This is a genomic window from Staphylococcus sp. AtHG25 (assembly GCF_003217445.1).
Taxonomy (GTDB): Bacteria; Bacillota; Bacilli; order Staphylococcales; family Staphylococcaceae; genus Staphylococcus; species Staphylococcus haemolyticus.
Genome location: NZ_QJSN01000002.1, coordinates 173014 through 261473 on the forward strand (window position 1 = coordinate 173014; position 88460 = coordinate 261473).

At 32.4% G+C, this 88460-nt stretch carries 83 protein-coding genes (1 of these 83 running past the window's edge); 32 read left to right on the forward strand and 51 right to left on the reverse strand.

Annotation, left to right across the window (positions count from 1 at the left end; all coding sequences use genetic code 11):
- Positions 1–9, reverse strand: the start of a protein-coding gene (locus tag BDW31_RS02470) for a DUF1270 family protein (RefSeq protein WP_110709097.1). Its footprint begins 183 nt before the window's first position; the window shows 9 of its 192 coding nt (coding positions 1–9); its start codon is at positions 7–9; its stop codon lies off the left edge, out of view.
- A complete protein-coding gene (locus BDW31_RS02475; RefSeq protein WP_110709099.1) occupies positions 6–317 on the reverse strand; it encodes a DUF771 domain-containing protein in 312 nt (103 codons plus the stop codon). The genes BDW31_RS02470 and BDW31_RS02475 overlap by 4 nt, the downstream gene beginning before the upstream one ends.
- Before the next feature lie 59 nt (positions 318–376).
- Here BDW31_RS02475 and BDW31_RS02480 point away from each other — a divergent pair, with 59 nt between their 5' ends.
- Complete coding sequence (locus BDW31_RS02480; protein WP_011276644.1) at positions 377–589, forward strand: hypothetical protein; 213 nt, start codon at positions 377–379, stop codon at positions 587–589.
- Here the strand turns inward: BDW31_RS02480 and BDW31_RS12440 are convergent.
- The 3 genes from BDW31_RS12440 to BDW31_RS02490 are packed head-to-tail and all read right to left on the reverse strand — an operon-like array spanning position 579 to position 1756.
- Entirely contained in the window at positions 579–722 is a 144-nt protein-coding gene (locus tag BDW31_RS12440) for a hypothetical protein (RefSeq protein ID WP_011276645.1), read from the reverse strand. The genes BDW31_RS02480 and BDW31_RS12440 overlap by 11 nt on opposite strands.
- Positions 723–735: 13 nt before the next feature.
- Positions 736–1506, reverse strand: a complete 771-nt coding sequence (locus BDW31_RS02485; RefSeq protein ID WP_110709101.1) for a phage antirepressor KilAC domain-containing protein — start codon at positions 1504–1506, stop codon at positions 736–738.
- Positions 1507–1519: 13 nt separating this feature from the next.
- Positions 1520–1756, reverse strand: coding sequence for a helix-turn-helix domain-containing protein (locus BDW31_RS02490; RefSeq protein ID WP_002500133.1), 237 nt, complete (start codon positions 1754–1756; stop codon positions 1520–1522).
- A gap of 151 nt (positions 1757–1907) precedes the next feature.
- On the opposite strand from BDW31_RS02490, the gene BDW31_RS02495 reads away from it, so the two are divergent.
- The 6 genes from BDW31_RS02495 (at position 1908) to BDW31_RS02520 (ending at position 6628) form a co-directional block, all read left to right on the forward strand.
- Positions 1908–2222, forward strand: coding sequence for a helix-turn-helix domain-containing protein (locus BDW31_RS02495; protein WP_110709103.1), 315 nt, complete (start codon positions 1908–1910; stop codon positions 2220–2222).
- An 11-nt stretch (positions 2223–2233) separates the two neighbouring features.
- Positions 2234–2698, forward strand: a complete 465-nt coding sequence (locus BDW31_RS02500; RefSeq protein ID WP_110709105.1) for an ImmA/IrrE family metallo-endopeptidase — start codon at positions 2234–2236, stop codon at positions 2696–2698.
- A gap of 72 nt (positions 2699–2770) precedes the next feature.
- The gene (locus BDW31_RS02505) at positions 2771–3805 is read left to right on the forward strand and encodes a DNA cytosine methyltransferase (protein WP_053020369.1); all 1035 of its coding nucleotides are present in this window, start codon (positions 2771–2773) and stop codon (positions 3803–3805) included.
- On the forward strand, positions 3768–4562 hold the full coding sequence (locus BDW31_RS02510) for an Eco47II family restriction endonuclease (protein ID WP_157947883.1): 795 nt from the start codon (positions 3768–3770) through the stop codon (positions 4560–4562). The genes BDW31_RS02505 and BDW31_RS02510 overlap by 38 nt, the downstream gene beginning before the upstream one ends.
- A 119-nt stretch (positions 4563–4681) precedes the next feature.
- On the forward strand, positions 4682–5743 hold the full coding sequence (locus tag BDW31_RS02515; RefSeq protein WP_110709107.1) for a site-specific integrase: 1062 nt from the start codon (positions 4682–4684) through the stop codon (positions 5741–5743).
- A gap of 333 nt (positions 5744–6076) precedes the next feature.
- The gene (locus tag BDW31_RS02520) at positions 6077–6628 is read left to right on the forward strand and encodes an Ltp family lipoprotein (RefSeq protein WP_053024322.1); all 552 of its coding nucleotides are present in this window, start codon (positions 6077–6079) and stop codon (positions 6626–6628) included.
- A gap of 46 nt (positions 6629–6674) precedes the next feature.
- Here the strand turns inward: BDW31_RS02520 and lplA are convergent, their stop codons facing one another.
- Positions 6675–7664 (reverse strand): lipoate--protein ligase, encoded by a 990-nt coding sequence (gene lplA, locus BDW31_RS02525; protein WP_053024321.1) that lies wholly within the window; start codon positions 7662–7664, stop codon positions 6675–6677.
- 200 nt (positions 7665–7864) lie between these two features.
- Between lplA and BDW31_RS02530 the strand changes: the two genes are divergently transcribed.
- Positions 7865–8041 carry a YkvS family protein gene (locus BDW31_RS02530; protein ID WP_011276202.1) on the forward strand — a complete coding sequence of 59 codons (177 nt, stop codon included), beginning with the start codon at positions 7865–7867 and terminating at the stop codon, positions 8039–8041.
- A 16-nt stretch (positions 8042–8057) separates the two neighbouring features.
- The gene (locus tag BDW31_RS02535; protein WP_053024320.1) at positions 8058–8660 is read left to right on the forward strand and encodes a CPBP family glutamic-type intramembrane protease; all 603 of its coding nucleotides are present in this window, start codon (positions 8058–8060) and stop codon (positions 8658–8660) included.
- A gap of 83 nt (positions 8661–8743) precedes the next feature.
- Here BDW31_RS02535 and BDW31_RS02540 read toward each other — a convergent pair whose 3' ends face one another.
- The 7 genes from BDW31_RS02540 to BDW31_RS02570 all read right to left on the reverse strand — a co-directional run bounded on the left by BDW31_RS02540 (position 8744) and on the right by BDW31_RS02570 (position 18299).
- A complete protein-coding gene (locus BDW31_RS02540) occupies positions 8744–10255 on the reverse strand; it encodes a bifunctional metallophosphatase/5'-nucleotidase (RefSeq protein ID WP_037549135.1) in 1512 nt (503 codons plus the stop codon).
- A gap of 113 nt (positions 10256–10368) precedes the next feature.
- Positions 10369–11727, reverse strand: coding sequence for a TrkH family potassium uptake protein (locus BDW31_RS02545; protein ID WP_037549132.1), 1359 nt, complete (start codon positions 11725–11727; stop codon positions 10369–10371).
- 18 nt (positions 11728–11745) lie between these two features.
- Positions 11746–13662 (reverse strand): S1C family serine protease, encoded by a 1917-nt coding sequence (locus BDW31_RS02550; RefSeq protein ID WP_053024319.1) that lies wholly within the window; start codon positions 13660–13662, stop codon positions 11746–11748.
- A gap of 249 nt (positions 13663–13911) precedes the next feature.
- On the reverse strand, positions 13912–14709 hold the full coding sequence (locus BDW31_RS02555) for a TerC family protein (protein WP_037535497.1): 798 nt from the start codon (positions 14707–14709) through the stop codon (positions 13912–13914).
- A 298-nt stretch (positions 14710–15007) separates the two neighbouring features.
- Positions 15008–16570 carry a peptide chain release factor 3 gene (locus tag BDW31_RS02560; RefSeq protein ID WP_053024318.1) on the reverse strand — a complete coding sequence of 521 codons (1563 nt, stop codon included), beginning with the start codon at positions 16568–16570 and terminating at the stop codon, positions 15008–15010.
- 3 nt (positions 16571–16573) lie between these two features.
- Complete coding sequence (locus BDW31_RS02565) at positions 16574–16825, reverse strand: YueH family protein (RefSeq protein WP_037549119.1); 252 nt, start codon at positions 16823–16825, stop codon at positions 16574–16576.
- Entirely contained in the window at positions 16815–18299 is a 1485-nt protein-coding gene (locus BDW31_RS02570) for a UDP-N-acetylmuramoyl-L-alanyl-D-glutamate--L-lysine ligase (protein WP_053024317.1), read from the reverse strand. Before BDW31_RS02570 ends, BDW31_RS02565 begins: the two co-directional genes overlap by 11 nt.
- A 415-nt stretch (positions 18300–18714) precedes the next feature.
- Here BDW31_RS02570 and BDW31_RS02575 point away from each other — a divergent pair, with 415 nt between their 5' ends.
- Positions 18715–19890, forward strand: a complete 1176-nt coding sequence (locus BDW31_RS02575) for a diglucosyl diacylglycerol synthase (RefSeq protein ID WP_011276212.1) — start codon at positions 18715–18717, stop codon at positions 19888–19890.
- Positions 19868–21064, forward strand: coding sequence for a lipoteichoic acid biosynthesis MFS flippase LtaA (gene ltaA / locus BDW31_RS02580; protein ID WP_053024316.1), 1197 nt, complete (start codon positions 19868–19870; stop codon positions 21062–21064). The genes BDW31_RS02575 and ltaA overlap by 23 nt, the downstream gene beginning before the upstream one ends.
- 88 nt (positions 21065–21152) lie before the next feature.
- Here ltaA and BDW31_RS02585 read toward each other — a convergent pair whose 3' ends face one another.
- Both BDW31_RS02585 and BDW31_RS02590 read right to left on the reverse strand, forming a co-directional pair.
- Positions 21153–21662, reverse strand: a complete 510-nt coding sequence (locus BDW31_RS02585) for a YjcG family protein (protein WP_011276214.1) — start codon at positions 21660–21662, stop codon at positions 21153–21155.
- A gap of 178 nt (positions 21663–21840) precedes the next feature.
- Positions 21841–22605, reverse strand: a complete 765-nt coding sequence (locus BDW31_RS02590; protein WP_053024315.1) for an esterase family protein — start codon at positions 22603–22605, stop codon at positions 21841–21843.
- A gap of 288 nt (positions 22606–22893) precedes the next feature.
- Here BDW31_RS02590 and cozEa point away from each other — a divergent pair, with 288 nt between their 5' ends.
- Positions 22894–23979, forward strand: coding sequence for a lipoteichoic acid biosynthesis protein CozEa (cozEa, locus tag BDW31_RS02595; RefSeq protein WP_110709109.1), 1086 nt, complete (start codon positions 22894–22896; stop codon positions 23977–23979).
- A 123-nt stretch (positions 23980–24102) separates the two neighbouring features.
- Here the strand turns inward: cozEa and fabI are convergent, their stop codons facing one another.
- From fabI to BDW31_RS02630, 7 genes are all read right to left on the reverse strand, one after another.
- Entirely contained in the window at positions 24103–24873 is a 771-nt protein-coding gene (gene fabI, locus BDW31_RS02600) for an enoyl-ACP reductase FabI (RefSeq protein WP_110709111.1), read from the reverse strand.
- A gap of 365 nt (positions 24874–25238) precedes the next feature.
- Positions 25239–27083, reverse strand: a complete 1845-nt coding sequence (locus BDW31_RS02605) for a monovalent cation:proton antiporter family protein (RefSeq protein ID WP_053024313.1) — start codon at positions 27081–27083, stop codon at positions 25239–25241.
- Positions 27084–27092: 9 nt separating this feature from the next.
- Positions 27093–28478: a magnesium transporter gene (mgtE, locus tag BDW31_RS02610; protein WP_053024336.1), complete on the reverse strand. Its 1386-nt coding sequence runs from the start codon at positions 28476–28478 to the stop codon at positions 27093–27095.
- Between the two features lie 21 nt (positions 28479–28499).
- Positions 28500–29363, reverse strand: a complete 864-nt coding sequence (locus BDW31_RS02615; protein ID WP_053024312.1) for an RluA family pseudouridine synthase — start codon at positions 29361–29363, stop codon at positions 28500–28502.
- Positions 29360–30169 (reverse strand): NAD kinase, encoded by an 810-nt coding sequence (locus tag BDW31_RS02620; protein ID WP_011276221.1) that lies wholly within the window; start codon positions 30167–30169, stop codon positions 29360–29362. Before BDW31_RS02620 ends, BDW31_RS02615 begins: the two co-directional genes overlap by 4 nt.
- Positions 30170–30181: 12 nt before the next feature.
- Positions 30182–30811 carry a GTP diphosphokinase gene (yjbM, locus tag BDW31_RS02625; protein ID WP_011276222.1) on the reverse strand — a complete coding sequence of 210 codons (630 nt, stop codon included), beginning with the start codon at positions 30809–30811 and terminating at the stop codon, positions 30182–30184.
- A 16-nt stretch (positions 30812–30827) separates the two neighbouring features.
- Positions 30828–31175, reverse strand: coding sequence for a UPF0738 family protein (locus BDW31_RS02630; RefSeq protein ID WP_011276223.1), 348 nt, complete (start codon positions 31173–31175; stop codon positions 30828–30830).
- A 245-nt stretch (positions 31176–31420) separates the two neighbouring features.
- Between BDW31_RS02630 and BDW31_RS02635 the strand changes: the two genes are divergently transcribed.
- From BDW31_RS02635 to yjbH, 3 genes are all read left to right on the forward strand, one after another.
- Positions 31421–32002, forward strand: a complete 582-nt coding sequence (locus BDW31_RS02635) for a CYTH domain-containing protein (protein WP_037549101.1) — start codon at positions 31421–31423, stop codon at positions 32000–32002.
- Between the two features lie 87 nt (positions 32003–32089).
- Positions 32090–32455 (forward strand): truncated hemoglobin YjbI, encoded by a 366-nt coding sequence (locus BDW31_RS02640; protein WP_053024311.1) that lies wholly within the window; start codon positions 32090–32092, stop codon positions 32453–32455.
- A gap of 23 nt (positions 32456–32478) precedes the next feature.
- The gene (gene yjbH, locus BDW31_RS02645) at positions 32479–33276 is read left to right on the forward strand and encodes a protease adaptor protein YjbH (RefSeq protein WP_037535471.1); all 798 of its coding nucleotides are present in this window, start codon (positions 32479–32481) and stop codon (positions 33274–33276) included.
- 409 nt (positions 33277–33685) lie between these two features.
- Here yjbH and pepF read toward each other — a convergent pair whose 3' ends face one another.
- The 4 genes from pepF to spxA form a co-directional block, all read right to left on the reverse strand.
- On the reverse strand, positions 33686–35494 hold the full coding sequence (gene pepF, locus BDW31_RS02650; protein WP_053024310.1) for an oligoendopeptidase F: 1809 nt from the start codon (positions 35492–35494) through the stop codon (positions 33686–33688).
- 64 nt (positions 35495–35558) lie between these two features.
- Complete coding sequence (locus tag BDW31_RS02655) at positions 35559–36518, reverse strand: competence protein CoiA (RefSeq protein ID WP_110709113.1); 960 nt, start codon at positions 36516–36518, stop codon at positions 35559–35561.
- A 99-nt stretch (positions 36519–36617) separates the two neighbouring features.
- Positions 36618–37340: an adaptor protein MecA gene (mecA, locus tag BDW31_RS02660; RefSeq protein WP_037549083.1), complete on the reverse strand. Its 723-nt coding sequence runs from the start codon at positions 37338–37340 to the stop codon at positions 36618–36620.
- A gap of 198 nt (positions 37341–37538) precedes the next feature.
- A complete protein-coding gene (gene spxA / locus BDW31_RS02665) occupies positions 37539–37934 on the reverse strand; it encodes a transcriptional regulator SpxA (protein WP_011276230.1) in 396 nt (131 codons plus the stop codon).
- 288 nt (positions 37935–38222) lie between these two features.
- Between spxA and trpS the strand changes: the two genes are divergently transcribed.
- Entirely contained in the window at positions 38223–39212 is a 990-nt protein-coding gene (trpS, locus tag BDW31_RS02670; RefSeq protein WP_053024308.1) for a tryptophan--tRNA ligase, read from the forward strand.
- A gap of 50 nt (positions 39213–39262) precedes the next feature.
- Here trpS and BDW31_RS02675 read toward each other — a convergent pair whose 3' ends face one another.
- The 5 genes from BDW31_RS02675 to opp3b are packed head-to-tail and all read right to left on the reverse strand — an operon-like array spanning position 39263 to position 44973.
- Positions 39263–40921, reverse strand: a complete 1659-nt coding sequence (locus tag BDW31_RS02675) for a peptide ABC transporter substrate-binding protein (RefSeq protein WP_053024307.1) — start codon at positions 40919–40921, stop codon at positions 39263–39265.
- A 27-nt stretch (positions 40922–40948) separates the two neighbouring features.
- Positions 40949–41890: an ABC transporter ATP-binding protein gene (locus BDW31_RS02680; protein ID WP_053024306.1), complete on the reverse strand. Its 942-nt coding sequence runs from the start codon at positions 41888–41890 to the stop codon at positions 40949–40951.
- Positions 41883–42962, reverse strand: a complete 1080-nt coding sequence (locus BDW31_RS02685) for an ABC transporter ATP-binding protein (protein ID WP_053024305.1) — start codon at positions 42960–42962, stop codon at positions 41883–41885. The genes BDW31_RS02680 and BDW31_RS02685 overlap by 8 nt, the downstream gene beginning before the upstream one ends.
- A 17-nt stretch (positions 42963–42979) precedes the next feature.
- Positions 42980–44047 carry an oligopeptide ABC transporter permease gene (gene opp3C / locus BDW31_RS02690; protein WP_037549068.1) on the reverse strand — a complete coding sequence of 356 codons (1068 nt, stop codon included), beginning with the start codon at positions 44045–44047 and terminating at the stop codon, positions 42980–42982.
- Complete coding sequence (gene opp3b, locus BDW31_RS02695) at positions 44047–44973, reverse strand: oligopeptide ABC transporter permease (RefSeq protein ID WP_110709115.1); 927 nt, start codon at positions 44971–44973, stop codon at positions 44047–44049. Before opp3b ends, opp3C begins: the two co-directional genes overlap by 1 nt.
- 248 nt (positions 44974–45221) lie before the next feature.
- On the opposite strand from opp3b, the gene BDW31_RS02700 reads away from it, so the two are divergent.
- Positions 45222–45599 carry a DUF3899 domain-containing protein gene (locus tag BDW31_RS02700; RefSeq protein ID WP_053024304.1) on the forward strand — a complete coding sequence of 126 codons (378 nt, stop codon included), beginning with the start codon at positions 45222–45224 and terminating at the stop codon, positions 45597–45599.
- Positions 45600–45673: 74 nt separating this feature from the next.
- Here BDW31_RS02700 and fabF read toward each other — a convergent pair whose 3' ends face one another.
- Both fabF and BDW31_RS02710 read right to left on the reverse strand, forming a co-directional pair.
- A complete protein-coding gene (gene fabF, locus BDW31_RS02705; protein ID WP_053024303.1) occupies positions 45674–46918 on the reverse strand; it encodes a beta-ketoacyl-ACP synthase II in 1245 nt (414 codons plus the stop codon).
- 13 nt (positions 46919–46931) lie between these two features.
- Positions 46932–47873, reverse strand: coding sequence for a beta-ketoacyl-ACP synthase III (locus BDW31_RS02710; protein WP_037538680.1), 942 nt, complete (start codon positions 47871–47873; stop codon positions 46932–46934).
- A 205-nt stretch (positions 47874–48078) separates the two neighbouring features.
- On the opposite strand from BDW31_RS02710, the gene BDW31_RS02715 reads away from it, so the two are divergent.
- Positions 48079–48273: a YjzD family protein gene (locus BDW31_RS02715; RefSeq protein ID WP_037549058.1), complete on the forward strand. Its 195-nt coding sequence runs from the start codon at positions 48079–48081 to the stop codon at positions 48271–48273.
- Positions 48274–48572: 299 nt separating this feature from the next.
- Here the strand turns inward: BDW31_RS02715 and clpB are convergent, their stop codons facing one another.
- From clpB to BDW31_RS02730, 3 genes are all read right to left on the reverse strand, one after another.
- The gene (gene clpB, locus BDW31_RS02720) at positions 48573–51182 is read right to left on the reverse strand and encodes an ATP-dependent chaperone ClpB (RefSeq protein ID WP_110709117.1); all 2610 of its coding nucleotides are present in this window, start codon (positions 51180–51182) and stop codon (positions 48573–48575) included.
- A gap of 295 nt (positions 51183–51477) precedes the next feature.
- A complete protein-coding gene (locus tag BDW31_RS02725) occupies positions 51478–53304 on the reverse strand; it encodes an acyltransferase family protein (RefSeq protein WP_110709119.1) in 1827 nt (608 codons plus the stop codon).
- A 446-nt stretch (positions 53305–53750) separates the two neighbouring features.
- Positions 53751–54059: a metal-sulfur cluster assembly factor gene (locus BDW31_RS02730; protein ID WP_011276244.1), complete on the reverse strand. Its 309-nt coding sequence runs from the start codon at positions 54057–54059 to the stop codon at positions 53751–53753.
- A gap of 200 nt (positions 54060–54259) precedes the next feature.
- Between BDW31_RS02730 and BDW31_RS02735 the strand changes: the two genes are divergently transcribed.
- Positions 54260–55084, forward strand: coding sequence for a Cof-type HAD-IIB family hydrolase (locus BDW31_RS02735; protein ID WP_037549044.1), 825 nt, complete (start codon positions 54260–54262; stop codon positions 55082–55084).
- 81 nt (positions 55085–55165) lie between these two features.
- Entirely contained in the window at positions 55166–56488 is a 1323-nt protein-coding gene (locus BDW31_RS02740; protein ID WP_053024300.1) for a CoA-disulfide reductase, read from the forward strand.
- A 73-nt stretch (positions 56489–56561) separates the two neighbouring features.
- On the opposite strand, the gene BDW31_RS02745 is transcribed toward BDW31_RS02740, so the two are convergent.
- The 8 genes from BDW31_RS02745 to BDW31_RS02780 form a co-directional block, all read right to left on the reverse strand.
- Entirely contained in the window at positions 56562–56963 is a 402-nt protein-coding gene (locus BDW31_RS02745) for a YisL family protein (RefSeq protein WP_037538693.1), read from the reverse strand.
- 368 nt (positions 56964–57331) lie between these two features.
- Positions 57332–58234, reverse strand: coding sequence for a fumarylacetoacetate hydrolase family protein (locus tag BDW31_RS02750; RefSeq protein ID WP_037549037.1), 903 nt, complete (start codon positions 58232–58234; stop codon positions 57332–57334).
- Between the two features lie 125 nt (positions 58235–58359).
- The gene (addA, locus tag BDW31_RS02755; protein WP_110709121.1) at positions 58360–62037 is read right to left on the reverse strand and encodes a helicase-exonuclease AddAB subunit AddA; all 3678 of its coding nucleotides are present in this window, start codon (positions 62035–62037) and stop codon (positions 58360–58362) included.
- Positions 62030–65518 carry a helicase-exonuclease AddAB subunit AddB gene (addB, locus tag BDW31_RS02760; RefSeq protein ID WP_053024298.1) on the reverse strand — a complete coding sequence of 1163 codons (3489 nt, stop codon included), beginning with the start codon at positions 65516–65518 and terminating at the stop codon, positions 62030–62032. The genes addA and addB overlap by 8 nt, the downstream gene beginning before the upstream one ends.
- Positions 65519–65680: 162 nt before the next feature.
- Positions 65681–66253, reverse strand: coding sequence for a signal peptidase I (gene lepB, locus BDW31_RS02765; RefSeq protein WP_053022331.1), 573 nt, complete (start codon positions 66251–66253; stop codon positions 65681–65683).
- A gap of 14 nt (positions 66254–66267) precedes the next feature.
- Positions 66268–66792 (reverse strand): signal peptidase I, encoded by a 525-nt coding sequence (gene lepB, locus BDW31_RS02770; RefSeq protein WP_053024297.1) that lies wholly within the window; start codon positions 66790–66792, stop codon positions 66268–66270.
- Positions 66793–66796: 4 nt separating this feature from the next.
- Entirely contained in the window at positions 66797–67369 is a 573-nt protein-coding gene (locus BDW31_RS02775; protein ID WP_053024296.1) for a TVP38/TMEM64 family protein, read from the reverse strand.
- A gap of 229 nt (positions 67370–67598) precedes the next feature.
- The gene (locus BDW31_RS02780; protein WP_037549027.1) at positions 67599–68930 is read right to left on the reverse strand and encodes a glucose-6-phosphate isomerase; all 1332 of its coding nucleotides are present in this window, start codon (positions 68928–68930) and stop codon (positions 67599–67601) included.
- 332 nt (positions 68931–69262) lie between these two features.
- On the opposite strand from BDW31_RS02780, the gene BDW31_RS02785 reads away from it, so the two are divergent.
- The 3 genes from BDW31_RS02785 to BDW31_RS02795 all read left to right on the forward strand — a co-directional run bounded on the left by BDW31_RS02785 (position 69263) and on the right by BDW31_RS02795 (position 72990).
- Positions 69263–70465: an argininosuccinate synthase gene (locus BDW31_RS02785; RefSeq protein ID WP_110709123.1), complete on the forward strand. Its 1203-nt coding sequence runs from the start codon at positions 69263–69265 to the stop codon at positions 70463–70465.
- A complete protein-coding gene (gene argH / locus BDW31_RS02790; protein WP_011276257.1) occupies positions 70458–71840 on the forward strand; it encodes an argininosuccinate lyase in 1383 nt (460 codons plus the stop codon). Before BDW31_RS02785 ends, argH begins: the two co-directional genes overlap by 8 nt.
- A 187-nt stretch (positions 71841–72027) precedes the next feature.
- Entirely contained in the window at positions 72028–72990 is a 963-nt protein-coding gene (locus tag BDW31_RS02795; protein WP_110709124.1) for a glycerophosphodiester phosphodiesterase, read from the forward strand.
- Between the two features lie 151 nt (positions 72991–73141).
- Here the strand turns inward: BDW31_RS02795 and BDW31_RS02800 are convergent, their stop codons facing one another.
- From BDW31_RS02800 to BDW31_RS02820, 5 genes are all read right to left on the reverse strand, one after another.
- Entirely contained in the window at positions 73142–74386 is a 1245-nt protein-coding gene (locus tag BDW31_RS02800; protein ID WP_037549020.1) for a Glu/Leu/Phe/Val family dehydrogenase, read from the reverse strand.
- A 107-nt stretch (positions 74387–74493) separates the two neighbouring features.
- Positions 74494–75684 (reverse strand): ornithine--oxo-acid transaminase, encoded by a 1191-nt coding sequence (locus BDW31_RS02805; RefSeq protein ID WP_053024292.1) that lies wholly within the window; start codon positions 75682–75684, stop codon positions 74494–74496.
- 408 nt (positions 75685–76092) lie between these two features.
- Positions 76093–77220, reverse strand: coding sequence for an NADH-dependent flavin oxidoreductase (locus tag BDW31_RS02810; RefSeq protein WP_037549011.1), 1128 nt, complete (start codon positions 77218–77220; stop codon positions 76093–76095).
- Positions 77221–77395: 175 nt separating this feature from the next.
- Entirely contained in the window at positions 77396–77776 is a 381-nt protein-coding gene (gene ygs / locus BDW31_RS02815) for a S1 domain-containing post-transcriptional regulator Ygs (protein WP_011276262.1), read from the reverse strand.
- Positions 77777–78023: 247 nt separating this feature from the next.
- Positions 78024–78620 (reverse strand): peptidylprolyl isomerase, encoded by a 597-nt coding sequence (locus BDW31_RS02820; RefSeq protein WP_037549008.1) that lies wholly within the window; start codon positions 78618–78620, stop codon positions 78024–78026.
- Positions 78621–78688: 68 nt separating this feature from the next.
- Here BDW31_RS02820 and kapB point away from each other — a divergent pair, with 68 nt between their 5' ends.
- The 9 genes from kapB (at position 78689) to BDW31_RS02865 (ending at position 86313) form a co-directional block, all read left to right on the forward strand.
- Positions 78689–79069: a sporulation phosphorelay system protein KapB gene (gene kapB, locus BDW31_RS02825; RefSeq protein WP_037549004.1), complete on the forward strand. Its 381-nt coding sequence runs from the start codon at positions 78689–78691 to the stop codon at positions 79067–79069.
- A 133-nt stretch (positions 79070–79202) separates the two neighbouring features.
- The gene (locus BDW31_RS02830) at positions 79203–81614 is read left to right on the forward strand and encodes a Na+/H+ antiporter subunit A (RefSeq protein ID WP_037549001.1); all 2412 of its coding nucleotides are present in this window, start codon (positions 79203–79205) and stop codon (positions 81612–81614) included.
- Positions 81595–82023, forward strand: a complete 429-nt coding sequence (locus tag BDW31_RS02835; protein WP_016931159.1) for a Na(+)/H(+) antiporter subunit B — start codon at positions 81595–81597, stop codon at positions 82021–82023. The genes BDW31_RS02830 and BDW31_RS02835 overlap by 20 nt, the downstream gene beginning before the upstream one ends.
- On the forward strand, positions 82023–82364 hold the full coding sequence (mnhC1, locus tag BDW31_RS02840; protein ID WP_053024291.1) for a Na+/H+ antiporter Mnh1 subunit C: 342 nt from the start codon (positions 82023–82025) through the stop codon (positions 82362–82364). The genes BDW31_RS02835 and mnhC1 overlap by 1 nt, the downstream gene beginning before the upstream one ends.
- Positions 82357–83856 (forward strand): Na+/H+ antiporter subunit D, encoded by a 1500-nt coding sequence (locus BDW31_RS02845; protein WP_053024290.1) that lies wholly within the window; start codon positions 82357–82359, stop codon positions 83854–83856. The genes mnhC1 and BDW31_RS02845 overlap by 8 nt, the downstream gene beginning before the upstream one ends.
- A complete protein-coding gene (locus tag BDW31_RS02850; RefSeq protein WP_037548993.1) occupies positions 83856–84335 on the forward strand; it encodes a Na+/H+ antiporter subunit E in 480 nt (159 codons plus the stop codon). Before BDW31_RS02845 ends, BDW31_RS02850 begins: the two co-directional genes overlap by 1 nt.
- Positions 84335–84625 carry a Na(+)/H(+) antiporter subunit F1 gene (locus tag BDW31_RS02855; RefSeq protein ID WP_053024289.1) on the forward strand — a complete coding sequence of 97 codons (291 nt, stop codon included), beginning with the start codon at positions 84335–84337 and terminating at the stop codon, positions 84623–84625. Before BDW31_RS02850 ends, BDW31_RS02855 begins: the two co-directional genes overlap by 1 nt.
- Positions 84603–84959 (forward strand): Na+/H+ antiporter subunit G1, encoded by a 357-nt coding sequence (locus BDW31_RS02860; protein WP_053024288.1) that lies wholly within the window; start codon positions 84603–84605, stop codon positions 84957–84959. The genes BDW31_RS02855 and BDW31_RS02860 overlap by 23 nt, the downstream gene beginning before the upstream one ends.
- Before the next feature lie 187 nt (positions 84960–85146).
- Positions 85147–86313 carry an NAD(P)-binding domain-containing protein gene (locus BDW31_RS02865; protein ID WP_053024287.1) on the forward strand — a complete coding sequence of 389 codons (1167 nt, stop codon included), beginning with the start codon at positions 85147–85149 and terminating at the stop codon, positions 86311–86313.
- 204 nt (positions 86314–86517) lie between these two features.
- Here BDW31_RS02865 and BDW31_RS02870 read toward each other — a convergent pair whose 3' ends face one another.
- Together BDW31_RS02870 and BDW31_RS02875 are read right to left on the reverse strand one after the other, a co-directional pair.
- Complete coding sequence (locus BDW31_RS02870) at positions 86518–86895, reverse strand: PaaI family thioesterase (RefSeq protein ID WP_037548987.1); 378 nt, start codon at positions 86893–86895, stop codon at positions 86518–86520.
- A 22-nt stretch (positions 86896–86917) separates the two neighbouring features.
- Positions 86918–88237, reverse strand: coding sequence for a Na+/H+ antiporter family protein (locus tag BDW31_RS02875; RefSeq protein ID WP_037548983.1), 1320 nt, complete (start codon positions 88235–88237; stop codon positions 86918–86920).
- Between the last annotated feature and the right edge of the window lie 223 nt (positions 88238–88460).

An 88460-nucleotide genomic window follows, 5' to 3' on the forward strand; every position in this document is an offset into this window, starting at 1 on the left:
ATTAGTCATTTCTTCACCCCCTTATAAATCTCTTTCTTATAATCTTTTAAGAATTTCCACATTAATTCAGCGTCGAAGTAATGAGATGAACTACCACCTTGACCTTCAAACCAAATATCATTTTCTTTGAGATATTTATTAAATCTAGAAACTTCTAATATTCTTTTTTTTATTTTGTACCTACTCAACTTCGATTCTTTGATTAGATCTTCCATAGTCCAAAATGCAGGTAATGAATTACTTACCAATTTTTCAAATTCAACTTTAGGTATAAGAACATGAGTGTCGGGTAATGTGACTGTTATTGTTTGTTCCATTTATTAACACTCCTTTCGTGTATAATGTTGTTATCCCTTAATGAAGGGAGGTGGATTTAATGAAAGCTTTTATAAAATATTCTTCCGGAGATGAATCAATCGTCGAGAATTTCCAATATCTTCTTATGAGTTCTAATAGTGGTAATACTAAAGTTTCTAAAGAAGATGTATCTTCAAAAGTATTTTCTTCAGGTAAACGTTATACTTTTGTTGGTGATAGAACAGTTAGTACTGTAAGTGCTGGAATTTCTTATATCGAATTCATCGACTAATTTCTTTAAGCAACTCTGCAACTGCTCGCAACAGTTCAGGGTTGTTTCTTGTTTCTAAGTTACTGTTTGCATGTTTTAATAAATTAAGTTTTAATTTGCTTTTTTCTTTAGCTATTTTTAGTTTCTGTAGCATGGTTTTGCCTCCTTTAAGTTGTTTGTTCGATTGTGGGTAGAATGTCGTTATCTTTTAGTAATTCGTAAATGAACAATCTACCTTTCTGCGTCCATTTAGTATTCATGCGAACTGATGTACTACCATCTTTATGTTCAATCTCAGTAGTTGATGAATGTGTATAACCTTTATCTTGAATGTTTGAATATAGTAACCACTGACCAGATTGTTTATATTGAACTTTCAGTTCATGCAGTAACTTGTTTAATGCTTGAGCCGACATTCCGTAATCTTTAGCAATCTGACCGACTGTAACCAAACTTTTATTATTTAAGATTGTGTCTAGATAAGATGCTTTAGGTTCGTACTCGGCAATCTTTTGTTTTTGCATGTTGTTTTCAAGTTGTAGCTGTTGTTTCTCTTTTTGTTCTTCTATCCAAAGTTCAGCACGTTTGACTGGGTCCTCAATCATGTAACTTGCGATAGGTTGTGCGATTTGACGTTCCATTTCGTTAAATTTATTAATGTAAGCCATTTTGAAATCGTTGTGACCTTGAATGTTGAACATGTATAAAGTGAAACCGTCTTTAGTTAGTAGGAATTCTCGATACTTGCGTCCCCTAGTATTCGTAAATTCACTATCAATAATTTCACTGTCCAAATTTGGACTGTGAGATTTTATAGTTTCTAAATCTCTTAAAACATGTTGATGATTTTTGTTTAGTTCCTCTGCTACTACTCGACTAGAAACGACTGCCCCTAATTCTGAATTATTTTCAATTTGTATTTTTTGTAATACTTGCATTTGTTGTCCTCCTTTAAGTTAAAACTTTCTTTTTACGTAAGTCTTTGTTAAAAAAAATATCTCTTCCTTCTTGTGGTGTTAAATCTAACGCGAAATAAATTCCATTTATTACCGGATATGAAGGTTTAGTTCTTCCATGTATCATATTGGACAACGTATCTCTATTAACACCTATTTCTTCAGAAAGAGTTTTGATGTTGTGTCCTTTTAAAGCCATTTTTGATTTTAAAAGTTTAGTGTCGATAGGCATTTCGTTTCACCACCTTTCGTATTACGTAAGTAATCTTATCATGGCTGTACAAAATAGGTCAAGCATTTTACGAAAGTTTTTAAGAAAAATATTGCAAATGCCGAAAGTTTTCCTTATAATATAGTTATCAAGTAAAAGGAGTTGTATTACGATGTGCTTTTCAAAAAGAATGAAACAATCAAGAGAAAAACAAGGTATGACTTTAGCTGAACTAGGAAGAAAAATTAGTAAAACTGAAGCTACTGTACAACGTTATGAAAGTGGAAATATCAAAAATCTTAAAAACGATACTATCGAAAGCATAGCTACGGCATTAAATGTTAACCCTGCATTTTTGATGGGTTGGATAGATGAAAGTGATGAACAACCACAACATCGTGCAGCTCACCTTGAAGGCGAATTAACTGATGACGAATGGCAACGAGTTTTAGATTATGCTGATTTTATAAGAAGTAAACGTAAATAAAGGGTGTTTTTATGGGGTTATATGAAAAAATGTTAATAGAGCATGACTATATAGAAGTCAGAGAAACAGATGTTATGCCTAATGACTTACACGGTTTATGGTTAGGCGATTTAATTCTAATTAAACGCAACCTATCCGAAACACGCAAAGCTGAAGTCTTATATGAAGAACTAGCACATCACAAACTTACATATGGGAATATCTTAGATCAATCTAAAGACATAAATCGCAAATTTGAAAACTACGCAAGACGTCATGGATACGAGGCAGCACTTCCCCTACGTATTATTGTGGAGGCACATAACTATGGTGTAAGTAGCTTATATGAACTAGCTGATTATGTTCAATTAAGTGAAAAGTACATAATAGAGATACTGGGACATTATAAACAAAAATATGGTATTGGAACTCACTACGGCAATTACGCTATTACGTTTGAGCCGTTGAGGGTGTATAAGTTGTATAGAGTTGAATAGTGTTATGGTGACGCATTAATATAAATTCTATTTAAAATTCGATATAATATAAAGATTGCGAGGTGAGAAACGATGAATTCAATAGAACTATTTGCTGGAGCTGGCGGTTTAGCATTAGGACTTGAAAAGGCCGGTTTTAAACACAAAGCTTTAATTGAAATTGATAAATATGCATCTGCTACTTTAAGAGAGAACTTCAAATCGGATTCGGTATGGGAGTCAGACATTACTAAACTAAATCCAGAGGATTTAAATATAACTGAAGAAATTGATCTAATTTCTGGTGGTGCGCCTTGTCAAAGCTTTAGTTATGCTGGTCTAAGAAAAGGAATTGAAGATGCGAGAGGCACTCTTTTTTACGATTATGCCCGATTTGTCAAATATTTCCGTCCTAAGATGTTTGTTTTTGAAAATGTGAGAGGGCTAATAAATCACGACAATGGTAATACTTTAAAAACAATTTTAAATATATTTAAAAAATTAGATTATCATGTTGATTGGAAATTATTGAAAGCAATAGATTACGAAGTTGCCCAAAAAAGAGAACGTATTTTTATTGTAGGTGTCAGAAAAGATGTCTATAACAATAATGGTGAATATGACTTCCCTAAAAAAATAGATAAATTTTTAACACTGAAAGATGTGCTTAAAAATGTACCTGATAGCCCGGGTAGCGTATATCCAGAGTCAAAAAGAAAAGTGTTAGATTTAGTTCCACCAGGTGGTTACTGGAGAGATTTGCCAGATGACATTGCAAAAGAATATATGGGAAAAAGTTATTATTTAGGTGGAGGTAAAACTGGTATGGCCAGAAGAATGAGCTGGGATGAACCTTCATTGACACTTACTACTTCCCCTCAACAAAAACAAACTGAAAGATGCCATCCAGATGAAACTCGTCCATTTACTACTAGAGAATATGCAAGAATACAATCTTTTCCGGATTCTTTTACTTTTGTAGGTTCAACAAATAACATATACAAGCAAATTGGAAATGCTGTACCTGTTAATTTAGCGTATCATGTCGGCATAAGTGCCAAAGAATATTTAAGCAAAGGAGATGTTAACAATGCTTCGAGAAGAAATACAGAAGTCATGGGATGTTGATTTTATTTCTTGCGATGATTATTTCAAACACGTTGATGAAACCTTAAATAATATGTATAGAAAACAAAACATTAAAAATTTATCTCAATTGAATAAGAGTATAATCGACCCAACAAAAATGATTTTTGATTCTTTTACAAATGGATTTGATAGCAACGAGTTAATAGATGCCGAAATATATAGACAAGTAGATAAAAGTATTAATAATGATATAGGATACTTTCATCAAAATTTATTCAATTATATAGATGGTTGGTTTGTTCCGAAGTCTGGGTTTGATATAGAAAATCACGAAAGAAGTTTATTTGCAGAAATGAAAAACAAGCACAATACAATGAACTCTGCTAGTAGCCAAAAAACTTATATGAAATTACAACAAAAACTTTTAGAAGATTCTAATGCGACATGTTATCTAGTAGAAATCATTGCTAAAAAAAGCCAAAACATAAATTGGAAGTGTAAAGTCGACGGCAAGAATTACGATCATAACAAAATACGCAGAATTTCTATTGATAAATTTTATGAATTAGCCACAGGTGATTCATTAGCTTTCAAAAAAATTTGCGAATGGCTCCCTATAGTAATACACGTTTTGAATAAAGAAAAACAAACTGAAGATGTCACAGACAATATTTTAGAAGAACTAAAACAAATAGATGACGATTTCGTTGACTCAATTTTCAAATTAAGTTATCCAACTTATACTGGCTTTGACAATATTAATATTAGATTCAAAGAATTTTTACCATCCCAATAATAAAAAACGGGTAGTCCGTCTACCCTTATTATTTTTTAATCATTAAACCGAACATATGTTCTTTGAAGGAGGTGAAACCCCATAACTAAAACGGAAATATTATAGAAAGGATGGATTTTATGTCTGTTAAAAAGATTAAAGGCACTTGGACTTATGATTTCCAATATGAAGGAAAACGATACAGAAAAAGAGGTTTTAGAACTAAAAAAGACGCTATACAAGCTGAAAGAGAGTTGTACATTGATCTAAGTAAAGGCGGTCAATTAGCAAACGATATAACCTTTATAGAATACTTTGAAAGATGGATTAAAGTAAATAAAGTAGATAGAGTATCTCAATCCACACTAAATAGATATTATAGTGCTTTAAATGTGTTTGAAGAAAAGTTTGGTTCTATTCTCATTAAAGATGTCAGCCAATTAGGTTACAGAGAAATGCTCAAAGAATATGCTGAAGGTATGTTTTTAGGTGGTCGTAAAGAAGGAAGAACCAAAGAAAGTGTAAAAAAATTAAACAATTGCTTTTCTCAAGCTTTTAAAGACGCATTAAATGAAAGACTTATTTATAAAGATCCAACTTGGAATGCGCCAATCTATGAGAAAAAAGCAGCAATGAGTGAAAAACAAAAGTACTTATCTTTAAAAGACTACCAGTTATTGAAACAAACCGCATCTACTAAATCACATTTATCTTATCTTGCAATTTATATACTTATAGCAACTGGTGCTAGATTTAGTGAAGTTCAGAAACTCAAAAGAGTGGATATAAATAAAAGCCAAAATACTATCCACTTGCGAGGAACTAAGACTAAATCAGCCGACCGTCATGTAGCGATTACTTCTAAAGATATGAAACATATCATGGATGTGATAAGTTCTAAACCACTCCATAAAGACGGTTATATATTTAATACTGGTATTTCACTCATTACTAACAAAGCAGTAACAACTGCAATGAGAAACATATTGGCCAAAAACGAATTGAAAAGCGATTATGGACTTCACTCTCTAAGACACACACACGCTTCAATGTTATTAGGTCATGGTTTTAGTATACAATATGTTAGTAAGAGATTGGGTCATGCAAACATAGAAATTACATGGCGAGTATATAGCCACTTACTTGATGAGATGAAATCGCAAGAAGATGAAATGTTAGATTCAAAACTCTCTTTTTTCTAAAACCGACAACAAGTCGACAACGAAGTGCTTGAAACCCCTTATTTAAAGGTAACAGACAATCCCTCCGTTTCCGTCATTTCAAACCCTCCATTTATTGGAGGGTTTTTTACATTTCTATTTTCCGCTCATAAAAGCTAATTTACTCCTTTTGCATTTTCAAATAAATTATCTATTAAATTATTAATTTACTCTTTAGCATTAATTTAATGTTAAAATTTACATTAATTTAAAATATTAAAACTTTAAAATTTAAAAATATTTCGTTCCATATGTCTATTTTATATAATATACTTATTTGTATAAAATATAAATTTTAAAGGAGAATGTTAAATAATGGCTGATCGACATTTTGAGAGCAATGAAGAGCAAAGACAATGGCAACAATTTCAAGATTACCAACAGCATAAGTCCAATAAGAAAAAAGGATGGTTATGGGGATGTGGTGGTTGTGGTGGTTGCCTAGTTTTATTAATCCTTATCATAATAGGAATATCAGCTTGTACTGCTTCTTTTAGTAATTCTAATAATAATCTTAATTCTAATAATACTGAGCAACAAAGTTCAAATGATTCTGATGCTACTAGAGAACAAAAATCGGCTCTTAATAAAGCTAAGACATATTCTGATGTTATGCACATGTCTAAACAAGGTATTTATGATCAATTAACATCTGATGCGGGAGAAAAATTCCCAGAAGATGCTGCTCAATATGCAATTGATAATCTTAAAGTTGATTATAAGAAAAATGCTTTAGAAAAAGCTAAGGATTATGCAAATCAACAAGATATGTCTAATGATGCAATTTATGATCAACTCACTTCTAGCTACGGTGAAAAGTTCACGCAAGAAGAAGCGCAATATGCTATAGATCATTTAAATAAATAAAAATATAGCGGCTATAGGTTAAATCCTATATAGCCGCTTAGTTATATTAATAAGACATCAATTTTAAAATATCTTCTTTTTCAATAGCGCCGAAATAATGATAGAAATCAAACTCTTCCATTGCTTCTTTAATGTGATTGTAGTCATGCAATACACCTACAAGTGCGTTCTCCAACTCTGTTACATCACCTTCACCAAAGAAATCTCCGAATATTCTAGCATGTTCAATTTTGCCTTTTTTAACATCAAATTTGATTTGTACAAATCCTTTTTCAAATTTTTCATCGCGTTCAAAATTATACTTAGGATTTCGACCGTAGTTCCATTCCCAGGTACGATATTTCTTATTACTTAATGCTTCTATATTCTTCCAATCTTCGTCTGTTAACTTATATTCTTCAACTTCATGTTCACCAAAAATTGTTTTTAGAATGATTTGTTTAAAGTCATCAATTGAAATCGATTCTTCTAAAAATTCATCGATATTTGCTACACGCTTACGCACTGACTTAACACCTTTAGATTGAATTTTTTTAGGATTAACTTTCAATGCATTTTGTACTTCTCCCAAGTCACTATTTAACATTAATGTACCGTGACTAAACATTCTATCTTTAACTTTAACCATGGCATTCCCAGAAATTTTAGCTTGCCCTACTTGAATATCATTACGACCAGTCATTTCAGCATCTACACACATTGATTGAAGTGCTTGTACAATTGGTTCTGTAAACTTTTTGAAATTATGGAAGCTATTACCGTCATCATCTGTAATAAAACTAAAATTTAGATTTCCTTGGTCATGATATACAGCGCCACCACCTGAAATACGGCGTACAACATGTATGTTATTTTCATCTACATATTGTTTATTAACCTCTTCTATAGTATTTTGATTTTTTCCGACAATGATAGACGGTCCATTTACATAAAATAGAAAGTAACTGTCATCCGAAGGTAAATGTTTTAACACGTACTCTTCCATGGCAAGGTTAATTGTAGGATCAGTAATATTATTATTGCTTACAAATTTCATCTATATCTCTCCTTTGACTCTCTCGTATATGCCCTTAGTTTAGTTATGCCTTATATTTATTTATTTTGCCAATTATTTACTCAAATTTGACATTATTTTCATAATTAAAATATTATTTGCCATTTTTAGCATATATTTGTTTATTATTATGCAAATTTTTAGTACAATATAGCCTAGTTATGAATTTAGGAGGACTCCGTATGACTGTTGCAGAAGTAGGAAATATCGTAGAATTTTATGACGGTTTAAGAGGCCGTGTTGAGAAAATTAATGACAATTCAGTTATTGTAGACTTAACAATTATGGATAACTTCAATGAATTAGACTTACCAGAAAAAACAGTTATTAATCATAAACGATATACTATCGTTGAATAAGAAGGTATACATTAAAATGAAAAATATATCAAAAGCTTTAATTTGGTTTATAGCAAGTTTCATTGTATTCCATTTGATTTTATTTGTTATGTGGGGAGAGCATCAAGAGTACTGGTATCTATACACTGGTATTATGTTAATTGCAGGTATTAGTTATGTATTTTACCAAAGGGACATAGAATCTAAAAGACTTTTAACTTCTATCGGAGTTGGTATCGCTACAGGTATCGTCTTGGTTATAATACAATTAATTTTTTCATTACTTTCACCACAAATAACATATGCAGAACTTATTAAAGAATTATCAAGAACAGGTGTTTATTTCAAATGGCAAATGTTAGTGACGTTAATTTTTGTAATTCCTTGTCATGAGTTATACATGAGAACTGTTTTGCAAAAAGAACTGACTCAATTTAAATTGCCTACTTGGTTAATCATCTTGATTACTGCATTATGTTCTAGTTCTTTATTTATCTATTTAGATAAATGGTGGATAGTGGCATTTATTTTTGTAGCTCAATTAGTATTATCATTGAATTATCAATATACGCGTCGCATCGTAACTACCTCTTTAGGACAAATTGTGGCAATTATACTATTATTAATATTTCATGGATAAAAAACTTTTCTTAGTTTTAACTAAGAAAAGTTTTTTTGAAGTAAGTTACAATTTAAATACGTTTACTTATATGAGTACTATTTTTAATACGTTACTGAAAAATTAGAGTCCAACTTTAAATAATAATTAGGTTGATTTAGCTTTTCAGCGATAAGTGAACTCATCGGTCGATCATATGTGGAATGAAGTGTTGATTCATCTTCCAAGTATTGACGATAATTTCTATAACAATAATCTGTCATTGTAACTCTATACTTTTCATCTAACTCAATATTTTTTATATTAACTCTATCAAAACGAGGCGCTAACATATCTACCTCATAATCAAATCCTTGCCACAATGTACATAATGTTTCATCAATAATAGTCATACTTAATTGATCTTGCTCAAATTGAATATAAGAATAAGTATATTCAAGCATCTTTTTAATTTGATGGCCTCTAAGTGTTATATCTATTGCTTTATCAGGGTGTGGATAAGCATTATAGACATCCTCATTAGTTACTATACCTTTTAATCCTTTTTCACCATTTTTAGGCACGTTAATACAAGTAATATTATTCTCATAGGCTAAATGTAGACTATCATGTAATAATTGTATAAATGGGTGTGGACTACTTAGTAAGTCTTCCAAACCATTAACTTGTAAATCGACTTTATTCTCTGAAACAATATCCTTTGACCAATGTTCTAAGGCTTTACGATCATAATACGTTGTCTCAAGTAATTCCTGATCTTCTGGATACTCACTTAAATTAATTACTGTAGATTCAATATCTTCTTTTTCGAACGAGTTCGTACGTTTTTTAAATTTAATTTTGACGTGTACTAACTCTTGAGCATCTTGTCCTGCTTGAACATACACTGTTTCAAAATCATTACCTATAATCGTTTGATGCTGGTGCGCTGTTATCATTAAATCGATCACACCTATTTCCTTCATTATTTTTTCCGCTTCATGAGAACCTTTTCTATGTCTTGTATTCGTTTGATTTATTTTATATAGTCCACCATGATAGATTACAATTAAGAAGTCAGGATGTTCACTTTCATGTATATATCTAATCCAGCGTTTAGCAGATAATAGTGCTTTTTCAATACTAACCTCTTTCTCCATTTCAGCGAATTCGTTTTTCATTAATCCATCTGCAGTTAAACCTACAATTGCGATTCGAACATTATCGTATTCTTTAATTATATAAGGTGTTGAGAAGTATGGTTCCTTTGTTAATGCAAATTCTATATTCGCAGATAACCATTGAAACCTTGATAGTGATACTGCTTTAGTCAAAAATGATAATCCAAATTTAAAATCATCCGGACTTATACCACTAGCATCATACTGCATAGCATTCATTAATTTAATCATAGGATGACGTTTATAGGGTGCGACAATAGCATAATAATGCGCAGCCAATGAGCCAGCTACACTTCCCCCACTATCTAATAAAATGACTTTATCATTGTTTTCTCTAATATTTTTAACATAGGTACCAGCACGATATATATTTGATCCAAAATCTCCATTCATAAAATGACTATGCATATCTGATGTTGCCAAGATATCTATATTTATATGTTCATTTTTCTCCAATTTACACACCCCTTATTTAAAGCTAGTTTAACATTTATTAATCTGTAGGTGCTATTTATTTCTAATCAAAAAAGCATTCTCAGAATTAATAATTTCTGTGAATGCTAATCTATTTAACCAATTTGAACACGTTCTTTAGGATAATGGTATTTATCCGGTTCTTTACGTCCAGCTATCATAATAATAAATGAAATTAAACCAACACGACCTATAAACATTAATATCATTAGTATTACTTTAGTAAGTCCACTAATATCGTCTGTAATACCTAAAGATAGACCACATGTTCCAAAGGCTGACATGACTTCAAAGAATACTTGTAGAAATGTTAAATTTGTTTTTTCAGTAGCGAGAATAACAATCATACTTACGAATGTTAGAATTGACGCCATAGTAAATACGGCGAATGAACGTTGAATATCAACTACATGTATTTCTCTATTGAATACTTTTATAGCTGTTTTTTCAGCATTATTATTAAAATTAATTACAAAGAGAATTAGTATCGCAAATGTAGTTGTACGTATACCACCACCAACTGAACTTGGAGATGAACCAATAAACATGAGGATACTCATAATTACATTCGTTGCATCACTAAAGTTTGTTACATCAATGGTTTGTAATCCAGCACTACGTGTTGTTGCAGATTGAAATAATGAATAAAATAAGGATTGATGCCAACTTAATCCTTTAAAAGCATGGTGATGTTCTAATGCTAATATGGCTAAAACACCAAAAACAAATAAAAATAGATATGTGCATGTAGTTATTTTGGTAAATAGTGAAAATCTAAAATGACTGACTCTATTCCTTACATATGCTCTGATTTCAAGTAATACAGGAAATCCTATTGATCCTAATACGATTAGAAACATAACAATCGTTTGAACAAAATAATCCTTAGCGTAAGGTATTAATGATTGCCCTGTGATATCTAGTCCACCGTTAGTTGTAGCAGAGACAGACACAAATAAACCTTGCATGAGTGCATTTTTTAAATCTGGATTATCTCTATAGAAATAAAAAGCTAATAACAATGCACCTATAAATTCTATTGTTAATATCGTTTTGATGATTTCTAATATCAGCTTAACGGTTCCACTCATTGTATCTTTATTATTATCTAACATAATTAATTGGCGTTCGCGGATACCTATATGTTTCCCTAACACAACCCATAGTACTGTACCAATCGCCATGACGCCAATACCGCCTATATTAAGTATGATTAATATAATAATTTGGCCAAATGTTGAATATGTATCTACTATGTTAACGGGAGATAGTCCAGTAACACTAATGCCTGATACAGCAACGAATAGCGTATCGATTGGGCTAACATCAACACCATGTTTATGCACAAATGGGAGGTTTAATAATAAAAAAGCGACAACTATGGCTATCAAATAATATAAAACTATCCCCTGTTGAGGGCTAGATTTTTTAAATAACTTACTGAAAATAGACACTCATTTGTCACCTCAACATTATTTCAATTTTATTTTTATATCTTGAGATTTTCCTTTTCTATAAATTTCAGCCGACAATGTTTTTAAGTCTTGTCTATGATTAAAAATTATTTGTCTATACTGTAAATTATTTTGAATTGATTTACTATCTAATTCTACAACTACATCACCAATTTTTAAACCTGATTTTTTACCTAAACCATTTTCTTTTAACATTTCTACTACGATTCCGTTTTGAACATCTTCGGGCACTTTTAATAAATTTCTTTCATAAGGTAATAAATCTGAAACATTTTTAATTCCAATACCAGTATTAGGATATTGAATTTCACCATTTTTCTCTAATTCCTCAGCAATTTCTCGTGCATTATCAATTGGAATTGCAAAGCCCATGCCTTCAATATTAGGCATATTTATTTTTAGCGATACTAAGCCTACTAATTCTCCAACTCTATTGACGACAGCACCTCCTGAATTACCTGGGTTAACTGAAGCATCAATTTGAAAGGTATTAACCAATTCATCATTATTATTATCTTTATCGAAGTCGACAGGTACTGCCCTATTTAATCCAGAAATAATACCTTTCGTCACTGTATTTTTAAAATCATTTCCAAGTGGATTACCAACAACTAAGATGGATTCACCTAGCTTTAAATGTTTTGAATGACCTATTTTAATTGGCAGCACGTTTTTATTTTTTATCGTTGCTTTAAGCACTGCAATATCTGACCACATATCTCTCCCAACGACTGTAGCAGTACCTGTTTTATCATCATCATATGTAATGTTTACTCTTTTATTACTTCCAACTATATGTGTATTGGTTAAAATAAAAAAAGTATCGTCTACAGCTTTGTAGACGACACCTGAACCAACTTCATTATTTGAGTTTGTATTTATTTTATCAATTGTTTGTGTTGTTATGTTCTTAGGTGTGTCATTCTCAATTGTTACCACTGATTTAACAGCTGTTTCTGCATTCTTCATTGTTGTTGTGTATTTCGTATCATTGTTACTACTTTGTTCAATACTACTATTTTGATTAATCGTTGAGATAATTGCACTAATTAGTATAACAATTAATATGATTGCAACTACTATGACTATTTTAAGCCAATGCAATTTTAAAAAGTCTTTTACTTTGTCCATCGTATCATTGCTCTTAGGCTTATCTTCTGAGTGTCCATTTTCTTCTGACTTATTAGAATGAGCTAAATTTTGACTAGATGCTTTCTTTATGTCTTGATTATCTTCAACTTCATTGCTTTTATCTTTAGTATGGGAATTTAATTCCTTGTTAGAAGTTTCATTAGAACTTGCTTTTTGTTCCTTTTGTTCAATTTTTTGACTTTCATTTGTTTCTAAAACGTCATCCGATAATGCTTTAGTCTCTTTTTGTTTTTTAGTTTGTTCACTTTTATCAAGATGATTAACTTCACTTTTATTAATATTAGCTTGTTGTTTTCCTTTATTCTTTTCAACTCTACTATATTTGGGTTCTATTTCAGCATGTTTGGAAGGGGTAAAATTATTGTCTTCTTTCTCCTGTTTTTCCACTTCGTCAGTAGGTTTAGTTACCTTATCATTATTTTCTTTATGTTCATTTTTTAGTTGTTGCTCTTCCGGTAGTGTTAAATGATGCGTGTTAGTATCATTTAATTCTTGATCAGACTCATTATCAGATCGTAATTTAGCTAGATGTTGTTGCTGGTGAATTTCTTCTTGTGTTAATTTCTCAATTCTTGCTTTTCGCATGTTATCTTTAACACGTTCTTCATTAACTTTTGCTTGTTCTTGCTCTTTTTTGGCAAGTCTCTCACGTTGTTCTCTCTCACGTTCTAATCGTTCTTCGCGTTCTTCATTATGGAAATACTCATGTCGTTTTCTACGATACTGTTCACGTGGTATTACGTGTTTTTTATCATTATCCAAAGGTGTCCACTCCTATCGACTAACTCACAATCTATCATGCTAACGTTAAATTATGTTTTGTGGTTGTGGCTTTATTTAATTTATTCATTAACTAAAGTTTAATATCAATATCGCCAATTAGCAATGAATTGAAGGTTCAAAATTGAATTTTTCTTATCAAATCACTAAATTGCACAATTTATAATAATAAAGCCTTTTAAACTTGATGATACACATCAAATCTAAAAGGCTCGAATCACTTATTTAATACTATTTATTGGCTTTCTTCTTGTTGCTACGTACTGACGTTAACCAACCGATTACGACTAAAAGAATCATAACTGTCCAGAAGATAGCTTGCCATAATGTACTATGAGGGAAATGTTCAGGTAAAATACCTATATCTTCATGAGCAAGTACTATAACAACTAATTTAATACCTACCCAACCTACAATTGCGAAGGCAGCTCCTTCTAATCCAGGATATTTATTTAGTAAGTCAACAAACCATGTAGCGGCAAAACGCATTAGAATAACACCGATCATTCCGCCAATAAACATTACTGAGAATTGACCTAGGTCCATGCCACCAAAATGAATGCCAACTTCAGGTAATGTAACAGCAATTGCCATCGCTGCTAACATTGAGTCAATTGCAAAAGCTATATCTGCAAATTCAACTTTTAAAACAGTGCCCCAAAATTGCATAGGTCCGACTTTTTTCTCTACGCCAGACTCGTCAAAATGATGGTCGTCACCCTCAGGTTGATCTTCATGTTTTTTGTGGAAGAATTGCCAGAGATTTCTTATTGACATAAAAATTAAATACGCGGCACCAAGTGCTTGGATAAACCAGAAATTTGCGATAACACTAATTAAGAATAAGGCAAGAAAACGGAATACAAATGCACCTAGCAAACCATAAAATAACGCTTTTTTACGTTGTTCAGGTGGTAAATGTTTTACCATAACAGCCATTACAACTGCATTATCAGCTGCTAATAGCCCTTCTAAAAATACAAGAACGAGAATTACCCATAGGTAAGGTAAAATTAAACTCGGATCCATAGTGGACAGCTCCTTTTTGTTTTAATACAAATAAAGAGACCTATGCTAAATAATAGCAAAGGTCTCACTTAGCAAATAAATGCCCACTTTACCGGAAGATAATACTTCGTAATGACGATAAAGCGCTAACCATCAAGTATTTAATGGTCTTCAAGTTACTCCCCTCTGACAGATTGTCATAGGTATTCATTTGTTAAGTGTATTATACACTATACTTAATATAAATAAACAATTAACGTTTAACAAATTGTCTATTTAAAGAGATATTTTTAAATACCCATTATTTTCAATCATAATCTTATAAAAGACTATACAATTTAATTTCTGAGAATTTTTCTTCGAACCAGCGTGTTGCAAATTCATTTTCGAATAAGAAGACGAAATTATCATATCTATCTTTCACTAATATTGAACGAGACGTGTTCATTTTATCTTGAATATCATCTTCGTTTTCAATCCAACGCGCAATTTTTCTACCGACAGGTTCCATAACAACATCAACGTTATATTCGTTTTTCATTCGATGTTCAAACACTTCAAATTGTAATTGACCAACGGCACCTAAAATAATTTGATTAGTGTGAAGCGTTTTATAATATTGGATTGCTCCCTCTTGAACAAGCTGTTCAATTCCTTTATGGAAATGTTTTTGCTTCATTACGTTTTTAGCTGAAACTTTCATAAATATTTCCGGTGTGAATTGAGGTAAATCTTGGAAACTATATTTTTGCTTGCCACCAACTAAAGTATCTCCAATTTGATAATTACCTGTATCATATAAACCAATGATGTCTCCAGCTACTGCATGGTTAACAGTTTCTTTATCGTCAGCCATAAATGATGTTGAACGCGTAATTTTTTGTTTTTTGCTCGTACGTTGTAATGTTACATCCATACCACGTTCGAATGCACCGCTAACAACACGCATAAATGCAATTCTATCACGATGTTTAGGGTCCATATTAGCTTGAATTTTGAAAATAAATCCAGAAAATTCATCATCAAATGGGCTTACTTCAACTTCTTCATTTGTCTGACGTGCATTAGGCATCGGTGCATGATCAACATATGCATTCAAGAAGTTTTGAACACCGAAGTTAGCTAATGCAGAACCAAAGAATACGGGTGTTAATTCACCATTTAATAGCGCATCATTATCAAACTCTTCACCTGCTTCTTCTACAAGCATAAATTCTTCGATAGCTTGAGCAAATGCACTGTCATTACGAATAGCATGCTCTTCTTGTAGTTCATAATCATCATCTAAATGTAAAACATTTTCTTCATCTCTAAATGGCTCTATAGATTTAGACTCACGATCGATAATACCAAAGAAATTTTGACCCATACCAATTGGCCAGTTCATAGGGTAAGTATCAATGTTTAATGTTTCTTCAATCTCATCTAATAATTCAAATGGCTCTTTACCTACGCGGTCCAATTTATTAATGAATGTAAAAATTGGAATTCCTCTCATTTTACAAACTTTAAATAGCTTTAAAGTTTGAGGTTCAATACCTTTAGCACAGTCAATAACCATCACTGCACTATCTACTGCCATTAAAGTACGGTAAGTATCTTCTGAGAAATCTTCGTGTCCTGGTGTATCTAATATATTAATTTTGTAATCATCATAGTCAAATTGCATCACTGAACTCGTTACTGAAATACCACGTTCTTGCTCCACTTTCATCCAGTCACTAGTTGCAAATTTACCTGTTTTTTTACCTTTAACTGTACCCGCTTCTCTAATTGCACCACTAAAATATAATAACTTCTCAGTCAGTGTCGTTTTACCAGCATCCGGGTGAGATATTATGGCAAACGTCTTTCTTGATTCAACTTCTTCTTTTAAACTCATCTATTAATCTCCTTTAAAATCATTCACAATCCAGTTTGTTAAATTCGAAGCAATTTTGTTTGCTTCATTTTCCTCGATAAAAGCAAATAATTGCATTACCAATTCTTCCTTAACATCATTACTGTCCATATTCAAATCAAGTTCTATTGACCAAAATATATCTGGAATAGCCAACATGATTTGATTTTTATCTTCAATTATATATAAGTAAACATTAACAATTTCGTCATTTATAGATAATTGTTTAATTTTCACTTGGGCCACCGCCAAATTTTTTGTATGCCGCTTCAAGTCCAATTAAATCATCTCTATGTGGCACTTTAATATGTCCAGGCATGATTTGATATGGTTCTCTTCCTTTAGAAGCTAATACTACTGTATCGCCCGGTACAGCTATATCAATGGCATGTTTGATCCCTTCAGCTCTGTCATCAAATTCAACATAACGATCATGAGTTGCGCCTTTTGCTAGTTCAGCAGTCAACATTTTAGGATCATCATTAGCAGGATTATCTGGCGTAAATATTACGTAATCTGCTCTACAAGCTACTGCGCCCATTTCAGGTGTTTTAGTTAAGTCACGTTCTCCAGCCATTCCAATTAAAAAGATTAATTTTTGTTTCACGAAGGGTTTTACTGCATCTATAAGTTTATTCATTCCGTCAGCAGTATGCGCATAGTCAATAATTAAATCAATTGGTAGCGAAGGATCTAGAACTTCCAAACGCCCTTCAACTGGCTCTAAATTCTCAACTACTCTGACGATATCTTCCATAGATATTCCTTTACTCCAGACGGCAATCATGGCAGCCATAATATTTGAAATATTAAATTTACCTACATATGGTGTTTTAACAATGTATGTACCTATAGGCGTATCGAAATCAAATTGAACACCTTGTAAAGATTCTTGAATATTTTTAGCCATAAATTGAGCGTCATGGTCTATTCCATATGTAAATATTTCATATGGTGTAACTGATGCTAGATATTTGGAGAAATCATCATCATTATTTAAAACAGCATATTTCTCTTTCGATAAGTCTTCTCCCAGTTGACTAAATAACAATGATTTAGCATGTCCATAGGCCTCCATTGTGCCATGAAAATCTAAATGGTCTTGTGTTAAATTTGAGAATATCGCAACATCAAATTCTACACCTCTTAATCGCCCTAGTGATAAACCGTGACTAGATACTTCCATAGTCATAGCTTCCGCATTTTCATCAACCGCTTGCTTAATCTTTTTAGTTAAAGACACTGTTTCTGGTGTTGTATTGGCACCTTTAGTTTTATGTTCATTTATTTGAAAACCATTTGTTCCTAAATATGCGCTTCCTTTACCTAAACCTCTATAAATAAGATGAATCATAGTAGCAATTGAAGTTTTGCCATTAGTGCCTGTTACACCTATTGTAGTTAATTGATGGCTAGGATAATCATATAAAGTATGTGCTAACAGGCTAGCAACTCTTAATGTATCTGGTACGATAACCTGCGTCACGTCACCGTTAATGTCTTGTTGATGGTTAACCACAATGACTTTTGCACCTTGTTCAACAACATTTTGACAAAATTTATGGCTATCAACTGTATAGCCTTTTGATGCGACGAATATACTCCCTTCACTAGCGGTACGTGAATCTGTAGTGATATCAGTAACATTTATATCTAAAGTACCTATTACTTGTTTAACTCGTATTTTTTCGAACAACTCATTCGCATTCAAAATGTATCGCTCCTTTTTTTACAATAATTTTATTATACACGTTTTGAAGTTGTTGATAAATTTATAATCATTAAAATATTGATTAGATTTAATACGAACTTGATATGTTTTACACCTCAAACTAAAGATTTCATTAATATAATTGAAGGAATTATTAATTAATAGTTAATTATTTTAAAATTTCCTATATATATCACTTTAATTCAATACTTTTAAATCTATTAATGCTAGGATAGTTATATAAAGATGATGTTAACTTCCTTAATATGCTATAATGTACTATAAATGAATTTTATACTTTCAATAAAGGGTATATATATTATGATAACTATGTAAGTATGTTTATTGCTACTATAGTTAAATCAGAATGCGTTATTGCGTGTTTTAAATTTAAATTAATGGAGGGTGACTATTAATGGTTACTCAAAATAAAAAGATATTGATTATTACCGGCTCATTTGGAAATGGACATTTACAAGTGACACAAAGTGTTGTTAATCAACTCAATGAAATGAACTTGTCTCATCTATCAGTTATTGAGCATGATTTGTTTATGGAAGCACACCCAATCTTAACTTCTATTTGCAAAAAATGGTATATCAATAGCTTTAAGTATTTTAGAAATATGTATAAAAACTTTTATTATAGTCGCCCTGATGAATTAGATAAATGTTTTTATAAATATTATGGATTAAATAAATTAATCAATCTACTACTTAAAGAAAAACCAGACTTAATCTTATTGACATTCCCTACTCCAGTAATGTCAGTGCTAACAGAGCAGTTTAACATAAATATTCCAATCGCAACTGTTATGACAGATTACCGTCTACAAAAAAACTGGATAACGCCTAACTCTCATAGATATTATGTAGCTACTGACGATACCAAACGTGATTTCGTCAATGCTGGTATCCCTGCTTCTGATATAAAAGTGACTGGAATACCTATTTCCGATAAATTTGAATCTGACATCGATAAAGTTGCTTGGTTGAAGAAACATAATTTAAATCCTGATAAACCAACTATTCTGATGTCTGCCGGGGCATTTGGTGTATCAAAAGGATTTGACTATATGATTGATAACATTCTTCAGAAAAGTCCACAATCACAAATCGTAATGGTTTGTGGTCGTAGCAAAGGGTTAAAACGTACTTTAGAAATGCAATTTAAATCATATGACAATGTCCTTATTCTAGGATATACAAAACATATGAATGAATGGATGGCATCAAGTCAACTTATGATTACAAAACCAGGTGGAATAACGATTTCCGAAGGTTTAACACGTAGTTTACCAATGATCTTCTTGAATCCGGCTCCAGGTCAAGAGCTTGAAAATGCATTATATTTCCAAGATAAATCATATGGTAAAATCGCGAATACACCTGAAGAAGCTATAGATATTGTTTCTGATTTAACAAATCACGAGTACCGCTTACAAGCTATGACTAATAAAATGACTGAAGAAAAGGTTAACCATTCAACTTATAGACTATGTACCGATTTATTAAATATCTTAGACAGTTCATCACAACAACAAGAAATATATGGAAAGGTTCCTTTATATGCCAGATTCTTCGTTAAGTAATAAAGGAATTAGTAAGAACTTCAAGATAATGCTCGTTATTTTGTTCTTAATGGAGTTTGCACGGGGAATGTATGTATTAAGTTACGTTAATTATTTACCAACCGTTACCTCTATTGCTGTTGCAGTGACTTCAGCGGCATTATCAATTCACTTTATATCCGATGCGGCAACGAATTTTGTCATCGGATTTCTTTTGAAAAAATTTGGTACTAAGCTAGTATTAACCTTAGGTTTTTTATTAGCTTTTATTAGTTTATTCTTAGTCATTTGGTTCCCAACTAATCCAATAGTTATCATTTTGAGTGCTATCATGTTGGGTATTGCTGTTAGTCCTATATGGGTTATCATGTTATCTAGTGTAGAGGAAGCACAACGTGGTAAACAAATGGGCTATGTTTACTTTGCTTGGTTATTAGGATTACTCATAGGATGGGCATTTATGAATGTTCTAGTTAAATTACATCCTACTCGATTTGCATTTATGATGTTACTTGTTGTAGTCATTGCATGGGTATTGTATTATTTTGTTGATATTAAATTAACAAATTACAATACTAAACCTGTTAGTGAACAATTAGAACAAATCGTTAATGTTATGAAACGTCACTTAGTGTTATTCCCTGGTATTTTATTACAAGGTGCTTCTATTTCAGCATTGCTACCTATACTACCTACATATGCTACAAAGGTAGTAGGCGTAAGTACTATTGAGTACACCATTGCCATCGCTATAGGTGGCGCCGGTTGTGCCTTTGCAATGTTATTTTTATCTAAGATTATTGATAAAAATAGTAAAAGCTTTATGTATGCAGTTATTTTTACAGGTTTTATACTATTCACAGCGTTTATCTTCGGTTTATCTTTAGTAACAAATATCCTTATCGTCTGGATTGTAGCGATATTTATAGGTTTAATGTATGGGATATTATTGCCTGCATGGAATACATTTATGGCAGGGCAAATTGATCCCGCTGAACAAGAAGAAACTTGGGGCGTATTTAATAGTGTTCAAGGATTTGGTTCAATGATAGGTCCTTTATTTGGAGGCTTAATCGCTCAGTTTTCTAGTGGTTTAAATAATACATTTTATTTTTCTGCAGCAATCTTTTTAGTATTAGCGATATTCTACGGTGTTTATTTTGTAAAGTATCGAGGCAAAGCAAATCGTTTCTAATAAAAAGTAGATAAAATACTAAAAATCTAGTTAATGTACATCATACATTGTACATTAGCTAGATTTTTATTTTACATATTATTTAATTTTACGCTAACTTGAAAGTATCAATCACTTTCCATTTATCCTCTTCTTCGTCATAGCGTAATAATGATAGTTCTTCAATTTTTTCTTTAAGGTCTACCCCTACTAATTCTACTTGACCAAATATATCCTCGAATTCTTGGCTTGTTAAACCTTGAGCAATCGTAAAGTGTGGCACGAATGGATGCTCAGCTTCACCATGAAAATCTTCAGTATTAAATAAATTGAAAAGTTGTTCTAATTCATCAGTTTTAGCAACTTTAAAATAAATTACATTGTTAGTTGGTTTAAAGCTTGAAGCTTTTGTAGCATGAACATCTACAGGTCCGAAACCTTCTAATCTTTTTTTAACTTCTTCTTTTACTGAATCTAATTCATCATCATTGATTTCAAAGTGTGATTTGATCGTAATATGAGGCATGATACGTGCATACTCAGTATCATAACGTTTACGATAACCATTCACTTCATCTTGAAATGATTTTGACGGAATTAATGCTAATCCTATATTCATTGAAATTCCTCCTTTGTTTAACATATTACTATTATAGCAAAATTCTATATATTACGTTATTAGTTAGCTGAATTTTTTGAAAAGGTTTACATTATCTAAACATTTACTTCGTAGTATTGTACATTTAATTATCTCAATTAAATCTTAGCATTGATGATACTATTAAAAATACAAGTAATTAAACTTCATTTGACTCTTGTGTAGTTACTTCATCGCTTAAATAATATTTAAGAATGTCTGATAATAGAGGTTTCCAAGATTTCCAGTTATGTCCACCCTCAAATTCTAAATAATGATATGTGAGCTCTTTGTCTTTAATGACTGTTGCTAAATCTCTATTTGGTGTTAAAAAGTTTGCACGTTCTCCAGTTGTTGGCAAAGCAAAATCTTCTTCTTCTAAACCAATAGCGTGCCAAATAGACAATTCACCATATTGTATACACTTATTAAATTTATCTATTACAGTTTCATCTGAATGCGGGCTAAGCATTGCTACTTGACTGAAAATAGTTGGGTAAGTCAATGCGGTTAAAAGTGCTATACTACCAGCAAGACTATCTCCCATTAAAATTCTGGCATTACCTACTTTATAAGTTGGAAACGTCTTATCAATAAATGGCAGCAACTCTTTACCAATAGCTTGTACGGTTTTATGACTTCTAGTACCCTGTGGATGAAATTCTTCTCTACGTTTATCAACATCTTCATAATGAAATCCAACTATAATGGCTCGTTGAATTTCATCCTCTCTTCTCAACCGTTCATATTCACATTGAAGTCTTCCAAATCTTAAAAAATCTAGCCCGTCAAAACATATAATGACTTGATACTTAAATAATTCAGAGTAATCTTCAGGCAAATATACTGATAATGTAACATCTCTTTCTAAGATATTACTATGTAATATATGTTTATTAATTTTGCCTGATTTGAAATTCGACATAATATTGACGCCCCCTAAATAGAATATACTTATTGTATCAAGATAATGATGACTTTTAAATCTCTGATAAAAATCTAATGTTCCATACTCACGAAATTTGGTAACTTATACATAGTTATAACACTTTTTTTCAAAATGTAGCTCTATATTTATTAATTACAATATTAAATATGAACTTCATTAATCTCAGTGTATCTGTCTAAAAGTTAAAATTTCCCTTTTTAACGCGTCTTAATTGATATATACTAATTAAATAATGAACAAATGAAAATAGGAGGACGTAAGCTTATGCTTAACAAAGTTTGGTTCCGAACAGGAATTGCCCTAGTTATCTTGTTCGTGCTAATTAAATTGTTTATGGAAGTACAAAGTGTTTTTTCACCTATTGTAACCATTATCGGTTCTGTATTTCTTCCATTTATGATTAGCGGATTTTTATTCTATATCTGCTTACCTTTCCAAAGTATTCTTGAAAAGTGGGGTTTCCCGCGTTGGGCAAGTATCACTACAATTTTTATTGGTTTAATTGCTATTATTGCTATCGTAGTCGCATTTATAGCACCAATTATTATCTCTAACGTTAATAGTTTAATAAAAGCAACACCATCACTGCAAAAAGAAGCTGAACAAATTGTTAACTTCTCACTTACGCAAATGGATAAACTTCCAAGCGATGTAACAGATAGAATTAATTCTGCTGTAAAATCAATTGGTGATAGTATGACTGGAATTTTGGCTAATTCATTTACATACTTAACGTCATTTATTTCAACTGTCTTCTTACTTATCATGGTACCGTTCTTCTTAATTTACATGTTAAAAGATCATGAAAAATTCATTCCTGCTCTTGCTAAATTTTTCAAGGGAGAACGTAAAGTATTTGTAGTCGACTTAATGAAAGATTTAAACTTCACATTAAAATCATACATTCAAGGACAAGTGACTGTAAGTGTTATTTTAGGGGTCATTTTATATATTGGTTATACCATTATTGGTTTACCATATACACCTTTATTAGTACTATTTGCTGGTGTAGCTAACTTAATACCTTTCTTAGGACCATGGTTATCATTTGCACCTGCAGCTGTGCTCAGTATCATAGATAGTCCTACTACATTTATTTGGGTTTGTGTTGTTACATTAATCGCTCAACAACTTGAGGGTAATGTGATTACACCAAATGTTATGGGTAAATCTTTAAGTATTCACCCACTTACAATAATTGTTGTTATTTTAGCCGCTGGAGATTTAGGTGGGTTCACACTTATTTTAATTGCCGTACCACTCTATGCAGTACTTAAGACTATTGCGAGCAATGTCTTTAAATATCGTCAACGCATTATTGATAAAGCTAATAGCGACGTTAAAGACTAGATTAATATAAATTTAAAAAACGTTTCAGGAGTGAACTTGAATTTACAATGCATTCAAGTTCACTTCTTTTTATAAACACAAAAAAACTTGGTGCTATACACACCAAGTAATTGAATTAATTTATTATTTTATTGCGTGGAAACCACTATCTACATGGATATTCTCACCAGTTACGCCACTTGAGAAATCACTCAATAAGTAAGCAGCAGTTTTACCTACTTCTTCTTGATCCACGTTTCGTCTTAATGGTGCACGTTCTTCAATTTCTTCAAGGATTGTGTTGAAACCACCAACACCTTTAGCACTTAATGTACGAATTGGGCCAGCAGAAATAGCATTTACTCGAATGTTGTCCGGGCCTAAATCATAAGCTAAATATTTAACATTAGCTTCTAAACTTGCTTTAGCTACACCCATTACATTATAGTTTTGAACGGCAAATTCACCACCAAGGTATGTTGTTGCAACAATACTACCACCGTTTGGCATTATTTTCTTCGCTTCGTGCGCAACAATTGTTAATGAATATGAACTGATATCTTGCGCAAGTAAGAAGCCTTCACGTGATGTTTCAGAGAAACGTCCACGTAAGTCTTCAATATTTGCAAATGCGATAGAGTGATAAACGCCATCAATATTGCCTACTTCTTCGCCAATTTTAGCGAAACCATTTACTACATCTTCATCTTTTTGAACATCGATTTGATATAATTTTGGATCATCTTGGTTTAATTGTTCTAATAATTTTTCTAATTCTTTGCGGCTACGGTCTTTACGATATGTGAAAACAAGTTTAGCCCCTAATTGATCTAATACCTTTGCAACACCAAATCCGATACTACGTTTATTAGCAATACCCATAATTACGAAGGTTTTATTTTCAAGATTAATCATTCAAAATAACTCCTTAATCATCGTTTTTTATATCTTAATCTCACTGTACAAACAATGTAGACTAATCTAACGTTATTATTTTACCATTTTTGCTTCATAATGATAAAGCAATATTATTACCTGGTCATACATGAGAGCTTGGTCCATAAATAATATAATGATGCTATTTTTCAAATTCGCAGAAGCTGACTGAACTGAGAGAGCCAAAAATTGCGTATTCTCAGTTATAGTCATCCTTTCGAGCGGTGCCCTAGCAAGAAAGATTTTTATAAAGAAATTCTACAAGATAAACAAGTTGGGGTGGGACCATGAATTTAAAAAGAATTCTGTCCCACCCCTTACACGTGTTATTGATTTTTTCTAAATCAATAATAAAATTCTAGATCTGATTTTAATTCATCTACGTATTCTTTTGAACCCGTTACGATAAGTCTATCTTTGTATCTAAGTTGTGTATCACCATGGGGCACGATTGATTCATTATTACGAATAATTCGAACGAAGATAATATCTCCACCAAATGGGAAATTACGTAGTTGAATATTTTCATATTGATGATTTAACATTTCAATTTCATACAATGATGTTTCAACATTGCTTAAAATGTTTAACATATTTGGTGTTTCAATTAAGCCTTGTAGGAAGATTTTATTACTAATGAAATTACTGAATACTTCAATACCTTCACCTTTCATTTCTTCATCTTCATTACTATTTTCAAGTCGACAAATTACGCGTTTAACATCATGTGCTTTGGCTAATTTTGCCACATCACGGTTAAGACTATCATCATTAGCAGAACAAACTACGATGTCTTGATTGAATAACCCTAATCTTTCTAAGAGTTGTTCTTCATAATTCGATATTTCTACAACAGTTATATGGTCAGATAAATTACGCTTATCTCCTAAATCTTTGCGATAATATAATGTAATATTATATAAGTGTGGTGACAAGTTTTGCACAATTGGAATCGTCAATTGATTCTTGCCAATTAATGCAATATCAATTTTACGATTAGCCTCATCTGGAATTGGAAACATTTTCTTGAAAATAATCGGTACAAACACACACGTGATGATTGCACTTAAAATCAAAATGCCTGACATTTCAGATGATATTGTATTTAATTGCTCTGCAATTTTAGCAGATGCTATAACTAATGATAATGTTGAAGTAAGTAAAAATGCTGATGCTATCGTTGTCTTATTATCAAACCAACGTCTAATAAAGAAAACTGGAATAAATTTTGAAATAATAAAAGCTAGAATGAGCACTGGAATAATTAATAATAATGATGGTTCTTTAATTAATGACGGAATATTTAAATCAACACCAACCATGATAAAGAAGATTGGTATAAAGAACCCGTATCCAAATGAATCGAGTGTATGCACTAATTCTTCATCTGGTTTCAGTAAGGATACAACCACACCAGCTAAGAATGCGCCTAGTATATATTCAGCGCCTACACCCTCTGCAAGTGCAACTAATAGAATAATTAATGCAAAGATTGCTCTTATACCTATTTGTGTAGTACCACCAATTAAGCGATGTAAAAATTTCATACGCTTAAATACAACGCCTAATATATAGAAAATAGCAGTAAATACAAGTAAAATTGCTGAAAGCCAAACTGAACCGTTACCACTACCATTGATACCACCGTAAATAGTTAACAGTACCATCGTTACTAGGTCAGCCAATACGGCTACTAATAATATAAATTGACCGATAGTTGTACGCATTATATTCATTTCTTTTAAAGTAGGCACTACGACACCTAGTGATATCGTTGATATGATAATTATCATTAATAACACATCATCTACGAGTCCTAACCATTTGAACGCGTAAGCTAATATTACTGATATAATCATAATAAATGCGAATACGGTTAGCGCTAAATTAAGATGGCTTGGTACATTTTTTTCATGTTTGTTCGTACCTTGTCGATTTCTCTTATCTTTTTTAAAAGTGCTAAAGTCAATCTCTAAACCACTTAAAAACATTAAAAAGATAAAGCCCAACGTTGATAATATATTAAGCATACTATCTTTATGTACTAGATTTAGGATAGACTGTCCAATAATAATACCCATGATGATTTCGGCTACAACCACTGGTAAAAAATTGATGTTCAGTCTATTTATAATAATTGGTGTTAAAAATGCTGCTAGAACTACAATGACTAGTGAAAAGAACTCCATTTTGTCCCCCTATGTTAAATATGACATGAATGTTGTTGCTAAACCAAAGTAAATTAACATACTTACAATATCATTAATTGTTGTAATAAATGGTCCGCTGGCTACGGCTGGATCAATATTCAGTTTATTCATAAATAATGGAATCATAGAACCAACTAACGTACCAACCGTCATTGCAATAGTAAGACTGCCTCCAACTATTAGTGCTAAAAATGGTTGTCTATATATAACAACGATGATAATAAATAAAACAGTGGCACAAACTAATCCTGAAAGCAAGCCACTTCCCGCTTCTCTCAATGCAACCTTAAATTTACTTTGTTCATCAATTTCCCCAGTAGAGATATTACGTACAGACACCGCAAGTGATTGTGTACCAGAATTTCCGGACATACCACTAATAATAGGTATAAATGCAGCTAATAATGCAACTTGTGATAATGTTGCCTCAAAACCACCTAATATAGTAGCGGTAATCATTCCTAAAAATGTAAGAATGATGAGCCAAGGTAATCGTTTAGTAGCAGTTTTCACTACAGAATCATTTGTTGAGTCAATATCAGATACCCCAGCTAAACGAGAGTAGTCTTCACTTGCCTCTTCATCCATAACATCTAGAATATCATCAATTGTAATAATACCAAGTAAATGTTGTTGATAATCTATTACTGGCATTGCAATAAAGTCATAGTCTCTCATTTTTTGAGCTACATCTTCTTGGTCATCTGCTACATTAACGCTAATCACACGCTCACTCATTATATCCTCTATATATGCATCATTTTCAGCTACAATTAAATCTCTTAAAGATAATACTCCAACTAATTGTCCATCGGTATTAATGCCAAAAATAACATAAATCGTTTCGGCATCTGGTGCTTGTTCTTTTACTAACATTAATGCTTCTTTAACCGGAGTATTGACATCTAATGAGATATATTCCGTCGTCATGATACCGCCGGCTGTATCTTCTTCATAATGTAATAGATGCTTAATTTCATTAGCATCGTCACGGTTCATTAACGTTAGCAAACTAGCTACTTTCGGTTTCGAAAGTTCATTTAATATATCTACAGCATTATCCGAAGACATCTCTTCTAAAACTTTACTAGCATAATGTGCATTCATCGTATCAAAAAGGTCTTCATATGCTTCATCATCTATTTCTAATTGTTCAAAGAATTCCCCTACTTCTTGAGGTGATAAAAATTCAAATATCTTTTGTCTATTTTCATTCGTAGTGTCTTCAAAATATTCACTTTGTTCATATTCGTGCATTGCTAGAAATTCTTCTCTAAAACTATCAATATCGTCTTGTTTTAAAAGATCATCTAACAAATTTTGGTTATACACTTCGTCAGTATTATAGTCATTATTTTCTGTTTCTAATGACAACATCAACACCTCCAAATCTTATTATAATTCTGCAAAAATGTTTTGTAGCCATTTATAATCTATTTCTATCTCAATTTCTCTATTATAAATTGGATGTATGAATGTCACTTTATAGCATTGTAAAGATTGCGCATGAATTTCAGGATGATTTCCTTCATATAAATCATCACCAACAAGAGGATGTCCTACATAATTAAAATGAACGCGTATTTGATGCGTTCTTCCAGTATGTAATTTAATTTCACATAAGCTCGCTTCAGGTTTGGTCATTACTGTTTCATATGAAGTCTTTGCGTATTTTCCTGAAGCATCAACTTTCCTAGTAATAATACTCTGGCTATCTCTAGCAATCGGTTCTTCTATAACACCACTCAATAGCATTTGACCATAACATACACACATATACCTTTTATCTATTGCACTCGTCGTCATTAAATGATGGATATGCCCATGCTTAGCAAATATTACAATGCCTCTAGTGTTACGGTCTAAACGTGTAACAATATGCGGTACGATTGATGTATCGATTAACTGACCAACATTTAAATAATAAAGTACACGCTCTATCAAACTATCGTGCGGATGTTCTCTTGACGGAGTGCTATTTAAATAGTTTGGTTTTGACACAATAATTAAATATTCATCTTCATACAATATTTCAATTGGATTACGTGATGGAATCAAATATGAGCTGGGTGTTTCATCAGGTAACGCAATAGTTAACTCATCACCTGGCATCATCATTTTTCTGACAGTTACATGACTGTTATTAATAATTAAAGCGCCATTATGTTTAATGGCGCTAATTGTCTTTTTAGAATATTGGTGACGCTGCAAAAAAGACTTAAGCATTTCATTATGCTGTATCACGTATTCAAATTTCATCGTCCATCTTCACTTTCAATGAATGAATCATGTACTCTTTTCCAAAATGGGAAAGGTCTAAATCTAGCAAAACGCACTTTCTCATTAGCCACTCTAAACTGAATACCATTGACATTTTTATGTTTTAAACTAACATGATCAATTGTAGTTAAAATGGTATCGTGATTAACAGGTGTAATTAAACATGTATGATGCTTTGGCAAAACAAGTGGTGAACCCACTGTTCTAAATACTCTATTATTGATAGAGGCTATTTCTGCAATCTGCATAGCTTCAAGTGAGGGATGTATTAGTGCTCCACCTAATGCCTTATTATAAGCAGTTGAACCTGAAGGGGTTGATATACATAAACCGTCACCTCTAAAACGTTCAAATTGCTTACCACGAATTCCCACATCAACTACAAGGGTTGAACCATTTTCCGTTTTCATTGTTGCTTCATTTAAAGCTAAATAACGTGTTTCATAACCATTATCATTGTATCTGACAATAATTTCTAATAATGGATATTCGATGACTTGAAATTCAGAGTTATTAATTTCAATAATTAATTTCTCAACTTCATGAGGTAACCAATCAGCATAAAAACCTAAATGTCCTGTATGTACACCTACAAATGCCACTTGAGAAAGCATGTGGCTGTATTGATGAAAGGCTTGTAATAAAGTTCCATCTCCACCTACAGAAATAACAATTTCTGGATTAACGGCATCTTCTACCATGTGGAAATCTTTCATATGATTTATCATTTTATGCTTTAATGCATTGGATTTTGAATCACCTTTAGACAAGATAGTATAACGCATCCCCACACCTCATTAGTCATGTTTTTTTGCACGTTTTTGAGAATAATATTTCTGTGCTTCTTGAATTTCATCTTTAATCTCAGACATCTCTTCATCTAGAAGATATGCCGCTTCAGCTGCACGCTCAAGACGATGCTGAATTTCCGCTGGATAATCCCCGTCATATTTATATCTTAATGTATGCTCAATTGTAGCCCAGAAATTCATTGCTAATGTTCGTATTTGTATTTCCGCTAAAATGGCTTTCTGACCGTTTAATGTTTCAATTGGATATTCAATAATCACATGATATGAACGATAACCACTTTGTTTTGTGTTATTGATGTAGTCACGTTCCTCAATCACTTTGAAATCTTGTCGTTGTCTAAGCATATTAACAACCACATCGATATCGTCCACAAATTGACACATCATTCTAAGACCAGCAATGTCGTACATCTCTTCACGTAGTCTATCAAACGGTATTCCCCTTTTATTCGCCTTATCAATAATACTCGTAATTGGTTTTACTCGACCAGTAACGAATTCAATGGGTGAAGCATCTTCTCCAACTTCATATTGCTTACGCAAACCTTTTAATTTTACCTTTAATTCATCAACGGCTTGTTTATATGGTGTTAAAAATTGATCCCATTGATTCATATTGTTTCACTCCGCTTCACTTTAGGTCAAAAGTTTCTTCAACAGCTGAAACAAACTCCTTACCATAGTTATTATTTCCTTCAACATTCTCAAGTATGTAATCTAATTCCTCTTGAAAATGCTCTAAAACCAAGTCATCGTTCACTATTAGTTTCTTGCCTCTATTCTCATGCAACATGGACCATGTTTCTTGAACGAAAATCAAGTAATCATATGATTGTCCGTCATCTAATAAGTAGGCAAATCCGTAATTATCACTATCAACAAGCATTTGTCCTACTTCTACTAATCCATCAGTTGGATCTTCTGAGTAGCAATAAATGCCATCATCTTTAATTTTAATTTCATTTACATAAATACGCATGCTTGTTCCTCCTTATTATTCTTTATTAGTTTAACATAATTTAACTGTATAACACACGTTTGAAATGCACTTCTTACTCGTCTATCCACTATTGAACGAAGCTCATTATGTTGTGACAAATCAAATCAATTTATAAACTATACTTATGTACTCAGATTTACTTTTTCATTCATATATAATTACTTTAAATATTTATATAACTCAGTCATAATGAATTACAATAAATGGATTTAGAGGTGCAAATTATGGCGACAAATAATGAAATAGAATTCAAACAATTACTAAGTAAAGATGTGTACGATAAATTTAAATATACTTTTTTTGAACATAAAGAACCTTTTATTCAAATAAACTACTATATTGATACTCCTAACTTCATATTGCGAGATCATAAATCTGCATTACGAATCCGTGTTAAAAACGACACATATGAAATGACCTTAAAAGTGCCAGCCGACGTAGGTTTGATGGAATATAATCATATGGTCAAATATATTCCTAAAACAGGTGATATAATATCCAATAACTCACTACCAGAAGATATACGAGAAATTGTCGAATCATATGATATTAATGACAATGAATTAACTATATTAGGCGCATTGAGAACAGCTCGTTTAGAAACGAACTATAAAAATGAATTGTTAGTATTAGATCGAAGTGATTATTTCGACAAAGTTGATTATGAGTTAGAATTTGAAGTTACTGACTATAACAATGGTTTAAAAAAATTTCATAGTTTATTAGAAGAATTTAATCTTAAGCACACCGTACCTAACAATAAAGTTCAACGTTTCTTTGACTATAAGAATCAAATTGACAAATAGCAGTACGTCGCTGTAAAAAGTCAAATTACTTTTAAATGTAAAAATTCATGTTATATTAGTAATATATTAACGGAAATTGGTGATATTATGTCTAAAACGCCATACGATATTATAGGTGAAACAGCACTTTATAATATGATTGATCATTTCTATGCTCTAGTTGAGAAAGATGACAGAATCAATCATTTGTTCCCTGGGAATTTTGCCGAAACGAGTAGAAAACAAAAGCAATTTCTCACTCAATTTCTAGGTGGACCGAACCTATATACTAAAGAACATGGACATCCGATGTTAATAAAAAGACATATGGAATTTAAAATTACAACTTATGAGAAAGATGCATGGTTAGAAAATATGCATGCTGCAATAACCGAAGCACAGTTTCCAGCTGGTGTTGGAGACTATTTATATGAACGTTTACGTCTAACCGCAAACCACATGGTAAATTCCTAAATATAATTGAAGGTGAGTAAAACATGGCTGAAGAACTAAAAATTGTAGACAATAGAAGTCGTGAAGATGCTAATCTGTCACCTGTAAATAAAATTGAAATTTATTCATTTTTTGATCCATTTAATACAGATTGCTTTAAATTATCAGCGATTATTTCTAAATTAAGAATTGAATATAATCAATATATCCGTATCAGACATATTCTAAACCCTTCATTGAAAGTACTTACTAAGTGCCAAGCGCAAAGTACATCTGATTTTGATAATATCGCCTTAGCTTATAAAGCGGCTGAATTACAAGGCCGTTTAAGAGCGGAACGTTTCATCCATTTAATGCAAAATGAAATTATTCCTAAGAAGGATATTATTACGGAAGAAATGATTTGTGACTGCATCATTAATGCAGGTTTAGATTACAATGAATTCAAAGAAGATTTACAAAAAAGCAAATTAACCGAAAGTTTAAAAATAGATTTACACATTGCTCGAGAAATGGAAATTGAGCAAGCACCTTCACTCGTATTTTTCAGTGAAGATGTTCATGAGGAAGGCCTGAAAGTAGAAGGATTATATCCATATCACATTTACACATATATTATTAATGAATTAATGGGTACGCCAATTGAAAAAAATCTTCCACCTAAAATTGAACATTATATTCAAAAGAAACAACTCGTTACTATGGAAGAACTATTGACCATATATGAGTGGCCCGAAAAGTTAATGACAAAAGAACTTAAGAAATTGGCGTTACAACAAAAAGTAGAAAAACTTCAATATCCTGAAGGAGATTTTTGGCAATCAAAAATGCCTAGAATATAGGGTAACTAACAATAGCCATTCAATGATGATCATATTCATGCATTGGATGGCTTATTTTTGTGTATCTATCAATTTAAGGTTGAACGACTCTGTTTCTATTATTGTTATATAAATCAATTGCAATGTATAGTAATGGCGTCGAAGTACAATGATAAAATTTATCTACAATGGGGAATTAATTGATAGTGGTAGTTATTAAAAAAGAGCATAAAAAAACGCCGTGTCTGATTACACGACGCTAAACAAAGGGGATGGGAGAAATTTTTTCACTTCAAACAAAGGGGTATGTTTGTTATGTGATTAATTTCATGTTCATAATATAACACGCTAATATAGGTATTTCAATATTAAAGATCCCTTATTTCAAAATTGTCACAAACTTGACATATTGTAAACGGATACAGTCATTCTAAGCTTTCATAAGTTTTTCAAAAGCATCTAACTTTTGTTCAAAGACCTCACAAGCTTGCTCAATAGGTTCTGGTGAAGTCATATCCACACCGGCATTTTTCAGAATCTCAATTGGATAATTAGAACTTCCTTTTTTCAAGAATTCATTAATATATCTTTCAACTGCAGGTTTACCCTCAGTTAAAATTTGATGACTTAAACTTTGTGCTGCACTATATCCGGTAGCATATTGATATACATAGTAATTCATATAGAAATGAGGAATTCTTGACCATTCTTTGCTAATATTGTCATCTGTTTCAACAACATCACCAAAGTATTGTTTATTCAATTTAGCATATTCATCATTCATACGTGTTGCAGTTAATGGTTCGCCTGCTTCTTCAATTTGATGAATTTTATGTTCGAATTCTGCGAACATAGTCTGACGGAATAAAGTCGCTCTGAATCTTTCAAGTTCCTGATTTAATAATAATAAACGACGTTCATCGTCTAAATGTTTATCCATATAATCACTTAGTAATGCTTCATTACAAGTTGATGCAACTTCAGCAACAAAGATTGAATAATCACTAGAATTAGATGGTTGATGTTTACGACTGAAATAACTATGTGCTGAATGACCAAATTCGTGAATTAGCGTATATAAATCAGATACAGTATCTGACCAATTTAATAAAATGAATGGGTTAGTTAAATGTGCACCAGATGAGTAACCGCCTGATCGTTTGCCTTTATTTTCATAAACGTCGACCCATCGATTATTCAAACCTTCTTTTACTACATCAAGGTACTCTTCACCCATAGGTTCTAACGCTTTTAACATCCATTCTTTTGCTTCTTCATAAGGCATTTCGAATTTAACGTCTTTAACCATTGGCGTATATAAATCGTACATTTTCAGCTCATCAACGTCTAATAATTCTTTTCTTAGTTTCGTGTATCTGTGCAATAACGGTAAATATTTATGCACAGTTTTTACTAAATTATCATAAACTTCTTCTGGTATATGATTATTACTTAACGCACGCTCACGAGCTGTTTTATAGTTATGTGTTCGAGCATTAAAGACATTCTTCTTAACTTCCCCTGCTAATGTTGAACCTAGAGTATTATTATAAGCACCGTAAGCTTTATATAAATTATTATATGCTGATTGACGTAATTCGCGATCATCAGATTCTAAATATTTGATAAAAGTTCCTTGTGTTAATGGATGTTTTTCACCATCTTTATCTACTGCATCTTCAAATTCTAAATCTGCATTACTAAACATACCGTACACATTACCTGGTGTAGATAGGGCATCTTGAGCCTCAGTAAGTAATTTCTCTTGCTCGGCATCTAAAATGTGTGGTCGTTTTTCATTGATAAGTTTTAAATCAAATTCATAACGTTTTAAGTTGTCGTTAGTTTCGATAAATGATTGAAGTTTAGCTTCATCAATTTGAAGAATTTCTGGTACTAAGAAACTCCATGCTGAACTAATTTTAATTATAAGTTGATGTGCGCGTGACTCGAATCCTGTATATTTATCGTTTGAAGTATCTTGGTCTTGTTTTAAATGTGCATAGACATATACTTTCTCTAGTTTAGTACCAATTTCATCTTCTAATGCAAGCGCATCATATAATGTATTAGCACTATCTGCTAAGTGCCCTTTAAATTGCTCTTCTTTACCTAGATAACCTTCAACCTCTTTTAATGCTTCTTCAAAAGCTTCATCACTTTTAAAAATCGTTGTTAAATCCCACGTATCATTTGGATATTTACGTTCTTGCTCTTCTCTTGTTAATTGTTGACTCATATAGTAAACCTCCTATAATAACTAATGTTATAATTTTCTCATTATTCCCTATAAATTGCACGTTTTAACTATATTTAATGTAATGATTAATGAGTTCTGAGACAACACAATCCATAGAAATAGTGTTAAGGTACATCTGTCTAAATTTAAGAAAGGCTTTTAAACGCTGATGTACATCACACTCTTGTTCATTAAATAATTTAAATTGTAATTGCCACTGAACTGGATGATTCTCAATATAGAGTTGATAAGGGAATATGTAGCCGAAGTTATGATAAATAGCCTCATCTGTTAATCTTAACTGGTACATTGCGCTTAACGATGGTTCAAGGACAGAATTTTTCCTTCTACATTGATTCAAGTAATAATGTATTTCAGATTTAGTTAGCTTGAAAATGTGTTGATATGGCGTAGGCATTATACTAATCTGATTCACTAATTCATTGATTTTAATTACTGTTCGTTTTGCGATAAATTGTCTGCCACCAATATGCTGAATTTGACTATATAAAACAACACACTTGTTCTTTTGTTTCCATACATATAAACAACTGTTAATTGGATGAATAAAATGTGATTGAAATGAATTGAGATATAGCCTTCCCATATGATATCGACAATCTTGAATTAACCAAATGACTTCCATATTCAGCTGTTTAAATTCCTTTGTTCGTTCTATGATCTCTTCAATACCTATTCTAGAAAATTGAATTTCAATTACATATTTTGAATTCACTAGTATGTCTGGGTATTGTTGAATAGTTGGACAATAAGGTTCAATTTGAACGTGATAATGTAGTTGTGATAACATCTTCGCAATAAAACACTTTACAAAGTAATGTTGTTCGGATTCTTGTTTTGCACAATAACATACGCTATCAACCTTATGCGCGAAATGCGGGATTTTTTTTGTGCCACATTTGTATAGTAGTTGTGAGCTACAATGCGGACAAAAATAGCTGTCTTGTTTCTTTGCACGATGTGCATATACTTGCTCGCCTTGTTGATTTATAGCGATTAACATAAATTTCACTCACCTCATAAGAATAAACGTATGAAATGGTGATTTTACTTTTCAACAAAAAAACCGAAGCAATATTCATTGCCTCGGTAAAAACTTTCATTATTCAACTGTGTCTGAGAAATAACGTCTCACTTGAGCAGTTACATTATGACTCATAATAATCTTAGCATAATCATTTAAGTATACTTCAGTTTTATCTGTTGGATATGCAAACTCTAACATCTGACTATAACTATCGTTAATTGTTTCTTGACTGACTGATTCATCAAAGTGAATAGCATAGTAATATTTATTGTCATTCATATATAATAAATCTTCAAATTCATCAGTTGATAAATTATGGTGATATGCATAACTAATAACTTGCTCTAAATCATCAAATTTAACGATAACTGTTCTTATGTTCGGACGTTGTTTCGTTTGTTTTTGTTCAGACTTATGAGAGTGCTTTTGTTGTTGTGCTCTTTGTTCGAATAAATCTTCAATGCTCTCTTCATTTTCTAATGTATTTGCAAGTAATTCGTTAACTTGTTCTTCAAATTGCTCGTTTGCATCTTCATCAGACATATTCATAGCTTCTTCATTTTTAGATTTAGAAATCGTAACTTCCACACCTTTTTCAAAGGCATGTACTTGTATCCAAAGAGGTCCTTCAACTACGAAGTCTTCTTCTTCATTGATTTCATCCATCATTGACCAGAAGAATTCTTCGCCTCTCTTACGGTTAGTCCATAAATCTTCTCGACTGAATCCTCTAGCTTCAATATCACTATAAGTTATAAATAATTTGACTGTTGTGTCATCAACGCGTTCTATTCTCATATCATCTCACTCCTTACAGTCGATGAATAGTAACCATATTGTATTAGAACGTAGTGGAAATTACAATTTATTTGTTTGATTAAATTTAACTATTTTACAATCGTTATATATACTAACATATTCCCTTTTTTAGTTACAAAAAACAGCACTAAAATAGTGCTGTTTCATATTATTATAATCTTCAATTAAATTTTAAAATTAATCAACAAGACGTTGCGCTTCTTGTAATTGGAAAGTACGAACCTTTCTAGGTAAGAAACGTCTGATTTCATCTTCGTTATAGCCAACCTGTAAACGTTTTTCATCTAGAATAATTGGACGACGTAATAGTCCTGGATTATCTTGAATGATCGCATAAAGATCTTGTAGTGGTAAAGAATCAATGTCAACGTTTAATTTTTGGTATGTTTTAGAACGAGTAGAAATAATTTCGTCAGTACCGTCTTCAGTCATTTTTAAAATTTGTTTGATTTCATCAATTGTTAAATGTTCAGAAAAAATGTTACGCTCCGTATATGGAATGTCATGTTCTTGTAACCATGCTTTCGCTTTACGGCAAGATGTGCAACTTGGTGAAGTAAATAATGTTACCATACATCTCACTCTCCTATTGAATGAATATTATTCATTATTTTTGAATTTATTGATTAAGAAATGATAATTTATTTAGTCCTCTTAACCTTACAATATTAGTATAACCAACTAACATTAAAATTAAATGAGAAAATCCTAATTTTTCTGAGAAATCTCAAATTTTCTAAAAACCTAAATTTAAAAGCTTAGAATTATCGTATAACTACATACTAACATAACTTACATTTTAAAGAAATACTGTTATAATTTAAATAATATGAATTAAAACTAAGAAAGTAGGCATCTAATATGGAGACATTATTTTCAGGAATTCAACCTAGTGGAATACCCACAATTGGTAATTATATTGGAGCATTAAAACAATTTGCTGATGTTCAAAATGATTATGATTGTTATTTTTGCATCGTCGACCAACATGCAATTACTGTGCCACAAGATAAAATCAAGTTACGTAAACAAATCCGTCAACTTGCGGCTATTTATTTAGCATCTGGCATAAACCCAGAAAAAGCTACCTTATTTATACAATCTGAAGTACCAGCACACGTGCAAGCAGGTTGGATGCTCACAACAATTTCAAGTGTTGGAGAACTTGAACGTATGACTCAATATAAAGATAAAGCTCAAAAACGTACTGATGGTATTCCAGCAGGTTTACTAACTTACCCACCATTAATGGCTGCAGATATTGTGATATACAATACTAATATTGTTCCAGTTGGTGAAGACCAAAAGCAACATATGGAATTAACACGTAACTTAGTCGAACGTTTCAATAGTCGTTATAATGACATTTTGGTTAAACCAGAAATTCGTATGCCTAAAGTAGGTGGTCGCGTCATGAGTTTACAAGACCCAACGAAGAAAATGAGTAAAAGTGATGATAATCAGAAAAACTTTATTTCATTACTAGACGAGCCTAATGTGGCAGCAAAGAAAATTAAAAGTGCTGTAACAGATTCAGATGGAATTATTAAATTTGATCGTGATAACAAACCAGGTATTTCAAATTTATTAACAATATACTCTAGCTTAACAAATGAATCTATTAAAGATTTAGAAGCTAAGTACGAAAATGAAGGATACGGTAAGTTCAAAACAGACTTATCAGAAATCGTCAAAGATTTCTTAATTAACTTCCAAGAAAAATATAATGAATTTTACAATTCATATAAACTAGATGAAATCCTAGATCATGGTCGCGATAAGGCTCAAAAAGCGTCATTCAAAACATTAAAAAAAATGGAACGTGCCATGGGACTGGGACGTAAAAGATAATACATTAGTAATAGAAATAGCCACGGGAATCATTCCCATGGCTATTTCTATTATTCACTTTTCTTTTCTTTACCTGTTTCACGATCAATAGATTTATCGATATACACGTGCTTAAGTGTAGTATCTGGGCCTACTTTGTGATACTGTAACCCTTTAACTTGTGGATTAGTTAAATGTGCTTCACCTTTTTGATATATAGGTGCAACTGGTGCGTCGTGAAGTAAAATACTTTCAGCTTTTTGTAAAGCTTTATTTCTCTTATCAGGTTCACGTAGTAAAGAACCATTAGCTTCTTTGATAAGATTATCGTATTCTTCGTTACCCCAATCAGTATTATTTTGAGCATTACCTTTTGTCATTATTTCCAAGAAAGCCGTTGAGTCTGGATAGTCAGGACTCCACCCTGCATATGACGTTTCATAATTATTTGCTAACTCTAGAGTTATTTTTTGTTTAAAAGGCATTTGTTTAATTTTTAGAGTAACACCAGGTAAATTTGTTTCAATCTGCGATTTTATATATTCAGCAGCAATCTTCGCTGCTGGGGTGTCTTGAGTATTCATAGTAAAAGTAAATTCTTTTTTACCTAATTCTTTTTGCGCAATTTCCCAATTTTGTTTTGCTTCTTTGGTATCATATTTTAATGGAGATGAAACTGTACTTGCGAAATCTTTGCCGTCTGGTGTTTTAGCAGTTCCAATACCAGTGAAATTATCTGAGGCTAAAGAACCGTCATTTAAAACAGATTTTACATATCCTTTTTTATTAATAGCTTGCGCAATAGCTAATCTTAAGTGTTTATTTTTAAATTCCGGAACAGTTTTTTCATTCATTTTAATATAGAATGTAGCAGCAGTTAAACGATGGTTCAATGCTTTACTATTTTTATATTTGTTAACCTGCTCAGATGTTACGATTGTATCATCAACCGAATCTGTATCATATAATGAGGCACCAGCTTGTTGATCTTTTAGTACTTTATAATTTACTTTATCTAATTTAACATTCTTTTTATCCCAATACTTGTCATTTTTAACAAGTTGAATTTTATCTTCCACTTGCCAATTAATTACTTTAAAAGGCCCGTTATATACTGCTCTATCGGCTTTTGTACCATATTTTTCTCCATATTTTTTGGCAATTTTAGAATTTTGAGGACCAAAAGTATTTAAAGCCAATAGTTCATTTATATAAGGCACAGGTTTTTCTAATTCAACTTGAAGTTTATATTTATCTAGTGCTTTAATTCCTAATTCACTCACTGGTTTTTTTCCTGAATTAACTAAATCTGCATTTTTAATATCACTCATTATGTAAGCAAATTCAGATGCTGTTTTGGGGTCCACAACTTTTCTCCATGCATAAACAAAGTCATCCGCAGTTACTGGGTCACCGTTAGACCACTTAGCATTTTTTCTTAAATTAATTGTTAAAGTTTTGCCCCCGTTACTTTTTTTAGGCATTTCTTTAGCTACACCTAAAGTAACCTTATCGCCTTTATCAATTGAATATAGGCCTTCAAATGCTTGGCCAGCTATATCTCCTGATACTGCATCTGAAATTAATGCCGTATCTAAAGTACTTATATCTTGTGTGATAACTTTTCTAAAGACTTGGCCATCATCTGAATATAAACTTTTATTATTACTACAAGCTGAAAGTACTAAAACCACTATTAATAAAGTTGCTATATATTTTAAAGATTTCATAGTAAATTCATCCTCCTTCCCCTGCATTTAAACGCTTTGCGTTTGATGTTCTTGTTTTAATTGAGCAGCTTCTTCATCAGTTACAAAAACATAATGATCTGGTCTTATTTCTTGAAGTTTTCGCTCAGAATTTTTAGATTCATCTTCTTGATATGCTACACGTTTACGTGTTCTCTCACTATTTGGGTCAGGCTGAGGAATCGCTGATAACAATGATTTCGTATAATCATGTAATGGGTGATAATAAATTTCGTCAGCTGAACCTAATTCAACAATTTTTCCGAAGTGCATCACTGCGATACGGTCTGAAATATATTTAACCATTGATAAGTCATGCGCGATAAATAAGAAAGTAATACCTCTCTCTTTCTGTAATTTCAACATTAGGTTTACTACCTGAGCTTGTATTGATACGTCTAGAGCTGAAATAGGCTCATCCGCAATAATAAATTCCGGTTCCACTGCTAGTGCACGCGCGATACCGATACGTTGACGTTGTCCACCAGAAAATTCGTGTGGATATCTATTCGCATGTTCTTTACTTAAACCTACCGTTTCAAGTAAGTCATAAACACGACGTTTACGGTCTTTTTTACTGCTTGCTAATTTATGTATATCAATACCTTCAGCAACGATATCCATGACCTTTAATCTAGGATTAAGTGATGCATATGGATCTTGGAAAATCATTTGAGTCTTTTTATTGAACTTTAATAAATCTTTACGCTTAGAAATTTTTTGAATATCCTGTCCTTCATATAAAATTTCTCCACTTGTAATATCATTTAGCTTTATAATTGCTTTACCTGTAGTCGATTTACCACATCCTGACTCTCCAACTAACCCTAATGTTTCCCCTTTATAGATATCACAAGATATGTCCTCAATGGCTCTTACTTCATTACGTTTGCCTTCATTAAAATATTGTTTTAAATTTTTTATTTGTAATAAAGTTTCTTTATTATTCATTGAACGACACCCTTTCTACTTGACGTGGTTTGTCATAATTATTTGGCATATGACGTTGTTTCTGTTTAACCATCTCAGGCGGTTCTACTTTTGGTGCACGTTCATCTAATAACCATGACTTAACAAAATGAGTCGGCGACATTTTGAACCAAGGTGGCTCTTGTTTAAAGTCAATATCTAAAGCATACTGGCTTCTTCTCGCAAAAGCATCGCCTTTTGGCGGATGTAATAAATCAGGTGGTGTTCCTGGAATCGCAATTAGTTCTGTATCATTACTAGTAGTTAAATCAGGCATTGATGATAATAATCCCCATGTATAAGGATGCTTAGGGTCATAAAATATTTCCTCAACATTCCCTGTTTCAATCATTTGTCCACCATACATTACTGCTACTCTATCTGCAATATTAGCTACTACACCTAAATCATGGGTAATAAATATGATTGATGTATCAATCTTTTTCTGCAAATCTTTCATTAAATCTAAAATTTGAGCTTGCATTGTTACATCCAATGCTGTTGTTGGTTCATCTGCAATCAATACTTTAGGTTCACAAGCTAAAGCTGTTGCGATTACAATTCTTTGTCTTTGGCCACCAGAGAATTGATGTGGGTATGCTTTGAAACGTTTTTCAGCATTAGGCAATCCAACTAAATTTAAAATTTCTAAAGCACGTTTTTTTGCTTCAGATTTACTATAATTACGATGTTTAATTAAAGGTTCCATTACTTGTTTCCCAATTTGCATCGTCGGATTGAGTGATGTCATTGGATCTTGGAATATCATCGAAATATCTTTTCCACGTAATTTAATTAATTCTTTCTCAGATTTATTTGCTAAATCTTCACCAAGAAAATCAATTGAACCTTTTTTAATACGGCCTGCATCTCCTTGGAATAACTTTGTAATCGCTTTAGTGGTTACTGATTTTCCAGAACCAGACTCTCCCACTATTGCTAACGTTTCCCCTTTGTTCAAATAAAAATCTACGCCTCTAACCGCTTGCACTTCCCCAGCAGTAATATCAAAGGAAACATGCAAGTCGTTGACTTCTAATACTCTTTCTGACATAACGTGTGCCTCCTTTATTATTTACGCATTTTAGGGTCAAATGCATCGCGTAAACCATCACTAAATAGATAGAAAAATAAAATTAATAAACTTAAAATTGTTGCTGGAATGAATAACTCGTGTGGATGAATTAATAACATTGCACGACCATCATTAACTAAAGATCCTAATGAGGTTTGTGGTGCAGGGACTCCTATACCAATGAAACTTAAGAATGCTTCAAAGAAAATCGCACTTGGGACAGTAAACATAGATGTTACTACTATAGCCCCTAATGTATTAGGGAGAATATGTTTGAAAATCAAGTTGACTTTTGATGCGCCTAAAGTTCTTGATGCCATTACAAATTCTTGGTTTTTTAATTTTAAGAATTCACCACGAACAACCCTACTCATTCCTAACCAACCTGTGATTGACATAGCTAGTATAATCGTCCAAATAGAAGGTTCAAAAATAAGTACGAATAAAATTACTACAATAAGGTTTGGAATTGAAGCAATGATTTCCAAAATACGTTGCATTACATCATCTACTCGCCCACCAAAAAATCCTGAAATAGCGCCATATACTACTCCGATAAAAATATCTAATAAGGCAGCCACAATACCAATAACTAGAGAAATTTGAGTGCCTTTCCATGTACGTGTCCATAAATCTCTACCTAGTTGATCTGTTCCAAACCAATAATTTTCTTTAGCTCCCACTTTTGCATAAGCATCTTTACCGTCAGAACCTGTACCATCAAATGGTAAAAAATGAACTTTGTCTAATACGGGAATTTTTGCTGGAAGATTTCGATAATCGACATTTTGTTCAGCAAAATCATGTTTACTTATTAGTGGACCAATTAAAGCTAAAATTATTATAAGTATAAGGCCAATCATCCCTATTACAGCAAGTTTATTTCGTTTTAGCTGTGCCCATGCATCTTGCCAGAAATTTTTACTTTCTCGTTGCATTTCAGGTTCTTTATTTAAATCTAAATCTCTAATAACAAAGTCAGAAGCTGCAATGCCTTCAGAGGTATGTGTCATCGCCGCGTTTGAATGATCATCCAACGGCTTTTCAAATTTATCATTTGTCATTATTTTTTACCTCCTTGCACACGAATTCTAGGATCAATAATTCCGTAAAGAATATCTACAATAAAGATTGAAACTATAAATAATGTACTAAATAATATTGTTGTAGCCATGATAACTGGGAAATCGTTTGTTGTAATCGATCTAACGAATTGGTCCCCAAGACCTGGTACTCCAAAAATATTTTCAATAGTCAATGTACCAGTTAATATACTTGCTAACATTGGTACAATAATAGTAATAATTGGAATTAATGCATTACGTAATGCATGTCCAAATAGCACTCTTATAGAAGAGTTACCTTTTGCACGTGCTAATAATATGTAATCTAAACTTAATACTTCTATCATTTCTGCTCGAATATACCTTGCTACTGTTGCTAAAACTGTCGCGGACAATGCTAGTGAAGGTAAGACTGCTGTTGAAAATCCTTCCCACCCAGCTACTGGGAACCAACGTAAACGTACCGCAAACACATATTGTAAAAGTACGGCTAATACGAATGATGGTACTGATACTGCGATTACTGAAATTATAGTTGTTGTATAATCTACCCAGGTATTTTGTTTAGTAGCTGCTGCTACGCCAAGGATTAACCCTAAAATAACCCCGATAATCATAGCTGTAATACCCATTTCCATAGAAGGAATCAATCTCGGTTTTATAAGCTCCCATACCGGTTGATTATGATATTGGAATGAATACCCAAAGTCTCCAGTTACGACATTCTTTAAATAATGAAGATATTGAATGGCAACCGGATCATTTAAACCATACTTTTCATTAAGGATTGCCTTTTGCTCAGCACTTAGTTTCGCATCGTTAAATGGTGAACCGGGCATTAATTTCATTAAGAAAAATGTAATTGTAATAATAATGAAAAGCGATAAAAACATGTATCCCAAACGTTTAAAAATATATCGCGTCATTAAATAACCCCCTTATTGAATTTTCAAAATTAACATTCCCTTCAAAATTTTCAGAAATATTTAGTAACATTATATATTTAATTTTCATATAATTGCAATATAATTTTAAAAATATTAAAAATTGAGTTTTAAAATAATAGTTCTTTTTACTGTCATTTGTATTTTAATTACAGGTTTTAGATTTAAGATATTATTATTTATACTAAATAAGATAAAATGGTATTAAGTTTCATCTGGGAGGTCTCGTAATGAAAAATAAAAAAAGTTGGGTTGTGTGGTCAATGATTACGCCTCTACTCTCTTTAATAATATGGTTAATCATTAGTAACCAAACATTCATTTCATACATTAATATTTTGTTTTATATATCTTTATCCATATTTATATGCATTTTTTTCATTTTATTAGTTCAAGAGGGCATTTTTGATGCAACGAGCTATGGTTTTAGAAGAATAAGATATCAACTATCGTCTCGTTCAAAAAAGAGAACAATGGCAGATGATGAATTTTTAAATCCTCAACAAGTTAAAAAGGAGCATTATTTTATATCTACATGGATTGCTCCAGCTTTAATATGTAATATTGCATACTTTGTGATGACAATAATAATTTCATTTCTACTTTAAATCATTCTACATACAAAAAATAGACCAAGGACATTATCAATTAGTGTCCTTGATCTAATATCATTTTTTCAAAATTAATCTTCAAATTTCTTAAATACTAATACTGCATTATGACCACCAAAGCCTAGACTGTTACTCATTGCATAAGTAATTTCTAAATCTTGCGCTTCATTTGGAACAGTGTCTAGATCACATTCAGGATCTGGTGTATTCGCATGAATAGTTGGTGCGACTTTAGAGTCACGAATAGATAATGCTGAGAAGATAGCCTCTAAACCACCAGTAGCACCTAATAAATGACCAGTCATTGATTTAGTAGAGCTAACTTTTAGTTGATTAGCAGCATCTCCAAACGTATTCTTGATCGCTCTAATTTCATACATATCACCTACAGGTGTACTCGTGCCATGTGCATTAAGATATTGAACATCTTTTGCTTCAATACCTGCATCATCAAGTGCTGCTTGCATTGCACGTGAACCACCTTCACCTTCAGGAGCGGGAGCTGTAATATGATATGCATCACCAGTTGAACCATAACCAACTATTTCAGCATAGATTTGAGCACCACGCGCTTGTGCCGATTCTAATGATTCAATCACTAAAATACCAGCACCTTCACCCATAACGAAGCCATCTCGACCTTCTTGGAATGGACGACAAGCTGTTTCTTTATCATCATTTGTAGATAAGGCACGACTAGCACTGAATCCTGCAAGTGCCATGTGTGTAATTGGTGCTTCTGTACCACCTGTTATCATCGCATCTGCATCGCCACGTTGTATAATTTTAAATGCTTCACCAATTGAGTTTGTACCAGTAGCACATGCTGTAACTGTAGAACCATTTGGCCCTCTTGCACCTAAATCAATTGATACTTGGCCAGTTGCCATATCAGGAATTAACATAGGTACGAAGAATGGACTTACTCTTCTTGGTCCCTTATTTTGAAGTGTTGTATGTGCTGTTTCAAACGTTTCCATACCACCAATTCCTGAACCAATCCATACACCTATGCGATTAGCAGTTTCATCATTGATTTCCAATTTAGCATCTTCAACTGCTTGACGTGCTGCCACTACCGCATATTGTGTGAAACGATCCATACGTCGAGATTCTTTCTTTTCAATATGGTCTTCAATATTAAAATCTTTAAGTTCACCTGCTAAATGAACATTATAATCTTCTGTATCTATTCTAGTAATAGTATCGATTCCATTAACACCTTTCAAGGCATTTTCCCAACTTGTCTGGGCATCATTGCCAATAGGTGATAATGCACCCATACCAGTAATTACAACTCGTTTATTCTCAGTCATACATTATTTCCTCCTATTTACCCCATTTGATAACCATAGCGCCCCATGTTAGGCCACCACCAAAACCTACTAATACTAGTGTGTCATCATCTTTAATTCTTCCATTTTCTAATTCTTGTGAAATACTTAAAGGTATTGAGGCAGCAGATGTGTTACCAAAGCGATTAACAGATACACTCATCTTTTCTCTCTCTATACCTAGTCTTTCTCGAGCTGATTCCATAATTCTAATGTTTGCTTGGTGAGGTATAAACATATCAATATCATCTGATTGTAGACCAGCTTTATCAACCACTCGTGTTGATGCTTCACCCATAATTCTTACCGCAAACTTGAAGACTTCTCGTCCGTTCATTACTAGTTTACCAGTATCTTTGTTTAAGTATAAGTATTTTCCACCGTTACCATCAGATCCCATTTCATAACTAATGATACCTCGTCCTTCTGAAACTTCTCCAATAACTACTGCACCAGCACCATCACCAAAAAGGACTGCTGTTGAACGATCTGTTAAATCAGTAATCTTAGATAATTTATCTGCACCTACTACTAGGATATTTTTATAATCACCTGATTGAACATATTGTTTTGCTGTAATCATAGAATACATAAATCCAGAACATGCAGCTAATTGATCCATTGTTGGTACTTTACGTGTACCCAATTTTTCTTGCAACATATTGGCAACCGATGGGAATGGCATATCTCCAGTAGCAGTTGCAACAATAATCATATCTATATCAGCAGGTGTGATTCCTGCATCTTCAATCGCTTTTTTACTTGCCTCGAATGCTAAGTCAGATGTATCTTGATCTTCACTTGCCCAGCGTCTCTCTTTAATTCCAGTCATTTTAGAAATCCATTCATCTGAAGTTTCTAAAAAACTTTCGAAATAAGCGTTATCAACGACTTTCTCTGGCGCATATGCACCAAATCCTTTTATACCTACGTTCATGAACGTACACCTTCTTACTTCATTTTTTAATACCAGGTATTAATTTAACACATTTTTTTACCACTACTCAAGTAGTTACCCTTTCACAAACACAGATTTCATTAAATAGATTTGATTACAAATTTTTATCAGTTAACTGCTATCTCTATACAAATAGATTACTTTACTTTAGAATGAATGTATATAAATAATGGAGGTCATCAGTATGAAATACCTCGTAACTTTTATTTGGGCAGTCATCTTATTACAAATGGTTAACTTTGTATTAAATAGTTTAAATGGCGGTGGAACATTAAACTTTATCACGCCAATAGTTCTAGCAGTTATCTTTACAATTGTAATTGCTATTCTAACTGCCATGATTAAACCAGATGATTTTACCCGTTCAGGTAACAGATAGTCTTATTACTACATAATAATACAATACGTTAAAAACGCTTGGAATTTGAATTTATTAATCAAATTTCAAGTGTTTTTCTTTATTAAACTAGATATAGATGAACCCTTACTATTACAGCGATACATTACAAGCTTCATGACTTTGAAAAAATTTTTGAAGTGAGGAATTACTTATTCTTACTAATCTTTAGTTTAAGTTATAACTAAGGCAAGTGAATGCTACAATACACTGAACTGCACTTAAAAACATAAAAACCTAGAAAGTGCTCATCACACTCCCTAGGTTTACCTAAACATTCATTATTCATTTTCAGGCTTTTGTACATCAAATGTTAAATCATGATCATCATTTATATCAACTTTTACCACAGTACCTTCAGGCATGCTTTCTTTAATCATCATACGTGCTAATGGTGTTTCAATTTGACGTTGAACAAAACGTTTCAATGGTCTTGCACCAAATTGTGGTTCGTATGCTTCTTCTCCTAACCATTTTTTCGCGTCATCAGACACATCAATTGAAATACGTTGATCCAATAAGCGTATATTTAATTGAGTTAAGATTTTATCAACAATCATACTCATATCATTAATAGATAATGGTTTAAATAATACTATATCATCCATACGGTTTAAGATTTCTGGTTTAAAGAATGCATGTAAGCTATCCATTACAGCTTTTTCAGTGTCTTCAGTAATATCACCAGTATCTTTAACATTCTCAAGTAATACTTGTGAACCGATGTTACTTGTCATAATAATGATAGTGTTTTTAAAGTCAACACTGCGTCCTTTAGAATCAGTTAAACGACCTTCATCTAATATTTGAAGTAAAACGTTGAATACATCACTATGTGCTTTTTCAACTTCATCTAATAAAATGACTGAATATGGATTACGTCTAACCGCTTCTGTCAATTGTCCACCTTCATCATGACCTACATAACCTGGAGGGGCACCAATCAGTCTAGAAACTGAATGTTTCTCCATATACTCACTCATGTCGATTCGAATCATGTGTTTCTCAGAATCAAACAATGATGCAGCTAATGATTTTGCTAATTCAGTTTTACCTACACCAGTTGGTCCTAAGAATAAGAAACTACCAATCGGTCTATTAGGATCTTTAATACCTGCACGTGCTCTTACAACAGCATCAGATACTAAGTCTACTGCTTTATCTTGACCCACAACACGTTCGTGTAAGATATCACCTAGGTTCAATAATTTTTCTCTTTCAGTTTCAACTAATTTTGATACTGGAATACCAGTCCATTGACTTACGATGTCTCCAATTTCTTCATCAGAAACAACTTCACGAATCATACGTTCGCTGTCACCTTGTTCATCTTGATAAGCTTCTTCAAATTCTTTTAATTCTTTTTCTAATTGAGGTATTGTACCATATTGTAATTCTGCTGCCTTTTCTAGATTGCCCTCAGTTTGTGCATCTTCTAGAGCTTGTCGACTGCGATCTAATTCAGCACGTTTTTCTTGTACTTTAGCAATTTTTTCTTTCTCTTGTTCAACACGAGATTGTAAGGAAACTTGTTTTTCTTTTTCATTTGAAAGTTCTTCTTGTAATTCTTCTAAACGATGTTTACTTGCGTTGTCAGATTCATTTTTCAAAGCACTTTCTTCAATTTCTAATTGCATAACACGACGATTAACTTGGTCTAATTCAGTTGGATTTGAACCCATTTCTGTTCGAATTGTTGCACATGCTTGGTCAACTAAATCGATTGCTTTGTCAGGTAAGAATCTATCAGTAATATATCGATCTGATAATTCAGCTGCTGCAACTAAAGCACGGTCTTGAATACGTACACCATGATAAACTTCATAGCGTTCTTTTAATCCACGTAAAATTGAAATTGTATCTTCTACATCTGGTTCACTTACGCTTACTTTTTGGAAACGACGTTCTAATGCAGAATCTTTCTCAATATATTCTCTATATTCATTTAAAGTAGTTGCACCAATACAATGCAATTCGCCACGTGCTAACATCGGTTTCAACATGTTACCAGCATCCATTGCACCATCTGTTTTACCTGCACCAACTAGCATATGAATTTCATCAATGAATAAAATAATACGTCCATCTGACTCTTTTACTTCTTTAAGTACTGCTTTAAGTCGCTCTTCAAATTCACCTCTAAATTTAGCACCAGCAACCAATGCGCTTAAATCTAATTCAAAAATTGTTTTATCGAGTAATGATTCAGGCACATCTTTTCGTACAATTCGTTGCGCTAAACCTTCAACAATTGCAGTTTTACCTACACCAGGTTCCCCGATTAATACTGGATTGTTTTTAGTTTTACGACTTAAGATTCGAATTGTGTTACGAATTTCTTCATCCCTGCCAATAACAGGGTCCATTTTACCTTGACGTACTTCTTCTACTAAGTCACGACCATATTTTTCTAAAGCTTCATAATTTACTTCTGGATTTTGTGAAGTCACATGATTTCCCCCTCTTACTTTAGTTATTACTTCTTTTACAACTTCTTCTTTATTTCCAACAAATTGTTTAGTAGTATCATCAATATCCATCGCAGCACGAAGGACGTGTTCCATTGAAATATATTCATCTTCATATTCTTTCATATATGATTCAGCTTTATTTAATAATTCATTTGCTTTAGATCCTATATATTGTCCATATTGAATATTATCTCCTTGTACAGAAGGATAATTTTTCAATTTATTTGTATACGCTTGATTTAATTCATCTGTATCTATATTTGCTCGTTCTAATATGCTTTTAAATAAACTATCAGTTTCTTCTAAAGTTCCCTTTAATATAGCTTCAATTTCAATATTTTGTAATTCATTTTCTTTGCTCAATTCAACCGCTTTTTGTAATGCACCTTGAATTGCATATGTCATTTGATTAATATCCAAATTTATTCACCCCTATATATTTGATAAGAGTAAGGTCAATTAGTTCATTTTGACTTTGACTTTCTTTGACCTTAATTACATTATAGACTCTCTTATATGATTACGCAACACTTACACTCAACTTTTAAAAATTTATCAAACTGCCTATTCAAGCTAGTTTGACGCGATTAGTGAGTCTCCTTCATTACTTGTTTTATCACACTTTTCTCTGTTATAAACATCAAATATTCGTTAAAACTGCAAATAAAATAAACCAGTTCAATGATTTAAAATCACTAAACTGGTTTAGAATGAATTATTTGTTTTTTGGATTTTTCTTTATAGCTTTGATTATTTCATCGGATAAAGCTTTTACACCACTATTTTCAAGATGCACACCATCTGGTGCAAAATATTCAGAATGTCCTGCAGAACGTTGGTGCCAATCCACTAAAGTTACATTCTTATGCTTCTTAGCAGCATTAGCTAGTTGTTTATTAACATTATCTTGCCAATCTCGAGGAACACGTGTATTAACAAGGTAAATTTGTGCTTTACCAAACTTATTAATTAATTGATTTAATTCTTCCTCTGTAAAATCACCATTTGTACCTAGTTCTAAAACGACTTTATCTGATGGTTTATTATAATTTGAATAATTGCCTGCTATTGACAACGCTTCTTGTAAGTGACGACCAACTTTACCATCAATGGTTGCTTTAGGTACTTGAGATTTAAATTCTTCCCCAATATCTACCATCACTGAGTCTCCAATAAGTAATGGACTAATATTAGTATAAACTTGTTTTTTACTTTTACTATTACTACTTGAGCCATCGATTTTTATATTTTCACCAGGCATCATTCTTACTAAATATTTATCTTGATCACTCGTGTTGAATGAATTTGCTTTGTTTTCAATTTCATCTTTTCCAAAACGATCGAAGACACCTAAGAATAACAGTACTATCGGTATCACAGCAATAATCGACACTATTGTTCTAATAAATTTAGGTCGTTTTAAATAATTGAATGAAAATGCCTTTAAACCTTCACGTCTAAATGGTGTTTCAATATAACGATATGATAACTCAGCAAATAAAACTGTAAGTATGATATCAACAAAGTATACATAAATAGGAAGTTGCCCATCAACAAAATGAATGTGTATAAAACTTATGACAGGAAAATGCCATAAATATAAACTATAAGAGCGTTTACCTATATAAACAAATATACGATGACCTAAGACCTTTGCTAGGATACTAGAAGGATGTACAACACTAGCAATAATAAATAATGTCATACCTGAGATGAGATAAAATCCACCATTATAAATCCATTCACTAGTATCTTTCACTTTAAAGAATAAGTAGATAAGTATTATTAGACCTAAGATACCTATACCATCAATAGAACGTTGCAATACTTTTGGTGGATTGGCTTTTAATTTAAACGGTGGCCATACAAATGCTAATATCACACCCAATAATAACGTTTGCAAGCGAGTATCTGTCCCAAAATAAACTCTTGAATACCCAACATTGGGTTGTGAAATAATGACCATCGCTAATAAAGACACTAGAGAAATAATCCATAATATCAAAGTAACATTGCGATATTTTTTAATCGTTAAGAGTAAAATGACCAACACAAATGGAAAGAACAAATAGAACTGTTCTTCTATTGCAAGTGACCACAAGTGTTTTAATGGCATAAATGAAAATTGTTCGAAGTAGTTAACATCTTTGGCAATATACCACCAATTCGACACATAGAATAATGCAGCGATAATATCATGTTTAACTCGAACGATTTGTTGTGGTTCAAATATTAATGTAGCAATCCCAACGACGATTAATAGCGCAACAACTGCTGGAAGTAACCTTTTAACTCGTCGAATCCAGAATTGTTTAAGGCTAATAATACCTCGCTCCTCGTATTCCTTTAAAAGTAAACTTGTGATTAAATATCCAGAAATAACGAAGAAGGTATCTACACCTATGAAACCACCTGTAAGCCATTTCCTATTTAAATGGTAAATGATAATACCTAAGACAGCAATTGCTCTTAGTCCATCTAAACCAGGCATGTAACGCATTTTAGTCTTACGTTGTTTCCCTTTTTCAAAATCTTGTTTCATTGTTCACATTCTTTCCCTATTAAATAATAAATTTTAATAAATTCATTAATTACTAAAGCACTGAAAATCAGGATAAAACGAAAGCCGATGATCAACAACATGAAAAAATATGATTTAAGTTAATATTCTTTTATATTTTAATGTATATGATTGAATCGAGTTTTATACTTAGATGTCTGAGCTTGAACTATAATAATATTTTATAAAATTTGACGCATTTATTATTATTTTTCATAAATGCAAGTACAATTTAAATTATTTTATATTGTAATTCTTATGTATTGTAGTATAACGCTTAAACAAATTCAATTTATATTACAATTATGTCATTTATCAACTTAACTTTGTCACTAAAAGCATTGAAAATGAACATTTAAATTGCTTCTATTATAAATAAAAAAACAATAGTACATCCTAATCGTGTACTATTGTTCAAAAGCGATTAATTAGCCAACGCCTAATGCAATTTTAGCGTATCTTGACATCATATCTTTGTTCCAAGGTGGATTCCAAACAATATTAACTTCTGTGTCTTGTATTTCTGGAATCTCGGCTAATACTGTTTTAATTTGTTCGATAATTTGTGGCCCAAGTGGGCAACCCATTGATGTTAAAGTCATTTCAACTGTACATAAACCATCATCATCAACATTCACTTTATATACTAAACCTAAATTAACGATATCAATACCTAATTCAGGGTCAATAACCATTTCAAGTGCACCTAGGATACTGTCTTTTAATGCCTCTTCCATTAGTATCACCTCTCATTATTTATCTTTACACTAATATATCAAATATCCGACAAAACGCCAATAAAATGCTATGATACAACTAAGCGAATAAAGACGTTATAATAACATTATAAAGTTGATTTATGTATCAATGTTAAAAACATTTAATATGAAATGTTAATGTATTTTATTCTATAGATATGTAGCTTAAGGAGAAATATATGAAACCTTATTTAATTTGTTTAGACTTAGATGGGACATTATTAAATGATAATAAAGAAATTAGCGACTATACTAAGCAAGTACTTACAACATTAAAAAAGCAAGGTCATCGCATTATGATTGCGACTGGAAGACCATACCGTGCAAGCCAAATTTATTATCATGAATTAAACATGGACACACCTATTGTAAACTTCAATGGAGCTTATGTTCATCATCCTAAATCAGATGATTTTAAAACGACACACGAGGTACTAGATGTGGACCTCGCTAGAAACATGATCGAAACACTTCAAAAAGCAAAAGTTACAAATATTATTGCTGAGGTTCGCGATCACGTGTTTATTAATAATCATGACCCTAGATTATTTGAGGGTTTTTCAATGGGTAATCCTAAAATTGAAACAGGTAATTTATTAGAAGAATTAGATGAAGCACCAACGTCGTTATTAGTAGAAGCAGAAGAGATTTACATACCTAGAATCAAGCAAATGTTGACGCGTTTCTATGCAGAGAATATTGAGCACAGACGTTGGGGAGCGCCTTTCCCAGTAATCGAAATCGTTAAACGCGGGATTAGTAAAGCGCGTGGGATTGAACAAGTCAAAGACTATTTAGGAATTGAACCTTCACATATTATAGCCTTCGGAGACGAGGATAATGATATTGAAATGATTAAATATGCTAAATATGGTATCGCAATGGACAATGGTCTAGATGAATTAAAACATATTGCAAACCATATTACTTATTCAAATAATGATGATGGTATCGGCCGTTATTTAAATAATTTCTTTAAATTAAATATACCTTATAAAGGTTAAACAACAATTCTTAAAGTGAGACAAATGTATACTTTTATAATGTCTCACTTTTTTAATATATTTTTTCTGGAGGAATGTATGATGCGTAAAATAATTGTAGTCGGTGCTGTCGCCGGTGGTGCAACCTGTGCTAGCCAAATACGACGTTTAGATAAAGACAGTGAAATTACTATTTTTGAAAAAGACCGCGACATGAGTTTCGCAAATTGTGGATTACCCTACTTTATAGGTAACATTGTTAATGAACGTAAAGATGTTTTACCAATTACGCAAGACGTGTTTAAAGAAAAGAAAGATATTACAGTTAAAACGTATCATGAAGTAATTGCTATTAATGACAAAGATCAAACAGTGACGGTAGTAAATCGTCAAACGAATGAAAAATTTGAAGCGAGTTATGACGAATTAATATTGAGTCCTGGTGCAGGTGCTAATTCTTTAGGCTTTGATAGTGATTACATATTCACTTTACGCAATATGGAGGATACTGATGCCATCGATCGATTTATAGATCAACATCAGGCTAAGAAAGCATTAGTAGTAGGAGCAGGTTATATTTCATTAGAAGTCTTGGAGAATTTATATGCTAGAGGATTAGATGTTACTCTAATTCACCGCTCTGATAAAATTAACAAGTTGATGGACCAAGATATGAATCAAGTTATCTTTGACGAGCTAGATTCGCGACACATATCTTATCGATTAAATGAGGAAATTGTAAGTGTTAATGATCATATGGTTACTTTTAAATCAGGCATTCAAGAAGACTACGATATAATTATTGAAGGCGTTGGTACACATCCAAATTCGAAATTTATCGACTCATCTAACGTAGAATTAGATGATAAAGGCTTCGTTAAAGTTAACGATAAGTTTGAAACAAACATCCCAAATATTTATGCTTTGGGTGATGTGATTACCTCTTCGTACCGTCATGTAAATCTACCCGCACAAGTTCCATTAGCTTGGGGAGCACATCGTGGCGCAAGCGTCATTGCAGAACAACTAGCTGGTAATAAAAATATCATTTTCAAAGGGTTTTTAGGTACCAATATCGTTAAATTTTTCGATTATACATTAGCAAGCGTCGGCATCAAAGTCGAAGAATTAACGCATTTTGATTATCAAATGGTTGAATTAAATTCTGGCACTCATGCAGGTTATTACCCTGGAAATACTAATGTCCACTTACGCATTTACTTTGACACAAATAATCGTCGTCTTTTACGTGCTGCCGCAGTAGGTAAAACAGGTGTTGATAAGCGTATTGACGTATTATCAATGGCAATGATGAGCGAATTAACCATTGATGAATTAACTGAATTTGAAGTGGCATACGCACCACCTTACAGTCATCCAAAAGATTTAGTTAATATGATTGGTTACAAAGCTAGAGATTTATAAAAAATAGCCCTTAAATGATTACTGCAAATTCAATCATTTAAGGGCTATCCCTATATCATTAATAATTTAAATTTTAACTAATTCCAAAAAGGCTACTAATTGGACCCCATGGTAGGATAATACCTAATGCCATAGTAATAATTATTAAAATAATTGTTGCCCAGAATAAACCATGACTCGCTTCGTGTTTCTTGCGTTTCGCAATAGATACTTCCATTAGTGCAACTACCGCTATACCACAAAGCATCTTCAATGTTAACAACATATGGTTGCCCCCACCACCATGGCTAGCAGCCATGAATTCTTGAATTAACAACCAGAACCCTGAGAATAAAGTGAGTAACATAAAGACTCTTAATGCCATTTGTAAAGGTTTAAACATAGGTGTAGGACCTTGTGATTTTGAAATATGTAAAAATGCAATTACATATAAAATAATTGTCAACGCCCAACTTGCAATATGCATATGTAACAAGACCGAATTCCCCCAATACTATTTATTACCTTTTTACTTACCTATCATATCACATAAACACTTGAACGTATTGTTAAACGCTATAAGAGATGGATGTGAAACTAAAATAATGGTTTTGTAAAACTTCCATGTGAAATTCTCTCTGCTGGGATTCCTGAATTAAAACGGTTATAACAAGTGCGTTTTTATTTCTGACAACTTCTGGCAATATATAATTAGAGCCCGGGACATTGATTTATGTCCCAGACTCACCTGCATTAACTGATTACAATTAAGAAATACTTATAATATAAGATGTCTCAATTCAATCATTTATTATGAACTAATTATGATAGACAATCCTTATAACATTTTTGAACTATTAATTATTATTTAGCAATATAAGTAGTTAATGTACCAATATTATCAATAGTAACTTTGACTTCATCACCTGGTTGTAAGAATTGAGGCGGTTGTAAACCTGCACCTACACCAGCTGGTGTGCCAGTAGCAATGATATCTCCTGGATGTAATGCTACATATTTAGAAATTTCTTCAATTAAATCATCAATTTTATTAATCATTTGACTTGTATTACCATCTTGACGAATATCATTATTAACTTTAGTTACGATATTAACATTTTCAGGTGTTGGTAACTCATCCTTAGTTACAATATAAGGTCCCATTGGGCAACCACCTGTCAAACTTTTAGATAGAAATGCCTGATCTTGTTCATTTTGCGCCTTACGATCAGTAATATCATTAATAATTGTATATCCGTAGATGTAGTCTAATGCTAATGCTTTCGGAATTTTTTCTCCAGATTTACCGATTACGATACCTAATTCACCTTCGTAATCTAATTGATCAGTGATATCTTTATGATTTGGAATTGTTGATTCATCACCAGTTAATGATGATGCTGCTTTAGTAAATACGTATAATCGTTGTACCTCATGATTTAATTCACTTGCGTGATCTTGGTAATTACGACCAAATGCAATAACATTATTTGGTGGTGTAACTGGTGGTAAGAATTCAATGTCATTAAAAGCGATTTTGAATTCATCTGCTTTACCACTATCTTCAGCCGCTACAACTGCTTTACGTACTTGTTCTTGGAAATCTAATGTTTGGTTTTGTTGTAATCCCTCTAATAATGTTTGAGGGTGGAAGTCACCTTCTCCAAATTCCTCAAATACCTTTTTAAGATCCCAAACTGCGTCTTCACGCTTAACTTTTACGCCGTAAGATTCAGCGTCTTTATAATTGAATGATAGAAATTTCATTCAGTATCAACTCCTCATCTATATCTTAATACATATTATAACTTTAATCTTTGCTAAACCACAAATATATATGTCTGAAATTTTAGAAATTTAATACACACTTCATTCATTGGATTAAAAACCTATTAAACATCTTCTTCAATACTCATTTGACCAAATTGGAAGAAATAAAGGTAACCGTATACTTTAGAATTTAAAATCGTTTCTAATGTATTTTTATAATATTTCATTTGAATTTTGTACTTATCACGAAGTTGTATACCTACCTCTTCATCTGTCATACCTCTACGCTTATTAAATGCATCTGTTTTATAATCTACAAAGTAATATTGACCGTCCTTTAAAAATATTAAATCAATCATACCTTGAATAATTGACACATCTTCATCTAATTCAGGCATTTCGTCTACACGCGCTTGATTTACGATAAATGGTAACTCTCTATAAACTTTGTCAGCTTGTGTAATAGTCATATACAAGTCACTTCTAATAAAATTCATAACTGCTTCAAATTGAATATCTTTTTTTGCATCTTCTTCAATAATATGCTTTTCAATTAATTCATTAATATAGTCATTCAATTCTGTTTCAGTCATACGAATTTCTTTAAATGGTAGATGTTGCATAACTGTATGCATTAAAGTACCAATCTCATTTGCTTTACGTTTTTTATTTTCACGTAAAAACTTAGGTCTCTCATAAGTTGATACACCTATACGGTATTGTCTTACCCTTTCGTAACTTGTACCACTTTCTTCTGTTTCTAATTGACGCTTTAATTCTGAAACAGACTGTTTAGATGGTTTCTCCGTATCTTTTAAAAAAGGATATTTAAATGATAATTGATCATTAATTTGTTGCTTTAATGTCTCATCATGCGAGCCTTCTACTTCTAAATCTGAAACATCGCGACTTTCTTGTTCTGATTCACTGTCCTCAATCGAAAGTTCTTCAAATTGTGCAATTTTAATATCTACAGTAGGACGCAGACTCTCATCTAAATTATCAATGGATTTCTCAAACTGATACTCTGGTAATAAAGATGTAGATTGGTATTTAGCCAAAATACTATATATTAAATCAAAAGGTCGATCTGCTGATAACCGTTTATGCAATGCAATTTGATTACCTGAAATTGGCAATCGCTCAAGTTTTTCTAATGTTTCTTCCTTATCAATAGTACCAATAAGAATGAGTTGCTCTTTCGCTCGCGTTAAAGCTACATACATTAATCGCATTTCTTCAGAAATAAGTTCTTTTTCAGTAATTGATTTAATGACAACTGACGATAATGACGGATAGATTACATTTCGGTCTAAATCAAAATAATCAATACCTAGACCATATTTTTGATTTAAGATGAGTGGTTTACGTAAGTCGCCTTTATTAAAATTCTTTGAAAGTCCCGAATAAATAACATATGGGAACTCTAGACCTTTACTACTGTGAACTGTCATCATACGTACCACATTATCATTAGGACCTATAACATTCTCTTCACCAAAGTCTTTGTTGCGTTCTATTAGTTCGTCAATAAATCTAATAAATTGATACAGCCCTCTAAAACTTGAATTTTCAAATTCTACTGCTTTATTAAACAATCCATATAGATTTGCGCGTCTACCTTTACCACCAATAAGACCACTAAAATATTGAATAACGTAATGATCATTATAGAACTTATCAATTAATTGATACACAGGGTGAGATTGACTATATTCTTGATACATGTTTATATCATCCATAAAATGTTCTAATTTCTCAACTAACGTAGGGTTCGCTTCTTGATCTTTCATATAATGCAATATGGATTGATAGAAATAATCATCGTTCATACTTTGAACTCGAATGGTTGCTAATTCATCTTCCGTAAATTGGTATATAACCGATCTCATCAATCCTACTAAATATATATCTTGTAAAGGATTATCAACGGTTCTTAAAAATGATAAGACGAGACGTACTTCAGTTTGTTCAAAGTACCCTTCCTTACTATTTACATGGAACGGAATATTATAGTCTTTAAATACTTGTTGTAAATTGCGTGCATTTTTCAACCCTCTTTCAAGTATGACGATATCTTTGAAAGTAGCTTGTCTATAAGTTTCTGACTTCATATCATAAACTTGTTTATGCTCAATAATATATTTAACTTGCTCAGCAATATAGCGAGCTTCTTGTTCTGACTTTTCTAAATCATTATCGCTACTTTTATCTTGAATTAATGCATGTAGTTCGAAAGGCATAGATTTATCAGAATATTTAGTAGCACCAAAATAAAGTCTCGCATCAGCATCGTACTCAATTTCACCTACTTCTTCATCCATCATATGGTCAAATAAGTAATTTGTTGTGGCGAGTACTTCATTACGTGAACGGAAATTCTTAGATAAATCGATACGTAACCCTGATTGATCGCCATCTTTTGTGAAACGATGATATTTATCCATAAATAGCGTTGGATCAGCTTGTCTAAATTTATAGATAGATTGTTTAACGTCACCTACCATGAATAAATTTCCATTAGATTCGTCACCACGTTTAATTTTAGATATGATTGCTTCTTGTACTTGGTTCGTATCTTGGTATTCATCTACTAAAATCTCTTCAAATTGTGATCGATATTCTTTCGCAATTGACGAAGCATTGCCCTCTTGGTCAGTTAATATTTGTAGAGCGAAGTGTTCATAATCAGAAAAATCCAGTACATTGCGACTACGTTTTTTTTCAGCAAAGTCATTAATAATATCCTTAACGATTTGTACAAGGTATTGAATTCTAGGAGCCAAACGTTTCATATCTACTTTTAAATCTTCATAAGAACGTATTAGATACTTATTTTTTACTTCCGACAATAATTTTTTATAATCATCATAAAAATCTTTAGCGTTTGTTAAAAACTGAGAACTTATACCTTCATCTTCATTCGTATCTTTTAATTTTTTAGTTATTGTAGGCAATTTTTCAGAGGTATAATTGATGATTTCTTCAAAATTTATCACATTACCCTCAATCATTTTTTCGCATTTATATTTTTCTAGTTTGATAACATCTAAATGCTTTTCCGCTTCTATACAATTTAGAAAGTTATTTTCCGCTTCTAACAAAGTATGATATGCAGCTTTGATATAAATTTTCGATAATCTTTCTAATTCGTCTAGATATAATTTATGTTTATTATCGTCCGTGTAAATTTCAACTAAAGAATCTAACCACTTGAACGGTGAAGGATTGGCTATACTGAAATTATAGAAACGTTTTAACAAATCTCTAAAATTATCATCATTACGATCACTTGATAATTGTTCTACTAAAGTAAGAAATTCTATATCTGGTGTATCATAATGTTTTTCTAAAACTTCATCAATAGACTGTTCAAGTAACAGCACATTCTCTACATCACTAATTGTGCGGAAATTAGGATCCAAATCAATGACATCATAATGCTGTTGAATAATCTTTAAACAGAAGCTATGTAATGTCGAAATTTGTGCTTGATGAATTTTAATGCGCTGATTCTTTAAATGTTCATTTCTAGGATCTTCTATTGACGCTTGTTGAATGCGTTGATCAACACGATGCTTCATTTCTCTCGCACTTAAATTAGTAAAAGTAACAACGAGTAACTTATCAACATCTATTTCATCTCTAATAATTTTTTGAATTATTCTTTCTACTAATACTGCAGTTTTACCAGACCCTGCTGCTGCAGCTACTAATACATCTTGACCATTAGCGTATATACTCTTCCACTGTGCATCTGTCCATTGAGCACCTTTAGGTTTGATTGGGATGTTATTCATTATGATCACCGCTTTCTAACTCGACATCTTGTATTGCTTTGATAGGATCTATAGTTTCATCTACATGGCGATAATGTTTACTATCAATAATAGTATCCACATGGCACACTGATTGAAAATTACAAAATTGGCATGGTAATTGGTCATCGAATTTAAGTGGTGCAACTTCGGTATGACCTTCCATAATATTTGTAGCAGTCTTTATAAAGTTGTCTTTATTATGTTTGATAAATTTATGAATTGTTGTTTCATCAGCAACACTGCTCCCCCTACTTCCAATACTTCCATCTTTCTTCAGGCTAACTGGAACAATGTCGGATTTACCAATTTCTTCTAAACGAATATCCAATGCGTCTACTACATCCATATCGCTATTAACTAAGCCGCGTAATCTATATTCTTTTAAAAATGCTTGTTCAAGTTTGTCCTGTATTAAAGCATCATCTTCCAATTCTCCCCAATCTTTAAAACTGAGACGTTCATCATGTACATGAAAATACAATAGGCCACCTGGTTTAATTTCTTTAGATAATCCCAGACGTTGGGCATTTTGCAAAGCAATATCCATATAAGTCATCATTTGCATTTGTTTACCATAATAAACCTTTTTTAAATCTAATTTCGCACTGGGATTAGATGACTTATAATCAATAATATTAATGTAGCTCTTATCATCTTTAGTGTAAGCATCTATACGATCAATTTGTCCTCGTATATTAACTGGAATACCTTGTTTTGTAATTAATGGTTGCGCAATAAGTTCTTCACTGTTGTTCGGTGTCTTTCTAAATCCTGCTTCAAAACGATGTGGTTTGAACTTTGTATTTTTATTTTGATAGCGTAATGCTTTCAAAGTACTTTCGACAATGACACCAATTCGTTTTGACACATACCGATAGTATGCATTTGAATCCATGAGATTGAATTGGACTTGAGGTAAAACATTCTCTAAAGCTTCAACAGTTAAAGCATGTATCTTCTTATTATCAAGATGTTTAAAGTCTCCATCTACCTTATCCGAAATATACTTCAATGCAGTATGGAAAATATTTCCTAGATCAAAATTTTCAAGCTTATATTTCGTTCGCTCATTTAACCTTAAACCATGATTCGCATAATGTTTAAACGGACAATCATTATACCTTTCAAATCTAGATACACTTGCGTTAATTGTTGAACCATATAAAGATGCAGCCAATGGTTCATCTAATTTCACTGTTTTGTTGTCATATGTCAACGCAGTTAACAAGTACTCTAAACCGTTATTCAATTTGTCATTATCACGCATGACTTGATAAGCATCAACCCATACATCAGCAACCATCTCTGCCTCTAGCCAAGATTTTAAAGATTCGAATAAGACGACTTTAGTTTGATGTGGATGCTCCATTAACGATAAAGGTTGTGCATTATGTTGATAATGAATATTCGTTACATCTAATCCATTGAACAACCCTTGTATTTGGTCAATAAATGGACTTTTTTCTTTATCCTCACCTTGTGCACCCATTAAACTATATGAAAATGTAACTTGTTCACTGCCTCGTGTCATTGCAATATAACAAACAAACGCTTCATCCATTTGTAAGATATCTGATGTAGGACTTAATTCAACTTGTACTTGTTGTTCAAACACTTTCTTTTCTTCATCTGTTATAAGACTAGAAGAAGAAACCGGTTGTGGCATAGCACCATCGTTCATTCCAACCATATAAATATGCTTTTTATTGTCTACTTTCGCTAAGTCCATTGTTCCTATACTCACTTGATCGAGGGTTTGAGGAATCATTACAAATTCTAATTGTTCTAAACCAATATCAAATACCTCTAAAAAGCGTTTAAGAGTCATTTCTTCATTATCAAATACAGTGACTAAATCATCTAAAATTTGAATAAGACCATTCCAAATTTGATCTATTTCTTCAGCTTCTTCATGACGACCATCGACGTCTAATTGGTCACGGTGAGTCATTAAATATTTAGGTAAATCAAATGCCTCCATTGTCTCATAGAAAGCTGTTGCAAAACCTCTCACATTTTCTGCTTCGTTCATTGCTTTTTCAAAAGTTAATATTTTATCAATAATATCATTCTTTAAATGAACTACTTGCTCGAAATCTTCTCGCTCTTCAGTAGTTAATTTATGTTCTTTACGTTCCATTTTCGTAAAGTTATCAATACTAAACAGTTTTTCATCAAGCCAACGTTTGCCATAAACACCACGTTCAACGACAAAATTCTCTAATAAATCAATTAAATATGCACTATCCTTAAAGTGATTAGATAGAATATTGGTTTTAATTAAACGCATCATAGGACTAATATTCCAGTTTGTTTGAATAACTTCCAAAAGTGAGCGTACCATTTCCATGATCGGATGATGTGTCATTGATCTTTTAGTGTCGATATTAAATGGAATATCATACTGTGGAAGAACAGAGTCAAATAAAAATGCATAAGATTCATCACGATACAAGATAGCAATGTCTTGATATCTATATTGCTTATCACGTGTATCTTTAATAATTTGGCGAGCTACTTCATTAACTTCTTCACGTATACTTGAGGATTCTAAAATATTAATATTACCATCGTAAGCGATAGGATTAATTTGCAATGCATCAAATTGTTGTTCCAGTTGTATTAAATCTTTATTGTTAAAACGATATTGTTGTTTAAAGAATTGTTGTTGTAATTCTATGTTTAAATCATTGGCAATTTCCTTTAGATGCGTTAATACCTCTGATGGTTTTCTGAATAAACTAAATGGATCTTCATTACCATCAGTTGTTAAAAGAACAGTAACTTTTTTGGCGCTTTGAACGAGTGCTTTAATAATTTGATACTCCAATGTAGAGAAGTTGTGGAATCCATCTATGTATACCTCTGCTCTTTTAATCCATTCTGATTGACTTAAAATATCAATAAAATGATTTAAACTATCCTCTGAAGTAATAAATTCGCCATTTATGCGTTCCTCAAAATACTGATAAATAAGCGATATATCTTCTAATTTATGTCTAGTTCTCGTCTTCAAGTCATTATCTTGCAAAAATGTATGTAAATGTTCTGGCGTAACAGAATATTTCTTAAAATCTTGAATTTGTTCACTTAACTTCTCACTAAAACCATAATAATTTACTTGTGATTGATATAGTTTTAATTCCGATTGATGTTGTTGAACTAAATCATAAATCATCATCTCGGTAGCCGATTGCGTTAGTCGTTCTTCAGTTAATCCCCCAACCTCTTGAAAAACTCTATAACTTAAGCGTTCAAAGTGAAGCACTTCAGTTCTTAGGCTTCCATTCAATTCTTTATCATTAACAAATGCTTGTTCTAATTGAAAAGTACTCTGTGTTGGTGCTATTAAAACAATTGGATCACCTAGAGGATCCTCTTTCATTTGTTGCTTAATATTATCAATCATATGATGAGATTTGCCTGTTCCTGCTCTGCCAATGTATGCGTTCAACTCCATTATTCCCACACTCCTTTGAACTTATTTTAACATAGAACATACGTTCTTAAAAATGTTTTGTTAGGTCCAAATATTGAACAAAAAAAGACTGGCGGAACCTCTATGAACATTCCATTACCAGTCTTGCTATGTTAAAAATTAATTCATTATCACTAATTTTTCTTATTTTTCATTATCTGGATTAAAGTTAAACTTGAATTCACTAAACGGCCAAAATCTAAATGATACTTTACCAACAACTTGATCTTTATCAATTAAACCAAACGCCCTACTATCCTTACTGACTTCTCTGTTATCACCTAAAACTAAGTATTTACCTTTTGGTATGATATTTGATTTAGGATTTGCATTTAGTAAATCTTTAGTTTCAAATGAACCCGTAATATATTCACCTTGTTTACGTTTTTCATTGTAATCAAGATAAGGTTCATTTATCTTTTTGCCATTAACATATAGTTTATCATTTTTATAAATAACGTTATCGCCAGGTACACCAATGACACGTTTAACATAATCGTCTTGTTGATTCGCATGAAATACGATTACATTACCTTTTTTTATGTCTCCAACTTTATATCCTAGAATGTTAACCATGACGTGTTCACCATCTTTTAGTGTCGGATCCATTGAATCGCCTTTTATAGTATATGATTTAGCTACGAAGTTGACCATTACCCATACAAGTAATAAACCTACCGCTATGGCAACAATCCATTCAACTATTTCTTTCTTCAATTTTAACACCTCATCTACTTATTTAACTGATAGGTAAATTCTTTAAATGGATAATACTTTAAACTAACATCTCCTACAATATCGTCCTTATCTATTAATCCATATGTCCTTGAATCACTTTGTTTATCACCATTATCATTTAAAATAAAATATGAATTTGGCGGAATAATATCACCATCAGAATCATGTAAATCTCTTATTGCAAAATTATTAATATCTCTATTTTTAGCATAAAATTTATTAACTTGTCTATCATCTCTATACAATTTACCGTTTCTAACTTCAATTGATTCACCAGGCTTGCCGACCAATCTACCAAAGTGTAATTGATTTTTATGTCGATACATGATAATATCTCCATCTTTCAACATGTTAAAGGTAACTTTAATTTTATTAATAATGACACGGTCACCTTTATTCAAAGTTGGTGACATATCATCAGTTTGAACTACAGCACCTTTAACTAAGAACATTTGTATAAACATGACAAACAGACAAGCAAATAGGAATGCTACAATCCAACTTGTCACTCTACGCACCTTGTCACTCCTTGTCCGAACCCATGAAATAGCCCTCGACTTTCTTACCAATAAACCATAACGCTATAGTAACTATTAATACCATTATTGCTCTAACAGGATGTGTGAAAAATGAGGTTACACTTTTTCCCATAATCGCCAAAAATGTAATAGAAATTAACTTAGATATAAGTAAAATTATAAAATAATATTTGCCTCTAATATGAGAGAAACTTGCCACAAAATTAACTAGTGTATTGGGTGTAAACGGAAAACACATTAATATAAATATTGGTACTAAGCCCTGTCTATCTATAAAATGAATTAGGCGTTCAACCGATCGTCTTGATTTAATCCGCTTCATAAAGTTAGCATTAAGAAATTTTCTACAGAAAAAGAACACTGTATAAGTACCTGCTACAACACCTAACCAACTAATAATCGTACCTGCTATTAAGCCGTACGCATGAACACATAAAATAACATACAATGTTAAAGGAAGTACTGGCACAATGGCTCTAAAAAATAAAATAATAAATCCAGCCAGATAACCAAAGCCTTGTAATAAATCAAACCATTGTTCAATTTGATGAAACATAGTTACATCAAATCCTTCCTATTGAATTAACAGTTATTATTTCATAGAAATATTGTACACTGTTTCATTTATAAATCTACCTATATAACAATAAATCAGTCACAGGTAGTAGTTAGAACTCATTCCTTAGCTTTAATATAAAGGTATATAATAGAAAAGTCGATACGGAATTTGATCCATATCGACTTTGTAAGACATATTTAATTGACGCTATTGAATGACTAGAGAATTATAAACGCTCTTCTAATTCTTTCTTCTTATCTTCAAATCCAGGTTTACCTAATAATGCAAACATGTTTTGTTTGTATGCTTCTACTCCAGGTTGGTTAAATGGATTAACACCTAATTGATATCCACTCATTGCACACGCTAATTCAAAGAAGTATACAACATAACCAAATGTTTCCTCGTCTAAGCGTGGAATATTTACAACAACATTAGGAACGCCACCATCAGTGTGAGCTAATAGTGTACCTTCAAATGCTTTAGTATTAACTTCATCAATTGTTTTACCTGCTAAGTAATTTAATCCATCTAAATCATCACTATCTTCTTCAATTGTAATATCGTGTTTAGGGTTGTTTACTTTTACAACTGTTTCAAATAAGAAACGACGTCCTTCTTGGACATATTGACCTAATGAATGTAAGTCAGTTGTATAGTTTGCACTAGATGGATATATACCTTTGAAGTCTTTACCTTCAGACTCACCATATAATTGTTTCCACCACTCATTGAAATATTGCATTGACGGTTCATAATTAATCAACATTTCAGTAGTGTAGCCTTTGCTATATAGAATATTACGGATTGTCGCATATTGATAAGCAATATTTTCATCTAATTTATCTGATGATAATTCTTTACGCGCTTTGTTTGCACCAATCATGATTGATTCAATATTTATGCCAGCTGTTGCAATCGGTAATAGACCCACAGCAGTTAATACAGAATAACGACCACCAACATCATCTGGTACTACAAACGTTTCATAACCTTCATTATCTGCTAATTGTTTTAATGCGCCTTTTGCTTTATCTGTAGTAGCAAAGATACGTTTTTTAGCTTCTGCTTTTCCATACTTATCTTCAACTAATTGTTTAAATAGTCTAAATGCTACTGCTGGTTCTGTAGTTGTACCAGATTTAGAAATAACATTTACTGAAAAATCTTTATCTGATAAGTAGTCTACTAATTCTTTAGTGTACGTTGATGATAAATGATTACCCACGAATACAATTTCAGGGTATTCCTTTGAATTTCGGAATGATGAAGTTAACATTTCAATAGCAGCACGTGCACCTAAATATGAACCTCCAATACCAATTACTACTAATACGTCTGAATTAGATTTTATACGTTTTGATGCTTCCACAATTCTTGAAAATTCTTTCTTATCATAGTCTTCCGGAAGATTCACCCAACCTAAGAAATCACTACCTGCACCAGTACCTTCGTGAATCGTTTTATGAATTGTTTTAACGATATCTTGTTGTTGATCAATTTCATGTTGACCAAAGAATTCCAATGCTTTTCCATAATCTAATTGAATATGAGTCATTTTATAAAAGCCTCCTGTATATCCTTGTTGATTTAATTTTACTAACTTTAAGCCTGCTATTCAATTGACATGACTGACTATTCGAATATTTTCAAATTAATTCAACAATTTTAAGACATTTTTAATAATTTTAAAATGAATAATTTCTAAATAAAATAATACTTATAATTCTATATTAATCTGTAACTTATCCTTTAATACAATTGAGATGTTGATGACAAAGGCATTTTCAAATTTTTGTATATTTATGTAAAAAAATGGTTTTATTTTCATTTGATATCTGTTAGTATAAATTTATATCAATTTTCAGAAAAATTATGAGGTGAATTTTAATGAAAGAGAAAATCGTATTAGCATATTCAGGTGGATTAGATACAAGTGTAGCCGTTAAATGGCTTATAGATAAAGGCTATGATGTCGTAGCTGTATGTTTAGATGTTGGTGAAGGTAAAGATTTAGATGTTGTATATTCTAAAGCACTAGATATGGGTGCAGTTGAGTGTCATATTATTGATGCTACTAAAGAATTTAGTGATGACTTTGTAAGTTATGCAATCAAAGGTAACTTAATGTATGAAAATAGTTATCCACTCGTTTCAGCTTTATCTCGTCCACTAATCGCAAAGAAATTAGTTGAGATTGCTGAACAAACTAATTCTGTCGGTATCGCGCATGGTTGTACTGGTAAAGGTAATGACCAAGTTCGTTTCGAAGTTGCTATTAAAGCATTAAACCCTAACCTAAAAGCATTTGCGCCAGTAAGAGAATGGGGTTGGAGTCGTGAAGAAGAAATTGATTATGCCATTAAACACAATATCCCCGTTGGCATCAATCACGATTCTCCTTATTCAATTGATCAAAACTTATGGGGTAGAGCAAATGAGTGTGGTATTTTAGAAGATCCGTATGCTGCCCCTCCAAAGGACGCTTATGATTTGACTGCAGAGTTAGATGATACACCAGATACACCTGATGAAATTATCCTTTCATTTAAAAACGGTGTTCCAATTCAATTAAATCATCAAGATTATGACTTAGATCAATTAATATTAACTTTGAATGAACTAGCTGGAAAACACGGAATTGGACGTATCGACCATGTAGAAAATCGTCTAGTTGGTATTAAATCTCGTGAAATATATGAAACTCCTGGTGCAGAAGTAATATTAAAAGCACATAAAGCACTTGAAACATTAACGTTAACTAAAGATGTAGCTCATTTCAAACCAGTGATTGAAAAACAATTTGCTGAACAAACTTATAATGGTTTATGGTTCTCACCATTAACTGATAGCTTAAAATTATTCATTGATAGCACGCAACAATATGTTGAAGGTGATGTTAGAATTAAATTATTTAAAGGTAATGCCATTGTTAATGGAAGAAAATCTCCATACACGCTATATGATGAAAAATTAGCAACATACACTAAAGAAGATGCATTCAATCAATCAGCAGCAGTAGGTTTCATCGATATTTATGGTTTACCTACTCAAGTAAATGCATATCTTCATGGAGGTTATAGTAATGAGTAGTAAAGCATGGGGTGGCCGTTTTCAACAACAGCCGGAAGATTGGGTAGATGAATTTAATGCTTCCATAGATTTCGACCAAACATTGTTGGATGAAGATGTCCAAGGTAGTATTGCACATGCTACCATGTTAGCTAATCAAAATATCATTTCACAAGATGATAAAGACGCAATCATTAATGGCTTAAAAGAGATTCAACAAGACTTTCATAATGGGAAGCTTGCGTTTAAAAAATCGCTTGAAGATATTCATTTAAACATTGAACATGAACTCATTCAACGTGTCGGTGACGCTGGAGGTAAGTTGCATACAGGTCGTAGTAGAAATGACCAAGTGGCTACTGACTTGCATTTATACGTAAAAAAAGAAGTACTTGAAATTCAAGACCTTATTCGTTCATTCCAAACATCCATTCTTAAACTAGCTCAATCACATGTGGATACAATCATGCCAGGATATACACACTTACAACGTGCTCAACCGATTTCTTTTGCACACCATGTTATGACATATTTCTGGATGCTAGAAAGAGACTATTCACGTTTCGTTGATAGTATGAAACGTATTGATATTTCACCATTGGGTGCAGCTGCATTAAGTGGTACAACACACCCTATCGATAGACACGAAACGCAACAATTATTAGAATTTAGTTCAGTTTATGAGAATAGTTTAGATGCAGTGAGTGATCGTGATTACATTATTGAAACTTTGCATAATATTTCATTAACTATGATTCATTTATCACGTTTTGCTGAAGAAATTATTTTTTGGTCTACGGATGAGGCGAAATTCATTACCCTATCTGATGCTTTCTCTACAGGTTCATCTATTATGCCTCAGAAGAAGAATCCAGATATGGCAGAACTTATTCGTGGTAAAGTAGGACGTGCTACAGGACATTTAATGAGCATGCTTGTAACATTAAAAGGGTTACCACTTGCATATAATAAAGACTTACAAGAAGATAAAGAAGGTTTATTTGATTCAGTACGTACTATAAAAGGTTCACTACGAATTTTTGAAGGTATGTTAGATACAATGACCGTTAATACAGACCGTTTAAACGAAACTGTGCATCAAGACTTTTCAAATGCAACGGAATTAGCTGATTATTTAGTAGCTAAAGATGTACCATTTAGAAAAGCACATGAAATTGTTGGTAAAATTGTCTTTGAGTGCATTCAACAAGGTATCTATTTATTAGATGTACCTCTTGAACGTTACAAAGAATTAAATTCAAATATTGATCAAGATGTTTATGATTATCTTAAACCGGAAAACTGTCTTAGCCGAAGAAAAAGTTATGGTTCAACAGGCCAAGACGCAGTACGTCATCAACTTAAAGTTGCTGAAAAATTATTAAATAACGATTAATTTTAGAGGTTGGGTATGGGCCAACGAATTCTGAATGAATTCTATCCATTCCCAACCTTTTTGTTAAATATATTGAGTTAACATTAAGTATATAATAGTTATTTAAAGCTTCTGCAAATTCACTTTCTTACACAAAATTGCTCGGATAGATTTTAATTATACATTTAACTATGAAAGGATGAGTTTGTTGAAAGCAAGTAATAAAGGTATCATTTCATGTTTAACAGTAGCTAGTTTGAGTCTAGCGATTATACATACGCCCGTTGAAGCAAGTGGTGGTGAATCATCAAACACTGCAACTACGAATCTAACTAATGCATCTAAAACTCAAAACAATCATACTAATTGGTCAAGAAATTTAACAGGAGAGCGCCATACTACTATTGCACATCGTGGTGCTAGTGGCTATGCACCAGAGCATACTTTTGCAGCGTACGATAAAAGTCATAATGAATTAGGTGCCTCATATATTGAAATAGATTTACAACGCACTAAAGATGGTCATTTAGTTGCAATGCATGACGAAACAATTGATCGTACAACAAACGGCTCAGGACGTGTCGAGGACTATACATTAGCTGAATTAAAGAAATTAGATGCAGGTTCATCATTTAATGAACAAAATCCTCAATTAACCAAAGATAGTTATAAAGGGGCTACAGTGCCAACGTTAGACGAGATATTATCACGTTATGGTACAAATGCCAATTATTATATTGAAACTAAGCAACCTGATGTGTATCCAGGTATGGAACAGCAACTGCTAAACACACTAAATCGACATAACATGCTTACTTCAAATTCTCTAGAAAATGGACATGTCCTGGTACAATCATTTTCAGAAGCTAGCTTATTAAAAATGCATCAATTAAATTCAAATGTGCCATTAATACGCCTATTGGACAAAGGTGAATTAGCTCAACAAAGTGAAACAGATTTACAACGTATTCATTCTTATGCAATTGGCGTCGGTCCCGAATATAGTGATTTAAATGCACAAAATACAGCTCATTTAAAAGATTTAGGTTTCCTCGTACATCCATTTACCGTGAATAAAACTGCCGATATGCAGCGCTTGAACCAATACGGTGTTGATGGTGTGTTTACGAATTATGCTGATCAATATAAAGCAATAAGTTCACAAAAGTAAGTAAAAATTTTAATACATTCACCTACTGCGAATTTGCAAAATAGCATCATTATATAATGTAAGTCTCAGGCTCTTGAATCAAAACAAAAACGCTATAACTTGTTTCATTCCCATAACAAGCTATAGCGTTTATTTATGTTTATATATCGGTTTATGCCCAACCACGGTAGCGAGCTGCTTCTGCAGTACGTTTAATACCTATAATATAAGCTGCTAGTCTCATGTCAATTTTTCTATTTTGTGCTAATTCGTAGATTGAATCAAAAGCATCTATTAATTTTTCACGTAATTTATCGTTAACTTCCTCTTCAGACCAATAATAACCTTGGTTATTTTGCACCCATTCGAAGTATGAAACTGTTACACCACCAGCACTTGCTAGTACGTCTGGTACCAATAAGATACCGCGTTCAGTTAAAATTCGTGTAGCTTCAGGTGTAGTAGGTCCATTTGCCGCTTCAACAACAATATCGGCTTTAATATCATTCGCATTATCTTCAGTGATTTGATTAGAAATCGCAGCTGGTACTAGAATGTCACAATCTAACTCGAACAATTCTTTGTTAGAAATTGTGTTATCGAATAAGTTTGTAACTGTACCGAAACTATCACGACGATCTAATAAATAATCGATATCTAAACCTTCTGGATCATGTAATGCACCATAAGCATCAGAAATACCTACGACTTTTGCACCCATGTCATATAAGAATTTAGCTAAGAAACTACCTGCATTACCAAATCCTTGGATAACTACGCGAGAACCTTTGATTTCCTTACCACGACGTTTAGCTGCTTGTTCAATAGCAATCACTACGCCCAATGCAGTTGAACGATCGCGTCCTTGTGAACCACCTAATACGATAGGTTTACCTGTAATAAAACCAGGTGAGTTAAATTTATCCAAAGCACTATATTCATCCATCATCCAAGCCATAATTTGAGAGTTAGTAAATACGTCTGGTGCTGGAATATCTTTAGTAGGACCAACGAATTGAGAAATTGCACGTACATATCCACGAGATAAACGTTCAACTTCATGAATACTCATTTGACGTGGGTCACATACGATACCACCTTTACCACCACCGTATGGTAAATTAACAATACCGCATTTCAAAGTCATCCACATAGATAATGCTTTAACTTCTTCTTCATCTACTTCAGGGTGGAAACGGACCCCACCTTTAGTTGGACCAACAGCATCGTTATGTTGAGCACGATAACCTGTAAATGTTTTAACAGTACCGTCATCCATGCGTACTGGGATACGAACTTGTAAAAATCTTAATGGTTCTTTGATTAAATCATACATACCATCGTCAAATCCCAATTTGTGTAAAGCTTCTTTAATGATACTTTGTGTCGAAGTCACTAAATTATTATTCTCAGTCATGATCACTTTCGCCTCTTTTTAACAAATGATTTCGCTTTCATACATATTGTAACACATGTCTTTGCTTTTTAAAGGGTTTTCAAAATGAATGTTACAACTTTATGAACTTAATTAAACACGCTTCTGATTCTATCTAATGCATCATCTAATTCTTCTTTAGAAATAACTAAAGGTGGAGCAAATCGAATCACCGTATCATGAGTTTCTTTACATAATAGTCCTTTTTCTTTTAATGCTTCACAGAAAGGTCTAGCACTTTCATGTAATTCAACACCAATAAAGAGACCACGACCACGTACTTCTTTAATAGCTGGGTGATTAATTTTTTGTAATTCAGATTTAAAGTATTCCCCTAATTCATGTGAACGGCCAGGTAAATCTTCATCTAATATGACATCTAACGCAGCGATTGAAACGCCACAAGCTAATGGATTACCACCAAACGTAGAACCATGTGAACCAGGTGTAAATACATCCAGTACTTCGTTGTCAGCTAAGACTACAGAAATAGGTAGTACGCCGCCACCAAGCGCTTTTCCTAAAATATAAACATCAGGTTTAACATTATCCCAATCAGTCGCAAATAATTTACCAGAACGTCCTAAACCAGCTTGAATTTCATCGGCAATAAATAAAATATTATGTTCATCACATAATTCTCTGATAGCTTTTAAATAACCTTCAGGTGGGATATTAATACCTGCCTCACCTTGAATCGGTTCAACTAAAATAGCAGCTGTATTCTCATTAATAGCTTCTTTTAATTTATCAACATCGCCGAAATCTACTTTGCGGAAACCATCTAATAACGGACCATAACCACGTTGGTACTCAGCTTCTGATGATAAAGATACTGGCGCCATAGTACGACCATGGAAGTTACCATTAAATGCGATAATTTCAGCTTTATCTGGTTCAAGACCTTTTACATCATATGCCCAACGACGTGCAGCTTTCAATGCAGTTTCAACTGCTTCCGCACCGGTATTCATTGGTAGTGCTTTATCTTTACCTGATAATTTACAAACTTTTTGATACCATTCACCTAAATTATCACTATGAAAAGCACGAGAAACCAAAGTTACTTTGTCAGCTTGATCTTTAAGTGCTTGAATAATTTTAGGATGACGGTGTCCTTGGTTAACAGCTGAATAAGCTGAAAGCATATCCATATATTTATTACCTTCTGGATCAGTTACCCAAATACCTTCCGCTTCTGCAACAACGATTGGTAGTGGTACGTAGTTTTGAGCTCCATAATGGTTTGTTAATTCAATGATTTGTTCTGACTTAGTCATAATATCTCCCCTTTGCTTAATTTATATTAAAACTAATGGCCATACGAATACGGCTTTCGATGTCATTTACAAAGAAGTATATTTGCAAAATTAATAAGAGCATTAAATGACTCATTGTTACATCAAATATGCCCTTCGTTTCTAAATGAAAGCCCTTACAGATATAATGACATACCTATCAATATTTTTACAAGCAAAATATTAAAAATTTTCCGATAAATAAAATGAATTAAAATTCCTTTGGTATTTACATAAAAAAGATTATGACAAGAATGATTGCCATAATCTATTATAAACTCTAAATTCATCTACATTTATCAAATTAAATTTATAAAGATATTTTGAACATCTTCTTTTTAACTAGATTAAAACTAACCGCAAAGTTTAACATTTATTCACTCATTAATACTATTTATCTTTACGAGGTAACGGATAAAAACCTTGGTTAAATTGTTTCCACAAATTAGGTGGTAATTCATGCTTATCTTCACGATGAGGGTCAAATTCTGATAAAATTTCGTCTTCTTTTCCTTCCTGAATTTTGCTGATGAAATTATAATCTAATAATATTTCACGACCAAGTGCTACGAGTTCAACACCTGTTGATTTAATAGCGTCTAATGCGTCATCAGCTGTAAATACAGATCCTATACCAATAACTGGGATACGACCATCCACCCATTGGTGAATTAATTTCAATCGCTCTTGTCCTGCATACTTACCTTCTCTTGTAGTTGAATGAATATCTCCAAGAGATATATGAACATAATCAATTGATTTTTCAGTAATTGTATTAATTAATTGTTCGGTAATTTCCATTGAAATACCTGGTGATTCAGCTTCTTCAGGAGAAAGTCGATACCCTATTATGAAATCATCGCTCGCATATTTTGATTTAGCCTTTAATACTTCATCTATAACAGCAGTTGGAAACTTCATGTGATCAGACCATTCATCATTTCTTCTATTATAATATGGAGATACAAATTGGTGAATTAAATAGTGATTAGCACCATGAATTTCTACGCCATCAAACCCAGCTTCAATTACTCGACGCGTCGCTTCACCGAAATCTTTAATTGTTTGTTCAATTTCTTCAGGCGTAATTTCTCTAGCATCATGTTCATGTTGTTGTCCGAAGCTTTTTAAAGTGATAGGACTTGGTGCAACAACATCTCCATTCGGTGTTAAATTAGCTAATGCTTGTGCGCCACCATGATGAATTTGAACTAAAGCTTTAGCACCATTCTTCTTCATAGCTTGTGCTAAACGCTTGAGTCCTTCTATATCTGAATCATGCGCAACAGAAGGTTGTCCCGGAAAAGCTTTACCAATATCGTTAACATTACTTGCAGCATTGATAGCTAGACCAACATCTTTAGAGCGCTTTTCAATATACGGTATTTCCACATCAGAAATTGTACCATCATCATTAGATGAAGTATGCGTTAATGGAGCCAATACAAAACGATTTTTTAATTCAACCCCATTTGGCAAAGTTATGGTTTCAAATAATTTTTCATATTTTTTATTCATAGGTAAGTCCTTTCCTTTTTAATTATGACTAGACTATAGCACACAGAATTAAAGCTCCTCCAATATTCTGCTTGACTGTATATGCATATATATGTGTCACTTTTTTATAATCAAACGCATAAAAAAGCTAACGCTATATTAAAATATAACGTTAGCTTAGCGTGTTAACAGTCAATCAATTATTACGAATCGCACGTTTAGACTGTTTAATCCAGACCGGTAGGCGTTCTTCAAGTGTTTGAAACCCATACTTTTCTGTTTCTTTAATTTCATCTAATACTGACTGCTTTTCTTTTTTTCGTTCATAATTCTTAAAGTAATCATTATCTTTAAGAGACAAATTTAGTTTTCCTTCATCATCAATTGATAAAATTTTTGCTTTAACGATTTGTCCTTCTGATAGAAATTTTTTTAAGTTGTGGACATAATCATCCATAATTTCAGAAATATGGATAAGTCCTTCAGTATGGTCAGGGGTCTCAACAAAAGCGCCATACGGTTGAATTCCAGTCACACGCACTTTAATATGCTGACCTTCTTTATAGTGATTATTCAACTTGATAACCCCTTACTTCGATTTACTTAACATAATTATAATAGCATAAATCACAAACTTGGACTAACTATAAACCAATAAAAATCCACATTTTTTCAAAAATATAATAACCCTTCCGACAAATACTAAATTAACGTTCGCATTTAAGGTTATCGTTTTAAAAATTGCAATTGAATTGAATGTTTAAACCATAAAAAAACGAATCGACATCAACCGTCGATTCGTAAGATTTGTTCATAATCAATTATTATTTATCTTCTACATCAATAGATTCAATAACTACATCATGTACAGGTTTATCTTGTGCACCTACTTTAGTATTTGCAATATCTTCTAAAGTTGCTTCGCCTTCAATTAGTTGTCCGAACACAGTGTGTTTTTGATCTAACCAAGGCGTGCCACCATTATCCGCATATGCTTTGGCAATCGGTTCAGGCCAGCCACCATCTACTAATTGGTTAACCATAGATTCTGGAACTTCTTTCATTTGAACAACAAAGAATTGAGAACCATTTGTGTTTGGTCCTGCATTTGCCATTGAAAGCGCACCATATAAGTTAAAAGCCTCTAAAGAGAATTCATCTTCAAAAGAACCTCCATAAATACTTTCACCACCCATACCAGTTGCTGTAGGATCTCCTCCTTGAATCATGAAGTCATTAATAACACGGTGGAAAGTAATACCGTCATAATAACCATTTTTAGCGTGTGTCACAAAATTTTCAACAGTTTTCGGCGCGATATCTGGGAACAACTTAAATGTCATATCGCCTTTATTTGTATGCATAACAACTTTAATTTCATTGTCTTTTATTTCTTTGTTTAGTTGTGGATAGTTAGTCATTTCAATTCTCCATTCATGTTATGATGATATAGATACATCTTAACACATTTGAAAGGAAGTAATATAGCATGTTATACCGATTCTCACATAAGACTGGCGCTTACGGCGTTACAATTAAAGAGGAGAATGACGACCAAGTTCTAGTTCAAGTTGAGCAAGTGATTAAACATCCAAAACAAGGTGATTTACATAACCCAGGACAAACTGAAGGTGTCTTTTTCCATGAAAGACGTGCTCTAAGTCATTATGAGAAACGTTATGCAACGCGTTCACAATTGCGTGAGTTTACTGTTGAGGAAATGACTTATGAAGCGTCACTTCAACAAGCTATTACAAAAATGGAAAATGATTTAAAACAGCAAAATACTGAATTTGCAAAACTAGCCTTAAACAATCTTGAAAATTTAAAAAATGACTATTCCATTCAATATAAACAAAAATTTTTATAGGTCATTTGAACGTGTTTCTTCTTATTTAACAAGTTCTGAAAAATCACTACTCATATGCGTTTTCGTCGTTTTTCAGAACAATATGATTCATGTATAATATATTGCATAAATATTTTTTAAGGAGGATAACATAGTGAGTTTGTTACATATTGCGGTCATTTTACCGTTAATATTTGCACTCATTATTCCAATTCTATATCGATTCTTTAAAAAGATTCATTTAGGTTGGTTTGTATTACCTATTCCTGTTGTCTTATTTATCTATTTCTTATCTCTTATTTCGACTACTCAGTCAGGTAATACAGTAATAAAAACATTAAACTGGATGCCACATATAGGTATGAATTTTGATTTATATCTTGACGGCTTAAGCATTTTATTCAGTTTACTTATAACAGGTATAGGATCGTTAGTGGTTTTATATTCCATTGGTTACTTAAGTAAATCTGAACAGCTTGGTAATTTTTATTGTTATTTATTACTATTTATGGGTGCAATGTTAGGCGTTGTCCTTTCAGACAATTTAATTATTTTATATCTATTTTGGGAATTGACTTCATTTTCAAGTTTTTTACTTATCTCTTTCTGGAGAGAAAAAAAGGCATCTATTTATGGTGCACAGAAATCATTAATCATTACCGTATTTGGTGGATTAAGTTTATTAGGGGGATTCATTTTAATTTCTCTAGCAGGTGATTCACTTAGCTTACACGAGCTAATTGCTAATGCATCTGAGATTCAACATAGTCCATTCTTTATCTTCGCAATGGTACTTATTATGTTGGGTGCATTTACTAAATCTGCACAAGTTCCATTTTATATTTGGTTGCCTGACGCTATGGAAGCACCTACCCCAGTCAGTGCATATCTACACTCGGCAACAATGGTGAAAGCAGGATTATATTTAGTTGCACGTGTTACACCGCTTTTTGCGATATCACAAGGATGGATTTGGACAATTACTTTAGTTGGTCTAATCACACTTTTCTGGGCATCTTTAAATGCAACAAAACAACAAGATTTGAAAGGTATACTCGCATTCTCAACAGTATCTCAACTTGGCATGATTATGTCGATGTTAGGTATTGGTGCCGTAAGTTATCATTTCGAGGGAAGTCAAAGCCAATTGTACATTGCCGGATTTACTGCAGCAGTGTTTCATCTAGTGAATCACGCCACATTTAAAGGTGCGTTATTCATGATTACAGGTGCTGTAGATCATGTTACAGGCACAAGAGATGTTAAAAAACTTGGTGGTTTACTAACGATTATGCCTATTTCATTTACAATTACTGTTATTACAGCATTAAGTATGGCAGGTATTCCACCGTTTAACGGCTTCCTTTCTAAAGAAAAATTTCTTGAAGCCATGATTGAGATTTCTCACGCTAATGTTTTCAGTTTAGATACATTAGGTATTGTTTTTCCTATTTTAGCTATTGTGGGTAGTATATTTACGTTTGTATATTCAATTAAATTTATTATGTATATTTTCTTTGGTAAACATCAACCTAATGCTTTACCTAAAAAAGCACATGAGGCTTCAATATTGATGTTATTATCTCCAATCATTTTAGCAGTACTCGTTGTTGTCTTTGGGTTATTCCCAGGATTATTAACGCAATCTATTGTAGATCCAGCGACTACTGCGATTAGTGGTATGAGTAATGTTAATGCGGAATTTCATTTATTCCATGGTATTACTCCTGCATTTATTTCAACATTAATTATTTGGATATTGGGTATTCTTTTATTACTAACATTTAGTTATTGGATACGACTCTTACACGCTCAGCCAACACGTCTAACATTAAATCATTGGTACGATTCTACTGGAAAATACTTGCCTAATTATTCAGCGAATATGACGAATAGTTATGTAAATGGTTATGTTAGAGATAGCTTAGTCATTATATTCGGTATGCTTATTGTCGTTACGATTGTGACGTTACTAAGTGTTCCTTTTGACTTTAATTTTAAAGATATAAATAATATTCATATTTATGAAATTGCAATTTTAATATTATTAATTATCGCAGCATTTATGGTTGTTATTGCTAAATCACGTTTATTTAGCGTTATCATGCTAAGTGTGGTCGGTTATTCAGTATCTGTGTTATTTGTATTTTTCAAAGCACCAGACCTTGCCTTAACACAGTTCGTAGTAGAATCGATTTCTACAGCGTTATTCTTATTATGTTTCTATCATTTACCTAATTTAAATCGTTATAATGAAACACGATCATTTAAATTAACGAACGCACTTATTTCAATTGGTGTCGGACTTGTTGTCATTATCTTAGGTTTAATTGCTTACGGAAACAGACATTTTACATCTATTGGAGAATACTATAAAGCACATGTTTATGATTTAGCTCACGGTAAGAACATGGTAAATGTCATACTTGTTGACTTCCGTGGTATGGATACTTTATTTGAATCATCTGTATTAGGTATTGCCGGTTTAGGTGTGTATACAATGATTAAGTTGCGTCGTAAACATCAATCAAGTGAGGTGAAAAGTGATGAACAGACAGAACAATAATTTAATGTTTCAATATGCTGCTGTTATTATCGCCTTTCTAATCGCCTTGTTTGGGGTCACTTTATTCTTTGCAGGACATTATACACCTGGTGGTGGCTTCGTAGGTGGCCTACTATTATCATGTGCACTAACTATCATCGCAATTGCGTTTGATATTAAAACGATGGAAAAGGTATTCCCGTGGGATTTTAAAATTTTAATTGGAATTGGCTTATTATTCTGTGTTGGTACTCCATTAGCGAGTTGGTTCTATGGTGAAAACTTTTTCACACACACGGAATTTAATATACCGTTGCCCCTACTTCAACCTGTTCATATGAACACACCGATGTTCTTTGATTTCGGAGTTCTTTGCGCAGTAGTTGGAACGATTATGACAATTATTATAACGATTGGAGAGAGCGAATAGTGGAAATAATCATGATATTTGTATGTGGCATCCTCGCTTCAATTAGTGTCTATCTCGTTTTATCTAAAAGTTTGATACGAATTGTTATGGGGACAACTTTAATTACACATGCATCAAATTTATTTTTAATTACTATGGGTGGATTGAAACATGGCAAAATGCCAATCTATGAAAAAAATATTAGTCAATATGTCGATCCTATCCCCCATGCATTAATACTAACGGCAATCGTTATCGCTTTTGCGACAACTGCCTTTTTCTTAGTCTTAGCATTTAGAACATACAAAGAATTAGGTACTGACAACGTAGAAAGAATGAAAGGAGTGTTAGATGATGATTGAAAATAACTTAGTCGTCCTTTCATTAGTCGTACCTATCTTTACAGCAATTATATTGGTCTTTTTAGGACAACGTTATCGTGCGAAACGATATATCACTTTAACTGGTCTAGTCCTGACACTAATTGTGGCAATAATCAATTTAAGAAATGTATATGTCAATGGTCCACTTAAAGTAGAATTGGGTTCTTGGCCTGCACCTTATGGCATTATCTTTTTACTAGATAGTTTTAGTGCAATGTTGATTGTGACGAGTATCATTATCACCATTTTAATTACTGCATTTTCAAGTACCACAGCAGGAATTGATAGAGAACGTTATTATTATCACTTCTCTATCACATTTATGTTAGTAGGAATTATAGGTGCATTTACAACTGGAGATATATTTAACTTATTTGTATTTTTCGAAGTCTTCCTAATGTCATCTTACGCACTACTTGTACTAGGTGGCACTCAAATTCAATTACGTGAAACTGTCAAATACTTATTAGTTAATATAGTTACCTCAACATTCTTTGTAATTGCAGTAGCGATTTTATATTCCATCGTTGGTACGTTAAACATGGCAGATATTAGTGAAAAGTTATCTACATTGTCTAACACACATAGCGGACTCTTAAGTATAGTCTTTATTTTATTTATCTTCGTGTTCGCAACTAAAGCCGGTGCTTTCCCTATGTACGTATGGTTGCCAGGTTCATATTATGCACCACCATTTGCAATCATTGCATTTTTTGGTGCCCTACTAACAAAAGTAGGCGTATATGCGATTTTAAGAACTTTGAGCTTGTTCTTCCACAACACAATGAGTTTCTCGCACTATACAATTTTATTCTTAGCGTTATTAACGATCATTTTTGGTTCGGTAGGTGCGATTGCATACGATGACACTAAAAAAATTATTATTTATAATATCATGATTGCAGTCGGAGTTATCTTAGTTGGCGTAGCAATGATGAATGAAGCAGGTATTATAGGTGCGATTTACTACACAATTCATGACATGTTAGTCAAAACTGCCCTATTTTTACTTATAGGTGTGATGTATCAAATTACGAAATCTACAAGTCTTAAAGACTTTGGCGGTTTAATTAAACACTACCCTGTACTAGGATGGACTTTCTTCATCGCAGCGCTAAGTCTCGCTGGTATACCGCCTCTAAGTGGTTTTTATGGTAAATATTACATTGTACAAGCAACCTTTGAAAAAGGATTTTATGTAAGTGGTATTATCGTATTACTTTCAAGTTTAGTTGTGCTATATTCAGTTATTCATATTTTCTTAAAAGGCTTTTTCGGGAAACCTAAAGGTTATGAGCCTACTCAAAGTGTTAACGTTAAACACGCTACTACTATTTCAATAATTGCTGTCGTCATCACAGTCGTATTTGGATTATCTGCTGACTTATTATATCCATTAATTTCTGAGGCGGCTCAATCGTTTTACGATCCTAGCATCTATATTGAGAGTGTCTTGGGAGGTAGATCATAATGGCTATTCAAATTATTTTAAACTTTATCTTAGCTTTTATTTGGATTTTCTTAAGTGGTAGCTATACATTAAATAACCTCTTACTCGGTTTCATACTAGGACTCGGATTTGTATATTTATTTAGTAGAATATTACCAGGAAGATTTTATTTCATAAAAATTTATAAGATATTAAAATTAGCGGTTGTATTTTTTGTAGAATTATTAAAAGCTAATATCGACGTTTTAAAAATTGTTCTACAACCTAAACTTAAGAATGAACCAGGTTTCTTCGTATATCACACTGATTTAAAAACTGATTGGCAAATCGTTTTATTATCTAATTTAATAACATTGACGCCAGGAACAGTCGTATTAGGTATTAGTGATGATAGAAGAAAAATATATATTCACTCTATAGATTTCAGTACTAAAGAAGAAGAAGTTGAAGGTATAAAATCTTCATTAGAGAGAGTAGTTAGAGAGGTGGGCGAAGACTAATGGTAAAAATCATCATGATTATTGCTTTAATTGTTGTTGCAATATCAATGTTAGCGATGTTTGTACGTATCATCAAAGGTCCCACATTAGCCGATAGAATTTTAGCGCTTGATGCAATCGGTTTACAACTAATGGCGTGTATCGCGTTATATAGTATATTCATAGGTTCAGAATATTTACTCGTTGCTATTTTATTAATTGGTATTTTGGCCTTTTTAGGAACAGCCGTCTTCTCAAAATATATAGATAAAGGTAAGGTGATTGAACGTGATAACGAACACCATCATTAGTTTAGCAGTTATCTTTGTCATTTTAGGAGCTATTATAAGTGCCGTTACTGCTATTGGCATTATAAGATTAAAAGATATTTATTCGCGTGGTCATGCTGCAGGCAAATCAGCAACTTTAGGTGCTATTTTCCTATTGTTTGGCACATTCTTATACTTTATCGCTACAGATGGATATATTAATATGCAATTAATCTTTGGTATTCTTTTTATTCTTATAACTGGCCCACTTTCAAGTCATTTAATAATGAGAGCAGCTTATAATAATAAAACACCTTATACTAAAGATACGAAAATCGATGAACTAAAAAATGAATTTAAAGATAAAATGATTTAACTAATACAAGCAACTGACTAAATTGAAAAAGTTCTTATAGCAAACTTTATATAGCTCAAGTCACAATTGCGGGTGGAGGCAGAATTCAAAATAATTTCTGTCTCCGCTCATTTTTTATTGTCTAGTCTACATATTTATGATAATATAAATCGTAATTATTACGTTTTAAAAAGAAAGAAGTGTTATTATGCATTGGACAATTATCGGTGGCGGTTTACAAGGTACAACAATTGCGATTCAACTAAGAGAATTAGGGCTATCTAAAGAGAAATTAACAATTATAGACCCTTATGTCTCACTATGTGAACAATTTAATGATTTTTCTCATCGTATCAGCATGCCCTATTTGCGTTCACCAATTGTACATCACATCCACCCTAACCCATTCCATTTAAAACAATTCGCTAAAGTTCAACAATATATACACGGTACTTATGGTCAATACCAACGTCCACAAACAGACATGTTTATGCATCATGTTCACGAACAAGTTCATCATTATGATTTAAATGAAAATCATATTCAAGGCTATGTAGAAGCATTAGCAAAGAAAGATGGGCAATGGCAAATACAATTAAATGATAATCAAGTCATACTCACGGATTGCGTTATATTAGCAAATGGATGTACGCATAAACCCTACATTCCTAATATTTATCAAGATGCTGATGATGTGTGCCACATTTTCAATAAATCATTTAATACAACTATGTATGGACTCAGTTCTCACGTTATAGGAAGTGGTATTTCTGCTGCCCATTTAACTTTAAAACTTATAAATCAATCTCATGATAAAGTTATTCATTTATGGATGAATAAGGACATTGATATCCAACATTTCGATGCAGATCCAGGTTGGTTAGGTCCTAAAAATATGAATCACTTTTTAAATATTGAATCCTCTTTAGAACGCCAGTCTATCATTCAACACGAAAGACATAAAGGTTCAATGCCTAGAGAGTTATATTTACGACTTAAGAAACATATTCAATCTGGACGACTCGTAATTCACAAAGACAATATTTTATCAGTTGACCAACATCAAATTCATACAGAACAAGCGTCTCTTCCGTATGATTTCATTTTATTAGCAACAGGTTTTGAACCAACACTATTAAAACAGCCTATGATTCAATCATTAATTAAAAATGAAGGTGCACCTTTAGCACATTGTGGATTACCTTCTATTAGTTCTGAATTAGAGTGGTTACCTCAATTGTTTGTGTCAGGTGGTTTAGCAGATTTAGAACTGGGTCCTTTTGCTAGAAATATCATGGGTGGAAGAGAAGCCGCTCAAAGAATTACGCAGGCCTATAAACGTTTATCAGCTCAACATATCCAAAAACATGCATAATTTCATTAGAAGTAATTGTCAACGTAACAACTATAAACTATTTTTAAATGCGATCTCTTGTATATTTCTTATAAAAAAAGCAGGCGCAGGACAGAATTCTTTATGAATCCATCGTCCCACGCCTGCGTTCTTTCTTAGACAAATACTTTTACAATTAGGATATTTAAAACGATACTTAATTGAACTAAAGCAGCGTTTGGTATTTTATTGCTTTAAAAGTTTAATTCCAATTGTTCCTCTCATAACACTTATCAATTGGCCTTGTTCACTTTTTATTTCTATATTCCAAACCTGAGTTGTACTTCCTTTATGAATAATCGTTGCTGTAGCAATAACACGACCTTCTTTAACCGAATGAATATGGTTAGCATTCATTTCTAAACCTAGTGGTATGAACGAATTCGTATCGATTAGATTAGCAGCGCCTAATGAACACGCTGTTTCACCTAAAGCAATTGTTGCACCACCATGCAAATAACCAAATGGTTGTTTAACTTTATCAGTAACAGGCATTGAAATTACTACTTTACCCTCTGATGTTTCTTCAATCTTCATTTCGAACGTTTCCAATAAGTTAGTCATTTAATTGTTCACCCCATTACACTTATAATATCATAGCTGCAATCGTACCAAATACCATTAAAGGTATGTTATAGAATAAGAAATTCGGGATACATGTATCGCGAATATGATCATGCTGTCCATCCACATCTAACCCAGCTGTTGGCCCTAGCGTAGAATCACTTGCAGGAGATCCTGAATCACCTAAAGCACTCGCAGTTCCTACTAAAGCGATTAGAGCCATAGTACTTAAGCCGAGTGAAGCACCAAGTGGAATAAATAATGTCGCAATTATAGGAATCGTTGCAAATGATGAACCAATTCCTAAAGTTACAATTAAACCAATAATGTACATGATGACAATACTTAATAACTTGTGACCATTTGAAATGTCAGTCAAACTTGATACTAATGTTTCGATATCTCCTGTTGCATTCATGACACCTGCGAAACCATTAGCTGAAAGAATAACAACACCTATAAATGACATGATTTTAATACCTTCAACAAATTGACTATCCAATTCTCTCCATTTGTAAACACCCGAAATAAAGAATACGAGTACACCTGCTAATGCACCAAAAATCATTGAATCAGTAAAAGTTTGAACTAAGAATGTAGCTAATATAGCGACTATTGTAACTACGAGTACATACGGTTTAATTTCATTAATTGTATTCTCATCTTCTACATAAGTTTCTGTTTTATATTCTCGTGGTTTACGATAATAAAACATCCCCAAGATTAAACCAACTATATAACCAAGTGAAGGAATCAACATGGCTTTCCAAATCATATTGAATTCGATAGGATGATGTGCTTTTTGGAAACCGCTTTGAATAATTTGGTGGAAAATCTGTCCAAAGCCATATGGTAATAAGACATAAGGCCAACATAAACCAAATCCGATGACTAGAGCAATAAGTCTTCTATCAATTTTTAAATCATTAAACAGACTTAATAGTGGCGGTATAACTATTGGAATGAAAGCAATGTGAACCGGTATAAGGTTCTGACTCATTATACTCATCGCGAGTAAAGCTATGATAATAATGATTTTTACTTTTATTCTTGATAGTCTGCTATTTTCAGAGTGAATTGCGCGGATTATCTTAGTTACAAGATAATCTGTAATACCACTATATGAAATCAATGCTGCAAATCCACCCAATAATGCATAGCTTAGCGCTACCTCGGAACCGTCTACAATATTTTTTCCAAATACACTGATTACCTTTTCAACACTCATTCCAGAAATGAGACCGCCTACTAATGCACTAATGAACAGACTAATAACTACATTTAGTCTACATAAGCATAAAACAATCATTAATAATACGGCTATTACAACTGCATTAAACATAACAACACATCCTTTATCTCTCTACCGAACTAAAGTATTTAATATGTTCCTTATCATACCAAGTAGCTGATACGTTGTCAATGTAGAATTACATTCTAAGTTAATAAGATTATTCTTATTAAATAAGGGAGTCTGGGACATAAACCCTAGAGAAATAGCCAGTAAATGAGTTTTAACAAATTCATTTACTGGCTTCTTTATTTACAATACTCCGTATTGTTGG

Coding starts and splice junctions, on each gene's coding strand:
- BDW31_RS02475 (WP_110709099.1), bottom strand. CDS start 317: ATGGAACAAACAATAACAGTCACATTACCCGACACTCATGTTCTTATA.
- BDW31_RS02480 (WP_011276644.1), top strand. CDS start 377: ATGAAAGCTTTTATAAAATATTCTTCCGGAGATGAATCAATCGTCGAG.
- BDW31_RS12440 (WP_011276645.1), bottom strand. CDS start 722: ATGCTACAGAAACTAAAAATAGCTAAAGAAAAAAGCAAATTAAAACTT.
- BDW31_RS02485 (WP_110709101.1), bottom strand. CDS start 1,506: ATGCAAGTATTACAAAAAATACAAATTGAAAATAATTCAGAATTAGGG.
- BDW31_RS02490 (WP_002500133.1), bottom strand. CDS start 1,756: ATGCCTATCGACACTAAACTTTTAAAATCAAAAATGGCTTTAAAAGGA.
- BDW31_RS02495 (WP_110709103.1), top strand. CDS start 1,908: ATGTGCTTTTCAAAAAGAATGAAACAATCAAGAGAAAAACAAGGTATG.
- BDW31_RS02500 (WP_110709105.1), top strand. CDS start 2,234: ATGGGGTTATATGAAAAAATGTTAATAGAGCATGACTATATAGAAGTC.
- BDW31_RS02505 (WP_053020369.1), top strand. CDS start 2,771: ATGAATTCAATAGAACTATTTGCTGGAGCTGGCGGTTTAGCATTAGGA.
- BDW31_RS02510 (WP_157947883.1), top strand. CDS start 3,768: ATGCTTCGAGAAGAAATACAGAAGTCATGGGATGTTGATTTTATTTCT.
- BDW31_RS02515 (WP_110709107.1), top strand. CDS start 4,682: ATGTCTGTTAAAAAGATTAAAGGCACTTGGACTTATGATTTCCAATAT.
- BDW31_RS02520 (WP_053024322.1), top strand. CDS start 6,077: ATGGCTGATCGACATTTTGAGAGCAATGAAGAGCAAAGACAATGGCAA.
- lplA (WP_053024321.1), bottom strand. CDS start 7,664: ATGAAATTTGTAAGCAATAATAATATTACTGATCCTACAATTAACCTT.
- BDW31_RS02530 (WP_011276202.1), top strand. CDS start 7,865: ATGACTGTTGCAGAAGTAGGAAATATCGTAGAATTTTATGACGGTTTA.
- BDW31_RS02535 (WP_053024320.1), top strand. CDS start 8,058: ATGAAAAATATATCAAAAGCTTTAATTTGGTTTATAGCAAGTTTCATT.
- BDW31_RS02555 (WP_037535497.1), bottom strand. CDS start 14,709: ATGGATCCGAGTTTAATTTTACCTTACCTATGGGTAATTCTCGTTCTT.
- BDW31_RS02560 (WP_053024318.1), bottom strand. CDS start 16,570: ATGAGTTTAAAAGAAGAAGTTGAATCAAGAAAGACGTTTGCCATAATA.
- BDW31_RS02575 (WP_011276212.1), top strand. CDS start 18,715: ATGGTTACTCAAAATAAAAAGATATTGATTATTACCGGCTCATTTGGA.
- ltaA (WP_053024316.1), top strand. CDS start 19,868: ATGCCAGATTCTTCGTTAAGTAATAAAGGAATTAGTAAGAACTTCAAG.
- BDW31_RS02585 (WP_011276214.1), bottom strand. CDS start 21,662: ATGAATATAGGATTAGCATTAATTCCGTCAAAATCATTTCAAGATGAA.
- BDW31_RS02590 (WP_053024315.1), bottom strand. CDS start 22,605: ATGTCGAATTTCAAATCAGGCAAAATTAATAAACATATATTACATAGT.
- cozEa (WP_110709109.1), top strand. CDS start 22,894: ATGCTTAACAAAGTTTGGTTCCGAACAGGAATTGCCCTAGTTATCTTG.
- fabI (WP_110709111.1), bottom strand. CDS start 24,873: ATGATTAATCTTGAAAATAAAACCTTCGTAATTATGGGTATTGCTAAT.
- BDW31_RS02605 (WP_053024313.1), bottom strand. CDS start 27,083: ATGGAGTTCTTTTCACTAGTCATTGTAGTTCTAGCAGCATTTTTAACA.
- BDW31_RS02615 (WP_053024312.1), bottom strand. CDS start 29,363: ATGAAATTTGAATACGTGATACAGCATAATGAAATGCTTAAGTCTTTT.
- BDW31_RS02620 (WP_011276221.1), bottom strand. CDS start 30,169: ATGCGTTATACTATCTTGTCTAAAGGTGATTCAAAATCCAATGCATTA.
- yjbM (WP_011276222.1), bottom strand. CDS start 30,811: ATGAATCAATGGGATCAATTTTTAACACCATATAAACAAGCCGTTGAT.
- BDW31_RS02630 (WP_011276223.1), bottom strand. CDS start 31,175: ATGCGTATTTATGTAAATGAAATTAAAATTAAAGATGATGGCATTTAT.
- BDW31_RS02635 (WP_037549101.1), top strand. CDS start 31,421: ATGGCGACAAATAATGAAATAGAATTCAAACAATTACTAAGTAAAGAT.
- BDW31_RS02640 (WP_053024311.1), top strand. CDS start 32,090: ATGTCTAAAACGCCATACGATATTATAGGTGAAACAGCACTTTATAAT.
- yjbH (WP_037535471.1), top strand. CDS start 32,479: ATGGCTGAAGAACTAAAAATTGTAGACAATAGAAGTCGTGAAGATGCT.
- pepF (WP_053024310.1), bottom strand. CDS start 35,494: ATGAGTCAACAATTAACAAGAGAAGAGCAAGAACGTAAATATCCAAAT.
- BDW31_RS02655 (WP_110709113.1), bottom strand. CDS start 36,518: ATGTTAATCGCTATAAATCAACAAGGCGAGCAAGTATATGCACATCGT.
- mecA (WP_037549083.1), bottom strand. CDS start 37,340: ATGAGAATAGAACGCGTTGATGACACAACAGTCAAATTATTTATAACT.
- spxA (WP_011276230.1), bottom strand. CDS start 37,934: ATGGTAACATTATTTACTTCACCAAGTTGCACATCTTGCCGTAAAGCG.
- trpS (WP_053024308.1), top strand. CDS start 38,223: ATGGAGACATTATTTTCAGGAATTCAACCTAGTGGAATACCCACAATT.
- BDW31_RS02675 (WP_053024307.1), bottom strand. CDS start 40,921: ATGAAATCTTTAAAATATATAGCAACTTTATTAATAGTGGTTTTAGTA.
- BDW31_RS02680 (WP_053024306.1), bottom strand. CDS start 41,890: ATGAATAATAAAGAAACTTTATTACAAATAAAAAATTTAAAACAATAT.
- BDW31_RS02685 (WP_053024305.1), bottom strand. CDS start 42,962: ATGTCAGAAAGAGTATTAGAAGTCAACGACTTGCATGTTTCCTTTGAT.
- opp3C (WP_037549068.1), bottom strand. CDS start 44,047: ATGACAAATGATAAATTTGAAAAGCCGTTGGATGATCATTCAAACGCG.
- opp3b (WP_110709115.1), bottom strand. CDS start 44,973: ATGACGCGATATATTTTTAAACGTTTGGGATACATGTTTTTATCGCTT.
- BDW31_RS02700 (WP_053024304.1), top strand. CDS start 45,222: ATGAAAAATAAAAAAAGTTGGGTTGTGTGGTCAATGATTACGCCTCTA.
- fabF (WP_053024303.1), bottom strand. CDS start 46,918: ATGACTGAGAATAAACGAGTTGTAATTACTGGTATGGGTGCATTATCA.
- BDW31_RS02710 (WP_037538680.1), bottom strand. CDS start 47,873: ATGAACGTAGGTATAAAAGGATTTGGTGCATATGCGCCAGAGAAAGTC.
- BDW31_RS02715 (WP_037549058.1), top strand. CDS start 48,079: ATGAAATACCTCGTAACTTTTATTTGGGCAGTCATCTTATTACAAATG.
- BDW31_RS02725 (WP_110709119.1), bottom strand. CDS start 53,304: ATGAAACAAGATTTTGAAAAAGGGAAACAACGTAAGACTAAAATGCGT.
- BDW31_RS02730 (WP_011276244.1), bottom strand. CDS start 54,059: ATGGAAGAGGCATTAAAAGACAGTATCCTAGGTGCACTTGAAATGGTT.
- BDW31_RS02735 (WP_037549044.1), top strand. CDS start 54,260: ATGAAACCTTATTTAATTTGTTTAGACTTAGATGGGACATTATTAAAT.
- BDW31_RS02740 (WP_053024300.1), top strand. CDS start 55,166: ATGCGTAAAATAATTGTAGTCGGTGCTGTCGCCGGTGGTGCAACCTGT.
- BDW31_RS02750 (WP_037549037.1), bottom strand. CDS start 58,234: ATGAAATTTCTATCATTCAATTATAAAGACGCTGAATCTTACGGCGTA.
- addA (WP_110709121.1), bottom strand. CDS start 62,037: ATGAATAACATCCCAATCAAACCTAAAGGTGCTCAATGGACAGATGCA.
- addB (WP_053024298.1), bottom strand. CDS start 65,518: ATGGAGTTGAACGCATACATTGGCAGAGCAGGAACAGGCAAATCTCAT.
- BDW31_RS02775 (WP_053024296.1), bottom strand. CDS start 67,369: ATGTTTCATCAAATTGAACAATGGTTTGATTTATTACAAGGCTTTGGT.
- BDW31_RS02780 (WP_037549027.1), bottom strand. CDS start 68,930: ATGACTCATATTCAATTAGATTATGGAAAAGCATTGGAATTCTTTGGT.
- BDW31_RS02785 (WP_110709123.1), top strand. CDS start 69,263: ATGAAAGAGAAAATCGTATTAGCATATTCAGGTGGATTAGATACAAGT.
- argH (WP_011276257.1), top strand. CDS start 70,458: ATGAGTAGTAAAGCATGGGGTGGCCGTTTTCAACAACAGCCGGAAGAT.
- BDW31_RS02800 (WP_037549020.1), bottom strand. CDS start 74,386: ATGACTGAGAATAATAATTTAGTGACTTCGACACAAAGTATCATTAAA.
- BDW31_RS02805 (WP_053024292.1), bottom strand. CDS start 75,684: ATGACTAAGTCAGAACAAATCATTGAATTAACAAACCATTATGGAGCT.
- BDW31_RS02810 (WP_037549011.1), bottom strand. CDS start 77,220: ATGAATAAAAAATATGAAAAATTATTTGAAACCATAACTTTGCCAAAT.
- BDW31_RS02820 (WP_037549008.1), bottom strand. CDS start 78,620: ATGACTAACTATCCACAACTAAACAAAGAAATAAAAGACAATGAAATT.
- kapB (WP_037549004.1), top strand. CDS start 78,689: ATGTTATACCGATTCTCACATAAGACTGGCGCTTACGGCGTTACAATT.
- BDW31_RS02835 (WP_016931159.1), top strand. CDS start 81,595: ATGAACAGACAGAACAATAATTTAATGTTTCAATATGCTGCTGTTATT.
- BDW31_RS02845 (WP_053024290.1), top strand. CDS start 82,357: ATGATTGAAAATAACTTAGTCGTCCTTTCATTAGTCGTACCTATCTTT.
- BDW31_RS02850 (WP_037548993.1), top strand. CDS start 83,856: ATGGCTATTCAAATTATTTTAAACTTTATCTTAGCTTTTATTTGGATT.
- BDW31_RS02855 (WP_053024289.1), top strand. CDS start 84,335: ATGGTAAAAATCATCATGATTATTGCTTTAATTGTTGTTGCAATATCA.
- BDW31_RS02865 (WP_053024287.1), top strand. CDS start 85,147: ATGCATTGGACAATTATCGGTGGCGGTTTACAAGGTACAACAATTGCG.
- BDW31_RS02870 (WP_037548987.1), bottom strand. CDS start 86,895: ATGACTAACTTATTGGAAACGTTCGAAATGAAGATTGAAGAAACATCA.
- BDW31_RS02875 (WP_037548983.1), bottom strand. CDS start 88,237: ATGTTTAATGCAGTTGTAATAGCCGTATTATTAATGATTGTTTTATGC.